A 110,386-nucleotide genomic window follows, 5' to 3' on the forward strand; every position below is an offset into this window, starting at 1 on the left:
TCTGCGCTGCGGTCGGGCCGCCTTACGACGACCTCAGTCCCGTTGCCGGGACACAACGCAGACCTCCCGAGGTAAGACCGACCGCCTTCACCGCGCGCCCGCCGAATTTACCACCCCGACCCTTGATGACCCTGGACTTCGCGATCAGTTGCTCGCTCGTCCGGCCGGGTAGGCCTCGTTATCCGGTGTTTGTCCATCGGGCCGCGGCTTTGCTCCACGCTTTCTTCAGACCCCACCTCGCGGTGACGCCCTTGCGCTTCGCTAATCCTTCGCCGCCATCAGGCTGGATAGAGGACTTCCACCTCCAAGCTGTCGTTCATACTCGGCACACAACAAAAAGGGCACGGCTCACACCGTGCCCTTTCGCATTCATATCGCGCGATCTCAGCTGTAGATCTCGAACAGCCCCGCGCCGCCCTGGCCGCCGCCGATGCACATGGTGACGACGCCCCACTTCGCCTTGCGGCGGGCGCCTTCCTGGAGGAGATGGCCGGTGAGACGGGCGCCGGTCATGCCGAAGGGATGGCCGATCGCGATCGAGCCGCCGTTGACGTTGTACTTGGCCGGATCGATCTCGAGCTTGTCGCGGCAATAGAGGCACTGGCTCGCGAAGGCCTCGTTGAGCTCCCACAGATCGATGTCGTCGATCTTGAGGCCGGTGCGCTTCAAGAGCTTCGGGATCGCGAACACCGGGCCGATGCCCATCTCGTCGGGCTCGCAGCCGGCGGTCGCCCAGGCGACGAAGCGGCCGAGCGGCTTGAGGCCGCGCTTTTCGGCGTCCTTGGCTTCCATCAGCACCACGGCGGCAGCGCCGTCGGAGAGCTGGCTGGCATTGCCGGCGGTGACGAACTTGCCGGGGCCCTTGACCGGCTCGAGCTTTGCAAGGCCTTCCATCGTGGTGTCAGGCCGGTTGCATTCGTCGCGGTCGACGACGTAGTCGACGATGCTCTCGGCCTTGGTCTGCTTGTCGACGACCTTCATCCTGGTCTTCATCGGGACGATCTCGTCCTTGAACTTGTTCGCCTGCTGCGCCGCCGCCATGCGGCGCTGCGATTCCAGCGAGAACTCGTCCTGGTATTCGCGGCTGACCTTGTAGCGCTCGGCGACGATGTCGGCGGTATCGATCATCGCCATGAAGATGTCGGGCGCGACCTTCAGCAGCTCCGGATCGATCGATTCCTTCGGCGAGCCGCCGCCGGGGATCGAGATGCTCTCGACGCCGCCGGCCACGATGCAGTCGGCGCCGTCCGAGCGGATCGAGTTGGCGGCCATCGCGATGGTCTGCAGCCCCGAGGAGCAGAACCGGTTCACCGAGACGCCGGCGGTGGTCTTCGGCAGACCTGCGAGCAGCGCGGCCTGACGGCCGATGTTCGGCGCGCCATGGGCGCAATTGCCGAGATAGCAGTCCTCGACATAATCCTTCTCGACGCCGGCGCGGTCGACCGCGTGGTGGATAGCGTGGGCCGCCAGCGACATCGGCGGCGTGATGTTGAACCCGCCGCGGCCGGATTTCGCGAGGCCCGTGCGTGCATAGGAAACGATAACGGCTTCACGCATTGTTTTCTCCCTTGTCGAACGTCTGATACGGAGCGTCCTGGGCGACATTGGTACACTGAGATAGCCGGCTGCGGAAAACAAAAACGCCGCCTCCGATGAAGGAGACGGCGTTGTTCCGTGGGTCGGAATATATGATCCTCGTCATTCCGGGGCGATGCCCGAGCATCGAACCCGGAATCTCGAGATTCCGGGTTCTCGCTTCGCGAGCCCCGGAATGACGGTGGGTCAGAACGTCAGCGCCTTGGCCTGCTTGACCTGCGGCAGGGCCTGCACCTTGGCGAGCAGGTCCGCCGGCACTGCGCCGTCGACCTCGACCAGCGCGATGGCATCGCTGCCGGGCGCGACGCGGCCGAGATGGAAGGTCGCGATATTGATCTTGGCGTCGCCGAGCAGGCTTGCGAACCTGCCGATGAAGCCCGGCTTGTCCTCGTTGGTGATGTAGATCATCGACTTGCCGAACTCGGCATCGATGCGGATGCCCTTGACATCGACGAGGCGCGGCTTGCCGTCATGGTACACGGTGCCGGACACCGAGCGCTCCTGGCGTTCGGTAGCGACGGTGACGGTGATCAGGCTCTCATAGTCGCTCTGCGCGGCGCGCACGATCTCGTCGACGATCATGCCGCGCTCCTTGGCGACCACGGGTGCCGACACCACGTTGACCTCGCCCAGCATCGGCCGCAACAGGCCCGACAGCACGGCCGAGGTGATCGCCTTGATCTTCATCTCGGCGACGTGGCCCTCATAGGTGATCTCGACCTTGCGGATGCCGGACTCGGTGAGCTGGCCGGCGAACGAGCCGAGCTTCTCGGCGAGCGCGATGAAGGGCTTGAGCTTCGGCGCCTCTTCCGCCGTGATCGAGGGAAAGTTGACCGCGTTCGAGATCGCGCCGGTGAGCAGATAGTCCGACATCTGCTCGGCGACCTGCAGCGCGACGTTCTCCTGCGCTTCCGTGGTGGAGGCGCCGAGATGCGGCGTGCAGATCACGTTGGGATGGCCGAACAGCACGTTCGAGGTCGCGGGCTCCTCGACGAACACGTCGAAGGCGGCGCCGGCGATGTGCTTGGAGTTGAGCGCATCGACCACCGCCTGCTCGTCGACGAGGCCGCCGCGGGCGCAGTTGATCAGGCGCACGCCCTTCTTCATCTTGGCGATCGCGGCCGCGTCGATGATGTTCTTCGTCTTCTCGGTCAGCGGCGTGTGCAGCGTGATGAAGTCGGCGCGCTTCAAGAGGTCGTCGAGCTCGACCTTCTCGACGCCGATGTCCTTGGCGCGCTCCGGCGACAGGAACGGGTCGAACGCGATCACCTTCATGCGCAGGCCGAGCGCGCGGTCGGCGACGATCGAGCCGATATTGCCGCAGCCGATCACGCCGAGCACCTTGCCGGTGATCTCGACGCCCATGAAGCGGTTCTTCTCCCACTTGCCGGCCTGGGTGGAAGCATCGGCCTGCGGGATCTCGCGGGCGAGCGCGAGCATCAGAGTAATCGCGTGCTCGGCGGTCGTGATCGAATTGCCGAACGGCGTGTTCATCACGATGATGCCCTTGGCCGTCGCGGCGGGGATCTCGACATTGTCGACGCCGATGCCGGCGCGGCCGATCACCTTGAGGTTGGTGGCCTTCTCCAGGATCTTTGCGGTCGCTTTCGTCGCGGAGCGGATCGCAAGGCCATCGTAATTGCCGATGATCTCGGCGAGCTTGTCCTTGTCCTTGCCGAGGTTGGGCTGGAAGTCGACCTCGACGCCGCGGTCCTTGAAGATCTGGACGGCGGCGGGAGACAGAGCGTCGGAAATGAGAACTTTGGGTTTGGTCATGGGGATCTGTCCTTCACACCCTCCCCTGGAGGGGGAGGGTCGGCGCGAAGCGCCGGGGTGGGGTGAAGCTGCAACAAAGAAAATTGCCGGTGCGCCGCGTGGAGAGATCACCCCACCCCGGCGCACCTGCTTGTTTGAGCATGATCTTGTCGGAAAACCGGGGACCCACTTTTCCGGATCATGCTCGCCGGTGCGTCGAACCTCCCCCTCCAGGGGAGGGTAAGAACTTAGGCCGCCTTGGCGAGCTGCGCCTTGGTCTCGGCAAAGGCCCAGTCGATCCACTGCGTCAGCAGCTCGACGTCCTTGGCCTCCACCGTGGCGCCGCACCAGATGCGCAGGCCCGCCGGCGCATCGCGGTAATAGGCGAAATCGTAGCCGGCGCCTTCCTTCTCGACCAGGGCGACGAGCTTCTTGGAGAACTCCGCTTGCGCGTCGTCGGAGAGCGAGGTGATCGCGGGATCGGTGAACTTCAGGCACACCGAGGTATTGGAGCGGATCGATGCGTCCTTGGCGAGGAAGTCGATCCACGGCGTCTTCGCCTTCCAGTCGGCCAGCACCTTGGTGTTGGCGTCGGCGCGGGCGATCAGCGCCTTGAGGCCGCCGATCGACTTGGCCCAGTTCAGCGCATCGAGATAGTCCTCGACGCAGAGCATCGACGGCGTGTTGATGGTCTCGCCGACGAAAATGCCTTCGTTGAGCTTGCCGCCCTTGGTCATGCGGAAGATCTTCGGCAGCGGCCAGGCCGGCTTGTAGGTCTCGAGCCGTTCAACGGCACGCGGCGAGAGGATCAGCATGCCGTGCGCGGCTTCGCCGCCGAGCGCCTTCTGCCAGGAGAAGGTGACGACGTCGAGCTTGGGCCAGTCGAGGGCTTGCGCGAACGCGGCCGAGGTCGCATCGCAGATGGTCAGGCCTTCGCGGGTCGCGCTGATCCAGTCCGCGTTCGGCACGCGCACGCCCGAGGTGGTGCCGTTCCAGGTGAAGACGACGTCGCTCGTGGGGTCCACCTTGGAGAGGTCGGGGATCTCACCGTAAGCAGCGTTGAGCTTGGTGACGTCCTTGAGCTTCAATTCCTTGACGATGTCGCTGACCCAGCCCTCGCCGAAGGATTCCCAGGCGAGCGTGGTGACGGGCCGGGCACCAAGCAGCGACCACAGCGCCATCTCGACCGCGCCGGTATCGGACGCGGGCACGACGCCGATGCGATAATCGGCGGGGACTTCAAGCACTTCGCGCGTCAGATCGATCGCGAGCTTGAGCTTGGTCTTGCCGACCTTCGCGCGATGCGAACGGCCGAGCGCTGCGTCCTTGAGATTTTGGGCATTCCAGCCGGGGCGCTTGGCGCAGGGGCCGGAGGAGAAATGCGGCACGGTCGGCCGTGAAGCGGGCTTCGCTACAGTCATGATCTACCCTTCCAGATAGTAAGCCTCCCGTTGGGGGGAGGTGTCCCGCCGCGGCTGATACGGGAATCGGGCAGACCAGTCAAGAAAGTTCCGGCGGCTCACGCCGGAGTGATGGCGGCTCGGCTGCGATATCGGGCGATTCAACCGGCGTGAGCGCATTCAGCAAGTCCGTGGCCTCGCTGATCAATTGCGCGGCCCGGCGGCGACTGCCGACTTTCAAAATGCACTTGTCATTGGCCTGCACAACGTAGCCGTTGCCGACCTTGATCATGGAATAGCTTGTCATCGAAATCCCCGAACCGACCGAGCCCGGTGTCTGACGTTGCGTAGCACCGTTCGTTCCTGCTTCCACATGAACGACGGGCGGGTAGTTTATCAGCTCTTAAGATGAACGAATGCGCGATCCGATTTGGTAGCTTGCACAACGTCTGCGGCCGAAGCCCCATTCCGATACAATCGACATGGGACTCTGGATTTTTGTATTGACGCGTTTTCTTTACGCGAACCGCTATCCACTTCGCTCGAAAACGCTCCTGGCGCCTCAAAAGCGGACGGTCATGCCGACATGGCTCGCTGCAAATCCCAGCCGCTTGTAGAAGCGCTGCGCATCGACGCGCGTCTGATGCGTCAGCAGCTCGACCAGATTGCAGCCGCGCGCTTTGGCTTCCGCGACGGCCCATTGCACCAATTGCTCGCCGATGCCACGGCTGCGACAATCAGTGGCAACACGCACATCCTCGAGCAGGCCACGAATGCCGCCTTGCGAGCTGATGCCTGCGAGCACCGCAAGTTGCAGGCAGCCGACCACCCTGCCCTCGCTCTCGGCGACGACGAGCGAGAGATTGGAATCGCGCGCGACGCGCTCGAACGCTTCGTAGTAGACGGCGGGCAGCGGATCCTCGACGCGCTCGCGGGCGCGGCCGAGATGATCGTCGGCGAGCATCGCCACGATCGCGGGAACATCCTCGCGGCGCGCGGGGCGAATCGAGACGGACTTATCGTTCATACCGGGACTCCAAAACTCGGGCGATGGGCTCAGCGCGCCGGCGGCAGACCGAGCGAGGCCTCGGCCTCGCCGATCCAGCGGCGGATGGCCGCATAGCGAGCGAGATCGAAGCCGCCTTCATGCGCGAGGCGCGTATAAGCGAGCAGCGACACGTCGGCGAGCGAGATCGCATCGCCTGCGAAGAAACGGCTTGCTGCCAGATGCTGCTCCATGCGGTCGAGCGCCGCATAGCCGCGCTTGACCTTCTCAGGGTCGAGCTCCGAGGCAGCCTTGCCGAGATAGACGATGAGGAAACGGCACACCGCGATATAGGGCTCGTGGCTGTATTGCTCCCAGAACAGCCATTCGTCCATCTTGGCCGCGGCAAAGGCGTCACGCGGGATCAGCGCGCTGTCGCGGGCGAGATAGCGGATGATGGCGTTGGACTGCGCCAGCGTGCGGCCGTCTTCGAAGGCGACGGTTGGCACCTGACCGGCGCCGTTCATCGCCAAGAACTGCGCCGTGCGCGTCTCGCCCTTGCGCGTGTCGATCTCGATCCATTGATAGGGCAGTGCGAGATGATCGCAGACCCACTTCACCTTCAGACAATTGCCGGAATTGCTGTCGCCGTAGATCTTCATCGCCTCGCCCCGCGTTGAGGCGACAGAGCATCAGGACGATGCGGGGCTGTCAACCGCGATGCAGCGATGCTGTGTCAGAACTTGTAGCCGAGCCCGACGCGTGCATTGTTCAGCGTCACCGAGGTGTTCATGACCGGCGAGAATTTCACATATTCGTATTCGACGCGCGCGAACAGACCGTTCCAGATGCAGTATTCGACGCCAAGGCCGGCAGTCCAGCCCACCGCGAAGGCGTTGGTCCGGCGCTGGCTCTGCGTCTGGGACTGCGCGGGAACGGGGTTCGGTCCGTTCGTGACGATCGTCGTGACGCCAGCGACCGTCGTCGTCATCACCTGGGTCAACGTCACGTCGCTTGTCACGGTACGCGATACGTCCATGCGGCCGACAGCAGCGCCAGCGAACGCGTATGGCATGAAATCGCCGCCATCCCAGCCCACGCGGCCGCGGAGCGCAATCATGTCCTTGACCTGTGCCGCGGCGGTACCAGTCAACTTTACGTTCCAATGATCGGTCACGTTGTCGGGGTGAATGTCACCGGGGGGATTGATGATATCGAGTTGATTGGAGCCGCTGGTCTGCGTGTAGAGATTGTTGAAGTGACTGTAGGTGCCCTCGAGACCGAGAATGGCATCGTACCATTGCCAGTTGCGGCCGACGAAGGCGCCGAAATTCGTGCTCTGCGTGTTGGTCTTGTTCATCAGCGACCAATTCGCGGTCGGCTGCTGCAGCACGCTGTCGCGGAAGATGTAGTTGGTCAGGCCAACCACGCTCTGGCTGAAATCGGTCGCATCAGCCGTGTAGCCGCCGTTGACGCCGAAATAGGCGCCATCCCAATTACGGGACGTCTTGGACAGGCCGTCGGTGAAGCCGCCGCGCAGGACGGGCAGATCCGGCATGTCGGCCGCGTGTGCGGCGGACATCGATCCGAACACCGCCGCCACCAACCAAAGCCTACGCATCGCAACGCTCCATCGAACTCTCGAACTGTTGCGATGATCATGGCTCGTTAACCTTAACCAATGGTTGCGTCCGGCGCGATTTCGTCGCCGTTGCGCCATGAAAAACCCGAAAAGCAAAACGGCGCGGGATGGCCCCGCGCCGTTAAGAGACGTTAAGCGATGGGCTAGAAGATCAGCCCTTGGTGACGAGCGGCGGCGTTGCGTAGACCGGCGGGCTGTCGAGATTCCAGCGCACGCCGAACTTCAAGTCATGCGATGTGATGTCCTTGAACTGCATGGTCCGGCCGCGGGTGAAGCCGGTGAAGTCGGTAAGAGCGCCGGTGACGCCGTCTCCGAGATCCACATAGCGATAAGCCAGTTCGAGCGTCAGGCTCGGGTTGACCTTGTAAGCAAGACCGGCATGCGCGGCCCATGCGAAATTCCACTTCGAAGCGTTGGGCGCGTACGCAACACCAGCGTTCGGCGTGTTGATATCCTGGAAGTTCGAAATCGTGTTGCGCGACGTACCAACACCGGCGCCGATGAACGGGGTAATGCACCACCAAGTGCCGAGATCGACGTACGCGTTGGCGAGGATCAGCCATTCCGACTTGCTGCCGTGATACTCATCGGTGAACGCGGGAGCGCCGTTGAAGTTGACGAGATCGAGCCCATGCAGATTAGCGTTGCTGCGATACTCACCGGTCACGTCGGCGCGGAACCAATTGTTGAACCGGTAGCCGGCGCCGAGACCGAAGATGCCCGCCGAGTCGAAGCCGAGGCCCTGCGTCGACGCAACGGAGATACCGGGATCCACGAAGCTCGGGGTGAGCTTGTTCACCTTCTGATTGCTGATGCCGATGTCACCGCGCAGATACCAGCCGCCGAAGTCGGCGGGCGGAGCCGGCGGCGCGTACATGGGGGGCGGTGCCGCGATCGGCATGTCGGCGGCAAACGCCACCGAGGAGATCAGGGTTGCCGCACCCGCGGCAAGGAGAGACTTAACGCTACGCATTGGCTTCGTCCTTATGGCCGGTGAGGCAAAATGCAGACGCCCCACGTTCTGGAAACTCGCGACCCGGACGATGGCAGCAAATGCTTAAGCGCCACTTAACCCTAATTTTTAAGGTTGATTTTTTCTGAGTGCACACGCGGACGCGGCGCGAGCGTTGCAGAAATGCAGCAGCCCCGGCGGCGCAATTGCTAACGATCGATGAAGGAGTGTTGCGACGAAACAGGATCTGCTAACGCGCGCCGCGGCAGCGGGGCGTGCATGGTTCGAGACGCCTCCTTCAGCGGGCTCCCTACCATGAGGGTCCAGGGTCTCGCCTGGAGACAGGAATCGTAAGGGACAAAGGCGCGCTGCGCCGTGCCCACCACCTATTCATTGCGGCGACAGAAGCGTGGGCACGCTGTCGCTTTGCCCACCCAACGATAGTGCCCGTGAGGTGAGATCACCCACCCCGCTCCTGCTTGAAAGACCTTAGGCCGCGACCTGGCCCAGCGCGGAGACGATGGTGTCGACCACGTCCTCGACCAGGATGCGGTCCTCGCCTTCGCCCATGACGCGGATCACGGGCTCGGTGCCGGAGGAGCGGATCAGGAGGCGGCCGTGGCCGTTGAGGCGCTTCTCGCCGTCGGAGATCGCCGACTTCACGTCGGAATCATCGAGCGGCTTGCCGCCCTTGTGGCGGACGTTCTTGAGGATCTGCGGCAGCGGATCGAAGCGGTGACAGACTTCCGACACCGGGCGGCGCAGCTTCTGCACCACCGCGAGCACTTGCAGCGCAGCGACGAAGCCGTCGCCGGTGGTGGCGTAGTCGGACAGGATGATGTGGCCGGACTGCTCGCCGCCGAGATTGTAGCCGCCGCTCAGCATCTGCTCGAGCACGTAGCGGTCGCCGACCGGCGTGCGCACGAGATCGAGCCCCTGCCCCTTCAGGAAGCGTTCGAGGCCGAGATTGGACATCACGGTGGCGACGATGCCGGGCCGCGACAGGCGGCCGTCTTCCTTCCAGCTCTGCGCGATCACTGCGAGGAGCTGGTCGCCGTCGACGATATGGCCGCGCTCGTCGACGAGGATGACGCGATCGGCGTCGCCATCAAGCGCAATGCCGATGTCGGCGCGCATCTCGCGCACCTTCTTCGAGAGAGCTTCGGGCGAGGTCGAGCCGCATTCCTTGTTGATGTTGAAGCCATCGGGATCGACGCCGATCGGCACCACGTCGGCGCCCAGCTCCCACAGCGCCTCCGGCACGACCTTGTACGCGGCGCCGTGAGCGCAATCGACCACGACCCGCAGGCCGTCGAGCGAAAGGTCGCGCGGCAGCGTGCGCTTGGCGAATTCGATGTAGCGGTCATGCACGCCGTCGATACGGCGGGCGCGGCCGAGGCTGGCGCTCTGAGCGAGCCGCTTGTCGATGGGCTCGTCGAGCAACTGCTCGATCTGCTTCTCGACATCGTCGGAGAGCTTGAAGCCTTGCGGGCCGAACAGCTTGATGCCGTTGTCCTCGAACAGATTGTGCGAGGCCGAGATCATCACGCCGAGATCGGCGCGCATCGACTTGGTCAGCATCGCCACCGCCGGGGTCGGCATCGGGCCGACCAGCAGCACGTCCATGCCGACCGAGGTGAAGCCCGCGACCATCGCATATTCGATCATGTAGCCGGACAGGCGGGTGTCCTTGCCGATCACGACGCGATGGCGGTGGTCGCCACGCTGAAACGCAAGGCCCGCGGCCTGGCCGACCTTGAGCGCGAGCTCCGGCGTGATCAGTCCGTTGGCGCGGCCCCGGATCCCGTCAGTCCCGAAATATTTGCGGCTCATATCGTCCCCCAGCACAACAACCAGGGACCCCCTCTACAACCACGGGCTGCCCGGGCGGGCCCCGCATCCCTGATTTGCTGAGGTCTTATAAGCCCAACGCGGCCAACTTGGCTTCAAAAAATGTGATCAATCGTTACGGAACAGAGGTACTCCCTCCGTCACATAAGCGGCTGTTAACACTATATTTCCTACCGCAGCGCCGAAATCGAGCCGGAACCCGCCCTAGCCTGCGCGCTTGACATGCCCATCGTCGCGGCTCGGCGGCGGCTGGGTGACGTTGACGGGATCGGAGCCGGGGAAGGTCTCCTCCAGCCCCTCTTCCAGGGCGTCGTCGAGAGCCTCCTTCTCCTTGATCTGTTCCGGCGACGGTCCCGCGTGCGGCTTGGCCATGGCGCCCTCCTCTCAAACGATTGGGCTGTGCATCCAACCATGCTAGATGACCCCTCAATCTTCCGACGCAAGACTTCCGCTACGAGATGGGCCGGGGAACGTTCATGAAGCACATCACCTGTATCGACGATCTTCGTGCGCTGCATAAGCGCCGCGTGCCGAAGGCGTTCTTCGACTATTGCGACCGCGGTTCCTATGCCGAGGAAACGCTGCGCGCCAACCGCGAGGACCTGCAGGCGATCAAATTTCGCCAGCGCATCCTGATCGACGTCTCCAAGCGCGACACCTCGACCACGATTTTGGGCGAGCCCTCGACCATGCCGCTGATCCTCGCGCCGGTCGGCCTGCTCGGCATGCAGCATGGCGACGGCGAAATTCACGCCTGCCGCGCCGCGCAGGCCGCCGGCATCCCGTTCACGCAATCGACCATGTCGATCTGCTCGATCGAGGACATCGCCGCCAATGTCGAGAAGCCGTTCTGGTTCCAGCTCTACGTGATGAAGGACCGCGGCTTCATCAAGGAGCTGATCCAGCGCGCCGCCGCCGCCAAATGCAGCGCGCTGGTGCTCACCGTCGACCTGCAGGTGATCGGCCAGCGCCATGCCGACATCAAGAACGGCATGACGGTGCCGCCCGAATGGTCGCTGTCCAAGCTCTTGGACTTCGCCAGCAAGCCGGCCTGGGTCTCGGGCGTGCTGCAGGGCAAGCGCCGCACCTTCGGCAACATCGCAGGCCATGTGAAGAACACCGAGGATCTCAACCGCCTCGCGGAGTGGACGGCATCGCAGTTCGACACGTCGCTGAACTGGAAGGACGTCGAGTGGGTCCGCAGCATCTGGCCGGGCAAGCTCATCATCAAGGGCATCCTCGACGTCGAGGACGCCGAGGAAGCGGCGAAGACCGGCGCGCAGGCGCTGGTGGTGTCGAACCATGGCGGCCGCCAACTCGACGGCGCGCCATCCTCGATCGAGGTGCTGCCGGAGATCGCCGATGCGGTCGGCGGCAAGATGGAGATCATGTTCGACGGCGGCATCCGCTCCGGCCAGGACGTGATGCGCGCGCTCGCGCTCGGCGCAAAGTCCTGCATGATCGGCCGCGCCTATGCCTATGGGCTCGGCGCAGGCGGCCAGGCCGGCGTCGCCAAGGCGATCGACATCATCCAGAAGGAGCTGCTGACCACGATGGGCCTGTGCGGCGTCAACCGGATCGACGAGATCGACGATCACGTGATTGCGGTGTGAGTGCTAGTCTAACCTCTCCCCGCCCTTCCGCGGCAGGGCAATCGCATATGAAAACGGCGTGATTTTTGGTGCTACCGTTTCCACATCGTCATGGCCGGCTTGTCCCGGGCCATCCACCTCTTCACTCCTGCAAAACAAGACATGGATGCCCGGGATATAGGCGAGCGAAGCGACGCCGTCCTCGCGGACGGCTATGCCCGGGCATGACGAGTTTGTGGAGCGATCGGCTGCTCACAAGGCACATCGGGCGAGGGAGTGCGAGAGCGGGGCGTCCCGCACAGCCTCACATCGGCGGCGTGATCCCGTCCCGCCCGACATTCACCCGGTTCGCCTCCAGCGAGCCGTCCTCCTTCTTCGCCGCGCCGAAGATGATCAGCTTGGCGCCGGGCTTCACCTCCGACTTGTCGCTGGCAACGAAGGTGACGATCGGGGTGTCCGGCGGCACCACGACTTTCTTCTCGCCGTCCTTGTATTTCACCGTGATGTTCTGGCCCTCGGTGCCCTTCACCGTCTGCGCCACGGTCGCATTCGTCATGGTCGAATTGGCGCGGGCATCCCAGGGGCGAAAACCTTCGGCGGCGCCGCGCTGGTTCTCCGGGAAGATGTGGACCGCGATCGCCTTCTGAGTGCCGTCGGGCTCGGGCATGCCGGTGACGCCGATGTAGGAGCCTTCCTTGATCTCGGAGAGCTCCGTCTTCACCACGGCAAAGATCGCGACATTATCGGTCATCCTCACCTTCACGTCGCTGCCCTCGCGCGTCTTGATGCCGAGCATGTTGCCGTCGACGCTCTCGATGGTGCCGCGGATACGCACCGTCGGCGCTTGCTGCGCCGAGACGGATGATGTCGCGATGCAGGTGATGAAGGCAGCCACGACAGCGCGTGGCATCCAGTTGGTCAGCTTTGACATGGCATTGTCCCTCCAGGGCGTTGCGGTGGTCAGACACGGCAACCCCCGCGTGACCACCGCTATTCCCTCAATTCTTGGAGCATGCTGGCCTTCGATTGTCCCCACGGATCGAGAACGCCGAAGGACGCTGACTATTCTCTCAAGTCTTTGTGAGATCAGCCTCGACCAATGCGCGCAGCTCGGCCGTCACCTCAGGCCTGCGGCCGAACCACAGTTCGAAGCCGCGCACCGCCTGGTGCAAGAGCATGCCGAGCCCGTCGGCGGTCTTGAGCCCGCGCGCTTGCGCGGCCCCGAGCAGCGGCGTCACCAGCGGGACATAGACGAGATCGGCAACGACGGCCTCGTTCGGCAGGCGCGCGACATCGACGTCGAGTGACGGCTGGCCATGCATGCCGAGCGAGGTCGTGTTCACGAGAAGTTTTGCGCGCGGCAAGAGGTCGTCGATCGCGTCCCACGCAACGGGATGCACGTTCGGTCCGAACTGTCCTGCAAGTGTCTCGGCCCGCGCGATGGTGCGATTGGCGAGATGGATGCGCTTGACGCCACGCTCGCGCAGGCCGAACACGACCGCGCGCGAGGAACCGCCTGCCCCGAGCACCAGCGCTTCCTCCGCCCTGTCCCAGCCGGGCGCGCTGGCGTCGAGATTGCCAATGAAGCCTTCCACATCGGTGTTCGTAGAGCGCAGCTCGCCGTCCTCAAACCACAGCGTGTTGGCAGCGCCCACGGCCCTTGCCCGCGCGTCGGGCGAGGACAATGCGAGGGCGGCCTCCTTGTGCGGGATGGTGACATTGGCGCCGACAAAGCCGCGCAGCGACAGCCGCAGCACGAAGTCGCGTAAATCATCAGGCGGAACCGCCTCGATGACATAGCCGCCTGCGATGCCGAGCGTGCGCAGCCAGTAATGATGGATCAGCGGCGAGCGCGAATGCGCGGCCGGCCATCCGATCAAGCAGGCTGCGGGAGCCTTGGTCACCGTCATCGTCTCCTTGGGGTCGTATTTGGAGGCGATCCATTTCGCGTCCCGCGGGCTCTGTCAAGCCGGGAGACTCAGTGCGACATCAGCTCCCGGCTGCGTCGGCGGCCGCGGGCTGGGCAGCACCGCCCTTGATGTCCGAGACCGCGCGCTCGATGGTCTCGCGATAGCGGGCGCGCGGCGGCGTCACGCCATGGGTGAGCAGCGCGCGGCGGACCGCGGGCGTGGCTCCGGTGATGAACAGGCGGATGCCCCGGCGATGCGCCTTGACGGCGACGCGGCCGAGCACGTTGGCCGCAGTCGAATCCAGGAACGGCACCGCGGCGAAATCGACCACAAATCCCTTGCGCTTGTCGCCAACGTCATCGAGCACGTTGCCGATGGCCGAGGCTGCGCCAAAGAAGAACGCGCCGGTGATGCGATAGACCAGCACGTCGCGATCGACCGCGAGCGCGGCATCGTAGGGCACGCGATCGCCATTGCCGTCATCAGCGCGATCGGCGGTCACCAGCGGCGTGCGCTCCTCGATGCCGGTCATCTCCGCCATGCGATGAATGAACAGCACCGCGCCGAGCGCGAAGCCGACCAGAATGCCTTCGGTGAGATCGCGGAAGATCGTGAGCAGGAAGGTTGCGAGCAGCACCACGGCATCGCCCCAGGACGAGCGCAGCAGCGTCGCGAACTCCTGCTTCTCCGCCATGGTCCAGGCGACGACCACGAGCACGGCGGCGAGCGCTGCGAGCGGGATGTAGCTCGCAAGCGGCGCCGCGATCAGCATGAACAGGAGCAGGAAGACCGCATGCAGCATGCCCGCGAGCGGTCCGCGTGCGCCGGCGCGGATGTTGGTCGCCGTGCGCGCGATCAGGCCGGTGACGCAGATGCCGCCGAACAGCGCCGAGCCGATATTGGCGACACCTTGCGCCACCAGCTCACAATTGGAGCGGTGACGGCGTCCGGTCATGCCGTCGGCCACCACCGCCGACAGCAGCGATTCGATCGCGGCCAGCAGCGCGAACGCAATCGCGTCAGGGAGCACGGCTTTCGCCTTGGCAAGCGAGAATGCGGGCAGCGCCGGCGACGGCAATTCGCGCGGGATGCCGCCAAAACGGCTGCCGATGGTTTCTACCGGCAGCGAGAGCACCGCGCATACGACCGCGGCGAACACGACCGCGATCAGGATGCCGGGCCAGGACGGCCGCCAGACCCGTAAGCCAGCGATGATGGCGATGCTGGCAAGCGCAACGGCAACCGCGGACGGATTGACGGTGTGCAGGCCGTCCGCGAGCGCGACGAGCTTCGGCACGAATTCGCTTGGCTCCTTCCCCGCCAGCGTGATGCCGCCGAGATCGTGCAACTGGCTGGCAAAGATGATCACGGCAATGCCGGCGGTGAAGCCAACCGTGACAGGATAGGGAATGAACTTGATGTAGGTGCCGATCCGCAGCAGGCCCGCGGCAATCAGGATGACGCCCGCCATCATGGTGGCGAGGATGACACCGTCGACGCCGTGCCGCTCCGCGGTCACCGCGACCAGCACGATGAAGGCGCCGGCGGGCCCGCCGATCTGGAAGCGGCTGCCGCCGAGCAGCGACACGATGAAACCGCCGACGACGGCGGTGTAGAGGCCGCGGTCCGGCGTCACGCCGGAAGCGATCGCGATCGCCATCGACAGCGGCAGCGCGACGATCGCGACGGTGAGGCCGGCGAACACATCGGCGCGGAAATCCGATAGGCCATAGCCCTCGCGCCAGACCGTGACGAGTTTCGGCAGGTATAGTTCGGCGAAAGTCGGTCGGCGCAGCCGATGCAGCCCGCCTGCCCGCTCGCTGGTGATGCTCATGCTCCGCGGCCCCCACACACTGCATCGTGCGGCCGCGATCTCGGACGCGACGGTGCGTTAGCTCATCTTCTTGCAGGCATGATCACCGCAGCGATCATGCCCCCACGCGGCGCGGCGGCCCCGGTTCCTTCAGGCGAACACCGCGCCCACCGCTGTCGCTGCGCGCCTGCTCGCCGATCAGCTCGACGCCGGCCCGGTCGAACGCCTCGACTACCTTAATTAAAGTCTCGACCACGCCGCGAACATTGCCGGTCGAGGCCTCCATCCGCTGGATGGTCGGCAGCGACACGCCGGCAAGCTCGGCCAGGGTTTTCTGGTCAATGCCGAGCAGCGCGCGGGCTGCCCGCATCTGGAATGACGTGATCACCGCGGCCTCACGTATCAGGAGTTATAAATGATATCTGAAGCGTGTACAATGATGTAAAATACATCATATGGGAGTGAGCGCAAGTGCTCACCCTTTCGCCGCTTTTCCGGGGGAGAGACGTAGGCCGCCTTCCGGCGGCCGTTTCAAGAACGCCGAAGCGAAGCTTCGGCTATATCGCCCCCCGGGCGATGCGCAGCATCGTCCGGCGCGATCCGGATGAGAGGCAAGGCACGCTATTGCCTTGAGCGTACGCCCATCCGGCTCATGAGCTCGATTACGATTCCAACCGCGCGCGTGGAGACAACCCCTCCCTCCCTCTCTCCGTGAAGAACGGGAGAGGGAGTGAGAGAGTGACGCCTCCTTACGCGACCGCTAACCGACTCACGCCGCGTGCTGATGCGCGGCGATGATCTGGTCGGCGGCGCGGCCGGTGACTTCGGCCATGTGGTCGAACTGGCGGGTGAAGCTCCCGGCGCCGGCCGTGGCCGAGCGCAGCTCGACGATGAGCTCGCCGATCTCCGCTTCCGGCATCATGGCGCGGACGCAGTCCCAGCCGCTCCAGCCGTCGCGGGTGTCGAAGCCGAGGATCTGGCCGCGCCGCGCCGACAGGATCGCGTTGATCTTGGCGGTGGCGTCGGTCGGACAGACGATCTCGACGACGTGGATCGGCTCCAGCAACACCGGCTGGCATTGCGGCAGGCCTTCGTTCAATCCGATCCGCGCCGCGGTACGGAAGGCGAGATCGGAGCTGTCGACGCTGTGATAGGAGCCGTCGGTCAGCGTCACCTCCACATCGGTAACCGGGAAGCCGAGCGGACCGCGCGCCAATCCGTCGATGACGCCCTCCTCCACCGCCGGGATGTAGTTGCGCGGCACCGCGCCGCCCACCACCTTCTCGGCGAATTTGAAGCCCTCGCCGCGCGGCAGCGGCTTGATATCGAGCACGACGTCGCCGAACTGACCATGGCCACCGGACTGCTTCTTGTGGCGGCCGCGCTGGGTGATCGGCTTGCGGATGGTCTCCTGGTAGCCGATCGCGGGCGGATGCGAGGAGATCTTGACGCCGAAGCGGTCGCGCAAGCGCTCGACCTCGACGCGGAGATGCATCTCGCCCTGCCCCCACAGCACGGTGTCATGGGTCTGGGGATTCTGCACGATGACCAGCGAGGGATCCTCCTCGTGCAGGCGAGCCAGGGCCTGACCGAGCTTCACGTCGTCCTTGCGGTCGGTGGACGCGATCGAGATCGCCAGCACCGGCGGCGTCGGCTCGGGGGCGGCGAGCGCAGCCGGCGGAGTCTTGCCGTTCGAAACCGTGTCACCTGTCTTGAACAGGTCCAGCTTGGCGAGCGCGACAGTGTCGCCGGCGTCCGCCGCGGCACGCTTGGTGTCGTAGGCGCCGTTGACGGCGAGGATGCCGGAGATGCGGCCGGTCCCGCCGGAGGAGGATTGCAGCGTCGCACCGTCGTCGAGATGGCCGGCGAGCAACCGCGTCAGCGACAGCTTGCCGCCATGCTGCGAATGCAGCGTCTTGAAGACGTAGCCGAGCGCATCCTTGGTGTCGGGAACGCCGAGCCGTTTTGCGGTCTCCGCGATTCCGGGCGCCTCGTGGCGCAACGCCTTCATCAGGCGCAGCACGCCATTTTCGCGCGCCGCCGATCCCAGCAGCACGGGGCAGATCAGCCCTTCGCGGAGTTCGCGGGCGAGATCGTCGAACACGGCATCACGCGGCGGCTGGATGTCTTCGAGCAGCTGCTCCATCAGCGCATCGTCGTGGTCGGCGAGCTTCTCCAGCATCGAGAAGCGCGCCTCCTTCTCGCGATCGAGATCGCCACCTTCGAGTGCGACCACCTCGGAGGCTTTGTGCTCGCGATAGATGAACGCGCGCTCCAGCGCGAGATCGACAAACCCCTCGATCAGATCGCCCTTCCAGATCGGGATCTGGCGCAGCACCAGCGGCACGCGCGAGGCGGGCTGGAGCATCGCGAGCGTCTCGCGGATGCGCTGGCTGGCGCGATCGATCTTGTTGAGGAACAGGAAACGCGGGATCTTCAGCTCTTCCAGCTCGCGCAGGATGATCTGAAGCTGCGGCAGCTTCTTCTCGTCGGCCTCGCAGACCACGACCGCGGCATCGATCGCGGGCAGCGCGGCGCGCATGTCGTGGGCGAATTCGACGGAACCGGGACAATCCAGGAAGGTATAGCTGTCGCCCATGAAACTCGTGGTCGCAGCAGTGAGGCCGACGGTCATCTTGTGGTGACGGGCCTCGGGCGTGGCGTCGCCGACGGACGTTCCGGCATCGACGCTGCCGGCGCGCGGGATTGCGCCCGTTCGCGCCAGGATTGCTTCAAGAAGTGTGGTTTTACCGCTTTGGAAAGGGCCCACCAGCGCAATGCACCGTGGACCTCGGGGACTTCTGACGTCTTGTCCCATTTCGCCGCCTCCCTGGTGTGGAGCTCGGCCCGTGATTGGGTCGGCAAACGGTGATGCTCTGCCCGTCGCCGAGATTTGGCAAGCAACAAACGTCGCTGCGGTGCGTCGTCCCTTAGATCCGTTGTAACGTCTTAGAGATGAGCCGGCGTATTCCACCTCTTCCCGACTGGAAGAGGTGGAAGCAGTACTGTCCTTGGTGCTTAGCGGCCCGGACGGAGTTCCAGGCTCTCGAGGCCGGCGGCGACGTTGAGGCCGACCTGGCCCTGCACACTGAGCGGCTGGAGCGCGATCGAATTGTTGGAGCCGCCGACCAGCACGTTGCCGCCTAAGCCGACACCGACCGAGGCGCTGCCCTGCGCGCCCGCGTAATTGCCGGAGAGGTCGCCGGGGCCGAGCCGATCGACCGGCGCGAACACGCCCCAGGCGAGCGTGGTCTCCTGGGTGATGCCGATGTCGAGACCCACTTTACGGATCGTTGCGACATAGCGGTCTTCAGGCAAGCCATCGGCGCGCAGCACGCAGCCGAGATTGGTTACCGATCCCACGATGAAGCCGACGCTGGCGCCGCCGCGGCATTCGAGCACACCGACGCGAACCATACGCTGCTGCTGCGCATCGCCGTTTGCGACGGAGGCAACAAGGCTGGCGGCAGCGAGCCCGGCGAAGATGAACGAACGGCGCATGAAAGATCTCCGGCTATGAATGTGATGCGAGCAGAGAGAGCGCGGCACACGCCGCGCGATGGTCTATGCCACAAGAGCTTTGCACGTGCCAGATCGTGCGCGACGAATTGGTGCGCTGTCTTCCCTTCTCCCCTTGTGGGAGCAGGTGGCGCGAAGCGCCGGATGAGGGGCTGTCTCCGCGCATTGAACTGGCAGAGGGACTCGCGGAGAGAACCCCTCACCCGTCTCGCCGCTTCGCGGCGATCCACCCTCTCCCACAGGGGGAGAGGGTGAAATCGCATGTCGCAAGAAGCTTACCGCAGATTGCCGCAGAAGCGCTGGATGCGCTTGCAGGCGTCTTCGAGGTCGGAGGTCTTGGTCGCGTAGGAGATGCGGAAGGCCGGGCCGAGGCCGAAGGCCGAGCCCTGCACCACGGCGACGCCCTCGGTCTCCAGCAGCTCGGTGACGAACTGCTCGTCATTCGAGATCACGTTGCCCGACGGCGCCTTCTTGCCGATCGTGCCGGCGCAGGACGGATAGACGTAGAACGCACCCTCGGGCCGCGGGCACTCGATGCCATTGGCCTGGTTGAGCATGGAGACGACGAGGTCGCGGCGCTCCTTGAACACCTTGTTGTTGGCGGGGATGAAGTCCTGCGGACCGTTCAGCGCCTCGACCGAAGCCCACTGCGCGATCGAGCACGGGTTCGAGGTCGATTGCGACTGGATAGTCGACATCGCCTTGATGAGCTGCGCCGGACCGCCGGCGTAGCCGATGCGCCAGCCGGTCATGCAATAGGCCTTCGACACGCCGTTCACCGTGAGCGTGCGGTCGTAAAGGCTCGGCTCGACCTGCGCGACGGTGGTGAACTGGAAGTCGTCATAGACGAGGTGCTCGTACATGTCGTCGGTCATCACCCAGACATGCGGGTGCTTGACCAGCACGTCGGTGAGCGCCTTGAGCTCGGCCCTCGTGTAGGCCGCCCCCGTCGGGTTCGACGGCGAGCACAGGATCACCCATTTGGTCTTCGGCGTGATCGCGCGATCGAGCGCCTCGGCCCCGAGCTTGAAGCCGGTCGCGGCGGTGCAGACCACCGGCACCGGCTCACCGCCGGCGAGCGCCACCATCTCAGGATAGCTGACCCAATAGGGCGCGGGGATGATTACCTCGTCGCCCGGATTCATGGTCGCCATCAGCGCGTTGTAGAGCACCTGCTTGCCGCCGGTGCCGACGATGATCTGGTTCGGCTTGTAGGCGACACCGTTCTCGCGCTGAAACTTCGCGATGATGGCTTCCTTCAGCTCGGGGATGCCGTCGACCGCGGTGTACTTGGTCTTGCCGGCCTCGATGGCGCGGATCGCCGCCAGCTTGATGTTGGCGGGCGTGTCGAAGTCCGGCTCGCCGGCGCCGAGCCCGATGACGTTGCGGCCCGCCGCTTTCAGCGCCCGTGCTTTGTCCGTGACCGCGATGGTCGCGGACGGCTTCACACGGTCGAGCGCAGCGGCAAGGAAGGACATCGTCATCTCCTGACAAGCGTCGTGAAGCCTTTCGCCTCACGACTCTGATTGTGGGAATGCGACCACCCTAAGACGTGTGCCGCTGCGCCGCAAGAAACTTCGGCCCGATCTCGCAAAAGTTTACGGATTTGGAGCGTTTCAAGGCGCGATTTCCCGCAATTTTCCGCAACTTTGCCAGGCAAACCGCTCATATCCGGCAAGGCTTGTCCTCGGAGCAATTTTGCGTGTTGCGTGCTGCTATGAACCGGCACTCGTCATGCCCGGGCTTGTCCCGGGCATCCATGTTCTTCGTGCGTCAAGTAAGCCAAGCAAGACGTGAATGGCCGGGTCATAGGCGAGTGGAAGCGACGCCGTCCTTTGGACGGCTATGCCCGGCCATGACGATGTGGATATTTCAGCGCCCTGTCACTGGCCGCTCAACCGTTTCACACAATGCACGGTCGAATGCATCCCGTGCGTTGACGCACGCGTCAACTCATTTGCATCATCGCGCGGAAATGATCTTCCTCGGCGTTGCAGTGCGGTAGGGTTTTCGAGTTTTTCTATCGGCTGGCCCTTGCGGCGGATTCGCATCGGCATCATTGTTTACCCGCGCTGCGGGGCAACACGTGCCGCGCCTTCCCTATCCACGGATTCGAAACTCCCCGAATGTACAAGCTCTATTCGATGCAACGCTCGGGCAACAGCTACAAGGTCCGCCTTGCGCTGGCGCTGCTCAACGTGCCCTACGAAGCGATCGAGGTGGACATTCTGCGCGGCGAAAGCCGCACGCCGGATTTTCTGACGAAGAATCCGTCGGGCCAGGTGCCGCTGCTCGAGGTCGGCGACGGCCGCTTTCTCGCCGAGTCCAACGCGATCCTCTGGTACGTCGCCGTCGGCACGCCGCTCGCGCCGGAGAACCGCATCGACCGGGCCGAGGCGCTGCAATGGATGTTCTTCGAGCAGCACGCGCTCGAGCCGAACATCGGCGCCGCCTATTTCTGGCTGTCGCTGGTCAAGGGCGGCCGCGACCTGCAGACGCACGCGCTGGAGGACTGGATGGAGCGCGGCTATGGCGCGCTGCAAGTGATGGAGAATCATCTCAAGGCCAACGCCTATTTCGCCGCCCGCCAGCTCACGGTCGCCGACATCGCGCTGTACGGCTACACCCACCTTGCCGATCGCTGCGATTTCGACCTCCAGGCTTTCCCGGCGATCCGGGAGTGGCTGAAGCGGGTGGAAGCCACGCCCGGCTTCGTGTCGATGGACTGGCGGCCGGCCGACATCGACGACCCCGCCAGCATCGCCGCGGGCGCCTGACGACGCACCCGAGCTGGCGAATGGCGGGTATAAGGTTCATCCTCGCCGCAATCTCGCCATTTTCGGCGCGATAGCCGCCGCAATATTGCCCGTTGAAATAGTGAAATTGTTCGATGTCGCGGGTGATTCGCTCGCACGTTGAAGGATTTAAACCATGATTCGGGCGTCCGGCACGGCAGGCTTTCAGGGCCATACCGATACCGTTTCGTCTTCCCGGCTGACCAACGCGGTCGCGGCCTCGCTCGCCGTCGCCGCGCTCTCGCTGTGCCTGATCGTCACCCTGACGGTGCTGTCGACCAAGGCCACGATGGCGATGGGCCTGCCGGTCTGATTCCCGTCTCATCCTCGACCAGCCTTCAAGGCGCCGCGTGGCCCGCGCCAACCGGCATCGCGACAGGACGTCGATGAAATCGCCTGTGGTCATCGTTGCAATCACCCTGACTGCGGCCATCCTGGTCGCGGCATCGCTGCTGATTTTGGTCGGCACGCGTAAGGGATCGGGAACGTCGACGTTGAATGTCCCCGCGCAGCAACAGCGCGCGAATCGGAACGGGGCTCTCGATTCTCGTGTTGACGCGTTTTCTTGACGTGAACCGATATCCACGTCGCTCGAAAACGCTCTAAATCATCCGAAAGCTTTTCCCGGAACCGCAAGCGCCTGTTAAGCGCACCGCACGAAATCGGATTGCGCTCGTGCTACCGTAGGCCAATCTGACCGCCCTACTCGTTCAGGGAGGAACGAGATGCGGTTCGGATGGCGCGCGATCTCCGGTCCGGTGCTGACGGCAGCCATTGCGCTGCTCGCGATCCTACTCGATCGCACCATTGTCGTTCCCTCGCCAGCGCCTGTGTTCGTCTGCGTCGTCGCGCTTGCCGGCGCGTTGTCGGGTTTCGCCTCCGCGATGACCAGCGCGGCACTCGCCGTGATCGGCGCGGCGCTGTTCTGCCTCGGCCATCGCGCCATGTCCTTCCATGCTGCGGCCGACCTGGTCGGCCTCCTCGCCGTGACCGCCTTCGGCACCGCAGGCATCACCGGCCTGATGCGCGAGCGGCTGCTCGCCACATTCGCCGCCGAGCGCCAAAGCCACGCCACCGCCGCGCGGTTGTCGGCCGCGCTCGACCAGGTCGACATCGGCATCGTGCTGCTCGATACCGAGACGCGAGCCGAATTCATCAACCGCGCGTTCCGCGATTATTTTGCGCTGCCGGACGAAATCGCCGCCGGCAAGCCGCCCTTCATCGCGCTGATGTATCACGGCCGCGACACCGGCGCGTTCGAGCTGCCCGAGGACGAGCTCGGCACTTTCATCGCGCAGCGCATGGAGATGGTGCGGATCGGCGACGCCACGCCGATCAACATCAAGCTGCGCAACGGCGAGGTGCTGCGCTTCGTCTGCACAGCGCTGCCCGACGGCGGCCGCATGCTGAGCTAAACGCCAGTGACCGACCTCGTGCGCCACACCGATGCGCCGGAGCGCGCCGACTACTACCGTTCGCTGCGCGATCCCACGAACCGCAAGCTGATCCGGTATCTGCGCGTGGCGGAATGAGGGTGCTTTAGCCCAAGAACATCGCCTTCCGGCGCCCGCGGAGACAACCCTCACTCAAGCGAGCGTTGCTCGTCTTAACCTCTCCCCCGCCCTTCCGCGGCAGGCGTCATTTTTGGCGCTACCGTTTCCACATCGTCATGGCCGGGCTTGTCCCGGCCATCCACGTCTTCACTCCGGCAAAACAAGACGTGGATGCCCGGGACAAGCCCGGGCATGACGAGTTTGTGGAGGGATTGGCTACTCACAAGACACAACGAACCTGCAGCGTTACGCATATCGCGATAGCCCGCCCTTCCGCGGAAAGAGGTGCGAAGCAATCCGGGTGAGGGGCATGGCACACCGTCGCCACGACTGAATATCCAGCCGTCGCGCAAAGACATTTGATCATCTGCGCGAACATCCCTTATGAATGACGTTCAATGCTCGCAGGATCTTCACATGTCTCTCACCATTCGCGCCGTCACCAAGCAGGATTACGATCAATGGCTGCCGCTGTGGGACGGCTACAACGCTTTCTACGGCCGCTCGGGCCCGACCGCGCTGGCGCCCGAGATCACGAAGGTGACGTGGCAGCGCTTCTTCGACGCCTATGAGCCGGTGCATGCGCTGGTCGCCGAGAGCGACGGCAAGCTGCTCGGACTGACGCACTATCTGTTCCATCGCAGCACCACCGCGATCGAGCCGTCCTGCTATCTGCAGGACCTGTTCACGCTGGAAGCGGCGCGCGGCAAGGGCGTCGCCTCGGCGCTGATCTACGGCGTCTACGAGCGCGCCAAGCTTGCGGGATCGCCACGGGTCTACTGGCAGACGCACGAGACAAACGTCACCGCGCAAAGCCTGTACGACAAGGTCGCGGAACGCTCCGGCTTCATTGTCTATCGCAAGATCTTCTGATTTTAGCCGCCTTTTCCCGGACCACGCGGCCTGTGGATAACTCCACCTGTCACCGGCGCGTAACACACCGGGACTAAGTTGCTGCTGCGTCTGATCAGGCCCCCCGTCACCGATCAAGCGCCCCAAAGCGGTCCCCGTCAGTCGCCGCGTCTGACAGGGGCCGCATTTTTTTGCCCGCATGGCAGCACCGCAGGCAACGGCTTGCCGCTGGGGCAGGCCGCCTTCACAATGCACCGCGGCTCATCTCTCACGGGGATCTCTCATGGAAATTCGCAATCTCGGCGCCTCCGGCCTTCGCGTGTCCGCGGTCGGGCTCGGCTGCAACAATTTCGGCCAGCGCACCGATCTCGAGACCTCGCGCAAGGTGATCCATCGCGCGCTCGATCTCGGCATCACGCTGTTCGACACCGCCGACATCTATTCCAACATGGGCGGCTCGGAGACGGTGCTCGGCACCGTCCTGGGCGACCGCCGCAAGGACATCGTGCTGGCGACGAAATATTCGAAGCCCATGGCCGAGGACGGCACCAAGCAGGGCGCCTCGCGCCGCTACATCATGGAAGCCGTGGAAGCGAGCCTGAAGCGGCTGAAGACCGACTACATCGATCTCTACCAGCAGCACGACTACGACCCGCTGACGCCGATCGAAGAGAGCCTGCGCGCGCTCGACGATCTCGTCCGCCAGGGCAAGGTGCGCTACATCGGCAATTCGAACTTTCCGGCCTGGCGCGTCGCGGAAGCCGAATACGTCGCACGCGCGATGAATGTCAGCCGCTTCGTTTCCTGCCAGGACGAATATTCGCTGGTGGTGCGTGACATCGAGAAGGATCTGCTGCCGGCTGCGCAAGAGTACAAGCTTGGCCTGTTGCCGTTCTTCCCGCTCGCCAGCGGGCTGCTCACCGGCAAATACAAGAAGGGCGAAGCTGCGCCCGACGATAGCCGCTTCGGCAAGGTGCCGCGGCTGCGCGACCGCTACGTCACGCCGCGCAACGAGGATATCGTCGAGAAGCTCCAGGCGTTTGCGACGTCCCGCGGACACAGCATGCTGGAGCTCGCCTTCTCCTGGCTCGCAGCCCGCCCGCAGGTGTCGAGCGTGATCGCGGGCGCGACCCGCGTCGAACAGATCGAGCAGAACGTCAAGGCGATCGCCTGGAAGCTCAGCGCGGAGGAGATGTCCGAGATCGACAGGATCACGCTGGGCTGACTCTGAAGTGGCACTACTTGGCGCCGCGCCTCACCGTCTGCATCACCTCGAAGCCTTCGAATTGGGGATGGCCGAGATAGAGCGGCTTGTTGTCGCCAGCCTTGTGATGCGCGGCACGAAACGCCTCCGACTTGGTCCAGGCCTCGAACGCGGCATGGTTCGCCCACACGGTATGCGAGGCGTAGAGCGTGTGGTCCTCGAGCTCAGGCCCGCGCAGCAGATGGAATTCAACGAAGCCCGGCACCTTGTCCAAATGCGTATCGCGCGAGAGCCAGACCTGCTCGAAGGCGGACTCAGAGCCCTTGGCGACGCGGAAGCGGTTCATGGCGATGTACATGGGTTGAGGTCTCCTTAAGCTTGGAATTGTCAGGCACGCATTGCCCTCTCACTCCCTCGCCCTGTTCTTACGGGGAAAGGGCGGGGTGAGCGGCTGCCTCCGCGAGTTCGGCCTGAATGTAAGCGAAGCGGACGATGCGCGCACCGTCAATGTGGGAGTCGGATGGACTCCCCTCTTTGCAACAGCATGCCCTGCCCCTCACCCGGATTGCTGCGCAATCCGACCTCTCCCCACCAAGAGCGGGGAGAGGCTAGGCAACCAGGTCCTTCATCGGCCGTGCCGCCGCGCTGTCCGGGAACACGTTTTCCGCCAGCACACGGTCGGACAAACCAAACTGGCCCTGCAGCACGCCCTTGATCACGGAGCGCAGATCTGCCGTCGGCTTGAGATCGCGACCCTCGTAGAGGTTCGCGGGCTTCAAACCGGGCCAATCCGAGATGACACGGCCGCCTTTGACGGCGCCGCCGGCGAGGAGCGCGATGGTGGCGGTGCCGTGATCGGTGCCGTCGGTGCCATTGATGCGCGCGGTGCGGCCGAATTCAGTGGCGACGACGATGGCCGTGTCGCGCCAGCGATCGCCAAGTCCGCTTTCGAATTCGGCAAGCGCGCCGTCGAGGCCGCCGAGCAGGAAGGCGAGGCGCCCGACCGGGCCGCCTTCATTCGCATGCGTGTCCCAGCCGTCGAAGGCGAGCGCGGCGATGCGCGGGCCGTCGTCCGCCGCCATCAGCTTGGCGGCGCCGCGCGCGACCTGGCGCATCTGCGCAACCTGATTGCCGGGCTTGCGCTTCATGTCATCGCCGCTCGCAGCCTTCTCGAGCTGGAGGCCTTGCGACAGCGCCGCAGCAAGCGCGGGATCACGATGGCGGTAGAGATCGGCGAGCCGAATTGCGGTGTCGTCGTCGGCCTGCGGCAGCGCCACCGGCGCCCAACCGACGGTCGGCGCATTGCCGCGCAGCACCAGCGGCGTGGTCGGGCCGACCGCAAGCCCGTTCGACACGCGCTCGCCGCGCGGCAGCGCTTCCAGCGCGCGGTTGAGCCAGCCGGATTGCACGCGGCCCGGGCCGGCATAGCCGCTTTCGAGCACGTCCTGGCCGTCGAAATGCGAACGGTCGCGATAGGGCGTTGCGACCGCATGGATCACTGCGGCATGTCCGTCGCGATACATCCGTGCGAACTCCGGCATTGACGGATGCAGCGCGAAGAAACTGTCGAGCATGATTGCGGGATGCGCGCCATCCGCGGCGAGCGCGATCGAGCCGTGCAGGCCGGCATAGTCGGGATCGCCGACCGGCGCGACGGTCGAGAGCCCATCGAGGGCGCCGCGCAGGATCACGACAATCATCCTGGGATCGCGCCCGTCGGCCGCGCGCGCGAATTTCGGCAAATAGGCCCAGGCAGCGAAGGAGGCGCCGCCGAGCAAGAGGCCGCGGCGCGAGGTGAGGAGCCGGTTCTCGGCGCAGTCGATCATCTTCATCTCCTCTGCATTTCCGGGGACATAAGCAAGAGCGCCAGCGCCTGCTGGCGCGATTCCGCGCGCTCGATGGTTTTGCGGGTTTCGACGGACGCGGCGTCCGCTGCGGCAAATTCAAGCAGGTCGAGCGGATCGATGTTGTTGCCGAGGCGGGCGCCGATTTGCGCGGCGATGTCGAGCCTCAGCTTGATGCCTTCGGGCGCGGCCCATGCCGCGCTGGTATCCGGGAAACCGTTGGGGCCGGCCGGCGACCACAGCGGCTGTCCCAGCAGATTGAGATTGTTGAGATAGGCGCCGGGATCCTCCGGCACGCGCGCGAGCAGCCGGCCGCTCGCGACCAGGAAATCATAGGGGCTGCGCATCTTGGTCAGCGGCGCCTTCCACGCTTCGTCGGAATCGACCAGCGCGGTGGCGAGCGCCTTGAGATCGCCGTCGGTCCTGACGAAGACGTCGCGCAGCCGCGCCACCAAGGCCGGCGGCGGATCGTCCGCCACGAAATGGCGGACGAATTTTGTCGCGATGAAATTCGCCGTCGAGGGATGGCGCGCGATGTCGGCGAGCGCAGCCTCGCCTTGCGCGAGGCCCGCCGGCTCGTAGGTCTTGCCGAGCAGCACCTGCGGTCCCGGCTGATGCGCATTGGTGTTGAAGACGAAGGAGCCGGGCGTTCCCAGTTGCCCTTGGCGGCCGGCAAAGGTCCACCCCGTGATGATGCGGGCGAGCGAGGTGACGTCCTCCTGGGTGTAGCCGCCGCCGACACCAAGCGTGTGCAGCTCCATGATCTCGCGCGCGAGATTTTCGTTCAGTCCGCGCTTGCGGTTCTGCCCCGCGCGCGAGTCCGGACCCAGCGATTGCTGGTTGTCGAGGAAGAACAGCATCGCCGGATGCTGCTCGACCGCCTTCAGCATATCAGCGAAACGCCCGAGCACGTGCGGGCGGATCGCCTCGCGCTCGAACGCGCCGGCCCAGATCCGCGCCAGCTCGCCCTTGCTGGCGGAGATGCAGAAATGGTTGGACCAGAACACGACCAGACGCTCGGTGAAGCCGCACTCGACCAGCGTCGCGCGCTGCAGGCGCGCCAGCGCCTCGGCACGAAAGGTCTTCTGGATGACGTTGAGCGGCTGCGGCGCGGGCTTTGCGGCCGCCGGCGGGAGCGCGTTCGGTTGCATCGTCTCGGGCTTTGCCGCGGTGTCGACAGGCTTCGCATCGGTCATCTGGCCGGCGATCTCGGTTGCGGCAGTGCTCAGCGAGAGATTGCGGCGCAGCCCCGGCTTCTGATCCGATGGCGCTTCGGGCGGCGTGCCGGCCTTGGCGGCCGCCTCACGCGCCTGCTTGACCTCGTCCTGATACGCAAACACCGCCTGCCCGAGTTGCGGCGTCGACTGCAGGCCCGGCGCCTCCAGCAGCACGCCATTGGGACGGGCCAGCTCAGCCTTCACGAACCCCCTGGGGTCGGAGGCCGCATTGATGAGATCGCCCGATGCACCGCCGCGGGCGCCGAAGCCGAAGCGGTTGAGCGCGACGAGCGCGGCTTGCGAATCGCGGGTCATCGATTTGTCCTTCGCGCCTTGCCAACCGCTTTCCCAATAGGTGCGCGGCGCCTAAAGCGCGATGAGATTAGCATCATCGCGCTTAAGGTTGTTGTTTGAGCATGATCTTTTCGGAAAACCGCTGCGCACTTTTCCGGATCATGCTCTAATATACCGCAGCGGCAGATGAACCCGACATGAAAATGACGTCGAAGCTTTTGCGTAAATCATGACAATTCCGAAAGAATCACCGGCGCCGGAACTTCGCCGCCTCGCCTGCTCCCGCTGCGGCACCGAGTTCGGCTGCGATCTCTCGGGCAATTGCTGGTGCGCGGAGGAAACCGCAAAGCTGCCGATGCCGGTCATGAGTGAAGATTGTCAGTGCCGGGAGTGCTTAAGGAAGGCGGCGGAAGCGGCGAGCACTGCGCGTTGAGCGCGGGAGGATCACCACACCCTCGCTGTCGTCCCTGCGAAAGCAGGGACCCATAACCCCAGGGAGAGGTTTGGCTAAGACCCGTCGTCCGGTACTCATACCAAGCGCGCCCGAGAGATCACGCGGTGTGGGTCCCTGCGCCCGCATTGCGTTCGCAGGGACGACAGTGGAGAGTGTGCCCTACACCTGATGTCCCGGCGACTTGCGCGCCATGCCGTCGAACGCGTCGAGCAGCTTCTCGCGCCAGGCGTAGATCGGATCATCCGCCTCCAGCAGCTTGAAGGGGCTCGTCACCCGCGCCCATTGGAAACCGCCGAACACGATGTAATCGGCATAGTTCGGCGCGCTGCCGCCGATGAAAGGCTGCTTCTTTAGAGTCTGCCGCATCACCTCCAGCGACTTGCGGAAGGCGACCACGCCGGTATCGCGGCTCGCCATCACCGCTTCCAGGCTCTTGCCGCCAAAACGCGCCTCGCGCGTCTGGCGGAAATAGGCGGCATCGGCTTCGGCCAGATGCTTCGGGATGTCGGCGACGATCAGCGGAAAGATGCCGCCCACGATGGCGATGTCGCCCCACGCATTGATCATGCGGGCCATGGTGCGGCCACCTTCGCCGCCGAACAGCGACGCGCGATCCGGAAAATTGTCTTCGAGATAGTTCGCGATCGCCCAGGAATCGACCACGGGCTTGTCGTGATGCAAGAGCACCGGAACCTTCTCCGAGCCATGCGGCGCGATCGCGCTCTTCTCGGTGAAGCGCCAGGGCAGCGATTCCGCCGACAGGCCCTTATGCGCCAGCGCCATCCGCGCGCGCCAGCAATATGGGCTAAAGGGGCGCGCCGCATCGGTGCCGACGAGTTCGAAGAGTTTCAGTGACATGATCAATCCCATTGCTGCAACTGCCGAACAGAGTAGTCTTCATGGCAGCGAGCGCAAGAAAACTGTGCTGTCGCCGGTGTCCGGGTGTGACGGGGTAACCGATGACCTCGCTCGCCCTCGCGCCGGAGCGACCGTTGTTTATTGAGCCGGCCTCGGATTGGACCTAAGCTCGGGCATTTCGAACAGGGGGGAGGCATGGCAATGACCAGGACCATTCCACGGCGCGATTTCCTCCTTGGCGCGGCCGCATTCGCCGGCGCTGCGGCCGCCAATGCCTTCACCTGCATCGAGATCACGAGCGCTGCGCCGATCGCCGTTCCAACCGTCGACAAGCTCTCGATCCGCGTTCTCGTGGATTCGAGTTTCGACCTGTTCTTCCGTCCCAAGCAGATCAACGGCGTCTCGATCGCGCCGGCTGCGCGCGGCGGCGATTTCCGCAAGTCGCTGCACAATGAATGGGGCCTGTCGCTCTGGCTGGAATCCGAGGGCGGCGGCAACCAGCGCACGCTGATGCTGGACTACGGCTACACGCCCGAGGTGCTGCTCAACAACATGGCGCTGATCGGCGTCGATCCGGCCAAGCTCAATGCGCTGATCGTCAGCCACGGCCACTACGATCATTTCGGCGGCCTGAACGGCTTCCTCGACAAGTTCCGCGACAAGCTGCCGGCTGACCTCAAGCTCTATGCGGGCGGCGAGGACAATTTCTGCCATCGTCTCAACCCGACGCCGACGCAGGGGCAGTTCGCCGATTTCGGCACGCTCGACCGCCGCCAGCTCGCGGCGCAGAAGGTGACGACCGTGCTGTGCGAAACGCCGACCGTGATCGCGGACCATGCCTTCACCACCGGCAAGATCACACGCCGCAGCAGCGAGCGCGTGCTGCCGAACACGCTGGTCGAGTTCGGCATCAAGGACGGGCTGGGCTGCAATGTCGGCCACTATCTGCCCGCGGAGATGGACGGCAAGATCGTGCCCGACGAGCACATCCACGAGCACGCCACCTGCTTCAACGTGCGGGATCTCGGCCTCGTCGTGATCTCGTCCTGCGGCCATGTCGGCATCGTCAATTTGGTGAAGCAGGCGCAGGAGGTGTCGGGCATCCAGAAGGTGCACGCGATCGTCGGCGGCTTCCATCTCGGCCCGGCGCCCAAGGACTACCTCACGCAGGTCGTGAGCGAGATCAAGGCGCTCGATCCTGACGTCGTGGTGCCCATGCATTGCAGCGGCCTCAACTTCGCGCAGGAAGCCAATGCCCAGATGGAGGGCAAGGTGTTGATGACGACCACGGGCAGCCGCCTTACCTTCGGGCTGTGATGCCCAGCGCCTGGCTCTGCGTGATGTTGGCGCTCGCCTGCGCGGGAGCGGCGCAGGCGCGCTCGGCCGCGGAGACCATGGACATCCTGATGTGGAATCGGGAGCCGGTCGGCGGGCCGTTCGAGCTGATCGACCAGACCGGCAAACGACGCAGCGACCGCGAATTCCGCGGGCGGCTGATGCTGGTCTATTTCGGTTTCACCTACTGCCCCGACGTCTGTCCGACCGACCTCATGGCCATCGGACAGGCGCTCGAGCAGCTCGGGCCGGATGCCGACGCCGTGCAGCCGGTCTTCATCACCGTCGATCCCGAACGCGACACGGCTGAGCATCTTGCCGAATACGTCCCGATGTTTCATCCGCGGCTGCTCGGGCTGACCGGCAGCCTTGATGCCATTGCGGCAGCGGCAGAGGCCTACAAGGTCTATTTTGCCAAGATCCCGATCGGCAAGGACGCCGGCGACTACACGGTCGACCACACATCCTTCATCTATCTCATGGGTCGCGACGGAAAATATCTCGGCTTCTTTCCGCCGGGCACCTCGGCTGAACGCATGGTCGAGATCATCCGGCCACGGCTGGCGGCGCCTTCGCGCTAACGCACGATGAGATCAGGATGAATCGTCATCGCGCTTTATATGTTGTTTGAGCATGATCTCCGCGCAAACGCGTTCCGCGTTTGTCGCGAGGGAAAACCGCTGCGCACTTTTCCGGATCATGCTTTAGCACTCCGGCGAGAGCCGTCGAACTCACCGCCCGTTGGTGCGCAGCAATTTCTCGCCGCCTTCCGTCACTGCGATGACCAGCCCGATACCGGGCAGCGTTGCTCGGGCGACGTAGCCGCGCTCACTGGCGTCCTCCCAGATGGTGAGGCGCGGGCACGAGGTCTTCCAGGTCGCGATCACCTCGGCATAGGCGCGGGGCTCGCGCGCGACCCATTCGACGAAATCAAGCACCAACGGATCGGCCGTCTCGCTCATTGCAAGCCTCCCTTTATTGCAAGCCACCTTTGGCAAAGGCGGCCAGCACCGGCGCGCGAAGCTGGAGCCAGCCGCCATAGGCGATATAGTAGCAGGCGATAGTGGTGATCAGCCTGTTCGACCAGGCCACGAATTGCTGATCGGTCATGGCTTCGAGAATGCGCCGTGCGAGCGTAGTGCCGAGCATCGAGGCTGCGATCGCGACGCCGGCGAGCAGAGGATCGAGGCTCGCGGCCTGATCGATCACGCCGCCGAAATAGATCAGTTTTGTGAAATGGCTGATGAGCTGGCACATCGCCTTGGTCGCGACCTTCTCACGCCGGCCGAAATCGCCGCCGAGGAAGAAGGTGTCGAGCAGCGGACCGGAGACGCCGGTCATCAGCATCAGGCCCATGCAGACCGTGCCGTAGACCGTGCCCTGCCAAAGACGGTCGGGGTCCGGCTTGATGTTCGCCGGCAGCAGCCGCGCCATGAACGGCGTCGCGCCCAGCATCAGCAGCGCGACCGGCTTGTCCGGCACGTAACGTGTGAGCGACCACGCCGCGAGCGCGGTGGCAGCGCCGACCATGTAGTTCGCGACCGGCCGCCAGCGGATATGCGCCCGCCACAGGAACGCGCGCCAGCCGTTCGAGGCCATCTGCGTGATCGCATGCAGCACCATCGCGGTCGGCAGTGGCATCAGCGCCAGGAGAACACCGATCAGGATCAGCCCGCCCGCCATGCCGAACAGCCCCGACAGGAACGCGGTGGCCACCATCAGCAATCCAAGGGCAGCGATCATGATGGGCGTCACGTGAAAATTCTCCTGCGGTGGTTCAACGTCAGGGACGCAGACTGTTTCACTCCGGGGAGAGGCGAAGGGACCGCGCCCGCCCTCAACAAATCGGCACGAATTACGCTGATGTTTGTGCCTCGCTTGCCCGTTCTCCGCAAACTGAGTTATCTTGGCCTGGCATCAGCTTTCCTGAGGGTCGGACATTTGCGGCGGCTGCTGTTTCTCAACGGCATCAAGGCATTCGAGGCGGCGGCGCGGACCGGCAGCTTTGCTGCGGCCGGGCTCGAGCTCAGCGTGTCGGCGGCCGCCGTCAGCCGCATGGTGCATCTGCTGGAAGAGCGGCTCGGCGTCGCGCTGTTCGAGCGCAAGGCCAACCGGCTGGTGCTGACGCAGGCCGGCCGCGCCTATCAGAGCGGACTGACGCCGATCTTCGACGCGCTGGCGAGCCTCACCGCGCAAGTGACGGCGCCGTCCGGCATGCGCGTGCTCACCATCGGCGTCGGCCACACCTTCGCGATGCGCTGGCTGATCCCGCGCCTATCGGAGTTTCGCAGCGAGGAGCCGGACATCGAGGTGCGCTTCACCACCGGTGGCGCCTTGGTGCCGTTCGGTGAGGACTGGAGCTGCGGCATCAAGCTCGGCACCGGCGACTGGCCCGGCCTCGTCGCTGAGCCGCTGTTCGCCGGCGACCTCACCCCCGTCTGCGTGCCGCGCCTCGCCACGTCGTTGAAGCGCCCCGCCGACCTCAAGGGCCCGAGCCTGATCCGCGTCGAGCATTCGCCGGAGGACTGGCCGATCTGGCTCAAGGCCGCCAACCTCACCCGCATCACTCCGCGCGGACCCGAGTTCCAGTTCTACGGCCAGGCGCTGCAGGCCGCCGCCGACGGCCTCGGCATCGCCATGGGCATCCGGCCCTATATCGACGACGACATCGCCGCCGGCCGGCTGGTGGCGCCCTTCGATCTCTCGGTGCCCAAGGGCATGCGCTGGTATCTCGTTTATCGCAGCTTCCAGACCGAGCAGCGCGACTTCGCCGCGTTCCGCCGCTGGATCATGCGCGCTGCGGCGGAACCCGCAGCCCGCCCGCGACGGCTGAGCCGGGCCGGACGCGGCTGATCCTTCACCCGTTCGGGTGAAAAAGCCGGGCGCATGTGAACGGCTTCACATACCGAACCGGGCAAACGTGGTCCTCTAACCCTCCGACAAGAGCATTTGGGGACTACCAATGACGACCCTCTACGACGGCTTTGACATTGAATCCTTCGAGGCCGGCAAAGGCCTCTGGCACGCCCGGATCCGGCGCGCCGATTTCAGCCCGCTTGCCATCGACGGCGTGCTGTTTCCGGCTATGGAAGTCGGCTTCGCCTGGCCCGACCGCGACGCCGCGATCGCCGACGCCAAGCACCACATCGATCGTTTCCGCCGTCGGGCCAACAGCGACGACCAATAAGCCGATTCCCGAGGGACCAGCAGCAGCGAGGTACAACAGGGAACCGGTCATGTCAGTGATGGAATTCGAAGACACACCGCGGCCCCGGATCTATGGCCGCAGCGTGCTGTCGAAATGCCCGGAATGCGACGGCGATCTCGCGGTGCTCCGTGTGATCGGCGGTCGCGCCGGATGCGAGTACTGGACCATGCGCTGTACCGATTGCGGCGGCATCCATCTCGACATCCTGAAGCCGCATCAGGCAGGCGACGACGGGGGCCCACGGCCGGCCGCGTGACATCGCAGCCTGCTGCCAACCTGCTGTCAGCAGCCTGAACGTATCAGGGCATTCGCCCTTTATTGAGGGGCGGACTCGTCCCATATTCGCCTCATGGCGAAGAAACCTGCTCCCCCCAAATCCCCGAAATCCAAAGCTCCCAACTCGAAGGCTCATCGGCCTGACGTGCAGCCGATCGGGCCGGCGCTGGCCGAGCTGCTCAATCCCGCGATCAATCGCGGCGATGCCGGGCTGGGATCGGGCACCGGGCTGCAGCCGCCGCCGGACAATTCACGCGACCGCCGCGCCGGCGGCGAGGCCGCGGCGCATCGTGCTCGCGCCTCGACGCCGAAGGAGTTTCCGCAGGACACGGCCAAGAATACTGCAAAGCCGATGCCGCTGCGGCCCAATCCGCAGCCGCCGAGGGCTCGCGCCTCGACCGAAGGCTTTGACGAGGCACCGCAGGCCAATTACGGCACCGCGGCCACGATCCCGATGCTCGATCCGGAACTGGCGCGGCAGCTCGGCCTGCCCACCGAGGAAGACGATGCCGAAGCGCTGGCGCGCCCGCCGCGCTCCAAGATGGAGGCGCTCGGCGTCAAGGCCACCGCCGACGCGCTCGAAGCGCTGATCCGCGAGGGCCGGCCGGAGTTCCGCAAGGACGACGGCTCCATGAAGGTGTGGACGCCGCACCGTCCGCCGCGCCCGGAAAAGTCCGAAGGCGGCGTGCGCTTCGAAATCAAATCGTCCTACGAGCCCAAGGGCGACCAGCCGACCGCCATCAAGGAGCTGGTCGAGGGCATCGAGCGCAACGACCGCAGCCAAGTGCTGCTCGGCGTCACCGGCTCCGGCAAGACCTACACCATGGCCAAGGTGATCGAGGCGACGCAGCGCCCCGCGCTGATCCTCGCACCGAACAAGACGCTCGCCGCGCAGCTCTATGGCGAGTTCAAGAACTTTTTTCCCGACAACGCGGTCGAGTATTTCGTCAGCTACTACGACTACTACCAGCCGGAAGCCTATGTCCCTCGCACGGACACGTACATAGAGAAGGACTCGTCCATCAACGAGCAGATCGACCGCATGCGCCACTCGGCGACGCGCGCGCTGCTCGAACGCGACGACGTCATCATCGTCGCATCGGTGTCCTGCATCTACGGTATCGGCTCGGTCGAGACCTACACCGCGATGACCTTTGCGCTGAAGAAGGGCGAGCGCATCGACCAGCGCCAGCTGATCGCCGATCTCGTCGCGCTCCAGTACAAGCGTACCCAGGCCGATTTTACCCGCGGCACGTTCCGTGTCCGCGGCGATGTCATCGACATCTTCCCGGCGCACTATGAGGACCGCGCCTGGCGCGTGAACCTGTTCGGGGACACCATCGAACAGATCGAGGAATTCGACCCGCTCACCGGCCACAAGCAGGACGAACTCGAATTCATCAAGATGTACGCCAATTCGCACTATGTGACGCCGCGCCCAACCTTGGTGCAGGCGATCAAGTCGATCAAGTTCGAATTGAAGCAGCGGCTCGACCAGCTCCATAACCAGGGCCGCCTTCTGGAAGCGCAGCGGCTGGAGCAGCGGACCACCTTCGACCTCGAGATGATGGAGGCGACCGGAAGCTGCGCCGGCATCGAGAACTATTCGCGCTATCTCACCGGACGGCGTCCCGGCGAGCCGCCGCCGACGCTGTTCGAATACGTGCCCGACAACGCCCTGATCTTCGCCGACGAAAGCCACGTCACCATCCCGCAGATCGGCGCCATGTTCCGCGGCGACTTCCGCCGCAAGGCGACGCTGGCCGAATACGGTTTTCGCCTGCCCTCCTGCATGGATAACCGCCCGCTCCGCTTCGAGGAGTGGGACATGATGCGGCCGCAGACCATCGCGGTGTCGGCGACGCCGGGCGGCTGGGAGCTGAACGAGAGCGGCGGCGTGTTCGTCGAGCAGGTCATCCGCCCCACGGGGCTTATTGATCCACCCGTTGATATTCGCCCTGCCCGCACCCAGGTCGACGATCTCGTCGGCGAGGTTCGCGCCACCGCGCAGGCGGGCTACCGCTCGTTGATCACGGTGCTGACGAAGCGCATGGCCGAGGACCTCACCGAATATCTGCACGAGCAAGGCATTCGCGTCCGTTACATGCACAGCGACATCGACACCATCGAGCGCATCGAGATCATCAGGGATTTGCGCCTCGGCGCGTTCGACGCGCTGGTCGGCATCAACCTCTTGCGCGAAGGCCTCGACATTCCCGAATGCGCGCTGGTCGCGATCCTTGACGCCGACAAGGAAGGCTTTTTGCGCAGCGAGACCTCGCTGATCCAGACCATCGGCCGCGCCGCGCGCAACGTCGACGGCAAGGTGATCCTCTACGCCGACAGCATGACCGGCTCGATGGAGCGCGCCATCGCCGAGACCAACCGCCGCCGCGAGAAGCAGGTCGAGTACAACAATGCCAACGGCATCACGCCGGAGAGCGTGAAGAAACAGATCGGCGACATCCTCAACTCCGTTTACGAGCGCGACCACGTGCTGGTCGAGGTCGGCGGCCACGACATGACCGACGACGTCATCTCGATCGGCCACAATTTCGAAGCCGTGCTCGCCGATTTGGAAACGCGGATGCGCGAGGCCGCGGCCGATCTGAACTTCGAGGAAGCCGCCCGCCTGCGCGACGAAGTCAAGCGCCTGCGCGCCACCGAGCTCGCCGTCGTCGACGACCCCACCGCAAAGCAGCGCACCGTCGCGACCAAGGCCGGCGCCTATGCGGGGGCGAAGAAATACGGCGAGGCCGCCAACCTCCCCGTCAGCGCCATGAAGAACAAGAGCGCCGCAACCGCCCTCAAAGCCGGCGGCGGCAAGGGCTCACGCGTGCACAAGCCGCATCTCGACGAGATGCACGGCCCGGAGTCGCTGCCCTACCGGCCAAGCCCGAGCCTGCCGGCAAAGCCGTTCGGCAGCACCAGCCGGATCATCCAGCCGACAGACTCGCGGCAGTCCGGGCCGGAGTTTGGGCCGGCGCCGAAATCGACGGGTGGTGCACCGGGGCGAAGGGGCGGGTGGAAGAAGAGGTGAACGATGCGCGTCAGCGCCAGTCGCGGTTATGGATTCCGGGCTTGCCCCTTTGCGGCGCCCTGGAACGACGGCGGAGAGATTCTCGCCCTCACCCCACGCTCGCCGTCACAACCGCCATCACCGACAGCAGCAGCACGATGGTCACGAGTTGCAGCGAGGCGATCGGCTGGGTGCGCCATACCGTGATCTTGTCGGAGAGCGACAGACGGGCCTCGAAGAATTTCGGCTCGTAGACGGTCTTGAATAGGTGCGGGAAGCTCGGGCCGAGGGTCACGGCGAGCATGGCGGGGGCGAGCGAGGCGACGGCGACGAAGATGGCGACGCCGGGGTCGCCGACGAGGTCGTGGTTGCCGATGAGCTTGAGCAGGAAGGCCGCAGTGGCAAAGGTCGGGAAGCTCTGCAGCGTCGCGCTCAGTGCGAGGCCTTCGAGCGCGTTGTGCAGGCGGGACTTTCTCGCGGCGGCAACAGTGGCGGCCATGGCATGTCTCCGTGATGACACGCGGATGACGATAGCCACGTTGCCGGAGGGGAGATGTGAGATGAGTCACGCGATGCTTCGCCTCTCCCCGCAAGCGGGGCGAGGGAGTAGACCGCTGATGCCATGGCGGGCTCGGGCTATTCCAGGAAGACGAAGCGCTACAGCTTCCCCTGTCCGTTCACCTGACCCTGCTGTTGCTGCTGCTTCGCCTGTTCTTTGGCATGATGACGGCCGTAGAGGCAGCCGGCAGCGGCGCCGAGCATGCCGTGATGGCCGGCATAGTGGCCGGCGACGCCGCCGACGATGGCGCCCTTGATGCAGCCCTTGGCGTTGGCGGCGGAGCTTGCGCCGAGCATCAGAAGTGCGGCGGCGATGGCGGGAAGCGGCGATTTCATGGATCGTTGTCTCCGGATGCGATGTCGGATTCTCAACGATTGCAAGCAGGCCGGGGTTCCCTGGCGCGGCGCGCCAGCCGCTGTGCACCGGGCATCACGGAGCGCGCCTGAATTCGCGCATGTGGATGCAGGCACAATCTGTAATTGCACCACATGAACCGGGCATTGCGCTCGCGCGTCATACCTCTGCCCTGTGTTCTTGCGGATTGAAGCGCGCGCGCACGGCGCGATAGCGTTTGCAATCCACGGCCGAGGAAGGCGGCGCGGCATGACGGTTGAAAAGCTGAACAGGCGGCGCGTGCTGCATCTGCTCGACACCTTCGCACGCGGCGATCTCGAAGCCGCGCTGTCGTGCTGCACCGAGGACGTCGACTTCCTCACCCATGCGCCGATCGACGTGCTGCCGCACATGGTGCCGCGTCACGGCAAGGCTGAGCTGCGCGAGCTCTGGCAGACGATCTGGTCGCGCTATTCGGAGATCCGCTACAAGGCGCCGCACATCATCGCCGACGGCGACGAGGTCGCGATCTACATGCACAGCTACTTCAAGAAGCGGAGCAACGACCGCATCGTGCAGTTCGACATGGCGGTGTTCTACACCTTCCGCGGCGGGCAGGTCTCGCAGATCCGCGAGATCATCTATTCCTACGACCTGGTGCAGCAGGTGCTGGAGCGCGAGATCGGGCCGCTGATCATGGGGCAGCGCGTGGATTGAAGTCCTTGCCCTTGTTAGGGGCGAGCTTCGACCGGAAGATTACGGGGGTCTATTGTAAATTTCACAAAATGCCATCAATTGCGCATTGCGAAAACGTGAATTGCGTTTTGGCCGAAATCCCGTACCTTGTTCGCATACAAATGAGTTGAACGCCCCGGGGCACATTGCGGTGCATGGGGCCGCTTTCCGTTTTTTCTGCAAGCCAGCTTCAGGACTGCCCCCAAATGACAGAGCACAGCCTCTGGCGTTTCTCGCGTGCGTTGCACCGCGCGATCAACGACCGGCATTTCGATGAAATCGAGGCCCTGATCGACGAGGACGTCGAGTGGGCACTCTATGGCCCAATCGACATGTTTCCGTTCCTCGGCGCCCGCCAGGGCCGGGACGCTGTGCTCGACGTCATCCGCCAGCTGGCCGACAATTTCCAGGTCCGCCGCTTCGACCGCGAGAGCATCATGCTGGGCGTCGACTCCGCCGCCTCGATGCTGCGCTATTCGCTGACGGCGCTCGATTCCAACAAGCCGATCTCCCTGCGGGTCGCGCAATTCGCCCAGTTCAAGGCAGGCAAGCTGATCAGCATGCGCGTGCTGATCGACACCTTCGACCTGGTCGAGCAGGCACTCGGCCGCGCCATTCATCTGCCGAAGATGACCAGCGCCGGCTGAGGGGGACGCCAACGGGTCCCGCGGTCCGGGACCGATGACGATGCCTGACGCGACGTCCTGGCCTCCAGCCCCGCCGGATGCCGTCGTGTCACGAACTCGTCATCGGGCGCGCGCCCTTCGCGCGGCCCGTTGGTTCGCGTCCAAAGCGCGATGAGATCAGGATGGATCGTCATCGCGCTTTGGGTTGTTGTTTGAGCATGATCTCCGCGCAAACGCGTTCCGAGTTTGTCGCGAGGGAAAACCGCTGCGCACTTTTTCCGGATCATGCTTCAGAGGCGAGCCGCCACAATTTCGCAACGATAGATCAGCATTGATGCAAGCGGACCGAAGGCGCATGGTCATCACCGAAGGCCGCCTTATATTCTTGGCGGACGGCATGCGCCGGGGCTCGCGGGCAGGACGATGGAATTCTCGACAGGTTTTGGCTGGACCAGGCTGCCGGTACTGGCGGCCGTGTTCATTTTCGGCTCGGTGCTGACGGCCTCGGCGCAGATCACTCCGCCCTTTTCTCCCGGCCCGGCGGCGCCCGACGAAGAAGCCGAGGCGGCCGAGGCCCCTGATGTCAACGATCCCGACGTGATGAAAGGCATCGACGTCGACAAGCTCGACTGGAGCCAGCTCGCGATCGACGCCGGCACGCTCAACGACATCATCGCAGCCAAGAAGCGCGCCCAGGCCGCGGCCAATAACGGGCTGAACTGGTCGTCGAGCGCCAACGCCAACGGCTCCTCGGCGGTGACCGTGAAGCAGTCGGTGTTCGAGTTCTGGGACACCAGGATCGGGGCCGACATGACCCTGGCGAGCGAGCCGCGGACGATGTCCGAGCTGCTTGCACAGAAGGCCGCCAATGGCGGCAGCCTGCCGCAATCCTCGGGCAGCGCCTGGGCCACCGCGACCGCGCCGGGTGCGGGTGCGATCTGGGACAAGACCGCGGTGGAAGCCCGCGTCGATCCCGGCTCCGAACAGAGCAAGCTCGGGGCCTCGCTGACCAAATCGATGCCGCTAACGGGCGACACGTCGCTGACGCTGCAGAACGGCTACAGCGTCAACCAGCAGGGCACCACCGCCGTCCCTGGCATCGGCGGCCACATCACCCGGAACTACGAGACCGACCAGAGCGCCAAGGTCACCCTTACCGGCACCGGCACCAGCATCATGGCCGGCCAGTCGCTGTCCACCGCCGACGACAAATGGCTGCGCAAGGTCGGCGCCGAGCAAAAGCTGTTTGACAACGTCACCGTCTCCGGCTCGGTCGGCGAGACCTCGCAGGGCGCGATCAACAAGAGCGTGACGGCGGGCTTCAAGAAGAGCTGGTAGCAGCCAGCCAAGCGCCATCCTGTCTCCTCATCCTGAGGGCGCTCCGAACGAGCGCGTCTCGAAGGATCGAGGCCGCCGCCGAGAGAGCCGGGCCTTTCATGGTTCTCGCGCCGATGCGCAGCATCCTCCGCTGCGGGCTTCGCGCTCCTCACCATGAGGGGATAGAGGCTCTTTGCCGCGGGCCATTCACACTTCCCTAACCATACGCCACGGCAAAGCCCCCGAATGGTCCGTCCTTGCCGCATCTTGGCCCATTTGCGGTCAAAATCGGGCGCCCTAGTCGCCTCCCAGAACGCCGTCGTGCGGGGACACTCGCGCTGCGCTCAACGCGATCAGGGGAACAACGATGAACGCTACTCGTCCGGAAAAGATCGAATCCACCGAGACCGAGACGGTCGACAACAACCTCGCCGCCGTGACCGAGGTCGAAGCCGGCATCCGCGACTTCGTCCGCAACGACATCGCCTATCTGCGCCGGCCGGCGACGCCGACCACCGACGCGCCGCCGCTCGACCCGAGCGCGGAGGCGACCGTCACCAACGTCAACTCGCTGATCCAGCGCGTCGCCGGCACTTCGCTCGCCGAGATCGAGAATCTGATCTCCGAGCTGGAGAGCCTGCGCGACCTGCTCCATGCCGAAGGCCAGCGCGTCCAGCGCGAGATCTCCGGCTACGCCCAGCTCAGCCAGGCCGCGATGAAGTCGACCCGCATGATCGCCGACAACGTCGCGCAGTGGAAGCGCGCCGCCGACGGCCTGCGCAACAGTTAAGCACCAGCTTCAAACGTCAGTGGCTGCCGCGTTCCCGCAAGGGAGCGCGGCGGTTTTGATTTGTGCGGCTCTCGTGCCCCGGACGCGGTGCGGCACCACAAGCGCGTTTACGCGCGTCTTCGACGCACTATGGTGACGCGCCGTAGAGCCGAGGGCCCACCGCGAGGATGAAAGCGCGGCGCGATAGGTCCCCGCTCTGCGCAGCAGCGTTGCACGCTGCAGCGCGTCCGTACGTTTTGAACCCTCTCCCGCTCCCCCGCGACCAATGCCAAGCGCCCGTGCCGTCACGGCCGGGCCTGGGGACATGTCAGATGGAAAGCATTCGGCCCGACAACACGGACCCCATACCGCTGCGGCCCGCGCCGAACCAGTTCGGCACGATCATGCTGCGCTTTGTCGGGCTGCTCGTGGTCGCGATCGCCATCCTGGCGTTCGTCTATAGCCGCTGAGCCAAAGGCCGATCCCGGCCGCGAAGAGTTGAGATCTTACCGGGATATCTTACCTGGCCGCTTCCACGGTCGAGGCTTCCAGGGTGTAGGCGCCGTCGGCGTAGCCCTTCACCACCATACCCGCGACCAGCATGACGGCCAGCGTGGCGGTAGCAAAAATGAATCCGACCAGCTTGAGTGCGCCGCGATCTGCCATGGTCCTCGTCCCCTGTATCTGCCCAATTCGTTTCAATTAGACAGCGACAGGTTCATAATTGGTTAGCAACTCGATGGTTCCGCCGACTGCTTCGCCGGTAAACCACGTTGGGCAGGCTTATGGCAGCCACCCGGAATCGCGTCCATAGCGCGCGTGCAACACTCGTGCACTCATTTGCCGTTCATCCTGGAACAGATCTAAGAGCCTTCGCGCGCATCGGCACGAAGGCCGAGGCGGTGATGGAGTACACCTCCTCGCCGCGCTGGTTGGTGCCGGTGGTCTGGGCCGTCACGATGCCCCAGCCGGGACGAGAGGCGGAGGTGCGCTTGTCGATAACGACGTTGACGTAACTGACGGTATCGCCCGCGAGCACCGGCCTGATCCAGCGCAAATCGCGAAAGCCTGGTGACGGGCCCCACACCGCGACCTCCTCGCCGCGCGCTGCGGCCTCCCGCGCCAGACGCTGGCCGTCGGCGACAAGCAGGCTCATGCAGGCCGAGCCGACATGCCAGCCGGAAGCAGCTAACCCGCCGAACAGCGAGTTCTTGCCCTCCTCCTCGTCGAGGTGGAAGCGCTGCGGATCGAACTTTGCAGCGAACGTCTTGATCGACTCCGCCGTGAACGTATAGGCGCCGATCTCGCGGCGCTGGCCGATCGCGATGTCTTCGAAGAACCGCATCAGACCGCTCCCTCGCGTCGCTTGATCAGGATCGGCGAGGTCATCTCGGCGAGCGCCTGCCCGGCAGCATTGCGCACGGTGCATTTGAACTTGACGATGCCGATTGTGGGGCGGCTCGTTGAGGCGCGCGCCTCCACGACGTCGACGTCCAGCGTGAGATCGTCACCCGGCCTGAGCGGCGAGAGCCAGCGCACCTCGTCGACACCGGGCGAGCCGAGCGAAGCGGTGCGGGTGATGAACCCGTCGGCCATCATCCGCATCATCAACGAGCAGAGGTGCCAGCCGGAGCCGGACAGGCCGCGCAGCATGCTCTTGCTGGCAGCCTCCTCGTCGAGATGCATCGGCTGCGGGTCGAACTCGGCGGCGAAGGCCAGGATCTCGTCGCGGGTGACATGGCGTGGGCCGAATGTGCCGAACCGGCCGGCCGGGAAGTCTTCGAAGGTCAAGGTCATCTTGGGAGGGCTTTGCTGAAATGACAGATTGTGGCCGCAGTTTGCGGCAATCTCAACCCGCCGCCCCGCATGGCTCGTGCTACATAGGAGGCGGCTGTCTTGATTTGAGTCGGATCAAGACCGAGGCCCGATTGACGTCCCGATCCGAAAGTCCCGATTTCCCTGGGGAGAGCAATGTTTTCATTCAGCGATCTGTTTCAATGGGACCGCTTCATCACGCCGACCATCATCAAGACCTTCTACTGGCTCGTGATCGCGCTGATTTGCCTGTTCGGCCTCTCCGGCATCTTCTCGGGTCTCGCGACGATGGCGATCAGTCCGTTCGGCGGCTTCCTGGTGCTGCTGTCGTCGATCGCCAGCGTCGTCGTCGGCGTCGTGTTCTCGCGCATCGCCGCGGAGCTGATCCTGATCGTATTCCGCATCAACGAGCATCTCGGCGCGATTCGGGATCAGGGCGGCGGGATGCGGTGAGGCTCTCGTGTCCCGGACGCGGCGCGGCATGCAATGACGCGACGCAGAGCCGGGACCCATGCGTCCGCAATCAAGGCTCCTAGGCCCGGCTCTGCAGCGCACCGCTTAAGAAGCGCTGCGCTGCGTCCGGGGCACGAGATCCAGCCTACGTATTAAACCTGAAATGCATCACGTCGCCGTCGGCGACGACGTATTCCTTGCCTTCGAGGCGCAGCTTGCCGGCATCGCGGGCGCCGGCTTCGCCGCCGAGCGCGACGTAGTCGTCATACGCGATGGTCTCGGCGCGGATGAAACCCTTCTCGAAATCGGTGTGGATCACACCGGCCGCGCCCGGCGCCTTGGTGCCGCGATGGATGGTCCAGGCGCGCGCTTCCTTCGGGCCCACCGTGAAATAGGTGATGAGCCGGAGCAGCGAATAGCCGGCGCGGATCAGGCGGTCGAGGCCCGCCTCTTCAAGACCCAGCGTCTCCAGGAAATCGGCGCGCTCCTCGCGCGAGATGGTGGCGATCTCGGATTCGATCTTGGCGGAGATGACGACGGCGACGGCGCCTTCCTTCGCCGCCTGCTCCTCGACCGCCCTGGAGAAGGCATTGCCGGTCGCGGCCGAGCCTTCCTCGACGTTGCAGACGTAGAGCACCGGCTTGGACGAGAGGAGGCCGAGCATGGAGAACGCCCGCTCCTCCTCCGCCTTGCGCTCAACGAGGCGCGCGGGCTTGCCGTCGCGCAGCAGCACCAGGGTGCGGTTGACGAGGTCGAGCTGCTCCTTGGCGTCCTTGTCGTTGCCCTTAGCCTTCTTGGTGAGATTGTCGACCCGCTTCTCGAGGCTGTCGAGGTCGGCGAGCATCAGCTCGGTCTCGATGGTCTCGATGTCGGCGAGCGGGGCGATCTTGCCCTCGACATGGGTGATGTCGGAGTCCTCGAAGCAGCGCACGACATGCGCGATGGCGTCGACCTCGCGGATGTTGGCCAAAAACTGGTTACCGAGGCCTTCACCCTTTGAGGCGCCGCGCACGAGGCCGGCGATGTCGACGAAGGTCAGGCGGGTCGGGATGATCTGCCCAGACTTGGCGATCGCCGCGAGCTTGTCCAGCCGCGGATCGGGCACGGCGACCTCACCGACATTCGGCTCGATGGTGCAGAACGGATAGTTCGCAGCCTGCGCCGCGGCCGTCTCGGTCAGCGCGTTGAACAAAGTCGACTTGCCGACATTAGGCAATCCGACGATCCCGCATTTGAATCCCATGGTCTCTTCCAGTCTTCGCGCCGCGGGCGCGTGCATTCGTTGAAGTGGTCATGCCCGGCCTTGTGCCGCCTTGTGCCGGGCATCCACGTCCTTCGCTCCGCGGAAAAAGAAGGCGTGGATGGCCGGGACAAGCCCGGCCATGACGGAGAGAGATCAGTTCGACTTCTCTCCGTTCTCGTCCTTGGTCAAAAATCCCTTCGCCTGCATGGCGAGATGCACCCTGTTGGCGAAGGTCGCATCTGTGCCTTTGGCGATCAGTGCGGCGTGCTCGGCGACCGCGTCGCAGAGCGTCCTCACCCAGTCGTTGTCGGCCTTGGCGAAGTCCGACAGCACGTGGCCGTGCACCAGTTCCTTGACGCCGGGATGACCGATGCCGAGCCGCACCCGGCGATAGTCGTTGCCGATATGGGCGGAGATCGAGCGCAGGCCGTTGTGGCCGGCGATGCCGCCGCCGATCTTCACCCGCACCTTGCCCGGCGGCAGCTCGAGCTCGTCGTGAAACACGGTGACGTCGCCCGGCGCGATCTTGAAGAAGCCTGCGGCCTCCTGAACGCTGCGACCGGACTCGTTCATGTAGGTCGCGGGCTTGAGCAGGATCACGCGCTCGGTGCCGAGCGCACCTTCCGAGGTCTCGCCCTGAAAACGACGGCGCCACGGTGAAAAACCATGACGCCGCGCGATCTCGTCGACGGCCATGAAGCCGATATTGTGCCGGTTACGTGCGTATTTCGCGCCGGGATTGCCGAGCCCAACAAAGAGTCGCATGACGCGGCGCGCCCCTCGCTCGGCGCGCGGTTAGAAAACCGCGCGCCAGCTTTGAGAGATTACTTCTTCTTGTCGCCGCCGGCGGGAGCCTTGGCAGCCGCCGGAGCAGCAGCACCAGCCGCCGGAGCAGCCGCGCCAGCCGCCGGAGCAGCAGCACCCGCAGCCGGAGCCGCGCCACCAGCGGCAGCCGCTGCTGCGGCCTTCTGCTCTTCGGCGTAGCCGGACGGCGGCACGATGGTGACGAGGGTCGCGTCCTCGCGGGTCAGCGCCTTGACGCCGGCCGGCAGCTTGACATCAGACAGATGCAGCGAGTGACCGATTTCGAGCGAGCCGACGTCGGCCTCGATGTACTGCGGGATGCTCTCGACGCCGCATTCGAGCTCGATGGCGTGGGCGGCGATGTTGACGGTGCCACCGCGCTTCACGCCCGGGGAGGATTCCGCCTTCACCACGTGCAGGGGAACGCTGATGCGGATGGTGGCGCCTTCGCCGAGACGCATGAAGTCGACATGGATCGGGAAGTCCTTGACCGGATCCAGGTGATAGTCGCGCGGAATCACGCGGTGCTTCTTGCCGTCGAGGTCGATGTCGACCAGCGTGGTCAGGAACCGACCGGCGAGGATGCGCTGGCGCAGTTCACGATCTGCGATCGAGATCGTCAGCGGGGGCTGGTTGTCACCATAGATCACTCCGGGCACTCGCCCGGCGCGACGCTCAGCCCGGGCGGCCCCCTTGCCGCTCTTCGGACGTGCGGTCGCCTTCAATTCCTTGACGGTGGTCGCCATGTCGTTAAGTCCTTGTTTTTGCAAAAGTTAATGGGCCGCAGCGCGGCCCATGGCATGGTCCGCAGCAAGCCTCCAGGGGTGCGGGGGCCGCGGACGTGGCGGGCTTTTACCCGGAAGATGCGGAAATGACAAGGAGAATGGGCGGCCGGAAGGTACCGGGCTGCCGTCATTCCGGGGGCGGTGGGCGACAGCGACCGAACGCGGAACCTCGAGATTCTCAGGTGCGCAATTGCGCACCATAGTTCGATGCTGCGCATCGCCTCGGAATGACGAAAACCTACCCGCCGAGCTTGGCCTCCAGCGCGGCGATCCGCGCCTTCAAGACCTCGTTCTCCTCACGCGCCAGGCGCGCCATGTCCTTGACCGCCTCGAACTCCTCGCGTTTGACGAGGTCCATGTCGCGCAGGAATTTTTCGGCCTGGGTTCGCATCACCGTGTCGAACTCGCGCTTGACGCCCTGGGCCGCACCGGCGGCGTCGTTCATCAGGCGGCCGATCTCGTCGAAAAACCTGTTGCTGGTCTGGGTCATGTCGGTCTCCTGGCGGTCTTCCGATAAACTTTGCGCGAACGCTCGGAAAGACAATGGCAATCCGCACCGAACGGTTCAAGGGCGAAGCGGCGGTATCCTTGTCATGTCCTGGTTTCCTTGCAATCGTATTCAACGTCCCGGCTTAAGAAGAACTAGAAAGCGCACGAGATGATCGACCAGCAGATCGCGATCCCGACCAAGGACGGCCACACCGCAACCTTCATCACCCATCCCGAACGTGGCGGGCCGTTTCCGGTCATCCTGTTCTACATGGACGCGCCGGCAATCCGCGAGGAGCTGCGCGACATGGCGCGCCGGCTCGCGACCTCAGGCTATTACGTGATGCTGCCGAACCTCTATTACCGCTCCGGCGTGATGGAGCTCGGCCCACTGCCGGCCGATCCGAACGCGCCCGAGCGCAAGCGCATGTTTCGACTGATGGGCTCGCTCACCATTCCCATGATCATGGACGACACGCGCGCATTGCTCACCTATGCGGAGGGCCAGGCGGCCGCGAACGCCGAAATCGTCGGTACCGTCGGCTATTGCATGAGCGGCCGCTACGCGGTCAACGCCGCCACGCACTTCCCCGACCGGGTCAAGGCCGCCGCCTCGATCTACGGCACCCAGCTTGCGACCGACCAGGACGACAGCCCGCATCTCGCCGCGAGCAAGACCAGGGCGGAGCTCTATTTCGCCTGCGCCGAGACCGACATCTATGCGCCCACGGACATCATCGAAAAGCTCAGGCAGGGCATGAGCGGCGCGAAGGCCGAGGTCGAGATCTATCCCGGCACCCATCACGGCTTCGCGTTCCCCAAGCGCCCCGTCTACGACCGCGACGCCGCCGAGCGGCATTGGGAGCGCCTGCTGGCGCTCTATCGCCGCAATCTCGTCTAGACATAGAGGCCTGATGCCCTTTCTGCTCATCGACTTTCCCGCCTTCAGGCCGATCGCGATCGAGATCGGGCCGTTCGCGATCCGCTGGTATGCGCTGGCTTATATCTGCGGCATCGTGTTCGGCTGGCTCTATGCGCGCTCGCTCTTGAAGAACGAGCGGCTTTGGGGCGGGCCGGCGCCGATCTCGCTGGTGCAGATCGACGACTTCATCCTGTGGGTCACGCTCGGCATCATCCTCGGCGGCCGCACCGGCTATGTGCTGTTCTACAATCTGCCCTTCTTCATGGAACATCCCGCCGCGATCATCCGGTTGTGGGAGGGAGGCATGTCGTTCCATGGCGGCTTTCTCGGCTGCGTCGTCGCGGTGATGTGGTTTGCCTATCGCAACCACATCTCGATCCTGTCGCTCGGCGACATCACCACCGCAGTCGCCCCGGTCGGATTGCTGCTCGGACGCATCGCCAATTTCATCAACGGCGAATTGTGGGGCCGCGCCACCGATCCCAGCCTGCCCTGGGCGATGATCTTCCCGAACGATCCCACCCAGCTGCCGCGCCATCCGAGCCAGCTCTACGAAGCCGGCATGGAGGGCATCCTGCTGTTCACCGTGCTGGCGATCATGATCCGCTGCGGCGCCCTGAAGCGGCCCGGCATGATCCTCGGCGCCTTCATCCTGATCTATGGCCTGACCCGCATCGCCGGCGAGCACTTCCGCGAGCCGGACGCCCAGCTCGGCTTCCTCTGGGGCGGGTTAACCATGGGTATGCTGTTGTCGATCCCGATGCTTATTGTCGGGGGCATACTTATTGTATGGGCAATCAGGCGCGGTGCGCCGCCGAGGCCGATCGAGGCCGTTCGTTAATTCATTTCGAGAAAGCACGCCGTGACCGACCAGCCGCTCCTCAACGAGATCAAGGCGCTGATCAAATCCTCGGGCCCCATGCCGGTCTGGCGGTACATGGAACTGTGCCTGATGCATCCGCGCTACGGTTACTATGTCTCGCGTGACCCGCTCGGGCGTGAGGGCGACTTCACCACCTCCCCGGAGGTCAGCCAGATGTTCGGCGAGCTGCTCGGCCTGTGGACCGCCTCGGTGTGGAAGCAGATGGGCTCGCCGCAGTTTTTGCGGCTCATCGAGCTCGGCCCCGGCCGCGGCACCATGATGGCTGATGCGCTGCGCGCGCTGCGCGTGCTCCCGCCGCTGTACCAGGCGCTTCACATCCACATGGTCGAGGTCAATCCCGTGCTGCGCGAGCGTCAGAGCGCGACGCTGGCGGGCGTGCGCAATATCACCTGGCACGACAGCATCGACGACGTGCCGGAAGGCCCCAGCGTCATCCTCGCCAACGAGTATTTCGACGTGCTGCCGATCCACCAGATGGTTCGCCACGAGAACGGCTGGCACGAGCGCACGATCGAGCTCGATCCCAACGGCAAGCTTCAATTCGGCGCGGCGGCCGAGCCGACGCCGCGCTTCGACGTGCTGCTGCCGCCACTGGTGCGCGCTGCCCCCGTCGGCGCGGTGTTCGAATGGCGCCCCGACGCCGAGATCATGAAGCTTGCGACGCGCGTGCGCGACCAGGATGGCGCGGCGCTGATCATCGACTACGGCCATTTGCGCAGCGATGCTGGGGACACCTTCCAGGCGATCGCGCGCCACACTTTCACCGATCCCTTGAAGGCGCCGGGCCAGGCCGACGTTACCGCCCATGTCGATTTCCAGGCGCTGGCGCGTGCAGCAGAAGACGTCGGCGCGCGCGTGCACGGCCCGGTGACGCAGGGCGATTTCCTCAAGCGCGTCGGCATCGATACGCGTGCGGCGGCGCTGATGCAGAAGGCGACGCCGGAAGTCGCTACCGACATTTCCGTGGCGCTGAAGCGCCTCACTGATACCGGGCGCGGCGGCATGGGCTCGATGTTCAAGGTGCTCGGCATCTCCGAGCCGCGGCTGTCGGGCATTGCCGGGCTCAGCGATCTCGAGCACGCCGGAGGCGATTGATGACTCTCACTTCGTCGCTGCTGTCGGCGGTGCCCGGCCTGCGGCATGCCTTCTTCACCCGCGAGGGTGGCGTGTCCAGCGGGATCTATTCGGCGCTGAACGGCGGGCTCGGCTCGAACGACGATCAGGCCCTGGTCGCGGAGAACCGCCGCCGCATGGCCGAGCATGTCGGCGTCGCCCCCGAACGCTTTCTCAGCCTGCACCAGATCCATTCGCCCGACGTGCGCGTTGCGGACGCGCCGTGGCCGAGCGGACCGCGGCCGAAGGGCGATGCGCTGGTGACGAGGACGCCGGGCATCGCGCTCGGCGTCTCCACCGCCGATTGCGGCCCGGTGCTGTTCGTCGATCCCAATGCGGGCGTGATCGGCGGCGCCCATGCTGGCTGGAAGGGCGCGCTCACGGGCGTGCTGGAGGCGACGATTTCGGCGATGGAAAAACTCGGCGCCACGCGCAGCGGCATCATCGCGGCGATCGGCCCGCTGATCCGGCAAGAGAGCTATGAGGTCAGCAACGAGTTCGTGGCGCGCTTCATCGAGGCGGACGCCGACAACGCGATGTTCTTCATCCCGTCGGTGCGCGAGGGCCACGCGATGTTCGATCTCGCCGGCTTTATCCGCAAGCGGCTCGAGGCTGCCGGCGTCCTGATGATCGACGATCTCGGCCTCGACACCTACGCCGATGAACGCTTCTTCAGCTACCGCCGCTCGGTGCATCGCAAGGAGCCGGATTACGGCCGCCACATCCATGCGATCGCACTGGAAGGGTGAACGCAAGGGCAACCCCGTGTCATTCCGGGGCTCGCGTAGCGAGAACTATGGTGCGCAATTGCGCACCTGAGAATCTCGAGATTCCGGGTTCGATGCTTGCGCATCGCCCCGGAATGACGGTGGACAGACGCGACGACAGTGGTCTGTGTCGCCTCTGCCCTAGACGTTAATGCATTTTAACGATATCGCTGCCCTCCATAATGAGGGATGCGTCATTCATCTTGGGCCGCGCGGGTTCGCGCGTGCTGGCGATCGTGCTGCTGGCGGCGGCGACCGCGCTTGGCGGCTGCGCCGGTGGCGGCGGAAGTGCGGCCAATTCCTACGCGATGGCGCCGAGCGCCGGCTCCGGAGCGACGGTGGCCTTCGAATCCATCGACGGGCCGCCGCCGCAGGTGTTCGACCGCATGGTCGGCGTGCTCGAGAGCGAATCCAAGCTGCGCAGCCTGTCCGTGGTCTCCCGCGAGGGGACGGCCGCCTACCGCGTGCGCAGCTACCTCTCCGCCCAGGTGGTGCGCGGCAAGACAATGATCGCCTGGGTCTGGGACGTCTACGACGCCAACCAGCAGCGGGCGCTGCGCCTCTCCGGCGAGGAACCGACCTCGGCCAAGGGCGGCCGCGATGCGACGCGTGACCCTTGGCAAGCCGCCGACGACCTCGTGCTGCGGAAGATCGCCCAGGCCGGATTCAGCGGACTTTCCAACATGATCAATGGGACGCCGGATACCCCGGGGGCGGCTCCCGGCTTGCGGGGACCGGCGGTGGCGAGCGTCGTTCCGGCGGCGCCCGCACCTGAGATGCCGACCTCGGCGCTCGGCTATGCCGCGCAATAACCCCCGCTAAACCACGGCCCCAACTACCGGCCAAGCCGTTGGCCCGACTCAGGATTTTCGAAGGGAAAACGTAGCATCCCGGGTTGCCATTGCAGCCTCTCGCCTGATATTTGCTCGCTCGTCGTAACCGTGCTGCCAGTGGGTATTCTCTGATGTTGAACGTCGTATCCAGCAAAGCGCGGGAGGAAGCGTCCATGTCGGCCAAGAACGGCTCCATCAAGCTTGTCGCCGGCAACTCCAATCCGGCTCTCGCCCAGGCCATCGCGCAAGGTCTCGACCTGCCGCTGACCAAGGCGGTGGTCCGGCGCTTCGCCGACATGGAAATCTTCGTCGAGATCCAGGAGAACGTCCGCGGCTCGGATGCCTTCATCATCCAGTCGACCTCGTTCCCGGCCAACGACCATCTGATGGAATTGCTCATCATCACCGACGCGCTGCGCCGCTCCTCGGCGCGCCGCATCACCGCGGTGCTGCCCTATTTCGGCTACGCAAGGCAGGACCGTAAGTCCGGTTCGCGTACCCCGATCTCGGCCAAGCTCGTCGCTAATCTGATCACGCAGGCCGGCGTCGACCGCGTCATGACGCTCGACCTGCATGCCGGCCAGATCCAGGGCTTCTTCGACATCCCGACCGACAATCTCTATGCAGCGCCTCTGATGGTGCGCGACATCAAGGAGCGGTTCGACCTCTCCAAGGTGATGGTGATCTCGCCCGACGTCGGCGGCGTGGCGCGTGCGCGCGGCCTCGCCAAGCGCATCAACACCCCGCTCGCCATCGTCGACAAGCGCCGCGAGCGCCCGGGCGAGTCCGAGGTCATGAACGTGATCGGCGACGTCGCCGGCTACACCTGTATCCTCGTCGACGACATCGTCGATTCCGGCGGCACGCTGGTGAACGCGGCCGACGCGCTGATCGCCAAGGGCGCCAAGGACGTCTACGCCTACATCACCCATGGCGTGCTCTCGGGCGGCGCGGCCGCCCGCATCGCCGGCTCCAAGCTGAAGGAGCTCGTGATCACCGACTCGATCCTGCCGACCGAGGCGGTGACCAAGGCGCCGAACATCCGCACGCTGCCGATCGGCAGCCTGATCTCCGACGCCATCGCGCGCACCGCCGCGGAAGAGTCGGTATCGAGCCTGTTCGACTAGCCGATCGACGTCATTCCGGGGCCCGCGAAGCGAGAACCCGGAGGCTTGAGATTCCGGGTTCGGCGCTGAGGCGCCGTCCCGGAATGACTTTGCAGCCTAACCCACGATCCCCGCCGCGACCTGGCCGCGCAGACGCTCAAGGCCGAGCAACGTCTCCGCACAGGCGGCCGCGACCTCGACGCCCTTGATGGCGAAGTGCCGGCGGAAGAAGTCGTAATGCACCTCGGTCTCGTGGAATTGCTGCGGCGTCAACACCGCGGAGAACACCGGGACCTCGGTGCGCAGCTGCACGTCCATCAGCGCCTTGATCACGGTGTCGGCGACGAATTCGTGGCGATAGATGCCGCCGTCGACGACGAGACCGGCCGCGACGATCGCAGTGTAGCGCCGCGTCTTGGCGAGGATCTGCGCGTGCAGCGGAATCTCGAACGAGCCCGGCACCTCGAACACGTCGACATGGGTGAGGTGGCGCGCCTCGGCCTCCTTCATGAAGGCGATGCGGGCTTCCGCGACCACGTCGCGGTGCCAGCAGGCCTGAACGAAGGCCACCCGCTGCGGCTTGGCAAAGCGGGGATGCTCCGTCACCGGTCCTTGCGGAACCGGCGGTTGGGTGACTTCGGACGTTTCGGTTTGGGGGTCTTGCAACATCTGATTCATGGCTTTCCTCAGTTAAGGACCAGAATCAGGGCACACGGAACGACAAACAGCCGCACCTTGCGATGCGTCTGCCACCGACCGTTCTCTTTCATCCGGACTTTAACCGTCGGCTTCGGAGTTGCACCGAATCTGCTGACCCTTCCCTTCGGGATAACCCTCACGGAAGGCGCTCGCGGGCTTGGGCCTTTCGGCCCTTACCGCCGGTGGGGACTTTCACCCCGCCCTGAGAACATCGGCCGCTCGGGATTGAGCGACCTGAAAGGAAATATGACGCCGGTTCGGGGCCACAGCAAGCGCGTTCGGCATGGAAAAACCGCATGGTCCCATGCCGCCGGGGCGGTGCGGTCATCGCGGGGCGGAATTAACGATCGGCGCTTTCAGGGAATCCGATTCCGGTTTGTTCTCGTCATTAAGAATTGTGGCCAAGAGATGAGCTGTGGACGAAGGAGTCCTGGCTTGTGGACGGACTCGGCAGCCAGTTGCGCAGATTCCGCAAATCACATCACTTGATCCGCGACAGGCCGCGCCGATCCGAGGGAGATCGCGAAAGCGACTCCCGCGATCGACGACGTTTAGGGAGCGCGCGCCGGACCTAACCGCGTGCGTATCAAAGACAACAAGAAGGCAAGAGGTCGAGACGGCATGTCCCTGCTCGAAGGCAATATCGATTCCCGAAATCACCCGCTCGCGGTGGTCGAGGATATCGCCGCCAGCAATAACTGGCCGTTCGAACGCTCCGGCGAGGACGAGCTCACCATTGTCTCGAAGGGACAATGGACCGACTACCAGCTCTCCTTCACCTGGATGGGCGAGATCGAGGCGCTGCATCTGGCCTGTGCGTTCGACATGAAGATTCCGCTTCCGCGCCGCGGCGAGGTGCAGCGGCTCGTCGCTGCGGTCAACGAGCAATTGTGGATCGGCCATTTCGACCTGTGGACCAACACCGGCATGATCATGCATCGCCAGGCACTGGTGCTGCCGGGCGGGCTCACCGCCTCGACCGCGCAATGCGAGGCCATGCTCGCCGGCGCGATCCATGCCTGCGAGCGCTACTTCCCGGCGTTCCAGTTCGTGGTGTGGGCCGGCAAGACCACCGCGCAGGCCATGGACGCGGCGATGTTCGACACGGCGGGAGAGGCGTAAGGCGCGCCTCACCCACCGCCGTCGTCCCGGACGAGCGCAGCGAACATCCGGGGATCCATACCGCGTGATGCCCCTTGGGGCACGCGGCTTGTTGCCAGCACCTTCATCCACTAGAACCGCGTGTGGTTATGCGACGAGCGCAAGCGCCCGCGCAGGGGTCCCCGCATTCGCGGGGGCGACATCGAGCATGTGGCGGCAACGATGGCAAACAGCACTCTTCAAAACATCACCGGCACCATCCTCCTCGCCGGCGCCGGCAAGATGGGCGGCGCGATGCTGACCGGATGGCTGGCCGGCGGGCTCGACCCGCGCCGCGTCGCGGTCGTCGATCCCTTCATCTCGCCCGAGATCACCGCGCTGGCCACCAAGGGCGTCGCACTCAATCCCGATGTGGCGTCGACAGGCGCTGTCGAGACCATGGTCGTCGCGGTGAAGCCGCAGATGTTCCGCGAGGCCGGCGCGAAGCTGAAAGCGTTCGTATCCGGCAAGACCTCGGTGGTTTCGATCATGGCGGGAACCACGATCGCCTTGCTCGAAGCAGTCATCGGCGGCGCGGTGGTGCGCGCGATGCCGAACACGCCGGCCGCGATCGGCCGTGGCATCACCGTGGCGGTCGCGGCGAAGAATGTCAGCGCCGCGCAGCGCGCGGTGGCCGACGCGCTGCTACGCGCCACCGGCTCGGTCGAATGGGTCGAGGATGAAGGCCTGATGGACGCGGTGACCGCCGTGTCCGGCTCGGGCCCAGCCTATGTGTTCCTGCTCGCCGAAGAACTGGCCCGCGCCGGAATGGAGGCAGGATTGCCCGAGGCGCTGGCGACCAAGCTTGCGCGCGAGACCGTCGCCGGCGCCGGCGAGCTATTGCACCAGTCGGAGCTCCCTTCCGCCACGCTGCGGCAGAACGTCACCTCGCCCGGCGGCACCACCGCGGCGGCGCTCGGCGTGCTGATGGGCGAGCCCGGCCTGCGCGAGTTGATGATCCGAGCGATCGCGGCGGCGACGAAGCGATCCAGGGAATTGGCCAAGTAGCAAGATGCCGTAGGGTGGGCAAAGCGAAGCGTGCCCACGATCTCTATCCATCACGGAGGGATGGTGGGCACGGCGCTTTGCGCCTTCGCCCACCCTACGGCTTCGTGCCTGCGAGCAATCGCTTGTTGAACATCTCGACATTGACGAGCCCGCGCGCATGGCGACCCTCGCCGAGCTTGCGCGTGCCTTCGTATGCCTCCACCTCGAAGCGGATGACGCGGCGCTCGACCGCAACCACTTTCGCGGTGGTCCGCACCGTCGCGCCGACCAGCGCTGCTGCGAGATGGCGGATGTCGACCTCGGTGCCGACCGTGACCCAGCCCGGCTGTAGCGCTGAGCGGATCGCATCGCCCGACGTCATCTCCATCTCCAGGATCATCATCGGCGTCGCATAGATCATCGGCATATCAGGCACGAAATGCCCGACCGTGCGCTCGGCCGGAACCACCAGCGTGCGCTCGGCGCTCATGCCGATCTTGATGAAGTCGCGTGCGTCCATGGTGCTTGCTCGTCATTCCGGGGGCGCGCCAAGCGCGAACCCGGAATCCAGAAGTTTTACGGCGCGAGACTCCGCGTTCAGCCCTGGCGGGCTGCCCCGGAATGACGCTAACGCGTCACTTCTTCGCCGCCGCCGCGCGCTCCACGAACGTCTTGCCGCCCTTCATCTTGTGGCGGAGCGGAGCTTCGTTGATCTGGATGACGACGGCATCGGCATCGACGCCGAGATTCTTCACAAGCGCCTGGGTGATGTCGCGCATCATGCCGGCCTTCTGCTCGTCGGTGCGGCCTTCGGCCATGCTGATGGTGATCTCAGGCATTGTCGTCTCCCTGCTTTTCGTCATGGCCGGGCTTGTCCCGGCCATCCACGTTCTCTTCCATCAAACAAGACGTGGATGCCCGGGACAAGCCCGAGCATGACGGCCTGCCGGAATGGCTATCCCCACTCTACGTCATGGCGCGCGAGGACCTCGCGCACCTTGGCGACGAGATCGGCTTCGCTGCACGAGAACTGCGCCGGCCTCGTCTCGCGCCATTCCTGGTTGGAGGCGATCGCAGCGGCGGCCTTGGCGCCCTCGATCAGGTCCTTGACCTGCACTTCGCCGCGCGCCTTTTCGTCCGAGCCTTGGATGATCACGCAAGGAGAATTGCGACGATCGGCATATTTGAGCTGGTTGCCCATGTTCTTGGGATTGCCCAGATAGAGCTCGGCACGGACGCCTGCGGTGCGCAGGGACGCGACCATCTTCTGATAGTCGGCGGCGCGGTCGCGATCGAACACGGTGACCACGACAGGCCCGAACTCGGGCCGGGTGTCGAGCTTGCCGAGCAAGGTCAGCGCGGCCTGCAGGCGCGAGACGCCGATCGAGAAGCCGGTCGCCGGCACCGGCTCGCCGCGGAAGCGCGAGACGAGACCGTCATAACGCCCGCCGCCACCGACCGACCCGAACCGCACCGGGCGCCCCTTCTCGTCCTTGGTCTCCAGCAGCAGTTCGACCTCGTAGACAGGGCCGGTATAATATTCGAGACCGCGCACGACGGAGGGATCGATCTTGATGCGGTCCGCACCGTAACCCGACGCCGTCACCAGTTTTGCGATCTCTTCCAGCTCGCTCACGCCGGCCTGACCGACTTCGCTCTTGGCGAGGTAGGTTTCCGCCGCGGCGATCGCCTCTTTCCAATCGTCGCGCGGCTTGGTGATGGCGAGAACAACATCCGCTTCGGCTTCGCTCAGACTGGCGCCCTTGGTGAAGTCGCCCTTGCCTTCTTCGCCGCCATCCCATCGTCCGGGACCGAGCAGCTTGCGAACTTCGTCGGCGGAGAACTTGTCGAGCTTGTCGATCGCGCGCAGCACCGTCAGGCGGCGTGCGGCGTTCTCGTCGCCGCCGAGACCGATGGCTTCGAGAACGCCGTCCAGCACTTTGCGGTTGTTGACCTTCACGACGTAGGAGCCGCGCGCAATGCCGAGCGCCTCCATCGTGTCCGCCGCCATCATGCAGATCTCGGCATCCGCCGCCGGCGTCGCCGAGCCGACGGTGTCGGCGTCGAACTGCATGAACTGGCGGAAGCGGCCGGGGCCGGGCTTCTCGTTGCGGAACACGTAGCCCACGCGGTAGCTGCGATAGGGCAACACCAGACCGTCGGTGCCGTAGCGCTCGCCGACATAGCGCGCGAGCGGCGCGGTCAGGTCGTAGCGCAAGCTGATCCACTGCTCGTCGTCGTCCTGGAACGAGAATACACCCTCGTTCGGACGGTCCTGGTCGGGCAGGAACTTGCCGAGCGCGTCGGTGTATTCCATCGCCGGCGTCTCCACCGGCTCAAAACCGTAGAGCTCGTAGACGGCGCGGATCTTCTCGACCATCTCGCGCGTCGCCCGGATCGCGGCGGGGTCGCGATCCTCGAGCCCGCGCGGCAGGCGCGCCTTCAGTTTCTGGGGTTTTTTGGGTTTCTCGGCCATGCGCGGCGTTTACCAGCCGACGCGCGATGCAGCAACTGCTGGCTGCTGGCGTTCCCCGGATGCTGCGCAGCGCGCCGCTTCTCGGCGGCGTGGTGCGCTGCTGATCCGGGGCCCAGCAACTTGCATTCTGGGTCCCGGCTCGCGCTTCGCGCGTCCGGGACACGAGGCCTCAAAGCACCTTGCGGATCCAGTTGTGCGGATCGTTGGTGCGGCCGTACTGGATGTCGACGAGCTGCTTGCGCAGGCCCATGGCGACGGGGCCGGCCGCGCCGCCCGAGATCTCGAAGTCGCCGCTCACCGAGCGCACCTTGCCGATCGGCGAGATCACCGCCGCGGTGCCGCAGGCGAACGCTTCCTTCAGCCTGCCGGAGGCCGCATCCTTGCGCCACTGATCGAGCGCGTACGGCTCCTCGCGAACGGTCTTTCCGGCATCGCGGGCGAGCGTGATGATGGAGTCGCGGGTGATGCCGGGCAGGATGGTGCCGAGCGGCGGCGTCGAGAGCGAGCCGTCGTCGAACACGAAGAACACGTTCATGCCGCCGAGCTCCTCGATGTAGCGGCGCTCAAGCGCGTCGAGGAACACGACCTGATCGCAGCCGTGCTGGATCGCCTCGGCCTGGGCGCGCAGACTCGCGGCATAATTGCCGCCGCATTTGACGGCGCCGGTGCCGCCGACGGCAGCGCGCGTATAATTTTCCGAGACCCAGATCGAGACCGGCGCAGGACCGCCTTTGAAGTAGGAGCCGACAGGCGACGCGATGACCGCGAAGATGTATTCGGACGACGGCTTGACGCCGAGGAAGGTCTCGCTCGCGATCATGAAGGGACGCAGGTAAAGACTGCCCTCGCCACCCGGCATCCAGGCACGGTCGATACGCACGACCTGCTCGACCGCCTCGAGGAAGACGTCCTCAGGCAGCTGCGCCATCGCCATGCGATCGGCCGAGTCCTTGAAGCGGCGCGCATTGGCGTCGGGACGGAATAGGTTCACGCCGCCATCGTCGCGCTTGTAGGCCTTGAGCCCCTCGAAGATTTCCTGGGCGTAGTGCAGCACGGCGCCGGCCGGATCGAGCTGGAAGTTGGCGCGCGCCTCGATCTTCGCTTCGTACCAGCCGCCCTTTGCCTGATTGTAGCGGACGATCGCCATGTGATCGGTGAAGATCCGCCCGAAGCCGGGGTCGACCAGCTTGGCGACGCGGTCCTTCTCTGGCGTGGGATTGGAAGCGGGCTGGATGTCGAATGTCATGCTCATGTCCTTGCCTCCCGCTGCCGGTCGCGGCGCTGTTCTGGCGCCCGCCTGCCCGTATCCGGGCCCGGCTGGCTTGATTGAGTTTCTGGCCGGACCGCCGCCAGCCATGTTACGGCCGGTTTCCGTGGCCAGCATGTCGCCGAGGACATGCTTTTGCAGAAGGCGGAAGTCCAGTATGTTTTGCCGAAATGCCGCTCGACAATCGCACGGTAGATCTGCTCCGGCCGTCGCCGCTGTCCGGCTCACTCCGGCCGACCTGCTTCGATGCCGCCCGACACAAAACGACCTAAAATTTCGTGCGGCTCGATGGTTTTGTAACATTGAACCCAAGATACGTCAATATGCCTGACATAAATTTCGCGACTCCCTCCCAAGACGCTGCCGAGCCGCGGCCGGCCGCGGGTGACGGAGGCAATTTGCGCTGGGATATCATCGAGCTGCTGTTCTTCGCCTATCGCGATTTCGTCGGCGATCCTGACCAGGAGCTGGAAGCCTTCGGCTTCGGCCGGGCCCATCACCGGGTCATGCATTTCGTGTACCGCTATCCCGGGCTGAAGGTCGCCGACCTGCTCGACGTCCTCAGGATCACCAAGCAGTCGCTCGGCCGCGTGCTCAAGCAGCTGCTGGACGAGGGCTATATCGTGCAGAAGACCGGCGACAATGACCGTCGCCAGCGGCTGCTCTACGCAACGCCCAAGGGCGAGGCGCTGGTGCAGAAGCTCGCCGGGCTCCAGACCACGCGGATCACGAGAGCGCTCGCCGAGATGGCGCCGCAGGACGCCGAGACCGTCAAGCGCTTCCTGCGCGCGATGATCGACCGCGACGATCCGGACAAGGTGCTCGAGACGATCTTCGCTTCCGTCAATCAAGACAGGAAGGAATGACCGTGCCGCTCGCTGCCACGCTCGCCCGCCCGCCGGCGCAACCGGCCGATGACGCCCCGCATCTCCTGCTGGTCGATGACGACCGCCGCATCCGCGATCTGCTCTCGCGCTTCCTCGCCGCAGAAGGCTACCGCGTCTCGACCGCCGCCAGCGCCAGCGATGCGCGTTCAAAGCTTCAGAGCCTGCATTTCGACTTGCTGATCCTCGACGTCATGATGCCCGGCGAGACCGGCTTCGACCTCGCCCGCTTCATCCGGACCTCGTCCTCGGTGCCGATCGTGATGCTGACGGCGCGGCATGAAGCCGAGGCCCGCATCGAGGGGCTGCAGATCGGCGCCGACGATTACGTGGCAAAGCCGTTCGAGCCGCGCGAGCTGGCGCTGCGCATCAACAACATCCTCAAGCGCGCCGCGCCGCCGCCACAAACCGCGGTGATCGAGAAGATCGCCTTCGGCCCCTATGTCTACCATCTCGATCGCGGCGAATTGCGCCAGGGCGAGGAGGTCATCCACCTCACCGACCGCGAGCGTGAGATGCTGCGGATCCTGTCGGAGACACCGGGCGAGACCGTGCCGCGCAGCGCGCTGACCGGCAATGGCAGCGTCAACGAGCGCGCCGTTGACGTGCAGATCAACCGCCTCCGGCGCAAGATCGAGACCGATCCCGCCAATCCGCTGTTCCTCCAGGCGGTGCGGGGCATCGGCTACCGCCTGGTGGCCTCGCCATAAATCAGTGAAGCGCGAGCGATGAGCACGATCGATACCGGCCTGACGCTTCTGAAGAGCGCCGCCGGCCGCGTCTCGGCCGCCAATGGCTGGATGGGCAATGCGTTCAAGGGCTGGATGCCGACCGGGCTCTATGCCCGCGCGCTGCTGATCATGATCGTGCCGATGGTGATCCTGCAATCGGTCGTCGCCTTCGTGTTCATGGAGCGACACTGGAATACGGTGACGCGCCGCCTGTCAGCCGCGGTGGTGCAGGACATCGCCGCGCTGATCGACGTCTACAAGGGCTATCCGCAGGACAAGGACCGCGACCAGATCCGCCGCATCGCGCAGCAACGCCTCGGCCTCGTCGTCGATTTCCTGCCCGCCGGTGACATGCCGCCGCCGGGACCAAAGCCGTTCTTCTCGCTGCTCGACCAGACGCTGTCGGTGCAGCTCGGCCGCCAGATCGGACGCTCGTTCTGGATCGACACCGTCGGCCGCTCCAACCTGGTCGAGATCCGCATCCAGCTCGACGATGCCGTGATGCGCGTGTTCGCGCAGCGCAGCGCGGCCTATGCCTCGAACTCGGAGATCTTCCTGTTCTGGATGGTCGGCACGTCCTCGATCCTGCTGATCGTTGCGGTGCTGTTCCTGCGCAACCAGATCAAGCCGATCCTGCGCCTTGCCGACGCCGCCGAAAGCTTCGGCAAGGGCCGCGAAGCCCCGAACTTCAGACCCAGAGGTGCGCGCGAGGTGCGGCGCGCGGCGGTCGCCTTCATCGAGATGAAGTCGCGCATCGAGCGCACCATGGAGCAGCGCACCGCGATGCTCGCCGGCGTGAGCCATGACCTGCGCACAATCCTGACCCGCTTCAAGCTCGAGCTGGCGCTGATCGGCGACAATCCCGAGCTCGAGGGCATGCGCAAGGACGTCGACGAGATGTCAATGATGCTGGAGGATTACCTCGCTTTTGCCCGCGGCGATTCCGGCGAGCAGTCGCAGCCGACCGACATGGCGCAGGCCCTGGAAGAGCTGCGCAGCGATGCCGAGCGCCACGGCCACACCGCGACCGTGGCCTTCCACGGCCTGCCCGTCGTCACGGTGAAGCCGGCCTCGTTCAAGCGCTGCCTCGCCAACCTCGTCACCAACGCCGCGCGCTACGGCAAGGCCATCGCCATCACCGGCCAGCGCGATCACCGCTATCTCACCGTCACCGTCGATGACGACGGCCCGGGCATTCCCGTCCACTTGCGCGAAGAGGTGTTCAAGCCGTTCCTGCGGCTCGACAACGCCCGCAACCAGGATGAAGGCGGCACGGGCCTCGGCCTCGCCATCGCCCGCGACATCGCCCGCTCCCACGGCGGCGACATCACGCTCGGCGACAGCCCGATGGGGGGATTGAGAGCAAGCGTGAGAATTCCGGTGTAGTTTCTTACCTCGCCCGCTTGCGGAGAGAGGTCGAATTCGATCGCCGATCGAATGAGGGGGTACAGGTCTCAGGACAATCTCATTCGCGGAGAGAGGCCCCTCACCCCGACCCTTCCAGCGCGAGCGAAGCTCGTCGCGGCCCCGTAAGAACGGGGCGAGGGAGCACACCGGCATTTGCCGCTTACTTCGGCAGCAACGCTTTCAGCTTGTCCACGTCGCGCACGTTCATCTTGAAGCCGCCGGGCATCACGATGTCGCCCGGCTTCTGGTCCGGCTTGCAGGCGCCTAGCCACTTCGCTTCGAGCGTCATGGAGGTATCGCGGCCCGCGGCACCGGCAGCGCCGCCTTGCGCGTGCGAGGAGGTCTTCACCGTGTAGGCAGAATTGAAATCGCCCGTAATCTCGGCATGCGAGGTCGTGCTGATGCCGGCGACGCTGCACTCGGAATCGCTGACATAGCCGGTCGCGGTCTTCTTGATGTCCTGCTTGGAGCAGATCTGCTTGGCCATCGGGGAGACGTTGTTGCTCATCTCCTTGTCGACGGTCTCGTCAGTGCAGTGCTGCATGGTCATTTCGGGCATCGCCGAGCCGCTCCTGACCATCTTCATTTCCCAGAGACCGGCCTTGCGCACCGGCAGGTCGTCGGCGCCGGCTGCGCCCGCCGACAAGACGAGGCAAAGGCTTGAGCCGAGCAAAGCGAGTTTGCGCGTCATGTTCGAGGCTCCCGGCTTGAGAGAGGCAGCGTTACGACGACGCCTCAGTACAGCGTGCGGATCGGCTGTTCGGCGGCGCCATAGGGCACCCAGCGGCAGGAGAACGAGATATAGCCGCCCTCATAGGCCTGCACCGCGAGGAATTTCACGACCTTGCCGTAGCGCGCGCAGTGATCGACCGCGACCTGACGGGCATCGACCTGGGTCGCCATCGAATAGGCGATGATGCCGCCGGTGTCGTTGCCCTTGAACGGCGGGACCGGAAGGATGTCAGCGCGCGCCGATTGGCTCGCCAAAATACCCAGGGCGAGAAGGCCCGCGGCCGCAATGATTCGCATTCCCGTTACTCCAGTTTGGAGGCGCCAGTTTACGGCGCCGGGATGGAAGTGAAAAGAACCGAAGCCCTGCCGGCCACGCCCTTATGGTCAACTCCTCGCCAAGTGTTGCCGCGCTGCACTTGACCCCGCCCGGCCTTCGCGGCACCGTCCGAACTTCGCAAGACCAGCTGTCCGGATTGCCCATGCGCGCCCTCTCCCTGAAATCGCTCCGCTTTGCCACCGTGCTCGGCCTCATGTTCGGAGCGCTGTCGCTCGGTGAGGCGAAGGCCGCCAATCCGCTCGAGTTGAACTTCTGGCTGAGCGGGCCGCGCTATGACGGCGCCGTCGCCGATTGCGACAAGGCGCTGCCGACGATTGCCACCCAGTTCTGGGAGAAGGAAAGCTCGTTCTGGAATTCCCCGTTGAAGATCACGGGGTTCGCCGCCGTTCACGAGGTCGCGTTCCGGCCCTGGCAGTCCGACAACATTCCGCGCCGCTATTGCACCGGCGACGCCCTGCTCAACGACGGCAAGGTGCGCAAGGTGCATTTCTCGATCATCGAGGACGGCGGCTTTGCCGGCTACGGCAACGGCGTCGAATGGTGCGTGGTCGGGCTCGACCGCAACTGGGCCTACAATCCGGCCTGCCGCGCTGCCCGGCAGTAATTCGAGAAGCCTGATTCGGCCCGATCAGGCCGCCGAACGTGTCTCGGCTGAATTTTGTTCTTGAAATGTTCCTTTCGCCTGCTAGGCTGGCTGCACAGTCTAGTTGAGGGGCATCGCCATGTTTCATTCCAGATTGCATTCATTCTCCCGCCTGATGATCTCGCTGACCCTGGCTGCCGGGCTGGTCACGCTGGCCGGCGGCGCCAAGGCGCAGGACAAGCGGCAGAACGCGCCCGGCGAATTCGATTTCTATGTGCTGTCGCTGTCATGGTCGCCCTCGTTCTGCGAGGAGGCGGCGGAGCGCGGCGGCCGCTCCCAGATCCAGTGCAGCGGCCGGCCCTACGCCTTCGTGGTGCACGGGCTATGGCCGCAATATGAGAGCGGTTTCCCCGAATATTGCCAGCGGCCGGCGCCGCGGCTGAACCGCAACATCGTCTCCTCAATGCTCGATCTGATGCCGGCGCCGGGCCTGATCTTCAACGAATGGGACAAGCACGGCACCTGCTCCGGTCTCGAAGGCCGCAGCTATTTCGAGATGATCCGCAAGGCGCGCGCCGCGATCAAAATTCCGGCCGAGTATCTCGACTTGTCGCAGGCCAAGACCGTGGCGCCGGCGGAGGTCGAGGAGGCCTTCATCAAGGCCAATCCGGGCCTGAGCAATGCCGCCATTTCGGTCACCTGCAACCGGACGCGGCTGTCCGAAGTGCGCATTTGCCTCAGCAAGGATCTGCAATTCCGCTCCTGCGAGGAAACCGACCGCCGCGCCTGCCGCCGCGACCAGGTGACGATGCCGCCGATCAGGGGCGGTTGAGGCACAACTCTCTCGTCGTCATTCCGGGATGGTGCGCTAGCACCAGACCCGGAATCTCGGGATTCTCAGGTGCGCAATTGCGCACCATAGCTCGGTGCTAACGCACCGCCCGAAATGACGGCAGTTACTTTCATCGCGCGATGTCGTAACTGTCCGCCATGAACTACCGCCACGCTTTCCATGCCGGCAACTTCGCCGATGTCATCAAGCACATCGTGCTGGCGCGCATCATCACGTACCTGCAGGACAAGCCGGGCGCGTTCCGCGTCATCGACACCCATGCCGGCGCCGGGCTCTACGATCTCGAAAGCGACGAGGCGCGGCGCGGCGGCGAGTGGCTGACCGGCATCGCGCGGCTGATGCAGGCACGTCTTTCCAACGAGACTGCGGCGCTGACGAAACCCTATCTCGACATCGTCCGCGCCTTCAATCCGAAGGGCGAGCTCAAGGCTTATCCGGGCTCGCCGCTGATCGCGCGCGGCCTGCTCCGGCCGCAGGACCGGCTCGTTGCCTGCGAGCTCGAGCCGAAGGCGCGCAAGGCGCTGATCGACGTGCTGCGACGCGACGAGCAGGCCCGCGTCGTCGATCTCGACGGCTGGGTCGCGCTGCCCGCCTTCGTACCGCCGAAGGAGCGACGCGGCCTCGTGCTGATCGATCCGCCGTTCGAGGACAAGGACGAGTTCGAAAAGCTCGGCGAAGCCTTCGCAAAGGCCTTCGCGAAATGGCCGACCGGTATCTATGTAATCTGGTATCCGGCCAAGAACCGGCGCGCCACCGACACGCTGGCGCAATCGGTGGCACGGCTCGCAGCCGCAGCAAAGCCTCCCGGAAAATGTCTGCGCCTCGAATTCAGCGTGTCGCCGCAGCTTGATGGCGCAGCGCTCACCTCCACGGGGCTCCTGATTGTCAATCCCCCCTACACACTGCAAGGCGAACTCAAGACCATCCTGCCGGAGCTCGAAATGCCGCTTGGCCAGGGCGGCGCTGCCAGATTCCGATTAGAGGTACCTCGACCGTAACACTCCGGCATTCTTGGGAAAAAGATGCAGGAGCGGTAGTCAATCTGCAACGAACCGTATTATGCTGTTTGCGTGACTGGCTTTACGTTCCGCTTCCGCGAATGGTTGCGGCGGAGTGAAGGCCTAAGAAAGATCCGACGGACCGATGAGGTCCGCCCAAGGATGGCCAGCTCCCGGGCTTCGTGAGGCCCGGTCATGTCGTGACGTGAGTCTGCGTCGCGACGGAGGAGCAATGAGGGGGAGTTTCCCGATGGCCATGACGGGGACGGTCAAGTTCTTCAACGGCGAGCGCGGCTACGGTTTCATCAAACCTGACGACGGCGGTCGTGATGTCTTCGTTCACATCACCGCTGTGGAGCGGGCGGGATTGAAGGACCTTGCCGAAGGACAGCGTATTACTTTCGAAGTCGAACCGGACAAGAAGGGGAAGGGACCGAAGGCGGTCAACTTGGTCATCCTCTCCTAGCGCGCCTGGCTAAAAAAATCCCGGCCGCGAGCGGCCGGGAAGTTGTGTCCGGTATTTTCTTCTTCAGCTATCAGAAGTGATAGTTCACGCCTGCGCGCACAACACTGGCGCTATAGCCGTTGGACACGCCTGTAATCGCGAACTGGCTCGTCGACAGATCGATGTAGAGGTATTCGAGCTTCGCGCTCCAGTTCGGCGCGAGCCCGACTTCGGCGCCGGCGCCGATGGTCCAGCCGGCGCTGGTGTGCGACTCCGTCCAGCCGAAGGTCTGCGCGCGCAGCTCGCCGAAGGCGAGGCCTGCGGTGCCGTAGAACAGCACGTTGCTGAACGCATAGCCGGCGCGGCCGCGCAGCGTGCCGAACCACGGATTTGAGAACTTCCACGGCGCGAAGGTGTCGTCGGCGCCGGCTGCCTGGATGTCGCCCTCGACGCCGAACACCCACGGGCCGTTCTGGAAATTATAGCCGGCCTGCACGCCGCCGACGAAGCCGGACGGCTTTGCCGGGTTGTTGTCGACTGAGCCCCATTCGTAGCCGATGTTGCCGCCGAGATAGGGACCGGCCCAGCTATACGCATTCAGCGGCTGGTTGACGGTATAGGGCGCACGCGGCCCGTAATTGAGATCGGCGGCCTCTGCCGAAGCTGTCCAGCCGGCGGCAACCAACGCGGCTGCGCCCACAACGAACCACTTCATCGGTACTCTCCAACACAACTTGCCGCCCCCACGATGCCGCGCCGCCGCGCGAGGCCACCGCATGGTTACGGAACCACGACTTTTTCGCGTAGGATTTATCGAGAGTTTTAAGTTAAAGGCCTGTTAAGCCGGGTTACCGCGCTGTTAACAGGCTTAAGCAAGCGTTACCGGGAACTGCGCCGCCTGCCTGTGCGCGCGGCATGGCCGGAACTTCAAATCGGTCCCCCCAGCGCCTAAATTCGCCCCATGGTTCACGATTCCCCCGACAGTCCGGACGAGCGCGCGCGCAAACCGCTCCGCCCTGATACAACCAACGCGCCGCCGGAGAGCCTGACGCCGCCGGACCTCGATCCCGCCACCACCGGCGGCGAGGATGAGGACGATGCGCTGCTGCCTGACATCCTCGAAGAGAGCGGCGCGGTCGGCGAAGGTCCGCTGGCGATCGGCCATGAGGCGATCGAGCGCGCGGTCCGGCTGGCCCCGACCTCGCCCGGCGTCTACCGCATGCTCAATGCCAATGCCGACGTGCTCTATGTCGGCAAGGCCAAGAACGTCAAAAAGCGCCTGTCGAACTATGCGCGCCAGAGCGCGCCGCAGCCGGCCCGCATCCTGCGCATGATCGCGGCCACGGTGACCGTGGAGATCGTCTCGACCAACACCGAGACCGAGGCGCTGCTGCTGGAAGCCAACCTCATCAAGCAGCTGCGGCCGCGCTTCAACGTGCAACTGCGCGACGACAAATCGTTTCCCTATATCCTGATCACCGGCGACCATTGGGCTCCGCAGATCCTCAAGCATCGCGGCGCGCAGACCCGGCCCGGGCGCTATTTCGGCCCGTTCGCCTCTGCCGGCGCCGTCAACCGCACCATCACCGCACTTCAGCGCGCGTTCCTGATCCGCTCCTGCACGGATTCCTTCTTCGAGAGCCGCACCCGGCCCTGCCTGCTCTACCAGATCCGCCGCTGCGCCGGGCCCTGCACCCGCGAGATCGACTTCGGCGGCTATACGACGCTGGTGCGCGAGGCGACGGACTTCCTCTCCGGCAAGAGCCATGCGGTGAAGCAGGAGCTTGCCGGCGAGATGGAGAAGGCGGCCAGCGAGCTCGAATTCGAGCGCGCCGCGCTCTACCGCGACCGCCTCGCCGCGCTGTCGGCGATCCAGTCGCAGCAGGGCATCAATCCGCGCACCGTGGAGGAAGCCGACGTGTTCGCCATCCACCAGGAGGGCGGCTTTTCCTGCGTCGAGGTGTTCTTCTTCCGCACCGGCCAGAACTGGGGCAACCGCGCCTATTTCCCGCGCGCGGAGAAGACCTTCACACCGGAGGAAGTGCTGAGCGCGTTCCTTGCCCAGTTCTACGACGACAAGCCGCCGCCGAAAGTCATTCTGCTCTCGCACGAGATCGAAGAGAGCGAGCTGCTCGCCAACGCGCTGGCGATCAAGGCCGGCCACAAGGTCGAGGTCACCGCGCCCAAGCGCGGCGAGAAGAAGGAACTCGTCGCACACGCGCTGACCAATGCGCGCGAGGCGCTCGGCCGCAAGCTCGCGGATACTGCCACGCAAAGCCGCCTGCTCGACGCCATGGCCACCACGCTCGGCCTACCGCATGCGCCCAAGCGCATCGAGGTCTACGACAACAGCCACATCCAGGGCACCAATGCGGTCGGTGCCATGATCGTCGCGGGACCCGATGGCTTCGTGAAAAACCAGTACCGCAAGTTCAACATCAAGTCGGAAGGGCTCACGCCGGGCGACGACTACGCCATGATGCGCGAGGTGCTGGAGCGCCGCTTCAAGCGCCTGATCAATCCGCCCGAGGACGCCGCCGGCAAGGCGAAAGACGACGACTTCCCGCAATGGCCCGACCTCGTGATCATCGACGGCGGCCGCGGCCAGCTCAACGCCGTCAGGGAGATCTTTGCCAATCTCGGCCTGACCCAGGTCTCGCTGATGTCGGTCGCCAAAGGGCCCGACCGGGATGCCGGCCGCGAGACCCTGTTCATGCCGGAGCGCGAGGCGATCAAGCTCGAGCCGCGCGATCCCGTGCTCTATTTCATCCAACGGCTCCGAGACGAGGCCCACCGCTTCGTCATCGGCTCGCACCGCAAGCTGCGCAAGAAGGACATCCGTGAGGCCGGCTTGCAGGAGATCCCAGGCATCGGCCCGTCGCGCAAACGCGCCTTGCTGCACCATTTCGGAACCCTGAAGGAGATCGAACGGGCCTCGATCGCCGATCTCGGTAAGGTTCCGGGGGTCAGCGCCGAGAGTGCCCGCCGGATTTTCGAGTATTTCCATCCCCAGCCGGGATGAACTAAAGGGGACGGGGTCATATCGTCGTCGCATCCCGTAGCCCATGTGGGAGGAACGGTTGACCTCAGGCCATCAGCGGTATTGGTAGGACGGATGAACATCGCCACGACACGAGGGACGACCAGCCGCGCGATGTCCCTCCCGAACATCCTGACCTATGGCCGGATCGCCGCGATCCCGGTCGTGGTCGGATGCATCTATGCGCAGTCGATCATGGACTATCCGCTGTGGCTGCGCTGGGTCGCGGTCGCCATCTTCATCGGTGCCGCGGTCACGGACTATCTCGACGGCTATTACGCGCGGATCTGGAATCAGCAATCGGCGTTCGGCCGGATGCTGGACCCGATCGCCGACAAGCTGCTGGTCGCCTCTTGCCTCCTGATGCTGGCCGCCGACGGCATCATCCATGGCTGGTCGCTGTGGGCCGCCATCGTGATCCTGTGCCGCGAGATCCTGGTCTCGGGCCTGCGCGAATATCTCGCGGCGCTTCGCGTCAGCGTGCCCGTGACCAAGCTCGCCAAATGGAAGACCACCGTTCAGCTCGTCGCCATCGGCTTCCTGCTCGCAGGTCCCGCCGGCGACGAGATCGTTCCCGTCGTCTCGCTGATCGGCCTCGTCCTGCTGTGGGCCTCGGCGCTGTTGACCATGTACACCGGCTACGACTATTTCCGCGCCGGCATCCATCATCTCATCAAGGAGGATGAAGGATGAAGGTGAAGTACTTCGCCTGGGTGCGCGAGCGCATCGGCAAGGCCGAGGAGACCATCGAGCCGCCCGCGACCGTGCGCACCGTCGAGGAGCTGATCGCCTGGCTGTCCGCTCAAAGCGAGGCCTACGCCTACGCGTTCGAGAAGCCCAAGGTGATCCGCGCCGCGATCGACCACGCCCACGTCAAGTCGGATGCCGCGATCGCAGGTGCCCGCGAGATCGCGTTCTTCCCGCCGATGACCGGCGGCTAGGCCGATGTTGTCGAACAGACCAGCGTGCGACCTCGCCTCACCTCTCCCCAACGGGGAGAGGCGTAGGCCGCCTTCGGCGGCCGTGTTGGAGAACGCCGAGGCAAAGCCTCGGCTATGTCGCGGAAGCGATCCGGGTGAGGAGCGCAGGTCTCACGAGAGAGCAGATCCCCTCACCCGCGCCTTCAGCGCGACCTCTCCCTATGGGAGAGGTGTAGAAGCGGCTAGACCATGACCTGCCCCGTCACCATTCGCATCCAGCAAGACGATTTCGACATCGCACGCGAGATCGCGATCCTGACCAGGAGCCGCACCGACATCGGCGCGGTCGTGAGCTTCTCCGGTATCTGCCGCGCCGACGAGGGCAGTTCGACGATCTCCGCGCTCACGCTCGAACATTACCCCGGCATGGCAGAGGAGGAGATCCAGCGCCACGTCGACGAGGCCATCTCGCGCTGGCCGCTCAACGGCGTGACGGTCATCCACCGCGTCGGGCGGTTCGTGCCCGGCCAGAACATCGTGCTGGTGCTCACCGCCTCGCAACACCGCCGGGCGGCGTTCGAAGCGGCCGAGTTCCTGATGGATTACCTGAAGACCAGCGCACCGTTCTGGAAAAAGGAAGAGAGCGCCACCGGGACCGGCTGGGTCGAGGCCCACGCCCGTGACGACGAAGCCGCCGCACGCTGGACGAAATCCTGATGGCAAGAGCATCCAAGAAGACAACGCGCGGCCGCACCGCACCGAAACTCGCGCAAGCCACACCAAGGCTCGCGAAGGTCGGCCGCGGCGAGCTGCTCAGGCTGATCGATTTCGTCCGCTACGGGGTGAGCCGTTTCACCGAGGCGAAGCTCGCCTTTGCCCATGGCACGACCGATCCGGTCGCCGAGGCCGTCTTCCTGGTCTGCGAGGCCTTGCATCTGCATCCCGACCAATTCGAGATCTTTGGCCATGCCTGCGTCACGGCGGCGGAAAGCAAGACCCTGCTCGATCTCATCCACAAGCGCATCACCACGCGCAAGCCGACGGCTTATCTCGTCAACAAGATCTACATGCGCGGCCTGCCGTTCTACGTCGACGAGCGCGTCATCGTCCCGCGCTCCTTCATCGGCGAGCTCCTGGATTCCCATTTCGGCGGCGACGGCGAGCCCGGCTCGCTGATCGACGACCCCGCGGGTGTCGAGCGCGTGCTCGATCTCTGCACCGGCTCCGGCTGTCTTGCGATCCTCGCCGCGCATCATTTCGCGAATGCCACGGTCGATGCCGTCGACATCTCCAAGGGTGCGCTCGAAGTCGCCGCGCGCAACGTCGGCGAGCACGGGCTCGATGACCGCATCACGCTCCACCGCGGCGATCTGTTCGCCCCGCTTGGCGATGCCAGATATGACCTCATCATCACCAATCCGCCCTACGTGGATGCCGAAGGCATGGCAGCATTGCCGCCCGAATGCCGGGCCGAGCCGAAGCTGGCCTTCGACGGCGGGGCCGATGGTCTCGACGTGGTCCGTCGCATCCTGAGCGGGGCACCCGACCATCTGACGCCGAATGGCGGCTTGATCTGCGAGATTGGCCGCGGTCGCGAGCTCGTCGACGAAGCCTTCCCGGAACTGCCGCTGCTGTGGCTGGACACGGAAGACTCCGAAGGCGAGGTATTCTGGATCGCGGCCGCCGACCTTGGCTGATCCGTTACGACCGCCACCGTCCAACGGAAGCCACCGTGCAACGGAACAAGTCAAATTCGGCCACGTTCATCCCCCGATGCATTGTCTCGCTCTCGGAGGATGTCCGCATGCTCGCGCCATCGGGCGAATTGCTACGCGCCGGCATGGCGCTCAAGCTCAATCACGTCAAACGCGCTGCTCAATCCTATCTGCGTGACCAGACCAGCCAGGCCACCGGCAAGGTGACATCTTACGCCGTGGCGGCCGGGCTGTTCGCCGTCGCCGGCCTGTTCGTTGTTGCGGCATTTTTCGTGGGACTGATCGCATTGTACCGCTGGGTCGCGATCACCTACGGACAATTCTGGGGGTTGGGCGCCGTCGCCGCCATACTGCTGGTGCTGGCCGCCGTCTGTGCCGGAGTCGCGATGGCTCAGATGAAGCGCAAGGCCAAGCCGATCGTGCCGCTCGCGAGCCGTCTGCGCGTGGCGGTCACGACGCCGCGGATTCCCCGCGGAACGGTCAAGCAGGCCGTGAAGGAGGTGGCGACGACGATTCCCCTCGCGCCGCACGCACCCGGCGAACGCGGCCATGGCGGGACTTGGCCGGTTCGGACCAACCGGCCCGTGCAGCTTGGCCTGATGCTCGCAGCGGTCGGGCTGCTGGGCGTCACGGCGGCGCGCCGGCGGCGCCACGGGCAAAGATTGGAGACGTGACATGCTGGTGCGGCGCACAGAGCAGCTCGACTCCTGGCTGCTGATCGCCGCCACGGCCGTGTTCGTGCTGACCGCCGAGCGCTACTTCCAGGACTCCGGCCTGATCCGTCCGGGACCTCCGCAGGATCGCCGCAACAGCGAGGGGAATTCACCGGAAACGAGCCCGGCAGGCGCGGCGACGCAGCCAGGCCACGGCCGCCGGTCGAAAAGCCCGTTCGCGATCCCCTGGGCCGGCTGGAAGGACATCTTCTGGCGCACCTATCAGCGCATCGACGACGATCGCCTGCTCGCCACCGCCGGCGGCGTCGTGTTCTTCGGCCTGCTGGCGATCTTTCCGGCTATCACGGCGCTGGTCTCGTTCTACGGATTGTTCGCCAATCCCGCCACCATCAGCGACAATCTTCAGAAGCTGGCGATGATGCTGCCCCAAGGCACGTTTGAAATCGTCGAGGAGCAGGTCGGACGCGTGGTGTCGAAGGGCAACACGGCGCTCGGCGCCACCTTCCTGTTCGGCCTCCTGCTCGCGATCTGGAGCGCCAATGCCGGGGTCAAGGCGATCTTCGACGCGCTCAACGTCGCCTATGAGGAGCGCGAGAAGCGCAGCTTCATCAAGCTGAACCTGGTGTCGCTGGCCTTCACGGTCGGCGGCATTGTCGCGCTCCTGGTGATGGTCGGCGCCGTGGTCGCCTTCCCGCTCGCGCTCGATCATCTCGGCATCGCCCCCGAGAGCAAGCTGATCGTCGCGCTGGCCCGCTGGCCGCTGCTGTTCCTGATTCTGATGGTTGCGCTCGCCATCCTCTACCGCTTCGCGCCAAGCCGCGATGCGCCGCGCTGGCAATGGCTGAGCCCTGGCGCACTGACGGCCGCCATTCTCTGGATCGCCGGCTCGTCGCTGCTGTCCTGGTATCTCTCGTCCTTCGCCAATTACAACGCGACCTACGGCTCGCTTGGTGCGGCGATCGGCCTGATGATGTGGATGTGGATGTCGGCGATCGTCATCATGTTCGGCGCCGAGCTGAACTCGGAGATCGAGCGACAGACCCTGCGCGACACGACCACTGGTCGTCCCAAACCGCTCGGCAGCCGCGAGGCGGTCGCGGCCGACACGGTCGGTGCCACCGCGCCATTCTAACCAGTGGCGACGATCAGACCGGAGTCGATCCGGCCTGATCGCACTAAATCTCAGCGCTTGGTGATGACCGCTTCCAGATATTCGCTGTGCACGACGATGGTGCCGTCATCGGCATGGTTGAACTCGTCGAGCAGCGCCATAAGATCGCGCTTCAGCGCGGCCTGGCCGGTTTCGTCGAGCGCGGCAAACGCCTTCAGCGTCGGCCCGTAGAAGGTCTTGAAGATTTCGAGCCAGTGGTCCGGCGAGCGGTAGCGGAACACGAACATGCGCGGCTCGGCGGCGATCTCGGAAGCCTTGCTGCCGAACATCTCCTCGAGCCGCGCTCGGGTGCCCCACAGCGCCGGCGACTTCACGCCCGCGGGCGGGGCGACATGCTTGCCGATGGTCTTGAAGAGCTGGCCGATAAAACCCTGCGGCGTCCAGTTGGCGAGGCCGATCCTGCCGCCTGACTTGCACACCCGCGCGAGCTCTGAAGCTGCCTTGTCCTGGTCCGGCGTGAACATCACCCCGAAGGTCGAGAGCACGACGTCGTAGCTGTTGTCCGCAAACGGCAGCGCCTCGGCATCCGCCTCGCGGAATTCGACCGTCAGATGTTCCGCCGCCGCGCGCTCCTGTCCGCGCTTGAGCAGCGCCGGCACGTAATCGGTGGAAGTGACCTCGCACCAGCGCCGCGCCGCGGCCAATGTCGCGTTGCCATTGCCGGCGGCGACGTCCAGCACCTTGCTGCCGGCGCGTATGTCGAGTGCCTCACAGAGCTGCTCGCCGACAATCTGCAAGGTGGTGCCGACGACGGCATAGTCGCCGGACGACCAGGCGCCATGCTGGCGCTGCTTGACGGCGGCAAGATCGGGTATGGCGGGCTTGAGTGCGGCGGAGGTCGACATGAGCAATCTCCTGCGGGTTGAAAACGCCGGGACGATAGGGCGCACGCGCATCGCTGGCCTTGAGAGCGGCGTTATTTTACGCTGAGGCCGCCTTGATTTCCGCGCGGGAGCGAGGAGGGATTGTGACGTTTCAGTTCGAGGATTTCGTGCTCGATCCCGAGCGTCGCGAATTGCGGCGGGCGGACGCGCTCATCGCGCTCGAACCTCAGGTGTTCGATCTCCTCATCTATCTCGTCCGCAACCGGGAGCGCGTGGTGACGCGGGATAATCTGCTCGACGCGGTCTGGAACGGCCGCGTTGTCTCGGAATCGACGCTGACCAGCCGGATCAATGCGGCACGGCGCGCGGTCAATGACAATGGCGAGGAGCAGCGGCTGATCCGCACCATCGCACGCAAGGGCGTGCGATTCGTAGGCGCGGTGACCGAGCGCACCGACGCAGCGAAACCGGCCCCCACGGCCGCAGCGCCGGCCGGACTGCCCCTACCTGATCGCCCGGCGATCGCCGTCCTGCCCTTCACCAACATGAGCGGCGAGGCCGAGCAGGACTATTTCTCCGACGGCATCAGCGAGGACATCATCACCGCGCTATCGAAGCTGCGCTGGTTCTTCGTGATCGCGCGCAACTCCTCCTTCATCTACAAGGGCCGAACGGTACATCTGCGGCAGGTCGCCGAAGAGCTCGGCGTGCGCTATGTCGTCGAAGGCAGCGTCCGCAGGGGCGGCGACCGCGTCCGCATCACCGCGCAGCTCAACGACGTCGCCACTGGCAGTCATCTCTGGGCCGAGCGCTACGACCGCGAGCTCGCCGACGTGTTCGCCGTGCAGGACGAGATCACCGAAGCCATCGTCGCCGCGATCGAGCCCCAGCTTTACGCCGCGGAAAATTTTCGTGCAGAGCGCAAGCCGCCCGACAGCCTGGACGCCTGGGACCTCGTGATGCGCGCGCTGTCGCATTACTGGCGCGTGACGCGGCAGGACCATGTCGTGGCACAGGCGCTGCTCGAAAAGGCCATCGCGCTAGACCCGAACTACGGCAAGGCGCTCGGCCTGCTCGGCTCCAGCTACATGTTCACCGCGCATATGGGCTGGATGGAGATGGCGACCGCTATCACCGCCGCCGAGCGCGCGGCGCGCGCGGCGATCCGGGCCGACGACGAGGATGCCTGGGCACATAATGCGCTCGGCCACGTCAATCTGTTCGCCCGGCGCTTCGAGGACTCGCTCGCCGAGTTCGAAACCGCGCTCCGGCTCAACCCGAATTTTGCGTTGGCGCAGGGCTATTATGGACTGGCCCTGGGCTATTGCGGCCGCTGGCAGGAGGCCGACGAGGCGGCGCGCAGGGCCATCCGCCTCAGCCCGCGCGATCCCTATGGCCCCGTCTATTTCGGCATCGCCGCCTATGCCCGCTTCCTCGGCAGCGACTACGCGGAAGCCATCCGCCTTGCCCAGGAATCCCTGCGCCAGCGCAGCGACTTCGTCGGCGCACACCGGGTGCTGACCGCGGCCGCAGGCATGGCCGGGCAAACCGCGATCGCCCGTGCCGCCCTGGAGGAGCTCCGCCGCACCCAGCCCAACGTGTCGCTGGCCTGGATCGCCGAGTTCATGCCGATCAAGCTCGCCGCCGACCGCGAGCACTACCTCGAGGGCTTTCGCCGCGCCGGCCTGAAATAAGCCGCAACGAGGCCGCTATCCCCCCGAATCAACAATGATGTTAAGCTCATGCGGCTTGGGGGAGCATGAGGCGCGACGGGGTTCGGACCGCGACCCGTGTTTTCCCGGGATGAGGCAGTCAGCTCTTTGAGGCGTAACGCGCGGCATGATTCGCATTTCGACGATCTTCATCGCCATCTGCATGGTTCTGGTTGCCGCCTCGCTCGGCCTGGTGCTCTTCTCGGTCGCTGGCATCAGCGGAACCGAATCAGCGATCGTGGCGCTGACCGCGCTGACCTTCCTGATCCTCTACAACGCCGTCTCGATGCGGCTGCGCGACCGCAGCGACGTCGGCGGCCAGATCGCCGATCTCTCGCGCGGCACCGCCGACCTCGCCCGCCAGGTCGCCGAGTTCGGCCGCCGCTTGGCTGCAATCGAGGGACGCATCGCCTCGTCCAATTCGACCAATTCCGACCGCATCCAGTCAGTGGTCGGCGAGATCAACGAGCTCGGCGGGCTGGTCAAGCAGCTCGCCACCACGGTGTCGGCGCATGAGGATCTCCTGGCTGGTGCAGCGCCAGGGCCCTCTCCCGCTCCCGTCGCAGGGCCGGAAGCGGAGGCGCCAATCGACGTGGTTGCACCGTTCGATCAGACGCCGGTCGCCCCTCCCCCGCTTGCCGCGCCGCCATCGCGGCCGGCGGCACCGGTGGTCCAGACCCACACCGCCAATCAGGCTCACGCCGCCAGCGGCCGTAACCAGACCCAATTGCTGGCGACGCTGCGCAACGCGGTCGACGAGAACCGCATCGACATCTTCCTCCAGCCGATGGTGACGCTGCCGCAGCGCAAGGTGCGGTTCTACGAGGCCGTGACGCGGGTCCGTGACGAGCGCGACCAGCTGATCGCGGCCGAGGAGTTCATCAGCATCGCCGAGGCCTCCGGGCTGATCGGGCGCATCGACAACATGGTGATGCTGCGCTGCGTGCAGGTGCTGCGGCGCCTGATGGTGCGCAACAAGGATGTCGGCGTGTTCTGCAACGTCGCGGCCTCGACGCTCGGCAACTCCACCACGTTCGCGCACTGCCTCGACTTCCTCGAGGCTAACCGGGCGCTGGCGCCCTCGCTGGTGCTGGAGTTCAAGCAATCGACCTTCCGCAATCTCGGCCCGGCCGAGACCGAGAACCTCGCCGCGCTCGCCCAGCGCGGCTTCCGCTTCTCGATCGACCATGTCACCGATCTCAGGATCGAGCCGCGCGAGTTCGCCGATCGCGGCGTGCGCTTCATCAAGGTGCCGGCGACGCTGCTGCTCGATCCCAGGCAGGCGTCGGCCTCCGATATCCACCCGTCCGACCTTTCCGACCTGCTCGGCCGCTTCGGCATCGACCTCATCGCCGAGCGGATCGAGGGCGAGCGCGCCGTGGTCGACCTGCTCGACTATGACGTGCGGTTCGGCCAGGGCTTCCTGTTCGCACCGCCCCGGCCATTGCGGCCGGAGGGGGCATCTGCTACCGGCGGGTCCGCGCCGAACCAGGCGCAGGACACTCAGGGATCCAATGGCCCCGCTTCCCGCAGCCCAAGCGCGTCAACCGCACCTCCGACACAACGCATCACCGGTAACGCCGCGCTCGCGCGCCGCATCTGATCGGCCGCGCGCATCATGACCACGCTGCATTTCGCCCAAGGCCTGCGCCAGCTCGTGGGCGGCGTCGAGGTCGTGCTCAGCGACATCTGGGGCGTGGTCCATAACGGCCTCGAATCCTTTCCCGAGGCTTGCGAGGCGCTGCACACCTATCGCAGCCGCGGCGGTACCGTGATCCTGATCACCAACGCGCCGCGCCCGGCCGACTCCGTGCAGCGGCAGTTGCGCAAGCTCGGCGTCGCCGACGAGACCTATGACGCCATCGTGTCATCGGGCGATTTGACTCGGCTCTATGTCGGCGAGCACCCCGGCAGCAAGATGTTCTGGCTCGGCCCCGAGCGCGATAACTCGATCTACCGCGGCCTCAATGCGACCACCGCGCCGATCGAGGAAGCTGACTACATCGTCTGCACCGGCCTCTATGACGACGAGACCGAGACGGCGGAAGACTATCGCGGCATGATGCTGAAGGCGCGCGAGCGCAAGCTGACGTTGGTCTGCGCCAACCCCGACATCGTGGTCGAACGCGGCGACCGGCTGATCTATTGCGCCGGCGCGATCGCGGAGCTCTATCGCGAGCTCGGCGGCGAGGTGATCTTCTACGGCAAGCCGCACCGGCCGATCTACGAGCGCGCAATGCGGCTGGCCGGCGAACGCCAGGGCCACATGATCGACCGGAAGAAGGTGCTGGCGATCGGCGATTCCGTCCGTACTGACTTAACCGGCGCGCGCGAGTTCGGCATCGACTGCCTGTTCGTCACCCGCGGCATCCACGCCGAGGAGTTCGAGGGCCTCGACCAGCTCGACCCGAATTCGGTGATGGAATTGTTCGGACATCCACCGAAGGCGCTGATGCGCGAATTGAAGTGGTGATTTTCTAGATTTAGCTCCGTCATTCCGGGGCGCGCGAAGCGCGAACCCGGAATCTCGAGATTCCGGGTTCGGTGCTAACGGCACCGCCCCGGAATGACGAACCCAACACAGAAAGCCCGGGACAACGCCCGGGCCTTCCGAATTCAGCCGATACCTTTGAGCTGCGCTTACGCGCTCGCCATGTCCGGGAAGACCGCTTCGATCTTGGTCTTCAGCGTCGCCGCATTGAACGGCTTGACGATGTAATTGTTCACGCCGGCCTTCTTGGCCGCGATCACGTTCTCGGTCTTCGATTCCGCCGTGATCATGATGAACGGCGTGGTGGCGAGGTTCGGATCCGCGCGCACTTCGCGCAGCAGGTCGTAGCCCGTCATCGGCTCCATGTTCCAGTCGGAAATCACGAGCCCGTATTTCTTGCCGCGCATCTTGTTCAGCGCCGCCGAACCGTCGCTGGCATCATCGATGTTATCGAAGCCAAGCTGCTTCAGCAGATTCCGGATGATACGGATCATGGTGCTATAGTCATCCACCACCAGAACCGGCATCGACAAATCAACCGCCATCTCGACTCCCCCAACGCATACCCAGGAATATTACGATCGGACCTGCCAGGCCGAAGCCCGGCGGTTCCACGCTCAAGGACTAGCATCAAGGCGTTAAACAGCCCGTTAACTGGGGACGCCTTCGAAGAATTGAAATCGTGTTCAATCCGGTCGCACCCTGCCGCTTGACTTCATCCGGCCGGTCGCGCCACGGTCCCGGCCGGTCCCGCCGGCTCCGAGAATTCCCCTGATGGCTCCGCCTTTTACCGTTATCCGCGACAGCACGCCGGATTCCGCCATTCCCCGGGGCGCCGTGGTCGCCATGGGCAATTTCGACGGCGTTCATCTCGGCCATCGGGCCGTGATCGCGGCGGCCCTGGAAATGGGCCGGGCGCATGGGCGCCCTGCGCTGGCCTTGACCTTCGAGCCGCATCCGCGGCGGTTTTTCAGTCCCAACACCCCGCAATTCCGCCTGACGGACGAACGGGCCAAGCTGCGGCTTCTGGCCGGCACCGGGCTTGCCGGCGCCGTGGTCATGACCTTCGACAAGGCACGCGCCGGCACCAGCGCGCAAGATTTCATTCACCATGACCTGATCGGGCGGCTCGGCGTCAGCGGGATCGCGGTCGGCTACGACTTCCATTTCGGCAAAGGTCGGGTCGGCTCGCCGAGCCTGCTGGTCAACGAGGCGCCCCGGCTCGGCATCGAGGTCGACGTTCAGCCGCATGTCGATATCGACGAGCGGCCGGTCTCCTCCAGTGCGATCCGGATCGCGCTCGCCGAAGGCCTGCTCGACGAAGCCACCACCATGCTGGGGGCGCCCTGGTTCGTCACCGGAGAGGTGATCCACGGCGAGAAGCGCGGCCGCGACCTTGGCTATCCCACCGCCAATATCCGCCTGGATGCCAATTGCGGCCTCAAGCACGGCATCTATGCGGTGCGGGTCGGCCGCGGCGCCGAGCGGCTGGATGGGGTAGCGAGTTTCGGCCGTCGCCCGACCTTTGATAATGGCGCCCCGCTCCTTGAAATCTTCCTGTTCGACTTCAAGGGCGACCTCTACGGCCAGACCCTCGACTGCGCCTTCGTCGGCTTCATCCGCGAGGAGCTGAAATTCGACAGCCTGGAGGCCCTGATCCGCCAGATGGACGACGATTCAGCCCGCGCCCGCGCCATTCTGGCCGCCGCCCCGGACGCATTTCCGCGGCTTGGCGTGGTCGATTGAGGCCGAAAACGACCCGCCGACCTTTGCGCTTGCCCGGCCCGGCTGCTATGGAGGGCCCATGTTTGCGCGGCGCATCATAGGGATTAGCGGCCCGGCTTCCGCCTGAGCCTGAAGGCTCAGCGCAAGACCGGGATTTTGACGTTTCACCCCGCGATCCCTATCGCCATCCGTTCCCGCGCCCTTCCGAGCCAGTCAGCCTCATGTCCGAAAAGCCGCAAAAGTCCCAAAAGTCTGAAGCCAAAGACTATTCGAAGACCCTGTTCCTGCCGCAGACCGAATTCCCGATGCGCGCCGGGCTGCCGCAGCGCGAGCCGGAGATCCTGAAATACTGGAACGACATCGGCCTCTACGACAGACTGCGCAAGGGCGCCGCGGGCCGCGCCAAGTTCGTGCTGCATGACGGCCCGCCCTACGCCAACGGCAACATCCATATCGGGCACGCGCTGAACAAGATCCTCAAGGACGTCGTGACCAAGAGCCAGCAGATGCTCGGCTTCGACTCCAACTACGTGCCCGGCTGGGACTGCCACGGTCTGCCGATCGAATGGAAGATCGAGGAGGAGAACTACCGCAAGAAGGGCAAGCAGAAGCCCGATTTCCGCGACTCCGCCGCGATGGTGGCGTTCCGGAAGGAGTGCCGCGCCTATGCGACGCACTGGATCAACGTGCAACGCGAGGAGTTCAAGCGCCTCGGCATCATCGGCGACTGGGATCATCCCTATCAGACCATGAGCTACCCGGCCGAAGCGCAGATTGCGCTCGAGCTGATGAAGTTCGCGGCCAACGGCACGCTCTATCGCGGCTCCAAGCCGGTGATGTGGAGCGTGGTCGAGAAGACTGCGCTGGCGGAGGCCGAGGTTGAGTATGAGGACTACACCTCGGATACGGTCTGGGTGAAATTTCCGGTCACCTCGCCCACGCATGGCGCGCTCGCCTCCGCCAGCGTCGTGATCTGGACCACCACGCCGTGGACCCTGCCAGGCAACCGCGCCATCTCGTTCTCGCCGAAGATCGCCTACGGGCTCTACAAGGTCACGGACGCCCCCGCGGATAATTGGGCCAAGACCGGCGATCTCCTGATCCTGGCCGATGCGCTGGCTGCGGACGTGTTCAAGCAGGCGCGCGTCACCTCTTACGAGAAGGTGCGCGACATTCCCGGCGACACGCTGGACGCGGTCGAATGCGCCCATCCGCTGCGCGGGGTCGGCGGCGGTTACGAGTTCGTCGTTCCGCTGCTCGCCGGAGAGCATGTCACCGACGACACCGGCACCGGCTTCGTGCACACCGCCCCCGGCCATGGCCGCGAGGATTTCGATGCCTGGATGGCGAATGCGCGCGAGCTCGATGCGCGCGGCATCTCGACTGCGATCCCCTACACCGTCGACGAGAACGGCGCCTACACCGCCCATGCCCCCGGCTTCACCGGCAAGCGCGTGCTCAACGACAAGGGCGAGAAGGGCGATGCCAACGAGGCGGTGATCAAGGCGCTGATCGAGGGCGGCAAGCTGCTCGCACGCGGCCGCCTCAAGCACCAATATCCGCATTCCTGGCGCTCGAAGAAGCCGGTGATCTTCCGCAACACGCCGCAATGGTTCATCGCGATGGACAAGGACGTCAGCGAGAACGGCCATGCGAAGAAGGGCGACACGCTGCGCGCCCGCGCGCTGCACGCGATCTCGGTGACCCAATGGGTGCCGCCGTCCGGCGAGAACCGCATCAACGGCATGATCGCCAATCGCCCCGACTGGGTGATCTCGCGTCAGCGCGCCTGGGGCGTGCCGATCGCCGTGTTCGTGCGCGAGAAGGCCGACGGCTCGGCCGAAATCCTGCAGGACGAGATCGTCAACCAGCGCATCACCGAAGCCTTCATGGAGGAAGGCGCCGACGCCTGGTACATGGACGGCGCCCGCGAGCGCTTCCTCGGCGCCCGCGCGAACGAAGACTGGAAGAAGGTCGACGACATCTGCGATGTCTGGTTCGATTCCGGCTCGACGCACGCCTTCGTGCTCGAGGATCGCCAGAACTTTCCGCAGCTCGGCAACATCGTCCGCAAGGTCGACGGCGGCAACGACACCGTGATGTATCTGGAAGGCAGCGACCAGCATCGCGGCTGGTTCCACTCCTCGCTGCTGGAGAGCTCGGGCACGCGCGGCCGCGCACCTTATGATATCGTGCTGACCCACGGCTTCACGCTCGACGAGAACGGCCGCAAGATGTCGAAGTCGCTCGGCAACACCGTCGAGCCGCAGAAGGTGATCAAGGATTCCGGCGCGGATATCCTGCGTCTGTGGGTCTGCGCCACCGACTATGCCGACGACCAGCGCATCGGCCCGGAGATCCTGAAGAACACCATCGAGACCTATCGCAAGCTGCGCAACTCGATCCGCTGGATGCTCGGGACGCTGCATCACTTCAAGGCGAGCGAGAAGGTCGCCTATGCCGAGATGCCCGAGCTCGAGCGGCTGATGCTGCACGAGCTGGCCGGCCACGCCGAAACCATCCGCAAGGCCTATGCCGCGTTTGACTACAAGACCGTGGTCGCAAGCCTGTCGGCTTTCATGAACTCCGAGCTGTCGGCGTTCTACTTCGATATCCGCAAGGACACGCTGTATTGCGATCCGCCGTCCTCGGTGGCGCGCAAGGCGGCGCTCACCGCGATCGAGCTCTTGTGCGATGCCCTCTTGAAGTGGCTCGCGCCGATCCTGAGCTTTACGACGGACGAGGCCTGGCGGATGTTCCGCCCCAACGCGGAGCCGTCGGTCCATCTGACCCTGTTCCCCACCGATATCGAAAGCCTGCGCGACGACAAGCTCGCCGCGAAGTGGGAGACGATCCGCGACATTCGCCGCGTCGTCACCGGCGCGCTCGAGCTCGAGCGCGCCGCCAAGAACATCGGCTCGTCGCTGGAAGCCTCGCCGGTGATCTATGTCGCCGACAGGGACGTGATGATGACGCTGTTCGACGTCGATCTCGCCGAGGTCTGCATCACCTCGAACTACGAGCTGCGCGAGGGCGAGGCGCCGGCGAGCGCGTTCCGCCTCGATGCCGTGCCCGGTGTCGCGGTCGTGGTCGAGAAGGCGGTCGGCACCAAATGCGCCCGCTCCTGGAAGATCTCGCCAAGCGTCGGCGAGGACGCCGAATATCCCGACGTCACCCCGCGCGATGCGAAGGCACTGCGCGAATGGAAGGCGTTGGGCGTGAGCGTCTGATCGGCCGGCCATGACCCCGCTCCGCCTCGGCACCCTCTCGGCCGTGGTCACGGTCATCCTCGACCAGGCATCGAAGCTTTGGCTGCTGAACGTGTTCGACCTCGCCCATCGCGGCGTGGTGCGGGTGACGCCGTTCTTCGACCTGGTGCTGGCCTGGAACATCGGCATCAGCTTCGGCTGGCTCCAGAGCGACGGCCAGGCAGCGCAGATCGCGCTGATGGCGGTCAAGGCCATTGCCGTGGTGGCGCTGGCGATCTGGATGACCCGCTCGCACACCTTGCTCGCGACGGTCGCGCTCGGCCTGATCATCGGGGGCGCGATCGGCAACGGCATCGACCGCCTCGCTTATGGCGCGGTGGTCGATTTCGCCTTGCTCCACGTCGAAATCGCCGGAAAAACCTATAATTGGTATGTGTTTAATCTCGCGGACGTGGCCATCGTTGCTGGGGTGGGGGCGCTATTGTATGATTCCTTCCTGGGGGTACCCGCCGCAAAAGCGCCCTGATCCCGGCCGATACGGACCGGCAGGTGGAACCCTGTTTTTGCGAGGGTTAGGCCGCGTGCGAGCGGCAATCTGCCACAATATGGAACGGGTACGGTGATGCGCAGCTCGAAAACCAGCGGTTCAATGGTTCGAGATCCCCAAGGCGGGGTCTGGCGGGCGTTGAAAGTGTCCGCTGTCGCGCTCGGCATCGGTCTCGTCATGGCAGCAGGCGCCCGCGCCGGTGACGACGAGGACGAAGATGATGGGATGACCTTCGAAGAGAAGCTCATCGACAATCTGATGTCCGGCATCGGCGCCAAGAGCATGGAAAAGCCCGGCATCGAATACCGCGAGCGCTCGCCGTTGGTCGTGCCGCCCAAGCTCGACCTGCCGCCGCCCGCAGCCGCCCAGGCCAAGAATGCGCCGAACTGGCCGAAGGACCCCGACGAGAAACGCCGCAAGGAGGCGATCGCCGCGCGGAAGAAGGCCGTCAAGGCGACGGAGAATTGGCAGGCTGGCCGCACGCTTTCACCGGCCGAGATGGAAGTGGGCAGGACCGCGGCCCCCGAGCGTACCAGCAATGATCCGATTCAGCCGGGCACCAACGCCAATCCGTCGCTGAGCCCGGCCCAGCTCGGTTTCACCGGCGGCCTATGGGGCATGTTGAAGGGCGGCACCCCTGAAGAAAAGCAATTCACCAGCGAGCCGCCGCGTCAGTCGCTGGTCGAGCCGCCGCCGGGCTACCAGACGCCCTCGCCGAACTACGCCTACGGCGCCGGCAAGGACAATACGAAGAAGACTTACTTCGACATCATGTCGGGCAAGGACAAGGAACAATAACGTTCCGTCCCAACGCGACATCCTGACCCAAGCGGACCTGGCGCCGGCGGCCCTGCACGCCGGACGCGTCCGATAAATTGCCTATCAGTAACTTGCCTATGCGTTGAGTTCTCTGCTTCGTGACGCGAAGCCTCAGCCGCGCGGTGTAGCATACCGCGCCACCGAGCCGGAGATCCGGACTCGGCCTTTCATAAGGATGATGATGTCCTCTTACCGATCGGCTGCCTGCCTCCTTGCCGCGCTGCTTTCGACGAGCGTCCTCTCAGCCAGCGCCCTCGCCCAGACCAGTGTGACGTCGGCCCCGCCGGCCAGCTTCACGCTTCAGAACGGCATGCAGGTCGTGGTGATCCCGGACCACCGCACGCCCGTGGTCACCGAGATGATCTGGTACAAGGTCGGCTCGGCCGACGAGACCCCGGGCAAGTCCGGCCTGGCGCACTTCCTCGAGCATCTGATGTTCAAGGGTACCTCGAAGCATCCGGTCGGCGAATTCTCCCAGACCGTGCTCCGCGTCGGCGGCAACGAGAACGCCTCGACCTCGGTCGACTACACCAACTACTACCAGCGCGTTCCGAAAGAGCAGCTGCCGACCATGATGGAGTTCGAGGCCGACCGCATGACCGGCCTGATTCTCAAGGATGAGAACGTGCTGCCGGAGCGCGACGTGGTGCTCGAAGAGTACAACATGCGCGTTGCCAACAATCCCGATGCGCGGCTCAACGAGCAGATCATGGCCGCGCTCTATCTCAATCATCCCTACGGCCGGCCGGTGATCGGCTGGCACCAGGAGATCGAGAAGCTCGACCGCGAGGACGCGCTCGCCTTCTACCGCCGCTTCTACGCGCCGAACAATGCGATCCTGGTGATCGCCGGCGACGTCGAGGCCGCCGATGTCCGCCCGCTGGTCGAGCGCAATTTCGGCGCGATCCCGGCGCAGCCCGCGATTCCGGCGCGGCGCGTCCGGCCGCAGGAGCCGGAGCCGGCGGCGCCGCGCACCGTCACGCTGGCCGATCCGCGCGTCGAGCAGCCGAACCTGCGGCGCTACTATCTCGTGCCCTCGGCGACGACCGCCGCGGCCGGCGAAAGCGCAGCCCTCGACGTGCTGGCGCAGCTGATGGGCAGCGGCAGCAACTCCTATCTCTACCGCGCCCTCGTCGTCGACAAGCCGCTCGCGGTCTCCGCCAGCGCCAGCTATTCGAGCATCTCGCTCGACCCGACCCAGTTCGCGATCTCGGCCGCGCCGAAACCCGGCGTCAGCTTCACCGAGGTCGAGCAGGTGATCGATGGCGTCATCGCCGACATCGCGCAGAACCCGATCCGCGCCGAGGACCTCGAGCGGGTGAAGACCCAGCTCATTGCCGAGGCGATCTACGCCCAGGACAATCAGGCGGTGCTCGCGCGCTGGTATGGCGGCGCGCTGACCACGGGCCTGTCGATCGAGGATATCAGGAGCTGGCCGGACCGCATCCGCGCGGTCACCGCCGAACAGGTGCGCGCCGTTGCGCAGAAATGGCTAGAGAAGAAGCGCTCGGTGACCGGCTATCTGATCAAGGACACCGCCACCGCCAAGCGCGAGGAGAAGCGTTCGTGACCTATCCCTTCCTTCGACGCGTTGCATTCTCCCTTGCCACCGGCGCGGCGCTCGCGCTCGCGAGCATCTCGCCATCGCAAGCGGCCGCAAAGATCCAGCGCCTGGTCTCGCCGGGCGGCATCGAGGCCTGGTTCGTGCAGGACGCGACCGTGCCCCTGATCGCCATGGAATATTCCTTTGCCGGCGGCTCGGCGCAGGATCCCAAGGACAAGTCGGGCGTCGCCAACCTCGTCGGCGACCTGCTCGACGAAGGCTCGGGCGATCTCGACTCCAAGACCTTCCATGAGCGGCTCGACCGCCGCGCCATCGAGCTCTCCTTCAGCGCCACCCGCGATGCATTCCGCGGCAGCCTGCGTATGCTGCGCGACAACAAGGACGAGGCCTTCGACCTGCTCAGGAGCGCGCTGACCTCGCCGCATTTTGACGGCACCGATGTCGAGCGCATCCGCTCGCAGGTAGTCTCGGGCCTGCGCCGCGAGACCACCAATCCGACCTCGCTGGCGAGCCGCAAGTTCCTGGAGGTCGCCTTCGGCGATCATCCCTATGGCCGGCAGACCAACGGCACCCTCGACAGCGTGCCGAACATCACGGTCGCCGACCTGAAGGATTATGTCGGCCGCGTGCTCGCCAAGGACGGGCTGAAGATCGCCGTGGTCGGCGACGTCGATCCCGAGACCCTCGGCAAGCTGCTCGACCATACCTTTGGCAGTCTTCCCGCCAAGGCCAACCTGACGCCGGTACCCGACATCGAGGCGGCCAAGCCGCCGCAGCGCGCCTTCGTGACGCTCGACGTGCCGCAGACCGTCATCACCTTCGGCGGTCCCGGCGTGAAGCGCAGCGATCCCAACTTCATGGCGGCCTATGTCGTCAACCACATCCTGGGCGGCGGCGGACTGTCCTCGCGGCTCTATCGCGAGGTGCGCGAGAAGCGCGGCCTCGCCTATTCGGTGTTCGAATCGCTGCTCTGGATGGAGCATTCGGCCGTCTTCATCGGCAACACCGGCACGCGCGCCGACCGGGCCGGCGACACCATCGATGCCATCGAGAAGGAGGTGCGCCGCATCGCCGAGGAGGGCCCGACGCAGAAGGAGCTCGACGAGGCCAAGTCCTACCTCAAGGGCTCGCAGATGCTGGCGCTCGACACCTCCTCCAAGCTCGCCCAGGCGCTGCTGCAGTACCAGCAGGACAAGCTGCCGATCGACTATATCGAGAAGCGCAACGCCATCGTCGATGCGGTGACGCTGGACGACGCCAAGGCAGCCGCCAGGCGCCTCTGGGGCCAGGGCCTGCTGACCGTCGTGGTCGGCCGCACCCCGCAGGCCGCCGCGCAGCCGGCGGCTGCACCGGCGGCGAAGTCGAACTGAGCCCCTTCTCCAGCGGTTCATCAGATGGCCGGGCTTAGCCCCGGCGATTCGCGTTTGCATGAGCGCCATTGCCGAACGTGGACGTCCGCGATATGTCCGGACATCGCAAATGGTGCCATCATGCTGCGGATATCCCGCGATCTCGTCATCGACGAGGACGACATCGAGATCGGCTTTGTCCGCGCCTCGGGCCCGGGCGGGCAGAACGTCAACAAGGTCGCGACCTCGGCCCAGTTGCGTTTCGACACCCGCAAGCTGACCATTCCGGAGGATGCGGCCATCCGGCTCGCCCGCATCGCCGGCCAGCGCATGACCAAGGACGGCGTGATCGTGATCCATGCGCAGCGCTTCCGCACCCAGGAGCGCAACCGCCAGGATGCCATCGACCGCCTCACGGAGATGTTGCGCGAGGCGATGGTGCGCCCGACGCCGCGCCGCGCGACGCGGCCGACCTTCGCCTCCAAGCAGCGCAGGCTCGAAGGCAAGAAGCGCCGCAGCGATGTCAAGGCCGGCCGTGGCGGCCGCTTCGACGATTAGCAGACGCAGTCGAAAGAACTCCGGCCGCAGCGCGACCGGAGTTTTGCCGTGTCACCGGCAGGACTAGTAACGCTTGGATGGGGCTGCACCGCCCGTCGCGGCATCGTCGGCGGTCCCCTTGTGCGCGGAGCTGCCCGTGGTGCCGACCGTGCTTCTCGTGCCCTTTGTCGGCTTCATGCCCGTCGTCTCACCCGCTGCGCCCGGCTGGGCGTTCATCTCCTCGTCGCCGCTGCCGATCGTGTTGCCTTGCATGGGTTTGCTTTGCACGGTGCCGCCAGGCTTGGCACCAGACGACGTACCTTGCGCGAGGACGGGCGTGACAACGAGCGCCGAGAGAGCGCATGCGATTGCAGTGGTCTTCACCAACTTCATCCAATTCTCCTGGATTTTCGCGATGAATGGATCGGCGGCTGGCTGCGCCGTCCGACTGGGCCGAACCAGTTCATCGCGTAGAGAAGTTCGAACGGCGCGACCATGATGCAATCCGGTTCGTGTGGTGATCGTTTAGGGATTTGGCGGCGCTTTCGCGGAATTGTGCTCCGCATATAAGGCGACGCGGAACACGCAACGCCGCGAGCCTCTCCGCACGGAGCGAAAATAGCCCGCTACTACCACCGCATCTTTGGCGACGCCTAGAGTTTGCACACGTCGGATTTGATGTGGACGGGCGAGCCTTGACGATGCGCGCGATCGTGCTGGGATTGCAGGCGCACTACATTGCGGGGGGATGCAGAAGGAGATCTAAGGCCCGATAGCTAGACCGTGGAGACAGAAGGCACATGGCGTCCTCCCGTCCTGTTGCCATTTTTCACGATGCTGGCACCCACAAACAGGACGGTCACCGCACGGCGCTCGATCCGGCTTGCGCGATTTTATCGAACGTCCAATGTCTTCAATGTGATAGGCATCTCTCTTCCCCAGGGCACGACGCCGCTGTTGCCGAACACATGCTTTTGACGCAACACGGCTTAAGATATAGCGCCGTCAGCGAATCCAGATCGTAAGCCCCATGCCTGTCCGCCAGCTTCCAGAGCAAGTCGTCAACCGCATCGCCGCTGGCGAGGTGGTCGAGCGTCCGGCGAGCGTGGTCAAGGAACTGGTCGAGAACGCCATCGATGCCGGCGCGAGCCGGATCGACGTTTTCACCGACGGCGGTGGGCGGCGGCGGATCGGCATCACCGACGATGGCAGCGGCATGACCGCAAACGACCTCGCGCTCGCGGTCGAGCGCCATGCCACGTCAAAGCTCGATGATGAGGATCTGCTCCAGATCCGCACGCTCGGGTTCCGCGGCGAGGCGCTGCCCTCGATCGGTTCGGTGGCGCGGCTGTCGATCACCACGCGCCATGCCAGCGAGCCGCATGCCTGGGCTCTCAATGTCGAGGGCGGCGAGAAGTCCGAGATCATGCCGGCGGCGCTGGCGCTCGGCACGCGCGTCGAGGTCAATGATCTCTTCTACGCGACGCCGGCGCGGCTGAAATTTTTGAAGACCGACCGGACCGAGGCAGAGGCGATCCGCGAGGTGGTGCGGCGCCTTGCGATGGCGCGGCCCCACGTCGCCTTCACGCTCGCCGGAGAAGAGCGCGCGCCGGTGACCTGGGCCGCCGCCCTGCCCGGCGCCGCAGGCCGCCTGACACGGCTAGGCGATATCCTGGGCGCAGAATTCCGCAGCCATGCTTTCGAAGTGCATGCCGAACGCGAGGGCGTCGTCGTCGCCGGTTATGCCGCGGCTCCCGCGCTGACCAAGGCCAATGCGCTCGGGCAATATCTCTTCGTCAACGGCCGCCCGGTCCGCGACAAGCTGATCCTCGGTGCAGTGCGCGGGGCTTATGCCGACTATCTGCCGCGCGACCGCCATCCGGTGCTGGCGCTGTTCGTCACGCTCGATCCGCGCGAGGTCGATGCCAACGTGCACCCGGCCAAGACCGAGGTGCGCTTCCGCAATGCCGGCCTTGTCCGCGCGCTGATCGTACACGGCTTGAAGGAAGGCCTCGCGCGCGAGGGCCGCCGCACCGCTGCCAACAGCGGCGAGAGTGCCTTGGCCTCGTTCCGGCCCGCCTTGACGCCGCGCCCCGCAGGCTGGGACTGGCGCGCCTCGCCGTCGGCTCCGGTCGCGCCGGTGCCATCCTTCGAAGGTTCGGCCGCGCCGGTCTTCGCCGAGCGCGCGCAGGCTGCGTTCGATGTCGGCGGACCCAGCGCTGACATCCGGATCGAAACACAGCCCCTAGCTGACCTCGTCGACCGCCCGCTCGGCGCGGCGCGCACGCAGATCCACGAGACCTATATCGTCTCGCAGACCCGCGACGGCCTCATCATCGTCGACCAGCACGCCGCGCATGAGCGCATCGTCTATGAGCGGCTGAAGGCCTCGCTCGCCGCGAACGGCGTGCAGCGGCAGATCCTCCTGATCCCCGAGATCGTCGAGATGGACGAGGCCACGGTGGAGCGCCTACTGGAGCGCAGCGAGGAGCTTGCTTCATTTGGGCTCGCGATCGAATCCTTCGGCCCCGGCGCCGTTGCGGTGCGCGAGACGCCGTCGCTGCTCGGCAAGACCAATGCCGGCGGCTTGCTGCGTGATCTCTCCGAGCACATGGCCGAGTGGGACGAGGCGCTCCCTCTCGAACGCCGCCTGATGCATGTCGCGGCGACCATGGCCTGTCACGGCTCGGTGCGCGCCGGCCGCCGCTTGCGGCCCGAGGAGATGAACGCCCTGCTCCGCGAGATGGAGGAGACGCCGAACTCCGGCCAGTGCAATCACGGCCGGCCGACCTATGTCGAACTGAAGCTCGCTGATGTCGAGAAGCTGTTCGGGCGGCGGTGACGGTGCCGTAGGCAGCGCGGCCCTACGGCCTCTTCAAGAAGACGAACTCCGTGTCGTCGTATGCCCGCCGCTCCAGCTCCTCATACCCTTCCGGCGTCACGAACTGCGCGGCCTTCGCCTCCTCCACCACCACCAGTGCACCCGGCGTCAGCCAGCCACCATCGCGCAAGGACGCCAGCGCCTTCTCCGCAAAGCCCTTGCCATAGGGCGGATCGAGGAACACCAGCGAGAACGGCTCGACCGGATGGGCGGGGCCGAGATCGGTCGCATCACGGCGATAGACCTTCGTCACGCCGCCAAGGCCGAGCGACTCGACATTATTCCGCAGCAGCGCTCGCGCCTCCGCGCCGTTGTCCACGAACAATGTGAACTTCGCCCCGCGCGACGATGCTTCGATGCCGAGCGCGCCGGTGCCGGCAAAGAGATCGAGCACGCGCGCATCCGCAATCGGATCGTCATAGGCGTGCACGAGGATGTTGAACACGGACTCGCGTAGGCGATCCGCAGTCGGGCGGATATCGCGCGAGGACGGTGAGGCGAGATTGCGCCCCTTCAACCTGCCGCCGACGACGCGCAAGCTAGTCCTCCCGCGGCGTCAGGTCGCGCTTGCCGTGATAGCCGCGCTTGGGTCGGCGCGGCGGGCCGTAGCCGTTCGCCTCCATCTCGTTACGCTCGCGCGCCTCCTCGCTGCCGGTGCGCTGCACCAGGACGCGGCGGCCCTTGCGGTCGTTGATCACCGCGCGCTTCATCGGCTTCTTCGGCGCATCCTCACCGCGACCGGCGGATTTCGCGGGCACGTCGAACTCGGCGCCCGATTTCTCGATCACCTTGTCGCCGAGCTGCTCGCGCAGCACGCGCGAGCGGACCTCCTCGACCTCGCCTTCGGGGATCTCGCCGAGCTGGAACGGGCCGTAGGAGACCCGGATCAGCCGGTTCACCTCGAGCCCGAGATGGGCGCAGACGTTGCGCACCTCGCGGTTCTTGCCTTCGCGGATCGCGAACACCAGCCAGACATTGGCGCCCTGGTCGCGTTCCAGGGTCGCTTCGATCGGACCATATTTGACACCGTCGATCTCGATGCCACCCTTGAGCTCGTCGAGCTGCGCCTGCGTGACGTCGCCATGGGCGCGGACGCGGTAGCGGCGCAGCCACCCGGTGTCCGGCAGCTCGAGCGTGCGGGCGAGCCCGCCGTCATTTGTGAGCAGCAGCAGCCCCTCCGTGTTGAAGTCGAGCCGGCCGACACTGATCAGCCGCGGCAGACCTTCCGGCAGATTGTCGAACACGGTTGGCCGGCCTTCCGGGTCGTCATGCGTCGTCATCAGCCCGCGCGGCTTGTGATAGAGGAACAGCCGGGTGCGCTCGCGCGGCGGCAACGGCTTGCCGTCGACCAGGACGACGTCGTTCTGCGTGATGTCGAGCGCCGGCGAGTTGATCACCCTTCCGTTGACGGTGACGCGGCCCTGCGTGACCATCTCCTCGGCGTCGCGTCGCGAGGCGAGGCCCGCACGGGCCAGCGCCTTGGCGATGCGCTCACCGGCCTTCTTCGGCTTCGGCGTTTCCTCACGACGCGGACGCCCGTCGAAATCGCGGTCGCGCTCGCGATAGGCGCCGCGGCCGCCAAAGGCGGGGCGCTTCTCGAAGATCCTGCTGTCGTCCTCATTGTCGCGGCGCGGCCGGTCGCGGAAGCGGCCCTCGCTGCGCGGATGCTCCTGCCAGTCCATGCGTCCCTCAGGCCGCTGGCGCGGGCGATCGAATTTCGGACGGTCACCACGTTCGCTGTCACGGTCACGCGGCCGATCGAATTTCGGCCGATCGCGGAACGGGCGATCACCCGATGCCCGATCATCGCGCGCGCGCGAGAAGCGCGGACGGTCCTCGCCGCGTCCGCCTTCGCGGCGATCGTCGCGCTGACGCCAGGGTTTTTCCTCGCCGCGATCGCGGCCGCCGAAATCCTTGTCGAAGCTCTTGCGGGGCCGGTCGCCGCGCGCACGATCATCGCGCTTCTGCCACGGCTTTGAATCCCTGGGTTCGCCACGATCGCGCGGACGGTCACCAAAGCTGCGCTTGCGATCGCCGAAGTCGCGGTCTCGGCCAAAATCCTTGCGCGGACGATCCGAGCTGCCGCGCGAAAACTTGCGCTCATCGGACCGGCGCTCGGAGCGCTCGCCTCGCCCGGCGCGATCGTCACGATCGAATTTCGGACGGTCGCCGCGCGATTTGAACGGACGGTCGCCACGCGGCTTGAAGCTGCGCGCCTCGCCGCCGCGCTCGTCGCGCTTGAAGCGCGGGCGGTCGCCAAAATCGCGGCGCGGGGCATCGCCGTCCTCGCGACGGCGGAAGGGGCGGCTGTCGCGGTCACCACGGGGGCGGTCGTCCCTACGCTCGCCTTTGCCCTCAAAGCCGCGCTTGGCGAATTTCTTCTCGGGGCCGCGGGGCTTGCCGCTGCGGCCGCCTCTGGCCGGGCCTCGCCGGCCGCGGGAATCGTTGTCTTTGTCGCTGTCGCGAGGCATGAATAATCTCACTTAAGGGGGCGGCGCGGGAGCAGTGCGCGCGCTCGTTCCGAGCCGCATGCTCAGGCAAAACCGGTATTCACTCTTGCTGAAGGCGGAGCTACTAGCAGGTTTCTGGCGATGATACGAGGCATGAAAGCCCCTTCTTTCATGGATTTGGCGCTCCAGGCAGCCGAAAATGCCGGAAAATCGGGCGAGGTTCCGATCGGATGCGTGGTGGTCAGGGATAACGAGGTCGTCGCGACCGCCGGCAACCGGACGCTGACCGACCATGACCCCACCGCCCATGCCGAACTCGTCGCGCTGCGCGAGGCAGCCAGGAAAATCGGCAGCGAGCGTCTCGTCGATTGCGACCTCTACGTGACGCTGGAGCCCTGCACCATGTGTGCGGGCGCGATCTCATTTGCAAGGGTCCGCCGGCTCTATTACGGCACCGCCGACCCCAAGGGCGGCGCGGTCGAGTCCGGCGTGCGGTTCTTTGCCTCGCCGACGTGCCATCACGCGCCGGACGTCTATTCCGGCGTCGGCGAGAGCGAGGCGGCGCGGCTGCTCAAGGACTTCTTTCGGGAGCGGCGGTAGCAGCGCCACACACTCCGCTGTCATGCCCCGCGAAGGCGGGGCATCCAGTACGCCGCGGCTTATCGGTTCAACCACATCCGTCTCGGAGTACTGGATCGCCCGCCTTCGCGGGCGATGACAGTTGCATGCTTGGCGTGCGGTGTGGCTCAAGCCGAGAAAAACGCGCGCAGCGCCTTCGCGGTGACGTCGGGATTCTCCTCGGTGAGGAAGTGCCCGGAATCCACCGGCATGCCATCGACGTTGGTCGCCCATTGCTTCCAGGTGTCGAGCGGCGTGGCGGCGGCCTGTGCCACGCCGGCATTGCCCCACAGGGCGAGCATCGGCACCGTGATCTTCTTGCCGGCCTCGAAATCGGCCTTGTCGAGATCGTAGTCGAAATAGGCGCCGGCGCGGTAGTCCTCGCACATCGCATGCACGCGGGCGGGATCGCGGAACGGGGCGATGTAATGTTCGAGCGCCCGCTTGTCGATCGCATCCAGCGTCTTCGACTTGGTCTGGCTCGCCATCTTGAAGCGCAGGAAGAACTCGCCATTGCCGGAGATCAGCGTCTCCGGCAGCGGCGCGGGCTGGGCCAGAAAAGTCCAGTGATAGATCTTCAGCGCATAGGCGCGGTTTATCCGCTCCCAATAATTATAGGTCGGCAGGATATCGAGCACCGCGAGCTTCGACAGTCGGCCGGGATGGTCGAGCGCCAGGCGATACGACACGCGGCCGCCGCGGTCGTGGCCGGCGAGCGCGAAGTGCACGTGGCCGAGCCGCTCCATCGCCTCGACCATGGCTTTCGCCATCGCGCGCTTGCTGTAGGGGATGTGCAGCGCGTCGCTCTCGGGCATGTCGGACCAGCCATAGCCGGGCAGGTCAGCGATGATCAGCGTGAACTTGTCGGCAAGCTGCGGCGCCACGCGGTGCCACATCACGTGCGTCTCGGAAAAGCCGTGCAGCAGCAACAGCGGCGGCCCCTCGCCACTGATGCGGGCGAAGATGCGGCCGAAGGAGGTGTTGATCCATTCCGAGGCGAAGCCGGGATAGAGGTCGGCGAGATCGGACATCTTGTTGCATCCTTAGCTGGTCAGTCGCGAGGGGGCCTCGACAAAATTCGAAAACAACCCCATGCACAGTAGCGGTATTATCAGCGGGGCTGCTAACCCCAACAGCTGATTGCGCATTTCTGGAATGTCGAGATGGCGCCCGCATGTCGAGATTCCGGATCGGCGCGTGGCACGCGCCGTCCGGAATGACGGGCTAGGTCTTCGCCTTCTCGGCTTCCACCGCCTGCCAGCCGATGTCGCGGCGGCAGAAGCCGTCCGGCCAGTGGATGCGGTCGACGGCCTGATACGTGCGGCTCTGCGCCTCCGTCACGGTCTTGCCCAGCGCGCAGACATTGAGCACGCGGCCGCCATTGGCGAGGATCGCGCCGTCCTTCTCGACCGTGCCGGCATGGAAGATCTCGACCGCCTCGACCTTGCCGGCCTCATCGAGCCCTTCGATGCGGGTGCCCTTCTGGTAGTCGCCGGGATAGCCCTTCGCCGCCATCACCACGGTCAGCGCGGTTTCCGGATGCCAGCGCAGATCGAAGTGCTTGAGCTCCCCGTCGCAGGCGGCGAGGAAGGCCGGCACGATGTCGCTCATCATGCGAAGCATCAGCACCTGGCATTCAGGGTCGCCGAAACGCACGTTGAACTCGAACAGCTTTGGCCCCTGCGTCGTGAGCATGATGCCGGCGTAGAGAATGCCGCGGAACGGCGTGCCGCGCTGCTTCATGCCTGATACCGTCGGCAGGATGATCTTCGCCATGATCGCGTCGTGGATCGCGGGCGTCACCAAAGGCGTCGGCGAATAGGCCCCCATGCCGCCGGTGTTCGGGCCGACGTCGTGGTCGAACACGCGCTTGTGGTCCTGCGCCGAGGCCAGCGGAATGGCGGTCTCGCCGTCGCAGAGCGCGAAGAAGCTGATCTCGCGGCCCGGCAGAAACTCCTCGATCACGACCTCCGCGCCGGCCTCGCCAAAGGCGCCCTCGAACATCATGGCGATGGCATCCTCGGCCTCGCGCACGGTCTTGGCGACGACGACGCCCTTGCCGGCCGCAAGACCATCGGCCTTGACCACGATCGGCGCGCCCCGGCTCTGGACATAAGCGAGCGCATCCGTGGCGCTGGTGAAGCGCTTGTAGGCGCCGGTCGGAATGCCGAACTCGGTGCACAGCGCCTTGGTGAAGCCCTTGGAGCTCTCGAGCTGCGCCGCCGCCCGGCTCGGCCCGAACGCCTTGATGCCGGCGGCGGTGAGATCATCGACGATGCCGGCCGCCAGCGGCGTCTCCGGGCCGACCACGACCAGCTCGACCGCGTTCGCCTTGCAGAAGGCGATCACGGCGGCATGGTCGGTGATGTCGAGCGCCACGCATTCCGCCTCGCGCGCGATGCCGGCATTGCCGGGCGCGCACCAGAATTTGGTCACCAGGGGGGAGGCCGCGATCTTCCACGCCAGAGCATGTTCGCGGCCGCCAGAACCAAGCAGGAGAATGTGCATCGAAGGCTCGGAAAATGAGGGGTTTTGCTGGTCGCGGAGGTCGCACGAATCGGGGTGGGGCTCAAGGGGGGTGGGGCCGGGCTCCCCGGCATTCCGGGGAAGCGGCAATCCCCTTTTTACCTTCTCCTTGTAGGATCAGGTACAGACCCTGACGGAATTCGCCGCACCGATGGAGATGATGGCCACACCGTCCTGAAGGCCGCAACTTTCGGTGGCGCCATTCTGAACGCTGTACTAGCGTGAACGGGGGGACATCACATGGCACGGTTTGGGTCCGTATTGCTTTGCTTGGGCGCTATGCTGCTGTCAGGCTGCATAACCACTGCCATGCAGGGTTACGCTGACCGAGATTTACCGGCGCGGCCCATACAACGCATAGCCGCTTACGTCGTCGCGCCTACAGCACTGGCTTCCAGTTTCCAGTCGAGTATCGCTGAGGAATCGGCGAAGCGGGGTATTAGGGCCGAAGATGCTTACGCGCTCCTTCCACCGACGCGAACGTACACTGACGCGGAAATTCGGAAAGTATTGGCCGACAACAGCGTCGATGCAGTTCTAATCATAAATGTAGGGGACACGGGCGTCGTCAAGGAATACACGGGCACGTTCTTTCAAGGCCAATATTCGGGTTCGACCGACGTTAGCGGCACTGTTACACGCAACGGTAATATCTCGAATATTTCCCTCGCAGGAAGTACGTCCGGAACGATGACTGGAACAGCAACCCCTATGCACAGATACAGCCGCCAAACGGTGTTCAAGGCACGCCTCGTTGAACCAGCTACCGCAAGAAACCTCTGGGTGGGATCGGGAGAGGTGAGCGCGGGCGGCCGACTTTTCGTGGGAAACGGAAGCAGCGCATCAAGCTCTGTTTCTGCAATTTTTGATGATCTACGCTCCAAGAAGATAATCGGCGGCACCTCTTAGACGGCGAACCCCACAGCGGAGACAGCGCTACTTCAATGTGCAGCCCAACCGCTTGGCGTCGCGCGCGACTCGCACCGCGACCCTGACTGCGCGAGAACTACGGTGCCAGTGACACTAAATTCCAAAGCCAGTTGTAGTTTAGTGCACTCTCACAGTAATCACCTGCTCTGCAGGATTTGGAGTTTCCAGCACTGTCACCGTAATCGGAGGCCGCTACCGGTGGCAGCGATTGCCAATGGTTGCGGCTATGGGTGGGCGTGAGACACCAACGTCGACTGCATTGCGTTGAGATGCATTCCAACTAATACGTTCGTCCAATATCGTCACTCGTCTTAGTTGCACGCATCAGCGAAATCATCTAACAAAAGAGATCGTGTGCTGTTGCCGCATACGCGCATTAGAGGACTTAATGGGGAAGGCACAAAGGAAATCGACGTCAAAGGTCGAGCTTGAGAACGAGGACGATTTCGATGTCGCCCTTCACGACGGTGTTGAAGACGAAAGTCTGAAGGAGGATGCGCCCGTCAAAAAGTTCCAGATCACCAGCTACGGTGCCGATTACACGGTCGACAGCCTGGTGAAGCGGATGAAGGATGGAGCATTCAAGATTCCATCCTTCCAACGACGCTTTGTCTGGACGCTGAAGCACAGCTCGAAATTCATCGAGTCCTTGCTGATGGGTTTGCCGGTACCTGGCATTTTTTTATATAAGCAGCCTGATGGCAAGCATCTAGTTGTCGACGGTCAGCAACGCCTGAAGACACTGCAGGCATTTTATTCTGGGGTTCTCGAGGAGAAAAAATTCCGCCTTGCTGGCATACGTGAACCCTGGGCAGGCAAGAGCTTTTCCGACCTTGATCCGTCAGATCGCTTGAAATTGGATGACTCCATAGTTCACGCTACGATTTTTCAACAGGACGTTCCAGCTGACGTTCTCGACAGCATCTACTTTGTATTTGAGCGCATCAATACGGGTGGCATACGGTTATCGCCTCAAGAAATTCGCAATTGCATCAGCGAAGGTCCTTTCACTCAACTTGTTCAATCGCTCAACGATGATCCGAACTGGCGGAAAGTCTTTGGTCCTGTAAACAAACGCGCGAAAGATCAGGAGCTAATTGTCCGGTTTCTGGCGCTGTATCTCGATGGGGCGAAGTACGCACGCCCGATGGCGAAATTCCTTAACGATTTCTCTGACCGAATGAACAAGCAGACCATCGGCAAGTTGCAGGGAGCAGCCAAAGTCTTCAAAGAGACTATCGCGATGGTAGACGGCGCAATAGGAGATAACGCCTTTCGACCCGTGCGAGCATTAAATGCAGCGGTATTTGATGCAGTGATGACAGGCCTTGCAGTTCGGATGGCCCAATCGCCAACTCCAAAAAAAGAAGCGGTTCGAAAAGCATACGAGAAATTGCTTGCAAGCGACAAATTCCGCGAAGGCTGGCTGCGCTCCACCGCCGATGAGGAAGCCGTGAAGTTGCGCATTAGTCTTGCAACAAAGGCATTTGATGCAACCTAATGCACGCGATTAACACCAGATCAGCTGACTTGAGGAAGTACATAGATTCTCTCTCGGAGAAGTCCATCCCCGAGGAGACTAAGGCGCATCTCGTGCGCTTTGGTACTGTGCTGATTTGCGGACACGTAGAACGAGCCATCGAAGTTATCATACTCACTCGCCTCACGAAGAGGGCGCACCCTCGCGTGCTGAGTTTTATCAAGGCTCACTTCGCTCGCGGAAGAAACATGGATTGCGAGGCGATTGGACAACTGCTCAATCGTTTCGATGCGGATTGGTATCGGTCGTTTGTAGCCTTTGTGAATGCCAATGCTGAAGTCAAGGAAGGTATTAGCTCTTGTTACTCGGTGCGAAATTCCGTCGCGCATGGCGGCACCGGAAATCTTGGCGCCGCACGTCTGCAGCAACTTCTTGAACTAAGCATGAAGCTCATTGAGGGCGTCCAATCGGCCACCAACTGATCGCCACCTTCTTAGAGTCCAGAATGCTTCACCAAGATGCCTGTTCGGATTGAGCTGACTTGCGCACGGCCACAGTCAGTCCAGTGCTAGGTGGATGAACTCCAATAAGGATGTCCTACTTTATGCGCTGATGACGCTACAGCTACAAGCTGCTAGAACTTAAATACTGACGTTGCGATTGCAGTGCACAATATTTAATTCGAGGAAACTTTCAATGGTTAGGGCTGAGGCGAGTGGTATTCGTTTGGACGCGGCGGACGCCGCAATTGTAAAGGGAATGATAGAGCGCGGTGATCGGCAACACGACATTGCAGCATGGTTCGGCGTGAACGGAGGTCGCATTGGAGAGATCTCCAGCGGGGATAAATTTGGCTGGGTTGATCCGGCTCCCGCCGACGAATTGCCTCCACCGGGCCCTTATCTCTCTGGCAGATCGGCCCAAGCTGCTATCGACGCGTTAGAACAAGCCAAAGAGGCGCTTCTAGCTGCTGTTGCCGATATCGATCAGGCCTTAGAGGCAGCTCGAGAAGCCGAAGGATAGTCGGTATCTCGCTCCAGCTGCTTTCGGCACGGCGGTATCCAGATAAGTTCGGGGGACGAAGCCACGTCCTTCTCCCAGACGAGCCAAGCATATCCAGTTGCCGTAGATGCTTTGCGATCAAGCCTGCCCCGTACCATTGGCACGCGTTCGACGAACTGTGCGAACTTTGTAGGAGGGCTCTTCTGAAAGAGTGCCCTATACCTCCCCGAACTCTCGATAAAGACGGTCCGAACGAGAACAGCAACGCCAATGCGAGCAACAACTAGCGATCGATGTACAAACTCCTCGGCTAAACGAAAGGGAGGATTTGTAATCACCCAGTCTGCAGCATTCGCCTCGTAAGGAACCGCGAGGTAGTCGCGCAGTGATCCATATCCGTAAGAATAAGCATCTGACGATTTGACGGTGCCGAAGTATTCTTCGAGGACTCGCGCCATGTGACCGGCACCGCAGGCGGGCTCCAACGCAGTGGATCCGCTAAGCGGAAGCCGATCTTGGATAACGTGTTCGAGTAGAGCTCGCGTTGCCCATGGAGGAGTTGGAAAATCGTCTGGACTGTCGGAGGACTCGGTCCTCTGTGCCATTACAGCATGCGACCTGTTCTGCATTACTCTCGCCCCGCTGCCGCGAATCACGTTCTAATTTTGTTCTTAGCCTAGTTTACAGGCGGTTACCACTTAGCTCCCGCAGCCAATATCTAAGGTTGCGGCCAGTTTCTACGTGCTACGGTGACAGCGCGGGGCCCTAATCCGTCATTCCCGGGCTCGCGCCTAAGAGGGCGCGCCCCGGAATCTAGCTCTGCTTCCCAGCAATGATCTCCTGCAACGTCGCCACATGCCGCGCAAACGCGCCGCGGCCCGCAGCCGTGGCTGTCACCGTCGTCTGCGGCTTCTTCCCGACGAACGCCTTCTGCACCGAGACATAACCGGCCGTGGCGAGAGTCTCGATGTGCGCGCCGAGATTGCCGTCGGTGGCGCCGGTGAGCTTCTTCAGGCGCGCGAATTCGAGGCCGACCTCCGCGGGCAGCGCGTTCAGCCCGTAGGATGGGTTGAGCCCTTGCGAAACCCATCTCTTCTCGATCATCTCTCTCCGTAATTTCGACCGTCGTCTGCCCGATCGCCCGCCCAATCGGCCGGATAGTTACCAAGCTCGACGTGACGGTGAAACGAGGATGGCGCCCCGTCGCGGACGCGGTCGACGAGTCGATGCTTGACCGGGTTGATGTGAACATAGTCGACATGCCGGACGAAGTCGGTTTCGTCGCGAATGGTGTGCTCCCAATATCGGCGTTGCCAAATTCCCCGCTCACCCCTGGCCAAGCGGCTCTGGGATATGCTTTCGTTTGGCGCGAGACGGCGCGAAAAGGCTGACTTGATCAACTGCCAGCGCATTGCAAAATCCGCGTCACCTTCAGGCAACGTCCATACCGTGTGGAGGTGATCGGGCAACACGACGATGGCATCGATCGTGAATGGATGGCGCTGCCGTGTCTCACGAAACGCCGCGCGCAACAGCTCGACATGATCGGTCAGCAACGACAGCTTCCGCTCCGCCAGATTGACGGTGAAGAAGAAGCATCCACCCGGAACGAAGTTGCGACGGCACGCGGTCATGGCACGAGGTTACCACGAAACAAGTGCGATGGGTTTCGCAAGGGCTCAACCCATCCTACGGCCTCGCAGCGCTAAACCTGCTTCCCCGCAATGATCTCCTGCAAAGTCGCAACATGCCGCGCGAAGGCGCCGCGGCCAACCGCTGTGGCGGTCACTGTGGTCTGCGGCTTCTTGCCGACGAAGGCCTTGTCCACCGAGACATAGCCCGCCTTGGCGAGGGTCTCGATATGGGCACCGAGATTGCCGTCGGTGGCGCCGGTGAGCTTTTTCAGGCGCGCGAACTCCAGTCCGACCCCCGCAGGCAGGGCGTTCAGCGCCGCCATGATCTTCAGTCGCAGCGGCTGGTGGATGATGTCGTCGAACTTGGCCAAGTCTAGCTCCGCCGCATCCAGAGGCCGCTGCGCTTGCAGCAAGGTGCCACGAGCAATGCCGTTGAGTTACCCAGATAACTCTGTATTACAGAGTACTCTCTTCAAATCAACTTAGGGATTGGCACTGCGCGGCGAAAATCCTTAACGTCGGGTCTGACCCCAAAATGCCGAATCGATTGCTAGATGCCGCCTGCGGAACAACTTCACAACGCGCCCGAATTCACCGTCTCCGAGCTCTCGCAGTCCCTGAAGCGGACGGTGGAGGACACCTACGGCCATGTCCGGGTCCGCGGTGAGATCTCCGGGTTCCGCGGCGCGCACTCCTCCGGGCACTGCTATTTCGCGCTCAAGGACGAGAGCGCCAAGATCGAGGCGGTGATCTGGAAGGGCGTGCACGGCCGTATGCGCTTCAAGCCCCAGGAGGGGCTCGAGGTCATCGCGACAGGCAAGCTCACGACCTATCCGGGCTCCTCGAGGTACCAGATCGTGATCGAGGCCCTGGAGCCGGCCGGCATCGGCGCGCTGATGGCGCTGATGGAGGAGCGCAAGAAGAAGCTCGCCGCCGAGGGCCTGTTCGACGAATCGCGCAAACAGCTCTTGCCCTGGCTGCCCGAGGTGATCGGCGTCGTGACCTCGCCGACCGGCGCCGTCATCCGCGACATCCTGCATCGGCTCGAGGATCGCTTCCCCCGCCGCGTGCTGGTGTGGCCGGTCAAGGTGCAGGGCGAAGGCTCGGCCGAGCAGGTCGCGGCCGCGATCCGCGGCTTCAACGCGCTGCCTGAGGGCGGCCGGATTCCGCGGCCCGACGTCTTGATCGTCGCGCGCGGCGGCGGCTCGCTGGAGGATCTCTGGTCGTTCAACGAGGAGATCGTGGTGCGCGCGGCGGCCGAGAGCATGATCCCGCTGATCTCGGCCGTGGGCCACGAGACCGACATCACGCTGATCGATTTCGTCGCCGACAAGCGCGCGCCCACGCCGACGGCGGCGGCGGAGATGGCCGTGCCGGTGCGCAGCGAATTGTTCGTCGAGGTCGCCGATCTCGCACGCCGCACCCGCGCCTATTGGCAGCGCGCCCAGGAGAGCCGCCGCAGCGAATTGCGCGCCGCCGCGCGCGCGCTGCCGGCGGCAGGCGATCTGCTGGCAATCCCGCGGCAGCGGCTGGATTCGGCGGGCGCGTCCCTGCCCCGCTGCCTCAAGGCCAACACGCATGCGCATTTCCGCAGATTCACCGCAGCCAGCGCAAAGCTGACGCTGCGGGTGCTGCACGGCCAGATCTCGCAGGCCGATCACCGCCTCACCGTGTGCGGCGAGCGGCTTGGCCTGTCCGCACGCTCGCTGCTGCGGCAGCGCCGCGACCGCTTTGCCGGGCTGGAGGTGCGCCTGCGCGCCTCAAAGCTGTCGAATGCGCAGGCGCAGCGCAACGCCATTGCTCGCCAGCGCGAGCGCACGCACCGGCTGGCCGAGCGCGCACAGCGCGCGCTGGCAACGCTGCTGCACCGGCTCGATACCCGCGTCGAGAACAGCGGCAAGCTGCTTTCGGCGCTGTCCTATCGCAGCGTGCTCGCGCGCGGCTTTGCCTTGGTGCGCGATGAAGCGGGACATCCCGTGCATGCGGCGGACTCGATCGGTCCCGGCGCTCGTGTCGAGATCGAATTCGCCGACGGCCGTCTCAGTGCGACCACGGATGCGGATCGCGCTGTGCCGGCGGCAAAGCGCGCGCCGTCGCAGCCGAAGCCGGCTGACACAAAGCCCGCGCCGAAGCGCGTCGGCAAGCCGGTGGATCAGGGCAGCTTGTTCTGAGGCGCGAGGGTGCTGGCACGCCGTCGCTGTCATTCCCCGCCACCGGGTCTCGCCTTCGGCGAGCCCGATGACAGGCTCCAGCGGGAAATCCAGTACGCCGAGGCTTCTCGGTGAATCACAGGGGTCTCGGAGTACTGGATCGCCCGCCTCCGCGGGCGATGACCCTGTGTGTGAGGCGCGAGCGTGCCAAGCGAGCTGCGCGCACCGTCTCGCCTACCGGCAGGACAATCCCGCGTCGATCGTGGTCCAGAAGCCGCAATGTTCCGGCGCGTGCATGGGTGCGCCGGCGTGGGCTTCGAACAGGAAGACGGCGACGGTGAAGACGATCAGGGCGGAGGCGAAGAGCGTGATGCGGTTGCGCATGAGGATTGCGTTTAATCGACATCGTGGTCGAAAGATGGCGCCGTCGCGCATTGAAACCGGCACTGCACGCGATCCGTAGATTCCCGGTCGGCCATCAGGCTCCGTGCAGGGCGGTGGTCGATGCGGGGCTGTCCGCCTCACCTTGTTCCTCGGGCGGCCCCGCTTAGCGCGCCAGCCACTCCGCGACTTCCTTCTGCGACTCCGCGCGCGCTATCGCATCCGTGCCGAGATGGCCGTGCTCGGGTGCGGCGGCGTCGCCGCTCGCAGCGGCTGCGTGCAGCGGCGTGTTGGCGCGGTCGAAATCGTGGTAGGCGCCGGGATAGACCACGATGCGCGCGAGCGCGCTGCGGCCGTGCGCGCCATCCACCATCTGGCGGCAGGCCGGCGGCGAGGAAACATCGTCATTGCCGCCGATCAGCACAAGGGTCGGCACCCGCGTGCTCCAGCCCAAGCCGGCGGAAATCCGGCAATCGGGATAGAACGCGATGGCGGCGCGGAAGTCCGGGCTCGCGTCGCGCGCCCCGCCCTGCGGCCGCACCGCCCAGAGCAGCGCGCTGGCGCCGTTGGCCCAACCGATCAGGCTGACGCGGCTGCGCGCCACCCAGGTCTGCTTCATCAGCCAGGCGCGTGAGGCCGCGATGTCGGCTACGCGCTCGCGCCGCGCCTTGACGTGCATGTCCTTGACGCGGCATTGCGGACCGAGCTCGCGCGAGCCGTAGCTGTCGGGCAGCAGCACGGCATTGCCCGCCTTGAGCAGGCGCTCGGCCCAGTCACGATAGCGCGGCAGCACCGGTTCGGAATGGTTGCCGAGGCCGCCGCAGCCATGCAGCGCGATCACGGTCGGAAACGGCCCCTCGCCTTCGGGCTTGTAGAGCTGCGCATGCAGCACGCCCGAGGAAAGCGGAATATCGACCTGCTGCGGCGCCGGCGACGCATGCGCGGCCGGCATCAGCAGCATCAGGAACAGGGCGGTCAGTCGAAGGCGCATCGGCGTCTGCGTCAAAATGCTTCGGCCCAGCACTATCACGCGGAAACGGCGGCAAAACATCACAAACCGGTGGGTTTAACGGGCGGACAGGCCGCCCTATCTATGCTACATCCCGTCCAACACACGTGCCCTCCCGGGTTTTCCACGGAGCGGCCCTTCCACGGAGACTTTCGACCGTGCTGAACAAGTTTGGCCCCTCGGGCCATGGCGAAGCGCAGGTGCAGTATCTCGACGGCGATTTCCGCGTGATCTCGCCGGGGACCTTCGTGCGCTGTGCCATCACCGACACGCGCATCCCGCTCGACGAGCTGAAATATTGGAGCGTCGATTTGCAGGAAGCCTACGCCACGCCCGCGGCGGTGCTGCAGCGGCACTTTCCGGGCGCGCTGAGGCAGCCGTGATGCTTCGGCTCTCGTAGGGTGGGCAAAGGCGCAACGCGCCGCGCCCACCATCACTCCGCGATGGCAACGAACATGGTGGGCACGCTTTGCTTTGCCCACCCTACGAGATCGAGATCGGGGCATCGTTCGGTTATTGCTGCTCGGGACCATCCCCGCCCACGCAAGTCTTGATCGCACTCTTGCGCGCTTCGCCGACGATCTTCTGATCGATCGCCTGCTTCAGGCAATCGAGCCGCGCCTGCGCCATGCAGAGCTGCATCTGGTCGCTCTTGTCCTGCCCCTTCAGATTTTGCGTCGTGGCAAGACAGGTCACGCGCTTGGTCGCGGGAACCGGCACGGTGGCGGTCGGACTTGGCGCCGGCGCCGGCGCTTGCGCCAGCACCGGCGCAATGATCAGACACACAAGGCTGGCGGCCAAGGCTGCGGACGGCAATCTCATCGAATTCTCCTGATCGTCCGACATCGATAGGCGCCTTGCGATGAATATCGCCTGAATGGCAGGCCGCTGCGGGATGGCCGGGCGATGCAGCGAGGCACGGCGATGAAAGTACCTGCATCCCGACAGCGTTCGCGCGCGCCCCTGCCAGTCTCACAGCCGAAATGATCTTCGTCGCACCGGTCTCGTTGCATCGAGCAGCGCGTGCACTCAATGGTGAGTCATTTCGCGCTGTGGTTGGATTCTTTGTTGCAATTCGGCGCGCTTAAGTTGTTTGACGAAGTCTTGGTGAAACACAGTGCTGCTATCATGCGTGTTAGGTAATTGGCCCTGCTGTTTTTATCGCGCAGACAATCAAGTCAACCAAAAGCCGTTGAGCATTGGAATTGGCTCAGTCTGTGAACGGGCTCATAACGAAGAGCCAATCTGACGGGCTACGATCACCTCGAAAATTTGCAGGTGGAACATCAGTCAATCGAATATGGACCGATGAGGGTGATCATGCCCACCATATTGGACCTGCTCTATCGTGAATATTGCCGCGCCCGTCTCGCTGAAATGCGCAAACAGCTTCTGATCGCAACAGAACGCTTCGAGGCTCTCGATGCTGATTGTCATCCGGCGGATCAGGGTGACGAGAATGAGATGACGGCGCACCACAGGACCGGCCGCAACGGGCCGCATTGAAGCGGCTCGAAGACCGGCGATCTCTCCCGCGTAGCAATGGCCAAGCAATTGGCTGCAGTTTGGGAGGAAGCGATGAATACACCTGAATGCTATACCTTCATGGTGGCCTGCGCCTCGTGCCTGACCATTATCGGAATGATCGCCGTAGGGGCGTGGTAAGCACGACCGAGTGCTGAGCCGCGATCCGCGGAATCATCGCCTGGAAAACAGCCGCTCGCGCGCCTTGTAGAGGTGATCGCTGATCAGCTGCCGCAGCCTTGCCGGATCGTCGAAGGCGAGCTGCACGGCGAACGGCACGATGCCGCCTGGCACATCGTCGCGGCCGCGCAGGCGCGCGAGATCCTTTTCCGTCGTCACCAGCGTGAGCTGCTCGCGCCGGGCGTCCGCCGCAAGCAGGACGAGCTCGTCATGTGAGAACCTGTGGTGATCGGCAAAGGGGCGCGTGCGCGCGACATCGATGCCGCAGGCGCGCAAGCTGCGGAAGAAGCGCTCGGGATCGCCGATGCCGGCGAAGGCGAGAACGGACTTGCCGGACAGCTGCGCGACCGAGGCCGCATCCGGCGTCAGGCGCGCGCGCAGCCTGGGCTTGCCGCGCCTGTCGAGCTCGGCGGCGACATCGTCCGCGGCATGGCCATCGCCGATCAGCACCAGCGCATCGGTACGCGCGAGCTGCGCCTTGAGCGGCGCACGCAGGGGGCCGGCCGGGAACACCTTGCTGTTGCCGAGGCCGCGCTCGCTGTCGATCACGATCAGCGAGACATCCTTCATCAGCTGTGGGTTCTGGAAGCCGTCATCCATCAGGATCACGGTGGCGCCTTGCGACTTCGCCAGCGCGACACCGTCGACGCGGTCGCGCGCGACCGCGACGGGAACGTCGCGCACCATCATCAGCGGCTCGTCGCCGACCTCAGTGGCGGTGTGGCGCGCGCGATCGACCATCACGGGACCGTGGAGCCGTCCACCATAGCCGCGGCTGAGCACCACCGGCGTTTCGCCGAGCTCGCGCAGCAGCTTCGTCAGCGCCAGAACGGTCGGCGTCTTGCCGGCGCCGCCGACATGATAATTGCCGACGCAGATCACGGGAATGCCGGCGTCAAAGCCCTTGCGCGCCATCCGGCGTGCGGTGATGGCGCCGTAGAGCGCGCCCAACGGGCTGAGGAGATGCAACTTCGGGGAACGTGGCCGGTACCAGAAGGCCGGCTCACGCATTGGCGGCCCCCATCTCGATCCGCAGCTGCAACAGATAGGGCTCGAGCGCGCTCATGGTGCGGTCGAGCGCGCCGCCGAGCTGATCCACCACGCCGCTGCCGGCGCGCTGCATCTTGTCGCGCACGGTGGGGTCGGCCAGGAGCTGGCCGAGCTGCTTGACCAGCGCTTCCTGCGTGTCGGCCTGACGCGCGCCGCCGCTCGCATCGAGCGCCTCGAAGACGTCGGCGAAGTTGAAGACGTGCGGGCCATGGACGATGGCGGCCCCCAGCTTGATCGCCTCGATCGGATTCTGCCCGCCATGGCGGATCAGCGATCCGCCCATGAAGACGATCGGCGAGAGACGATAGAACAGGCCGAGCTCGCCCATGGTGTCGGCGACATAGACGTCGGTCGCGGCGGTCGGCAGCTCCTCGCGCGAGCGCAAGGCGGGCTTCAGACCGGATGCCGTGATCAGCCCCGCGATCGAGGGGCCGCGATCGGGATGGCGCGGCACGATCACGGTGAGGAGCTGCGGAAAGAAACCGGCGAGGCTGCGATGGGCCGCGACCAGCATCTCGTCCTCGCCCGGATGGGTCGAGGCCGCAACGATGATCGGACGCCCGCGCGTCATCGCCATCAGCCGCTCCAGCCTCGCCGGATCGGCCGGCGGCGCGGCAACGTCGAGCTTGAGATTGCCTGTGGTGACGACGTTGCGGCCGCCGAGCGCGGAGAAGCGCTCGGCATCGGTCTTGGACTGCGCCAGACAAATGTCGAAACGCGACAGCAGCGCCGAGATGGTGCCGTGCATCCGCCGCCAGCGCGGGAAGGAGCGCGGCGACATCCGCCCGTTGATCAGCACCATCGGCACCCGGCGGGCCGCGCCGGCCAGGATCAGGTTCGGCCACAGGTCGGATTCGATGAACAGCGCCAGCGACGGCTTCCAGTGGTCGAGGAAGCGCGCGACGTAGCGCGGCGAATCATAGGGCACGTATTGATGGATGACGTCGGGCGGAAAGCGCTTTGCGACCACGGCCGCAGAGGTCACGGTGCCCGAGGTGAGCAGGATGCGCAGGTTGAGGTCGCGCAAGCGCTCGATCAGCGCAGCCGCGGCCAGGACCTCGCCGACGCTGGCGCCGTGGATCCAGACCAGCGGACCGTGCGGTCGGACGTCCCGGGACAGGCCCCGCCGCTCGCCGACGCGCGCAGGATCCTCCTTGCCCTGCTTCAGCCGCCGCTTGATCAGCGCAGGCGCCAGCGGCACCAGGCCGCTCGCCAGGCGCTGATACATCCGCAGCGTCATCGGAATCGAACTAGCCATC

Annotated in this window: 116 protein-coding genes, 1 pseudogene and 1 riboswitch (2 of these 118 only partly in view); of the genes and pseudogenes, 61 read left to right on the forward strand and 56 right to left on the reverse strand. The window is 64.8% G+C overall.

What is annotated here, in order from left to right:
• Positions 1-384 precede the first annotated feature (384 nt).
• The 10 genes from AC5V87_RS34685 to AC5V87_RS34730 form a co-directional block, all read right to left on the reverse strand.
• Positions 385-1,557: a thiolase family protein gene (locus tag AC5V87_RS34685; RefSeq protein ID WP_495369174.1), complete on the reverse strand. Its 1,173-nt coding sequence runs from the start codon at positions 1,555-1,557 to the stop codon at positions 385-387.
• 225 nt (positions 1,558-1,782) lie between these two features.
• Entirely contained in the window at positions 1,783-3,372 is a 1,590-nt protein-coding gene (gene serA, locus AC5V87_RS34690; RefSeq protein ID WP_495369175.1) for a phosphoglycerate dehydrogenase, read from the reverse strand.
• Positions 3,373-3,599: 227 nt separating this feature from the next.
• Positions 3,600-4,772: a phosphoserine transaminase gene (locus AC5V87_RS34695; protein WP_495369176.1), complete on the reverse strand. Its 1,173-nt coding sequence runs from the start codon at positions 4,770-4,772 to the stop codon at positions 3,600-3,602.
• A gap of 79 nt (positions 4,773-4,851) precedes the next feature.
• Complete coding sequence (locus AC5V87_RS34700) at positions 4,852-5,058, reverse strand: hypothetical protein (protein WP_235540530.1); 207 nt, start codon at positions 5,056-5,058, stop codon at positions 4,852-4,854.
• A gap of 255 nt (positions 5,059-5,313) precedes the next feature.
• A complete protein-coding gene (locus AC5V87_RS34705) occupies positions 5,314-5,778 on the reverse strand; it encodes a GNAT family N-acetyltransferase (protein WP_456842641.1) in 465 nt (154 codons plus the stop codon).
• Between the two features lie 29 nt (positions 5,779-5,807).
• The gene (locus AC5V87_RS34710) at positions 5,808-6,398 is read right to left on the reverse strand and encodes a glutathione S-transferase family protein (RefSeq protein WP_495369177.1); all 591 of its coding nucleotides are present in this window, start codon (positions 6,396-6,398) and stop codon (positions 5,808-5,810) included.
• A gap of 74 nt (positions 6,399-6,472) precedes the next feature.
• Positions 6,473-7,357 (reverse strand): outer membrane protein, encoded by an 885-nt coding sequence (locus tag AC5V87_RS34715; protein ID WP_456842639.1) that lies wholly within the window; start codon positions 7,355-7,357, stop codon positions 6,473-6,475.
• A gap of 172 nt (positions 7,358-7,529) precedes the next feature.
• Positions 7,530-8,351 carry an outer membrane protein gene (locus AC5V87_RS34720; RefSeq protein ID WP_456842638.1) on the reverse strand — a complete coding sequence of 274 codons (822 nt, stop codon included), beginning with the start codon at positions 8,349-8,351 and terminating at the stop codon, positions 7,530-7,532.
• Between the two features lie 468 nt (positions 8,352-8,819).
• Complete coding sequence (glmM, locus tag AC5V87_RS34725) at positions 8,820-10,163, reverse strand: phosphoglucosamine mutase (protein ID WP_456842637.1); 1,344 nt, start codon at positions 10,161-10,163, stop codon at positions 8,820-8,822.
• A gap of 222 nt (positions 10,164-10,385) precedes the next feature.
• Positions 10,386-10,553 (reverse strand): hypothetical protein, encoded by a 168-nt coding sequence (locus tag AC5V87_RS34730; RefSeq protein ID WP_456842636.1) that lies wholly within the window; start codon positions 10,551-10,553, stop codon positions 10,386-10,388.
• 104 nt (positions 10,554-10,657) lie between these two features.
• Here AC5V87_RS34730 and AC5V87_RS34735 point away from each other — a divergent pair, with 104 nt between their 5' ends.
• Positions 10,658-11,794: an alpha-hydroxy acid oxidase gene (locus AC5V87_RS34735; protein WP_495369178.1), complete on the forward strand. Its 1,137-nt coding sequence runs from the start codon at positions 10,658-10,660 to the stop codon at positions 11,792-11,794.
• Positions 11,795-12,077: 283 nt separating this feature from the next.
• On the opposite strand, the gene AC5V87_RS34740 is transcribed toward AC5V87_RS34735, so the two are convergent.
• The 7 genes from AC5V87_RS34740 to AC5V87_RS34770 all read right to left on the reverse strand — a co-directional run bounded on the left by AC5V87_RS34740 (position 12,078) and on the right by AC5V87_RS34770 (position 20,493).
• Positions 12,078-12,704: a single stranded DNA-binding domain-containing protein gene (locus AC5V87_RS34740; protein WP_456842634.1), complete on the reverse strand. Its 627-nt coding sequence runs from the start codon at positions 12,702-12,704 to the stop codon at positions 12,078-12,080.
• Positions 12,705-12,843: 139 nt separating this feature from the next.
• Positions 12,844-13,683, reverse strand: a complete 840-nt coding sequence (locus tag AC5V87_RS34745) for a shikimate dehydrogenase (RefSeq protein WP_456842633.1) — start codon at positions 13,681-13,683, stop codon at positions 12,844-12,846.
• Between the two features lie 79 nt (positions 13,684-13,762).
• Entirely contained in the window at positions 13,763-15,517 is a 1,755-nt protein-coding gene (locus AC5V87_RS34750; RefSeq protein ID WP_495369179.1) for a SulP family inorganic anion transporter, read from the reverse strand.
• Positions 15,518-15,611: 94 nt separating this feature from the next.
• Positions 15,612-15,884, reverse strand: coding sequence for a helix-turn-helix domain-containing protein (locus AC5V87_RS34755; protein ID WP_008566993.1), 273 nt, complete (start codon positions 15,882-15,884; stop codon positions 15,612-15,614).
• Between the two features lie 381 nt (positions 15,885-16,265).
• Positions 16,266-18,314 carry an elongation factor G gene (locus tag AC5V87_RS34760; RefSeq protein WP_456842631.1) on the reverse strand — a complete coding sequence of 683 codons (2,049 nt, stop codon included), beginning with the start codon at positions 18,312-18,314 and terminating at the stop codon, positions 16,266-16,268.
• 200 nt (positions 18,315-18,514) lie between these two features.
• A complete protein-coding gene (locus tag AC5V87_RS34765; RefSeq protein WP_456842630.1) occupies positions 18,515-18,997 on the reverse strand; it encodes a DUF992 domain-containing protein in 483 nt (160 codons plus the stop codon).
• A 293-nt stretch (positions 18,998-19,290) separates the two neighbouring features.
• Positions 19,291-20,493, reverse strand: coding sequence for a pyridoxal phosphate-dependent aminotransferase (locus AC5V87_RS34770; protein ID WP_456842629.1), 1,203 nt, complete (start codon positions 20,491-20,493; stop codon positions 19,291-19,293).
• A 648-nt stretch (positions 20,494-21,141) separates the two neighbouring features.
• Between AC5V87_RS34770 and AC5V87_RS34775 the strand changes: the two genes are divergently transcribed.
• The 6 genes and pseudogenes from AC5V87_RS34775 to AC5V87_RS34800 all read left to right on the forward strand — a co-directional run bounded on the left by AC5V87_RS34775 (position 21,142) and on the right by AC5V87_RS34800 (position 25,440).
• A complete protein-coding gene (locus tag AC5V87_RS34775; protein ID WP_456842628.1) occupies positions 21,142-21,792 on the forward strand; it encodes a glutathione S-transferase family protein in 651 nt (216 codons plus the stop codon).
• Positions 21,793-21,946: 154 nt separating this feature from the next.
• On the forward strand, positions 21,947-22,123 hold the full coding sequence (locus AC5V87_RS34780; RefSeq protein ID WP_167336551.1) for a hypothetical protein: 177 nt from the start codon (positions 21,947-21,949) through the stop codon (positions 22,121-22,123).
• A gap of 73 nt (positions 22,124-22,196) precedes the next feature.
• Positions 22,197-22,379, forward strand: coding sequence for a hypothetical protein (locus AC5V87_RS34785; protein ID WP_456843535.1), 183 nt, complete (start codon positions 22,197-22,199; stop codon positions 22,377-22,379).
• A 156-nt stretch (positions 22,380-22,535) separates the two neighbouring features.
• Positions 22,536-23,342: pseudogene (locus AC5V87_RS34790) on the forward strand (PAS-domain containing protein).
• 438 nt (positions 23,343-23,780) lie between these two features.
• Positions 23,781-24,236 (forward strand): GNAT family N-acetyltransferase, encoded by a 456-nt coding sequence (locus AC5V87_RS34795; RefSeq protein ID WP_092215395.1) that lies wholly within the window; start codon positions 23,781-23,783, stop codon positions 24,234-24,236.
• A 262-nt stretch (positions 24,237-24,498) separates the two neighbouring features.
• Positions 24,499-25,440 carry an aldo/keto reductase gene (locus tag AC5V87_RS34800; protein WP_456842626.1) on the forward strand — a complete coding sequence of 314 codons (942 nt, stop codon included), beginning with the start codon at positions 24,499-24,501 and terminating at the stop codon, positions 25,438-25,440.
• A gap of 13 nt (positions 25,441-25,453) precedes the next feature.
• Here the strand turns inward: AC5V87_RS34800 and hmuQ are convergent, their stop codons facing one another.
• The 3 genes from hmuQ to AC5V87_RS34815 all read right to left on the reverse strand — a co-directional run bounded on the left by hmuQ (position 25,454) and on the right by AC5V87_RS34815 (position 28,795).
• Positions 25,454-25,777, reverse strand: a complete 324-nt coding sequence (gene hmuQ, locus AC5V87_RS34805; RefSeq protein WP_456842625.1) for a heme-degrading protein HmuQ — start codon at positions 25,775-25,777, stop codon at positions 25,454-25,456.
• 250 nt (positions 25,778-26,027) lie between these two features.
• Positions 26,028-27,245 (reverse strand): DUF1501 domain-containing protein, encoded by a 1,218-nt coding sequence (locus AC5V87_RS34810; RefSeq protein WP_495369180.1) that lies wholly within the window; start codon positions 27,243-27,245, stop codon positions 26,028-26,030.
• Positions 27,246-27,247: 2 nt separating this feature from the next.
• Positions 27,248-28,795 (reverse strand): DUF1800 domain-containing protein, encoded by a 1,548-nt coding sequence (locus AC5V87_RS34815; RefSeq protein WP_495369181.1) that lies wholly within the window; start codon positions 28,793-28,795, stop codon positions 27,248-27,250.
• 208 nt (positions 28,796-29,003) lie between these two features.
• Between AC5V87_RS34815 and AC5V87_RS34820 the strand changes: the two genes are divergently transcribed.
• Positions 29,004-29,207: a cysteine-rich CWC family protein gene (locus AC5V87_RS34820; RefSeq protein WP_495369182.1), complete on the forward strand. Its 204-nt coding sequence runs from the start codon at positions 29,004-29,006 to the stop codon at positions 29,205-29,207.
• Between the two features lie 180 nt (positions 29,208-29,387).
• On the opposite strand, the gene AC5V87_RS34825 is transcribed toward AC5V87_RS34820, so the two are convergent.
• Positions 29,388-30,086, reverse strand: coding sequence for a glutathione S-transferase family protein (locus tag AC5V87_RS34825; RefSeq protein ID WP_495369183.1), 699 nt, complete (start codon positions 30,084-30,086; stop codon positions 29,388-29,390).
• Between the two features lie 201 nt (positions 30,087-30,287).
• Here AC5V87_RS34825 and AC5V87_RS34830 point away from each other — a divergent pair, with 201 nt between their 5' ends.
• Together AC5V87_RS34830 and AC5V87_RS34835 are read left to right on the forward strand one after the other, a co-directional pair.
• Complete coding sequence (locus AC5V87_RS34830) at positions 30,288-31,403, forward strand: MBL fold metallo-hydrolase (protein WP_495369184.1); 1,116 nt, start codon at positions 30,288-30,290, stop codon at positions 31,401-31,403.
• Complete coding sequence (locus AC5V87_RS34835; protein ID WP_456842619.1) at positions 31,403-32,002, forward strand: SCO family protein; 600 nt, start codon at positions 31,403-31,405, stop codon at positions 32,000-32,002. The genes AC5V87_RS34830 and AC5V87_RS34835 overlap by 1 nt, the downstream gene beginning before the upstream one ends.
• A gap of 150 nt (positions 32,003-32,152) precedes the next feature.
• On the opposite strand, the gene AC5V87_RS34840 is transcribed toward AC5V87_RS34835, so the two are convergent.
• The gene (locus tag AC5V87_RS34840; RefSeq protein WP_456842618.1) at positions 32,153-32,383 is read right to left on the reverse strand and encodes a hypothetical protein; all 231 of its coding nucleotides are present in this window, start codon (positions 32,381-32,383) and stop codon (positions 32,153-32,155) included.
• Between the two features lie 13 nt (positions 32,384-32,396).
• The gene (locus AC5V87_RS34845; RefSeq protein ID WP_456842617.1) at positions 32,397-33,176 is read right to left on the reverse strand and encodes a TSUP family transporter; all 780 of its coding nucleotides are present in this window, start codon (positions 33,174-33,176) and stop codon (positions 32,397-32,399) included.
• A 186-nt stretch (positions 33,177-33,362) separates the two neighbouring features.
• Between AC5V87_RS34845 and AC5V87_RS34850 the strand changes: the two genes are divergently transcribed.
• The 4 genes from AC5V87_RS34850 (at position 33,363) to uvrB (ending at position 37,945) form a co-directional block, all read left to right on the forward strand.
• Positions 33,363-34,274, forward strand: a complete 912-nt coding sequence (locus tag AC5V87_RS34850) for a LysR substrate-binding domain-containing protein (protein WP_456842616.1) — start codon at positions 33,363-33,365, stop codon at positions 34,272-34,274.
• A gap of 109 nt (positions 34,275-34,383) precedes the next feature.
• Positions 34,384-34,608, forward strand: coding sequence for a hypothetical protein (locus AC5V87_RS34855; protein ID WP_456842615.1), 225 nt, complete (start codon positions 34,384-34,386; stop codon positions 34,606-34,608).
• 49 nt (positions 34,609-34,657) lie between these two features.
• A complete protein-coding gene (locus tag AC5V87_RS34860) occupies positions 34,658-34,885 on the forward strand; it encodes a hypothetical protein (RefSeq protein WP_456842614.1) in 228 nt (75 codons plus the stop codon).
• Positions 34,886-34,978: 93 nt separating this feature from the next.
• The gene (gene uvrB, locus AC5V87_RS34865) at positions 34,979-37,945 is read left to right on the forward strand and encodes an excinuclease ABC subunit UvrB (RefSeq protein ID WP_495369185.1); all 2,967 of its coding nucleotides are present in this window, start codon (positions 34,979-34,981) and stop codon (positions 37,943-37,945) included.
• 88 nt (positions 37,946-38,033) lie between these two features.
• Here uvrB and AC5V87_RS34870 read toward each other — a convergent pair whose 3' ends face one another.
• The gene (locus AC5V87_RS34870; RefSeq protein WP_495369186.1) at positions 38,034-38,423 is read right to left on the reverse strand and encodes a hypothetical protein; all 390 of its coding nucleotides are present in this window, start codon (positions 38,421-38,423) and stop codon (positions 38,034-38,036) included.
• Between the two features lie 158 nt (positions 38,424-38,581).
• Complete coding sequence (locus AC5V87_RS34875) at positions 38,582-38,818, reverse strand: hypothetical protein (protein WP_456842611.1); 237 nt, start codon at positions 38,816-38,818, stop codon at positions 38,582-38,584.
• Positions 38,819-39,086: 268 nt separating this feature from the next.
• On the opposite strand from AC5V87_RS34875, the gene AC5V87_RS34880 reads away from it, so the two are divergent.
• The 5 genes from AC5V87_RS34880 (at position 39,087) to AC5V87_RS34900 (ending at position 42,733) form a co-directional block, all read left to right on the forward strand.
• On the forward strand, positions 39,087-39,533 hold the full coding sequence (locus AC5V87_RS34880) for a nuclear transport factor 2 family protein (protein WP_495369187.1): 447 nt from the start codon (positions 39,087-39,089) through the stop codon (positions 39,531-39,533).
• 224 nt (positions 39,534-39,757) lie between these two features.
• Positions 39,758-40,198 carry a nuclear transport factor 2 family protein gene (locus tag AC5V87_RS34885; RefSeq protein WP_456842609.1) on the forward strand — a complete coding sequence of 147 codons (441 nt, stop codon included), beginning with the start codon at positions 39,758-39,760 and terminating at the stop codon, positions 40,196-40,198.
• 402 nt (positions 40,199-40,600) lie between these two features.
• The gene (locus AC5V87_RS34890; RefSeq protein ID WP_495369188.1) at positions 40,601-41,515 is read left to right on the forward strand and encodes a hypothetical protein; all 915 of its coding nucleotides are present in this window, start codon (positions 40,601-40,603) and stop codon (positions 41,513-41,515) included.
• 346 nt (positions 41,516-41,861) lie between these two features.
• A complete protein-coding gene (locus AC5V87_RS34895; protein ID WP_456842607.1) occupies positions 41,862-42,284 on the forward strand; it encodes a hypothetical protein in 423 nt (140 codons plus the stop codon).
• A gap of 311 nt (positions 42,285-42,595) precedes the next feature.
• A complete protein-coding gene (locus tag AC5V87_RS34900; protein ID WP_167336550.1) occupies positions 42,596-42,733 on the forward strand; it encodes a hypothetical protein in 138 nt (45 codons plus the stop codon).
• 49 nt (positions 42,734-42,782) lie between these two features.
• On the opposite strand, the gene AC5V87_RS34905 is transcribed toward AC5V87_RS34900, so the two are convergent.
• The 3 genes from AC5V87_RS34905 to AC5V87_RS34915 form a co-directional block, all read right to left on the reverse strand.
• Positions 42,783-42,929 (reverse strand): hypothetical protein, encoded by a 147-nt coding sequence (locus tag AC5V87_RS34905; RefSeq protein ID WP_007596790.1) that lies wholly within the window; start codon positions 42,927-42,929, stop codon positions 42,783-42,785.
• A 181-nt stretch (positions 42,930-43,110) separates the two neighbouring features.
• Entirely contained in the window at positions 43,111-43,608 is a 498-nt protein-coding gene (locus tag AC5V87_RS34910; RefSeq protein ID WP_495369189.1) for a MaoC family dehydratase, read from the reverse strand.
• The gene (locus AC5V87_RS34915) at positions 43,608-44,060 is read right to left on the reverse strand and encodes a MaoC family dehydratase (RefSeq protein WP_495369190.1); all 453 of its coding nucleotides are present in this window, start codon (positions 44,058-44,060) and stop codon (positions 43,608-43,610) included. Before AC5V87_RS34915 ends, AC5V87_RS34910 begins: the two co-directional genes overlap by 1 nt.
• Before the next feature lie 174 nt (positions 44,061-44,234).
• Between AC5V87_RS34915 and AC5V87_RS34920 the strand changes: the two genes are divergently transcribed.
• Positions 44,235-44,531 (forward strand): DUF4282 domain-containing protein, encoded by a 297-nt coding sequence (locus tag AC5V87_RS34920; RefSeq protein ID WP_456842604.1) that lies wholly within the window; start codon positions 44,235-44,237, stop codon positions 44,529-44,531.
• Positions 44,532-44,676: 145 nt separating this feature from the next.
• On the opposite strand, the gene ychF is transcribed toward AC5V87_RS34920, so the two are convergent.
• From ychF to AC5V87_RS34940, 4 genes are all read right to left on the reverse strand, one after another.
• On the reverse strand, positions 44,677-45,774 hold the full coding sequence (gene ychF, locus AC5V87_RS34925) for a redox-regulated ATPase YchF (protein WP_456842603.1): 1,098 nt from the start codon (positions 45,772-45,774) through the stop codon (positions 44,677-44,679).
• A gap of 153 nt (positions 45,775-45,927) precedes the next feature.
• A complete protein-coding gene (pth, locus tag AC5V87_RS34930) occupies positions 45,928-46,539 on the reverse strand; it encodes an aminoacyl-tRNA hydrolase (protein ID WP_456842602.1) in 612 nt (203 codons plus the stop codon).
• Positions 46,540-46,598: 59 nt separating this feature from the next.
• Positions 46,599-47,324, reverse strand: a complete 726-nt coding sequence (locus AC5V87_RS34935; protein ID WP_456842601.1) for a 50S ribosomal protein L25/general stress protein Ctc — start codon at positions 47,322-47,324, stop codon at positions 46,599-46,601.
• A 277-nt stretch (positions 47,325-47,601) separates the two neighbouring features.
• Positions 47,602-47,853: an accessory factor UbiK family protein gene (locus tag AC5V87_RS34940; RefSeq protein ID WP_456842600.1), complete on the reverse strand. Its 252-nt coding sequence runs from the start codon at positions 47,851-47,853 to the stop codon at positions 47,602-47,604.
• Positions 47,854-48,021: 168 nt separating this feature from the next.
• On the opposite strand from AC5V87_RS34940, the gene AC5V87_RS34945 reads away from it, so the two are divergent.
• The 6 genes from AC5V87_RS34945 (at position 48,022) to AC5V87_RS34970 (ending at position 53,497) form a co-directional block, all read left to right on the forward strand.
• Complete coding sequence (locus tag AC5V87_RS34945) at positions 48,022-48,753, forward strand: dienelactone hydrolase family protein (protein ID WP_456842599.1); 732 nt, start codon at positions 48,022-48,024, stop codon at positions 48,751-48,753.
• 13 nt (positions 48,754-48,766) lie between these two features.
• Positions 48,767-49,615, forward strand: coding sequence for a prolipoprotein diacylglyceryl transferase (gene lgt / locus AC5V87_RS34950; protein WP_456842598.1), 849 nt, complete (start codon positions 48,767-48,769; stop codon positions 49,613-49,615).
• A gap of 21 nt (positions 49,616-49,636) precedes the next feature.
• Positions 49,637-50,752, forward strand: a complete 1,116-nt coding sequence (locus tag AC5V87_RS34955) for a class I SAM-dependent methyltransferase (RefSeq protein WP_495369191.1) — start codon at positions 49,637-49,639, stop codon at positions 50,750-50,752.
• Positions 50,752-51,519: a peptidoglycan editing factor PgeF gene (pgeF, locus tag AC5V87_RS34960; RefSeq protein WP_456842596.1), complete on the forward strand. Its 768-nt coding sequence runs from the start codon at positions 50,752-50,754 to the stop codon at positions 51,517-51,519. Before AC5V87_RS34955 ends, pgeF begins: the two co-directional genes overlap by 1 nt.
• A gap of 200 nt (positions 51,520-51,719) precedes the next feature.
• Entirely contained in the window at positions 51,720-52,349 is a 630-nt protein-coding gene (locus tag AC5V87_RS34965; RefSeq protein ID WP_495369192.1) for a hypothetical protein, read from the forward strand.
• Positions 52,350-52,543: 194 nt separating this feature from the next.
• On the forward strand, positions 52,544-53,497 hold the full coding sequence (locus AC5V87_RS34970) for a ribose-phosphate pyrophosphokinase (protein WP_456842594.1): 954 nt from the start codon (positions 52,544-52,546) through the stop codon (positions 53,495-53,497).
• 96 nt (positions 53,498-53,593) lie between these two features.
• On the opposite strand, the gene AC5V87_RS34975 is transcribed toward AC5V87_RS34970, so the two are convergent.
• Positions 53,594-54,154 carry a 6,7-dimethyl-8-ribityllumazine synthase gene (locus tag AC5V87_RS34975; protein ID WP_456842593.1) on the reverse strand — a complete coding sequence of 187 codons (561 nt, stop codon included), beginning with the start codon at positions 54,152-54,154 and terminating at the stop codon, positions 53,594-53,596.
• 76 nt (positions 54,155-54,230) lie between these two features.
• Positions 54,231-54,389, reverse strand: a riboswitch (FMN riboswitch).
• Between the two features lie 407 nt (positions 54,390-54,796).
• On the opposite strand from AC5V87_RS34975, the gene AC5V87_RS34980 reads away from it, so the two are divergent.
• A complete protein-coding gene (locus AC5V87_RS34980) occupies positions 54,797-55,297 on the forward strand; it encodes a type III secretion system chaperone family protein (protein WP_456842592.1) in 501 nt (166 codons plus the stop codon).
• Between the two features lie 201 nt (positions 55,298-55,498).
• Entirely contained in the window at positions 55,499-56,323 is an 825-nt protein-coding gene (gene proC, locus AC5V87_RS34985) for a pyrroline-5-carboxylate reductase (RefSeq protein ID WP_456842591.1), read from the forward strand.
• A 94-nt stretch (positions 56,324-56,417) separates the two neighbouring features.
• Here the strand turns inward: proC and AC5V87_RS34990 are convergent, their stop codons facing one another.
• The 4 genes from AC5V87_RS34990 to AC5V87_RS35005 all read right to left on the reverse strand — a co-directional run bounded on the left by AC5V87_RS34990 (position 56,418) and on the right by AC5V87_RS35005 (position 60,030).
• Positions 56,418-56,822 carry a thioesterase family protein gene (locus AC5V87_RS34990; RefSeq protein WP_495369193.1) on the reverse strand — a complete coding sequence of 135 codons (405 nt, stop codon included), beginning with the start codon at positions 56,820-56,822 and terminating at the stop codon, positions 56,418-56,420.
• A 115-nt stretch (positions 56,823-56,937) separates the two neighbouring features.
• The gene (locus AC5V87_RS34995) at positions 56,938-57,141 is read right to left on the reverse strand and encodes a tautomerase family protein (protein ID WP_025033847.1); all 204 of its coding nucleotides are present in this window, start codon (positions 57,139-57,141) and stop codon (positions 56,938-56,940) included.
• A 116-nt stretch (positions 57,142-57,257) separates the two neighbouring features.
• The gene (gene hisS, locus AC5V87_RS35000) at positions 57,258-58,778 is read right to left on the reverse strand and encodes a histidine--tRNA ligase (RefSeq protein WP_495369194.1); all 1,521 of its coding nucleotides are present in this window, start codon (positions 58,776-58,778) and stop codon (positions 57,258-57,260) included.
• A gap of 169 nt (positions 58,779-58,947) precedes the next feature.
• Entirely contained in the window at positions 58,948-60,030 is a 1,083-nt protein-coding gene (locus tag AC5V87_RS35005; RefSeq protein WP_456842588.1) for a branched-chain amino acid aminotransferase, read from the reverse strand.
• A gap of 338 nt (positions 60,031-60,368) precedes the next feature.
• Between AC5V87_RS35005 and AC5V87_RS35010 the strand changes: the two genes are divergently transcribed.
• The 3 genes from AC5V87_RS35010 to AC5V87_RS35020 are packed head-to-tail and all read left to right on the forward strand — an operon-like array spanning position 60,369 to position 63,046.
• A complete protein-coding gene (locus AC5V87_RS35010) occupies positions 60,369-60,911 on the forward strand; it encodes a MarR family winged helix-turn-helix transcriptional regulator (RefSeq protein WP_456842587.1) in 543 nt (180 codons plus the stop codon).
• A complete protein-coding gene (locus AC5V87_RS35015) occupies positions 60,908-61,639 on the forward strand; it encodes a response regulator (RefSeq protein ID WP_456842586.1) in 732 nt (243 codons plus the stop codon). Before AC5V87_RS35010 ends, AC5V87_RS35015 begins: the two co-directional genes overlap by 4 nt.
• Positions 61,640-61,657: 18 nt before the next feature.
• Entirely contained in the window at positions 61,658-63,046 is a 1,389-nt protein-coding gene (locus tag AC5V87_RS35020; protein ID WP_456842585.1) for an ATP-binding protein, read from the forward strand.
• A gap of 181 nt (positions 63,047-63,227) precedes the next feature.
• Here AC5V87_RS35020 and AC5V87_RS35025 read toward each other — a convergent pair whose 3' ends face one another.
• On the reverse strand, positions 63,228-63,758 hold the full coding sequence (locus AC5V87_RS35025) for a DUF3617 domain-containing protein (protein WP_456842584.1): 531 nt from the start codon (positions 63,756-63,758) through the stop codon (positions 63,228-63,230).
• A 44-nt stretch (positions 63,759-63,802) separates the two neighbouring features.
• Positions 63,803-64,096, reverse strand: a complete 294-nt coding sequence (locus tag AC5V87_RS35030) for a hypothetical protein (protein WP_456842583.1) — start codon at positions 64,094-64,096, stop codon at positions 63,803-63,805.
• A 182-nt stretch (positions 64,097-64,278) separates the two neighbouring features.
• Between AC5V87_RS35030 and AC5V87_RS35035 the strand changes: the two genes are divergently transcribed.
• The 4 genes from AC5V87_RS35035 (at position 64,279) to AC5V87_RS35050 (ending at position 67,036) form a co-directional block, all read left to right on the forward strand.
• A complete protein-coding gene (locus AC5V87_RS35035; protein ID WP_456842582.1) occupies positions 64,279-64,740 on the forward strand; it encodes a hypothetical protein in 462 nt (153 codons plus the stop codon).
• Positions 64,741-64,858: 118 nt separating this feature from the next.
• A complete protein-coding gene (locus AC5V87_RS35040) occupies positions 64,859-65,551 on the forward strand; it encodes a ribonuclease T2 family protein (RefSeq protein WP_456842581.1) in 693 nt (230 codons plus the stop codon).
• A gap of 158 nt (positions 65,552-65,709) precedes the next feature.
• Positions 65,710-66,570, forward strand: a complete 861-nt coding sequence (locus AC5V87_RS35045; RefSeq protein ID WP_495369195.1) for a 23S rRNA (adenine(2030)-N(6))-methyltransferase RlmJ — start codon at positions 65,710-65,712, stop codon at positions 66,568-66,570.
• 250 nt (positions 66,571-66,820) lie between these two features.
• Positions 66,821-67,036: a cold-shock protein gene (locus AC5V87_RS35050; protein ID WP_008544396.1), complete on the forward strand. Its 216-nt coding sequence runs from the start codon at positions 66,821-66,823 to the stop codon at positions 67,034-67,036.
• 70 nt (positions 67,037-67,106) lie between these two features.
• On the opposite strand, the gene AC5V87_RS35055 is transcribed toward AC5V87_RS35050, so the two are convergent.
• The gene (locus tag AC5V87_RS35055) at positions 67,107-67,730 is read right to left on the reverse strand and encodes an outer membrane protein (protein WP_456842579.1); all 624 of its coding nucleotides are present in this window, start codon (positions 67,728-67,730) and stop codon (positions 67,107-67,109) included.
• Positions 67,731-67,976: 246 nt separating this feature from the next.
• Here AC5V87_RS35055 and uvrC point away from each other — a divergent pair, with 246 nt between their 5' ends.
• From uvrC to AC5V87_RS35090, 7 genes are all read left to right on the forward strand, one after another.
• Positions 67,977-70,037, forward strand: coding sequence for an excinuclease ABC subunit UvrC (gene uvrC / locus AC5V87_RS35060; protein ID WP_456842578.1), 2,061 nt, complete (start codon positions 67,977-67,979; stop codon positions 70,035-70,037).
• A 93-nt stretch (positions 70,038-70,130) separates the two neighbouring features.
• The gene (gene pgsA / locus AC5V87_RS35065) at positions 70,131-70,748 is read left to right on the forward strand and encodes a CDP-diacylglycerol--glycerol-3-phosphate 3-phosphatidyltransferase (protein WP_495369196.1); all 618 of its coding nucleotides are present in this window, start codon (positions 70,131-70,133) and stop codon (positions 70,746-70,748) included.
• A complete protein-coding gene (gene moaD / locus AC5V87_RS35070) occupies positions 70,745-70,996 on the forward strand; it encodes a molybdopterin converting factor subunit 1 (RefSeq protein ID WP_456842577.1) in 252 nt (83 codons plus the stop codon). Before pgsA ends, moaD begins: the two co-directional genes overlap by 4 nt.
• Positions 70,997-71,224: 228 nt before the next feature.
• Positions 71,225-71,692, forward strand: a complete 468-nt coding sequence (locus AC5V87_RS35075) for a molybdenum cofactor biosynthesis protein MoaE (protein WP_495369197.1) — start codon at positions 71,225-71,227, stop codon at positions 71,690-71,692.
• Positions 71,692-72,672 carry a 50S ribosomal protein L3 N(5)-glutamine methyltransferase gene (prmB, locus tag AC5V87_RS35080; RefSeq protein WP_495369198.1) on the forward strand — a complete coding sequence of 327 codons (981 nt, stop codon included), beginning with the start codon at positions 71,692-71,694 and terminating at the stop codon, positions 72,670-72,672. The genes AC5V87_RS35075 and prmB overlap by 1 nt, the downstream gene beginning before the upstream one ends.
• Before the next feature lie 107 nt (positions 72,673-72,779).
• Positions 72,780-73,364: a phage holin family protein gene (locus tag AC5V87_RS35085; protein ID WP_495369199.1), complete on the forward strand. Its 585-nt coding sequence runs from the start codon at positions 72,780-72,782 to the stop codon at positions 73,362-73,364.
• 1 nt (position 73,365) lies between these two features.
• Entirely contained in the window at positions 73,366-74,496 is a 1,131-nt protein-coding gene (locus AC5V87_RS35090; protein WP_456842573.1) for a YihY/virulence factor BrkB family protein, read from the forward strand.
• A 50-nt stretch (positions 74,497-74,546) separates the two neighbouring features.
• Here AC5V87_RS35090 and AC5V87_RS35095 read toward each other — a convergent pair whose 3' ends face one another.
• A complete protein-coding gene (locus tag AC5V87_RS35095) occupies positions 74,547-75,380 on the reverse strand; it encodes a class I SAM-dependent methyltransferase (protein ID WP_456842572.1) in 834 nt (277 codons plus the stop codon).
• A 122-nt stretch (positions 75,381-75,502) separates the two neighbouring features.
• Between AC5V87_RS35095 and AC5V87_RS35100 the strand changes: the two genes are divergently transcribed.
• The 3 genes from AC5V87_RS35100 (at position 75,503) to AC5V87_RS35110 (ending at position 79,544) form a co-directional block, all read left to right on the forward strand.
• Entirely contained in the window at positions 75,503-77,053 is a 1,551-nt protein-coding gene (locus tag AC5V87_RS35100; protein ID WP_495369200.1) for a winged helix-turn-helix domain-containing protein, read from the forward strand.
• A gap of 145 nt (positions 77,054-77,198) precedes the next feature.
• Complete coding sequence (locus AC5V87_RS35105; RefSeq protein WP_456842570.1) at positions 77,199-78,674, forward strand: EAL domain-containing protein; 1,476 nt, start codon at positions 77,199-77,201, stop codon at positions 78,672-78,674.
• A 15-nt stretch (positions 78,675-78,689) separates the two neighbouring features.
• A complete protein-coding gene (locus AC5V87_RS35110) occupies positions 78,690-79,544 on the forward strand; it encodes a TIGR01459 family HAD-type hydrolase (protein WP_495369201.1) in 855 nt (284 codons plus the stop codon).
• A 167-nt stretch (positions 79,545-79,711) separates the two neighbouring features.
• Here the strand turns inward: AC5V87_RS35110 and AC5V87_RS35115 are convergent, their stop codons facing one another.
• Positions 79,712-80,107: a response regulator gene (locus tag AC5V87_RS35115; protein WP_027551917.1), complete on the reverse strand. Its 396-nt coding sequence runs from the start codon at positions 80,105-80,107 to the stop codon at positions 79,712-79,714.
• Positions 80,108-80,336: 229 nt separating this feature from the next.
• On the opposite strand from AC5V87_RS35115, the gene AC5V87_RS35120 reads away from it, so the two are divergent.
• The 7 genes from AC5V87_RS35120 to arfB all read left to right on the forward strand — a co-directional run bounded on the left by AC5V87_RS35120 (position 80,337) and on the right by arfB (position 89,333).
• Entirely contained in the window at positions 80,337-81,308 is a 972-nt protein-coding gene (locus tag AC5V87_RS35120) for a bifunctional riboflavin kinase/FAD synthetase (protein ID WP_495369202.1), read from the forward strand.
• 200 nt (positions 81,309-81,508) lie between these two features.
• Positions 81,509-84,517: an isoleucine--tRNA ligase gene (ileS, locus tag AC5V87_RS35125; protein WP_495369203.1), complete on the forward strand. Its 3,009-nt coding sequence runs from the start codon at positions 81,509-81,511 to the stop codon at positions 84,515-84,517.
• A 10-nt stretch (positions 84,518-84,527) separates the two neighbouring features.
• The gene (gene lspA / locus AC5V87_RS35130) at positions 84,528-85,022 is read left to right on the forward strand and encodes a signal peptidase II (RefSeq protein WP_495369204.1); all 495 of its coding nucleotides are present in this window, start codon (positions 84,528-84,530) and stop codon (positions 85,020-85,022) included.
• Positions 85,023-85,118: 96 nt separating this feature from the next.
• A complete protein-coding gene (locus AC5V87_RS35135) occupies positions 85,119-85,841 on the forward strand; it encodes a hypothetical protein (RefSeq protein ID WP_495369205.1) in 723 nt (240 codons plus the stop codon).
• Positions 85,842-86,040: 199 nt separating this feature from the next.
• Positions 86,041-87,432: a M16 family metallopeptidase gene (locus AC5V87_RS35140; RefSeq protein ID WP_456843534.1), complete on the forward strand. Its 1,392-nt coding sequence runs from the start codon at positions 86,041-86,043 to the stop codon at positions 87,430-87,432.
• Positions 87,429-88,796, forward strand: a complete 1,368-nt coding sequence (locus AC5V87_RS35145; protein ID WP_495369206.1) for a M16 family metallopeptidase — start codon at positions 87,429-87,431, stop codon at positions 88,794-88,796. Before AC5V87_RS35140 ends, AC5V87_RS35145 begins: the two co-directional genes overlap by 4 nt.
• 120 nt (positions 88,797-88,916) lie before the next feature.
• Complete coding sequence (gene arfB, locus AC5V87_RS35150; RefSeq protein WP_456842563.1) at positions 88,917-89,333, forward strand: alternative ribosome rescue aminoacyl-tRNA hydrolase ArfB; 417 nt, start codon at positions 88,917-88,919, stop codon at positions 89,331-89,333.
• A gap of 63 nt (positions 89,334-89,396) precedes the next feature.
• Here the strand turns inward: arfB and AC5V87_RS35155 are convergent, their stop codons facing one another.
• Complete coding sequence (locus AC5V87_RS35155; RefSeq protein WP_456842562.1) at positions 89,397-89,705, reverse strand: hypothetical protein; 309 nt, start codon at positions 89,703-89,705, stop codon at positions 89,397-89,399.
• Positions 89,706-90,342: 637 nt separating this feature from the next.
• Between AC5V87_RS35155 and mutL the strand changes: the two genes are divergently transcribed.
• Positions 90,343-92,154 carry a DNA mismatch repair endonuclease MutL gene (mutL, locus tag AC5V87_RS35160; protein WP_495369207.1) on the forward strand — a complete coding sequence of 604 codons (1,812 nt, stop codon included), beginning with the start codon at positions 90,343-90,345 and terminating at the stop codon, positions 92,152-92,154.
• A gap of 22 nt (positions 92,155-92,176) precedes the next feature.
• Here the strand turns inward: mutL and rsmD are convergent, their stop codons facing one another.
• Both rsmD and AC5V87_RS35170 read right to left on the reverse strand, forming a co-directional pair.
• A complete protein-coding gene (gene rsmD, locus AC5V87_RS35165) occupies positions 92,177-92,731 on the reverse strand; it encodes a 16S rRNA (guanine(966)-N(2))-methyltransferase RsmD (protein WP_456842560.1) in 555 nt (184 codons plus the stop codon).
• 1 nt (position 92,732) lies between these two features.
• Positions 92,733-94,664 (reverse strand): pseudouridine synthase, encoded by a 1,932-nt coding sequence (locus tag AC5V87_RS35170; RefSeq protein ID WP_495369208.1) that lies wholly within the window; start codon positions 94,662-94,664, stop codon positions 92,733-92,735.
• Between the two features lie 120 nt (positions 94,665-94,784).
• Between AC5V87_RS35170 and AC5V87_RS35175 the strand changes: the two genes are divergently transcribed.
• On the forward strand, positions 94,785-95,243 hold the full coding sequence (locus AC5V87_RS35175; protein WP_495369209.1) for a nucleoside deaminase: 459 nt from the start codon (positions 94,785-94,787) through the stop codon (positions 95,241-95,243).
• Between the two features lie 146 nt (positions 95,244-95,389).
• Here AC5V87_RS35175 and AC5V87_RS35180 read toward each other — a convergent pair whose 3' ends face one another.
• A complete protein-coding gene (locus tag AC5V87_RS35180) occupies positions 95,390-96,292 on the reverse strand; it encodes an alpha/beta fold hydrolase (protein ID WP_495369210.1) in 903 nt (300 codons plus the stop codon).
• Positions 96,293-96,485: 193 nt separating this feature from the next.
• Positions 96,486-97,769 carry a phosphoribosylamine--glycine ligase gene (gene purD / locus AC5V87_RS35185; protein WP_495369211.1) on the reverse strand — a complete coding sequence of 428 codons (1,284 nt, stop codon included), beginning with the start codon at positions 97,767-97,769 and terminating at the stop codon, positions 96,486-96,488.
• Positions 97,770-98,297: 528 nt separating this feature from the next.
• Between purD and AC5V87_RS35190 the strand changes: the two genes are divergently transcribed.
• The 4 genes from AC5V87_RS35190 (at position 98,298) to AC5V87_RS35205 (ending at position 101,220) form a co-directional block, all read left to right on the forward strand.
• Positions 98,298-98,696, forward strand: a complete 399-nt coding sequence (locus AC5V87_RS35190) for a hypothetical protein (RefSeq protein ID WP_495369212.1) — start codon at positions 98,298-98,300, stop codon at positions 98,694-98,696.
• A gap of 409 nt (positions 98,697-99,105) precedes the next feature.
• Complete coding sequence (locus tag AC5V87_RS35195) at positions 99,106-100,218, forward strand: DUF262 domain-containing protein (RefSeq protein ID WP_495369213.1); 1,113 nt, start codon at positions 99,106-99,108, stop codon at positions 100,216-100,218.
• The gene (locus AC5V87_RS35200; RefSeq protein ID WP_495369214.1) at positions 100,218-100,679 is read left to right on the forward strand and encodes a HEPN domain-containing protein; all 462 of its coding nucleotides are present in this window, start codon (positions 100,218-100,220) and stop codon (positions 100,677-100,679) included. Before AC5V87_RS35195 ends, AC5V87_RS35200 begins: the two co-directional genes overlap by 1 nt.
• Positions 100,680-100,893: 214 nt before the next feature.
• Positions 100,894-101,220 (forward strand): hypothetical protein, encoded by a 327-nt coding sequence (locus AC5V87_RS35205; RefSeq protein ID WP_495369215.1) that lies wholly within the window; start codon positions 100,894-100,896, stop codon positions 101,218-101,220.
• A gap of 792 nt (positions 101,221-102,012) precedes the next feature.
• Here AC5V87_RS35205 and AC5V87_RS35210 read toward each other — a convergent pair.
• The 3 genes from AC5V87_RS35210 to AC5V87_RS35220 form a co-directional block, all read right to left on the reverse strand.
• Positions 102,013-102,303 carry a winged helix-turn-helix domain-containing protein gene (locus tag AC5V87_RS35210; RefSeq protein ID WP_495369216.1) on the reverse strand — a complete coding sequence of 97 codons (291 nt, stop codon included), beginning with the start codon at positions 102,301-102,303 and terminating at the stop codon, positions 102,013-102,015.
• Positions 102,300-102,833: an REP-associated tyrosine transposase gene (locus AC5V87_RS35215; protein ID WP_495369217.1), complete on the reverse strand. Its 534-nt coding sequence runs from the start codon at positions 102,831-102,833 to the stop codon at positions 102,300-102,302. Before AC5V87_RS35215 ends, AC5V87_RS35210 begins: the two co-directional genes overlap by 4 nt.
• Positions 102,834-102,904: 71 nt before the next feature.
• Positions 102,905-103,204, reverse strand: coding sequence for a winged helix-turn-helix domain-containing protein (locus tag AC5V87_RS35220; protein WP_495369218.1), 300 nt, complete (start codon positions 103,202-103,204; stop codon positions 102,905-102,907).
• A gap of 183 nt (positions 103,205-103,387) precedes the next feature.
• Between AC5V87_RS35220 and xseA the strand changes: the two genes are divergently transcribed.
• Positions 103,388-105,004, forward strand: a complete 1,617-nt coding sequence (gene xseA, locus AC5V87_RS35225) for an exodeoxyribonuclease VII large subunit (protein ID WP_495369219.1) — start codon at positions 103,388-103,390, stop codon at positions 105,002-105,004.
• Positions 105,005-105,217: 213 nt separating this feature from the next.
• Here the strand turns inward: xseA and AC5V87_RS35230 are convergent, their stop codons facing one another.
• Both AC5V87_RS35230 and AC5V87_RS35235 read right to left on the reverse strand, forming a co-directional pair.
• Positions 105,218-105,367, reverse strand: a complete 150-nt coding sequence (locus tag AC5V87_RS35230; protein ID WP_456842550.1) for a hypothetical protein — start codon at positions 105,365-105,367, stop codon at positions 105,218-105,220.
• Positions 105,368-105,530: 163 nt separating this feature from the next.
• Entirely contained in the window at positions 105,531-106,355 is an 825-nt protein-coding gene (locus AC5V87_RS35235) for a dienelactone hydrolase family protein (protein ID WP_456842549.1), read from the reverse strand.
• A 176-nt stretch (positions 106,356-106,531) separates the two neighbouring features.
• On the opposite strand from AC5V87_RS35235, the gene AC5V87_RS35240 reads away from it, so the two are divergent.
• Positions 106,532-106,756: a DUF2093 domain-containing protein gene (locus AC5V87_RS35240; protein WP_495369220.1), complete on the forward strand. Its 225-nt coding sequence runs from the start codon at positions 106,532-106,534 to the stop codon at positions 106,754-106,756.
• A 130-nt stretch (positions 106,757-106,886) separates the two neighbouring features.
• On the opposite strand, the gene AC5V87_RS35245 is transcribed toward AC5V87_RS35240, so the two are convergent.
• Positions 106,887-107,195 (reverse strand): hypothetical protein, encoded by a 309-nt coding sequence (locus tag AC5V87_RS35245; protein ID WP_495369221.1) that lies wholly within the window; start codon positions 107,193-107,195, stop codon positions 106,887-106,889.
• Positions 107,196-107,693: 498 nt separating this feature from the next.
• Between AC5V87_RS35245 and AC5V87_RS35250 the strand changes: the two genes are divergently transcribed.
• Positions 107,694-107,879: a hypothetical protein gene (locus tag AC5V87_RS35250; RefSeq protein ID WP_456842547.1), complete on the forward strand. Its 186-nt coding sequence runs from the start codon at positions 107,694-107,696 to the stop codon at positions 107,877-107,879.
• A gap of 192 nt (positions 107,880-108,071) precedes the next feature.
• Here AC5V87_RS35250 and lpxK read toward each other — a convergent pair whose 3' ends face one another.
• On the reverse strand, positions 108,072-109,088 hold the full coding sequence (gene lpxK / locus AC5V87_RS35255; protein ID WP_495369222.1) for a tetraacyldisaccharide 4'-kinase: 1,017 nt from the start codon (positions 109,086-109,088) through the stop codon (positions 108,072-108,074).
• Positions 109,081-110,386 carry the 3' portion of a 3-deoxy-D-manno-octulosonic acid transferase gene (locus AC5V87_RS35260; RefSeq protein WP_456842545.1) on the reverse strand. Its footprint extends 29 nt past the window's final position, so only the last 1,306 of its 1,335 coding nucleotides appear in the window; the start codon falls outside the window, past its right edge; its stop codon occupies positions 109,081-109,083. The genes lpxK and AC5V87_RS35260 overlap by 8 nt, the downstream gene beginning before the upstream one ends.
• Positions 110,378-110,386 carry the 3' end of a lysophospholipid acyltransferase family protein gene (locus AC5V87_RS35265; RefSeq protein ID WP_456842544.1) on the reverse strand. It continues 705 nt past the right edge of the window, so the window shows 9 of its 714 coding nt (coding positions 706-714); the start codon falls outside the window, past its right edge — the gene reads right to left on this strand; its stop codon occupies positions 110,378-110,380. Before AC5V87_RS35265 ends, AC5V87_RS35260 begins: the two co-directional genes overlap by 38 nt.

It is taken from the genome of Bradyrhizobium sp. SOJA106, assembly GCF_059448745.1.

Coding starts and splice junctions, on each gene's coding strand:
- AC5V87_RS34685 (WP_495369174.1), bottom strand. CDS start 1,557: ATGCGTGAAGCCGTTATCGTTTCCTATGCACGCACGGGCCTCGCGAAA.
- serA (WP_495369175.1), bottom strand. CDS start 3,372: ATGACCAAACCCAAAGTTCTCATTTCCGACGCTCTGTCTCCCGCCGCC.
- AC5V87_RS34695 (WP_495369176.1), bottom strand. CDS start 4,772: ATGACTGTAGCGAAGCCCGCTTCACGGCCGACCGTGCCGCATTTCTCC.
- AC5V87_RS34700 (WP_235540530.1), bottom strand. CDS start 5,058: ATGACAAGCTATTCCATGATCAAGGTCGGCAACGGCTACGTTGTGCAG.
- AC5V87_RS34705 (WP_456842641.1), bottom strand. CDS start 5,778: ATGAACGATAAGTCCGTCTCGATTCGCCCCGCGCGCCGCGAGGATGTT.
- AC5V87_RS34710 (WP_495369177.1), bottom strand. CDS start 6,398: ATGAAGATCTACGGCGACAGCAATTCCGGCAATTGTCTGAAGGTGAAG.
- AC5V87_RS34715 (WP_456842639.1), bottom strand. CDS start 7,357: ATGCGTAGGCTTTGGTTGGTGGCGGCGGTGTTCGGATCGATGTCCGCC.
- AC5V87_RS34720 (WP_456842638.1), bottom strand. CDS start 8,351: ATGCGTAGCGTTAAGTCTCTCCTTGCCGCGGGTGCGGCAACCCTGATC.
- glmM (WP_456842637.1), bottom strand. CDS start 10,163: ATGAGCCGCAAATATTTCGGGACTGACGGGATCCGGGGCCGCGCCAAC.
- AC5V87_RS34730 (WP_456842636.1), bottom strand. CDS start 10,553: ATGGCCAAGCCGCACGCGGGACCGTCGCCGGAACAGATCAAGGAGAAG.
- AC5V87_RS34735 (WP_495369178.1), top strand. CDS start 10,658: ATGAAGCACATCACCTGTATCGACGATCTTCGTGCGCTGCATAAGCGC.
- AC5V87_RS34740 (WP_456842634.1), bottom strand. CDS start 12,704: ATGTCAAAGCTGACCAACTGGATGCCACGCGCTGTCGTGGCTGCCTTC.
- AC5V87_RS34745 (WP_456842633.1), bottom strand. CDS start 13,683: ATGACGGTGACCAAGGCTCCCGCAGCCTGCTTGATCGGATGGCCGGCC.
- AC5V87_RS34750 (WP_495369179.1), bottom strand. CDS start 15,517: ATGAGCATCACCAGCGAGCGGGCAGGCGGGCTGCATCGGCTGCGCCGA.
- AC5V87_RS34760 (WP_456842631.1), bottom strand. CDS start 18,314: ATGGGACAAGACGTCAGAAGTCCCCGAGGTCCACGGTGCATTGCGCTG.
- AC5V87_RS34765 (WP_456842630.1), bottom strand. CDS start 18,997: ATGCGCCGTTCGTTCATCTTCGCCGGGCTCGCTGCCGCCAGCCTTGTT.
- AC5V87_RS34770 (WP_456842629.1), bottom strand. CDS start 20,493: ATGTCCTTCCTTGCCGCTGCGCTCGACCGTGTGAAGCCGTCCGCGACC.
- AC5V87_RS34775 (WP_456842628.1), top strand. CDS start 21,142: ATGTACAAGCTCTATTCGATGCAACGCTCGGGCAACAGCTACAAGGTC.
- AC5V87_RS34780 (WP_167336551.1), top strand. CDS start 21,947: ATGATTCGGGCGTCCGGCACGGCAGGCTTTCAGGGCCATACCGATACC.
- AC5V87_RS34785 (WP_456843535.1), top strand. CDS start 22,197: ATGAAATCGCCTGTGGTCATCGTTGCAATCACCCTGACTGCGGCCATC.
- AC5V87_RS34795 (WP_092215395.1), top strand. CDS start 23,781: ATGTCTCTCACCATTCGCGCCGTCACCAAGCAGGATTACGATCAATGG.
- AC5V87_RS34800 (WP_456842626.1), top strand. CDS start 24,499: ATGGAAATTCGCAATCTCGGCGCCTCCGGCCTTCGCGTGTCCGCGGTC.
- hmuQ (WP_456842625.1), bottom strand. CDS start 25,777: ATGTACATCGCCATGAACCGCTTCCGCGTCGCCAAGGGCTCTGAGTCC.
- AC5V87_RS34810 (WP_495369180.1), bottom strand. CDS start 27,245: ATGATCGACTGCGCCGAGAACCGGCTCCTCACCTCGCGCCGCGGCCTC.
- AC5V87_RS34815 (WP_495369181.1), bottom strand. CDS start 28,795: ATGACCCGCGATTCGCAAGCCGCGCTCGTCGCGCTCAACCGCTTCGGC.
- AC5V87_RS34820 (WP_495369182.1), top strand. CDS start 29,004: ATGACAATTCCGAAAGAATCACCGGCGCCGGAACTTCGCCGCCTCGCC.
- AC5V87_RS34825 (WP_495369183.1), bottom strand. CDS start 30,086: ATGTCACTGAAACTCTTCGAACTCGTCGGCACCGATGCGGCGCGCCCC.
- AC5V87_RS34830 (WP_495369184.1), top strand. CDS start 30,288: ATGACCAGGACCATTCCACGGCGCGATTTCCTCCTTGGCGCGGCCGCA.
- AC5V87_RS34835 (WP_456842619.1), top strand. CDS start 31,403: ATGCCCAGCGCCTGGCTCTGCGTGATGTTGGCGCTCGCCTGCGCGGGA.
- AC5V87_RS34840 (WP_456842618.1), bottom strand. CDS start 32,383: ATGAGCGAGACGGCCGATCCGTTGGTGCTTGATTTCGTCGAATGGGTC.
- AC5V87_RS34855 (WP_456842615.1), top strand. CDS start 34,384: ATGACGACCCTCTACGACGGCTTTGACATTGAATCCTTCGAGGCCGGC.
- AC5V87_RS34860 (WP_456842614.1), top strand. CDS start 34,658: ATGTCAGTGATGGAATTCGAAGACACACCGCGGCCCCGGATCTATGGC.
- uvrB (WP_495369185.1), top strand. CDS start 34,979: ATGGCGAAGAAACCTGCTCCCCCCAAATCCCCGAAATCCAAAGCTCCC.
- AC5V87_RS34870 (WP_495369186.1), bottom strand. CDS start 38,423: ATGGCCGCCACTGTTGCCGCCGCGAGAAAGTCCCGCCTGCACAACGCG.
- AC5V87_RS34875 (WP_456842611.1), bottom strand. CDS start 38,818: ATGAAATCGCCGCTTCCCGCCATCGCCGCCGCACTTCTGATGCTCGGC.
- AC5V87_RS34880 (WP_495369187.1), top strand. CDS start 39,087: ATGACGGTTGAAAAGCTGAACAGGCGGCGCGTGCTGCATCTGCTCGAC.
- AC5V87_RS34885 (WP_456842609.1), top strand. CDS start 39,758: ATGACAGAGCACAGCCTCTGGCGTTTCTCGCGTGCGTTGCACCGCGCG.
- AC5V87_RS34890 (WP_495369188.1), top strand. CDS start 40,601: ATGGAATTCTCGACAGGTTTTGGCTGGACCAGGCTGCCGGTACTGGCG.
- AC5V87_RS34895 (WP_456842607.1), top strand. CDS start 41,862: ATGAACGCTACTCGTCCGGAAAAGATCGAATCCACCGAGACCGAGACG.
- AC5V87_RS34900 (WP_167336550.1), top strand. CDS start 42,596: ATGGAAAGCATTCGGCCCGACAACACGGACCCCATACCGCTGCGGCCC.
- AC5V87_RS34905 (WP_007596790.1), bottom strand. CDS start 42,929: ATGGCAGATCGCGGCGCACTCAAGCTGGTCGGATTCATTTTTGCTACC.
- AC5V87_RS34910 (WP_495369189.1), bottom strand. CDS start 43,608: ATGCGGTTCTTCGAAGACATCGCGATCGGCCAGCGCCGCGAGATCGGC.
- AC5V87_RS34915 (WP_495369190.1), bottom strand. CDS start 44,060: ATGACCTTGACCTTCGAAGACTTCCCGGCCGGCCGGTTCGGCACATTC.
- AC5V87_RS34920 (WP_456842604.1), top strand. CDS start 44,235: ATGTTTTCATTCAGCGATCTGTTTCAATGGGACCGCTTCATCACGCCG.
- ychF (WP_456842603.1), bottom strand. CDS start 45,774: ATGGGATTCAAATGCGGGATCGTCGGATTGCCTAATGTCGGCAAGTCG.
- pth (WP_456842602.1), bottom strand. CDS start 46,539: ATGCGACTCTTTGTTGGGCTCGGCAATCCCGGCGCGAAATACGCACGT.
- AC5V87_RS34935 (WP_456842601.1), bottom strand. CDS start 47,324: ATGGCGACCACCGTCAAGGAATTGAAGGCGACCGCACGTCCGAAGAGC.
- AC5V87_RS34940 (WP_456842600.1), bottom strand. CDS start 47,853: ATGACCCAGACCAGCAACAGGTTTTTCGACGAGATCGGCCGCCTGATG.
- AC5V87_RS34945 (WP_456842599.1), top strand. CDS start 48,022: ATGATCGACCAGCAGATCGCGATCCCGACCAAGGACGGCCACACCGCA.
- lgt (WP_456842598.1), top strand. CDS start 48,767: ATGCCCTTTCTGCTCATCGACTTTCCCGCCTTCAGGCCGATCGCGATC.
- pgeF (WP_456842596.1), top strand. CDS start 50,752: ATGACTCTCACTTCGTCGCTGCTGTCGGCGGTGCCCGGCCTGCGGCAT.
- AC5V87_RS34965 (WP_495369192.1), top strand. CDS start 51,720: ATGAGGGATGCGTCATTCATCTTGGGCCGCGCGGGTTCGCGCGTGCTG.
- AC5V87_RS34970 (WP_456842594.1), top strand. CDS start 52,544: ATGTCGGCCAAGAACGGCTCCATCAAGCTTGTCGCCGGCAACTCCAAT.
- AC5V87_RS34975 (WP_456842593.1), bottom strand. CDS start 54,154: ATGAATCAGATGTTGCAAGACCCCCAAACCGAAACGTCCGAAGTCACC.
- AC5V87_RS34980 (WP_456842592.1), top strand. CDS start 54,797: ATGTCCCTGCTCGAAGGCAATATCGATTCCCGAAATCACCCGCTCGCG.
- proC (WP_456842591.1), top strand. CDS start 55,499: ATGGCAAACAGCACTCTTCAAAACATCACCGGCACCATCCTCCTCGCC.
- AC5V87_RS34990 (WP_495369193.1), bottom strand. CDS start 56,822: ATGGACGCACGCGACTTCATCAAGATCGGCATGAGCGCCGAGCGCACG.
- AC5V87_RS34995 (WP_025033847.1), bottom strand. CDS start 57,141: ATGCCTGAGATCACCATCAGCATGGCCGAAGGCCGCACCGACGAGCAG.
- hisS (WP_495369194.1), bottom strand. CDS start 58,778: ATGGCCGAGAAACCCAAAAAACCCCAGAAACTGAAGGCGCGCCTGCCG.
- AC5V87_RS35005 (WP_456842588.1), bottom strand. CDS start 60,030: ATGAGCATGACATTCGACATCCAGCCCGCTTCCAATCCCACGCCAGAG.
- AC5V87_RS35010 (WP_456842587.1), top strand. CDS start 60,369: ATGCCTGACATAAATTTCGCGACTCCCTCCCAAGACGCTGCCGAGCCG.
- AC5V87_RS35015 (WP_456842586.1), top strand. CDS start 60,908: ATGACCGTGCCGCTCGCTGCCACGCTCGCCCGCCCGCCGGCGCAACCG.
- AC5V87_RS35020 (WP_456842585.1), top strand. CDS start 61,658: ATGAGCACGATCGATACCGGCCTGACGCTTCTGAAGAGCGCCGCCGGC.
- AC5V87_RS35025 (WP_456842584.1), bottom strand. CDS start 63,758: ATGACGCGCAAACTCGCTTTGCTCGGCTCAAGCCTTTGCCTCGTCTTG.
- AC5V87_RS35030 (WP_456842583.1), bottom strand. CDS start 64,096: ATGCGAATCATTGCGGCCGCGGGCCTTCTCGCCCTGGGTATTTTGGCG.
- AC5V87_RS35035 (WP_456842582.1), top strand. CDS start 64,279: ATGCGCGCCCTCTCCCTGAAATCGCTCCGCTTTGCCACCGTGCTCGGC.
- AC5V87_RS35040 (WP_456842581.1), top strand. CDS start 64,859: ATGTTTCATTCCAGATTGCATTCATTCTCCCGCCTGATGATCTCGCTG.
- AC5V87_RS35045 (WP_495369195.1), top strand. CDS start 65,710: ATGAACTACCGCCACGCTTTCCATGCCGGCAACTTCGCCGATGTCATC.
- AC5V87_RS35050 (WP_008544396.1), top strand. CDS start 66,821: ATGGCCATGACGGGGACGGTCAAGTTCTTCAACGGCGAGCGCGGCTAC.
- AC5V87_RS35055 (WP_456842579.1), bottom strand. CDS start 67,730: ATGAAGTGGTTCGTTGTGGGCGCAGCCGCGTTGGTTGCCGCCGGCTGG.
- uvrC (WP_456842578.1), top strand. CDS start 67,977: ATGGTTCACGATTCCCCCGACAGTCCGGACGAGCGCGCGCGCAAACCG.
- pgsA (WP_495369196.1), top strand. CDS start 70,131: ATGAACATCGCCACGACACGAGGGACGACCAGCCGCGCGATGTCCCTC.
- moaD (WP_456842577.1), top strand. CDS start 70,745: ATGAAGGTGAAGTACTTCGCCTGGGTGCGCGAGCGCATCGGCAAGGCC.
- AC5V87_RS35075 (WP_495369197.1), top strand. CDS start 71,225: ATGACCTGCCCCGTCACCATTCGCATCCAGCAAGACGATTTCGACATC.
- prmB (WP_495369198.1), top strand. CDS start 71,692: ATGGCAAGAGCATCCAAGAAGACAACGCGCGGCCGCACCGCACCGAAA.
- AC5V87_RS35085 (WP_495369199.1), top strand. CDS start 72,780: ATGCTCGCGCCATCGGGCGAATTGCTACGCGCCGGCATGGCGCTCAAG.
- AC5V87_RS35090 (WP_456842573.1), top strand. CDS start 73,366: ATGCTGGTGCGGCGCACAGAGCAGCTCGACTCCTGGCTGCTGATCGCC.
- AC5V87_RS35095 (WP_456842572.1), bottom strand. CDS start 75,380: ATGTCGACCTCCGCCGCACTCAAGCCCGCCATACCCGATCTTGCCGCC.
- AC5V87_RS35105 (WP_456842570.1), top strand. CDS start 77,199: ATGATTCGCATTTCGACGATCTTCATCGCCATCTGCATGGTTCTGGTT.
- AC5V87_RS35110 (WP_495369201.1), top strand. CDS start 78,690: ATGACCACGCTGCATTTCGCCCAAGGCCTGCGCCAGCTCGTGGGCGGC.
- AC5V87_RS35115 (WP_027551917.1), bottom strand. CDS start 80,107: ATGGCGGTTGATTTGTCGATGCCGGTTCTGGTGGTGGATGACTATAGC.
- AC5V87_RS35120 (WP_495369202.1), top strand. CDS start 80,337: ATGGCTCCGCCTTTTACCGTTATCCGCGACAGCACGCCGGATTCCGCC.
- ileS (WP_495369203.1), top strand. CDS start 81,509: ATGTCCGAAAAGCCGCAAAAGTCCCAAAAGTCTGAAGCCAAAGACTAT.
- lspA (WP_495369204.1), top strand. CDS start 84,528: ATGACCCCGCTCCGCCTCGGCACCCTCTCGGCCGTGGTCACGGTCATC.
- AC5V87_RS35135 (WP_495369205.1), top strand. CDS start 85,119: ATGCGCAGCTCGAAAACCAGCGGTTCAATGGTTCGAGATCCCCAAGGC.
- AC5V87_RS35140 (WP_456843534.1), top strand. CDS start 86,041: ATGATGTCCTCTTACCGATCGGCTGCCTGCCTCCTTGCCGCGCTGCTT.
- arfB (WP_456842563.1), top strand. CDS start 88,917: ATGCTGCGGATATCCCGCGATCTCGTCATCGACGAGGACGACATCGAG.
- AC5V87_RS35155 (WP_456842562.1), bottom strand. CDS start 89,705: ATGAAGTTGGTGAAGACCACTGCAATCGCATGCGCTCTCTCGGCGCTC.
- mutL (WP_495369207.1), top strand. CDS start 90,343: ATGCCTGTCCGCCAGCTTCCAGAGCAAGTCGTCAACCGCATCGCCGCT.
- AC5V87_RS35170 (WP_495369208.1), bottom strand. CDS start 94,664: ATGCCTCGCGACAGCGACAAAGACAACGATTCCCGCGGCCGGCGAGGC.
- AC5V87_RS35175 (WP_495369209.1), top strand. CDS start 94,785: ATGATACGAGGCATGAAAGCCCCTTCTTTCATGGATTTGGCGCTCCAG.
- AC5V87_RS35180 (WP_495369210.1), bottom strand. CDS start 96,292: ATGTCCGATCTCGCCGACCTCTATCCCGGCTTCGCCTCGGAATGGATC.
- purD (WP_495369211.1), bottom strand. CDS start 97,769: ATGCACATTCTCCTGCTTGGTTCTGGCGGCCGCGAACATGCTCTGGCG.
- AC5V87_RS35195 (WP_495369213.1), top strand. CDS start 99,106: ATGGGGAAGGCACAAAGGAAATCGACGTCAAAGGTCGAGCTTGAGAAC.
- AC5V87_RS35200 (WP_495369214.1), top strand. CDS start 100,218: ATGCACGCGATTAACACCAGATCAGCTGACTTGAGGAAGTACATAGAT.
- AC5V87_RS35205 (WP_495369215.1), top strand. CDS start 100,894: ATGGTTAGGGCTGAGGCGAGTGGTATTCGTTTGGACGCGGCGGACGCC.
- AC5V87_RS35210 (WP_495369216.1), bottom strand. CDS start 102,303: ATGATCGAGAAGAGATGGGTTTCGCAAGGGCTCAACCCATCCTACGGG.
- AC5V87_RS35215 (WP_495369217.1), bottom strand. CDS start 102,833: ATGACCGCGTGCCGTCGCAACTTCGTTCCGGGTGGATGCTTCTTCTTC.
- xseA (WP_495369219.1), top strand. CDS start 103,388: ATGCCGCCTGCGGAACAACTTCACAACGCGCCCGAATTCACCGTCTCC.
- AC5V87_RS35230 (WP_456842550.1), bottom strand. CDS start 105,367: ATGCGCAACCGCATCACGCTCTTCGCCTCCGCCCTGATCGTCTTCACC.
- AC5V87_RS35235 (WP_456842549.1), bottom strand. CDS start 106,355: ATGCGCCTTCGACTGACCGCCCTGTTCCTGATGCTGCTGATGCCGGCC.
- AC5V87_RS35245 (WP_495369221.1), bottom strand. CDS start 107,195: ATGAGATTGCCGTCCGCAGCCTTGGCCGCCAGCCTTGTGTGTCTGATC.
- AC5V87_RS35250 (WP_456842547.1), top strand. CDS start 107,694: ATGCCCACCATATTGGACCTGCTCTATCGTGAATATTGCCGCGCCCGT.
- lpxK (WP_495369222.1), bottom strand. CDS start 109,088: ATGCGTGAGCCGGCCTTCTGGTACCGGCCACGTTCCCCGAAGTTGCAT.